Origin of the sequence: Pseudomonas sp. B21-035 (assembly GCF_024748945.1) — a bacterium.
GTDB lineage: Bacteria > Pseudomonadota > Gammaproteobacteria > Pseudomonadales > Pseudomonadaceae > Aquipseudomonas.
On the sequence record NZ_CP087179.1, the window covers coordinates 1,312,026 to 1,422,133 of the forward strand.

Annotated in this window: 117 protein-coding genes, 4 tRNA genes and 2 pseudogenes (2 of these 123 cut by a window edge); 90 read left to right on the forward strand and 33 right to left on the reverse strand. The window is 61.4% G+C overall.

Annotated features, from left to right (window positions below; translation table 11 throughout):
- The 6 genes from tilS to ispD form a co-directional block, all read left to right on the forward strand.
- Positions 1–957: the 3' portion of a tRNA lysidine(34) synthetase TilS gene (tilS, locus tag LOY22_RS05920; RefSeq protein WP_213602217.1), read on the forward strand. The gene continues 339 nt to the left of window position 1, outside the view; the window shows 957 of its 1,296 coding nt (coding positions 340–1,296); its start codon lies off the left edge, out of view; it ends in the stop codon at positions 955–957.
- Between the two features lie 271 nt (positions 958–1,228).
- Positions 1,229–2,857, forward strand: a complete 1,629-nt coding sequence (locus LOY22_RS05925; protein ID WP_038996727.1) for a CTP synthase — start codon at positions 1,229–1,231, stop codon at positions 2,855–2,857.
- A 3-nt stretch (positions 2,858–2,860) separates the two neighbouring features.
- A complete protein-coding gene (gene kdsA / locus LOY22_RS05930) occupies positions 2,861–3,706 on the forward strand; it encodes a 3-deoxy-8-phosphooctulonate synthase (RefSeq protein WP_045193613.1) in 846 nt (281 codons plus the stop codon).
- A gap of 153 nt (positions 3,707–3,859) precedes the next feature.
- A complete protein-coding gene (gene eno / locus LOY22_RS05935) occupies positions 3,860–5,149 on the forward strand; it encodes a phosphopyruvate hydratase (protein WP_045193612.1) in 1,290 nt (429 codons plus the stop codon).
- A gap of 161 nt (positions 5,150–5,310) precedes the next feature.
- Positions 5,311–5,589 (forward strand): cell division protein FtsB, encoded by a 279-nt coding sequence (ftsB, locus tag LOY22_RS05940; protein ID WP_038996723.1) that lies wholly within the window; start codon positions 5,311–5,313, stop codon positions 5,587–5,589.
- Entirely contained in the window at positions 5,586–6,293 is a 708-nt protein-coding gene (ispD, locus tag LOY22_RS05945; protein ID WP_093386661.1) for a 2-C-methyl-D-erythritol 4-phosphate cytidylyltransferase, read from the forward strand. Before ftsB ends, ispD begins: the two co-directional genes overlap by 4 nt.
- Positions 6,294–6,353: 60 nt before the next feature.
- Here ispD and LOY22_RS05950 read toward each other — a convergent pair whose 3' ends face one another.
- Positions 6,354–7,250, reverse strand: coding sequence for a LysR substrate-binding domain-containing protein (locus LOY22_RS05950; protein ID WP_045193609.1), 897 nt, complete (start codon positions 7,248–7,250; stop codon positions 6,354–6,356).
- Between the two features lie 106 nt (positions 7,251–7,356).
- Here LOY22_RS05950 and LOY22_RS05955 point away from each other — a divergent pair, with 106 nt between their 5' ends.
- From LOY22_RS05955 to rpoS, 8 genes are all read left to right on the forward strand, one after another.
- A complete protein-coding gene (locus LOY22_RS05955; protein WP_258596815.1) occupies positions 7,357–8,469 on the forward strand; it encodes an S-(hydroxymethyl)glutathione dehydrogenase/class III alcohol dehydrogenase in 1,113 nt (370 codons plus the stop codon).
- 8 nt (positions 8,470–8,477) lie between these two features.
- Positions 8,478–9,332: an S-formylglutathione hydrolase gene (gene fghA, locus LOY22_RS05960; RefSeq protein WP_093386654.1), complete on the forward strand. Its 855-nt coding sequence runs from the start codon at positions 8,478–8,480 to the stop codon at positions 9,330–9,332.
- A 71-nt stretch (positions 9,333–9,403) separates the two neighbouring features.
- Positions 9,404–9,877, forward strand: coding sequence for a 2-C-methyl-D-erythritol 2,4-cyclodiphosphate synthase (gene ispF / locus LOY22_RS05965; RefSeq protein WP_045193605.1), 474 nt, complete (start codon positions 9,404–9,406; stop codon positions 9,875–9,877).
- Positions 9,877–10,935 (forward strand): tRNA pseudouridine(13) synthase TruD, encoded by a 1,059-nt coding sequence (gene truD / locus LOY22_RS05970; protein WP_213604466.1) that lies wholly within the window; start codon positions 9,877–9,879, stop codon positions 10,933–10,935. The genes ispF and truD overlap by 1 nt, the downstream gene beginning before the upstream one ends.
- Positions 10,923–11,672, forward strand: a complete 750-nt coding sequence (gene surE / locus LOY22_RS05975; RefSeq protein WP_093386651.1) for a 5'/3'-nucleotidase SurE — start codon at positions 10,923–10,925, stop codon at positions 11,670–11,672. The genes truD and surE overlap by 13 nt, the downstream gene beginning before the upstream one ends.
- Positions 11,672–12,349, forward strand: a complete 678-nt coding sequence (locus LOY22_RS05980; RefSeq protein ID WP_045193603.1) for a protein-L-isoaspartate(D-aspartate) O-methyltransferase — start codon at positions 11,672–11,674, stop codon at positions 12,347–12,349. The genes surE and LOY22_RS05980 overlap by 1 nt, the downstream gene beginning before the upstream one ends.
- Before the next feature lie 179 nt (positions 12,350–12,528).
- Positions 12,529–13,428 carry a peptidoglycan DD-metalloendopeptidase family protein gene (locus tag LOY22_RS05985; RefSeq protein WP_093386648.1) on the forward strand — a complete coding sequence of 300 codons (900 nt, stop codon included), beginning with the start codon at positions 12,529–12,531 and terminating at the stop codon, positions 13,426–13,428.
- A gap of 106 nt (positions 13,429–13,534) precedes the next feature.
- The gene (gene rpoS, locus LOY22_RS05990; protein ID WP_045193601.1) at positions 13,535–14,542 is read left to right on the forward strand and encodes an RNA polymerase sigma factor RpoS; all 1,008 of its coding nucleotides are present in this window, start codon (positions 13,535–13,537) and stop codon (positions 14,540–14,542) included.
- 533 nt (positions 14,543–15,075) lie between these two features.
- Here the strand turns inward: rpoS and fdxA are convergent.
- Both fdxA and mutS read right to left on the reverse strand, forming a co-directional pair.
- Complete coding sequence (fdxA, locus tag LOY22_RS05995) at positions 15,076–15,399, reverse strand: ferredoxin FdxA (RefSeq protein WP_010224804.1); 324 nt, start codon at positions 15,397–15,399, stop codon at positions 15,076–15,078.
- A gap of 140 nt (positions 15,400–15,539) precedes the next feature.
- Positions 15,540–18,107 carry a DNA mismatch repair protein MutS gene (mutS, locus tag LOY22_RS06000; protein ID WP_176794341.1) on the reverse strand — a complete coding sequence of 856 codons (2,568 nt, stop codon included), beginning with the start codon at positions 18,105–18,107 and terminating at the stop codon, positions 15,540–15,542.
- A gap of 160 nt (positions 18,108–18,267) precedes the next feature.
- Between mutS and LOY22_RS06005 the strand changes: the two genes are divergently transcribed.
- The 27 genes and pseudogenes from LOY22_RS06005 to recX all read left to right on the forward strand — a co-directional run bounded on the left by LOY22_RS06005 (position 18,268) and on the right by recX (position 39,519).
- Positions 18,268–19,011, forward strand: a complete 744-nt coding sequence (locus LOY22_RS06005) for an XRE family transcriptional regulator (protein WP_093386635.1) — start codon at positions 18,268–18,270, stop codon at positions 19,009–19,011.
- A 468-nt stretch (positions 19,012–19,479) separates the two neighbouring features.
- Complete coding sequence (locus tag LOY22_RS06010; protein ID WP_093386630.1) at positions 19,480–19,833, forward strand: phage holin family protein; 354 nt, start codon at positions 19,480–19,482, stop codon at positions 19,831–19,833.
- Between the two features lie 4 nt (positions 19,834–19,837).
- Positions 19,838–20,416, forward strand: a complete 579-nt coding sequence (locus tag LOY22_RS06015; protein WP_176794294.1) for a 2OG-Fe(II) oxygenase — start codon at positions 19,838–19,840, stop codon at positions 20,414–20,416.
- Between the two features lie 12 nt (positions 20,417–20,428).
- Complete coding sequence (locus LOY22_RS06020) at positions 20,429–21,265, forward strand: hypothetical protein (protein ID WP_176794293.1); 837 nt, start codon at positions 20,429–20,431, stop codon at positions 21,263–21,265.
- A 55-nt stretch (positions 21,266–21,320) separates the two neighbouring features.
- On the forward strand, positions 21,321–21,875 hold the full coding sequence (locus LOY22_RS06025) for a hypothetical protein (RefSeq protein ID WP_258596822.1): 555 nt from the start codon (positions 21,321–21,323) through the stop codon (positions 21,873–21,875).
- Positions 21,876–22,004: 129 nt separating this feature from the next.
- On the forward strand, positions 22,005–22,523 hold the full coding sequence (locus LOY22_RS06030) for a hypothetical protein (RefSeq protein WP_258596824.1): 519 nt from the start codon (positions 22,005–22,007) through the stop codon (positions 22,521–22,523).
- Entirely contained in the window at positions 22,520–23,080 is a 561-nt protein-coding gene (locus tag LOY22_RS06035) for a phage baseplate assembly protein V (RefSeq protein ID WP_258596826.1), read from the forward strand. The genes LOY22_RS06030 and LOY22_RS06035 overlap by 4 nt, the downstream gene beginning before the upstream one ends.
- A 47-nt stretch (positions 23,081–23,127) precedes the next feature.
- Positions 23,128–23,454 carry a GPW/gp25 family protein gene (locus LOY22_RS06040; protein ID WP_093386612.1) on the forward strand — a complete coding sequence of 109 codons (327 nt, stop codon included), beginning with the start codon at positions 23,128–23,130 and terminating at the stop codon, positions 23,452–23,454.
- Positions 23,455–23,574: 120 nt separating this feature from the next.
- Complete coding sequence (locus LOY22_RS06045) at positions 23,575–24,036, forward strand: hypothetical protein (protein WP_258596828.1); 462 nt, start codon at positions 23,575–23,577, stop codon at positions 24,034–24,036.
- Positions 24,037–24,108: 72 nt separating this feature from the next.
- Positions 24,109–24,990, forward strand: coding sequence for a baseplate J/gp47 family protein (locus LOY22_RS06050; protein WP_045193587.1), 882 nt, complete (start codon positions 24,109–24,111; stop codon positions 24,988–24,990).
- A 1-nt stretch (position 24,991) separates the two neighbouring features.
- Positions 24,992–25,597 (forward strand): phage tail protein I, encoded by a 606-nt coding sequence (locus LOY22_RS06055; protein WP_258596830.1) that lies wholly within the window; start codon positions 24,992–24,994, stop codon positions 25,595–25,597.
- Complete coding sequence (locus tag LOY22_RS06060) at positions 25,594–26,979, forward strand: phage tail protein (protein ID WP_258596832.1); 1,386 nt, start codon at positions 25,594–25,596, stop codon at positions 26,977–26,979. The genes LOY22_RS06055 and LOY22_RS06060 overlap by 4 nt, the downstream gene beginning before the upstream one ends.
- Positions 26,979–27,407, forward strand: a complete 429-nt coding sequence (locus LOY22_RS06065) for a phage tail assembly chaperone (RefSeq protein WP_258596834.1) — start codon at positions 26,979–26,981, stop codon at positions 27,405–27,407. The genes LOY22_RS06060 and LOY22_RS06065 overlap by 1 nt, the downstream gene beginning before the upstream one ends.
- A gap of 89 nt (positions 27,408–27,496) precedes the next feature.
- Positions 27,497–28,663 carry a phage tail sheath family protein gene (locus LOY22_RS06070; protein ID WP_258596836.1) on the forward strand — a complete coding sequence of 389 codons (1,167 nt, stop codon included), beginning with the start codon at positions 27,497–27,499 and terminating at the stop codon, positions 28,661–28,663.
- Between the two features lie 12 nt (positions 28,664–28,675).
- Positions 28,676–29,185 (forward strand): phage major tail tube protein, encoded by a 510-nt coding sequence (locus LOY22_RS06075; protein ID WP_045193582.1) that lies wholly within the window; start codon positions 28,676–28,678, stop codon positions 29,183–29,185.
- A 9-nt stretch (positions 29,186–29,194) separates the two neighbouring features.
- Positions 29,195–29,497 carry a phage tail assembly protein gene (locus LOY22_RS06080; RefSeq protein ID WP_045193580.1) on the forward strand — a complete coding sequence of 101 codons (303 nt, stop codon included), beginning with the start codon at positions 29,195–29,197 and terminating at the stop codon, positions 29,495–29,497.
- A 140-nt stretch (positions 29,498–29,637) separates the two neighbouring features.
- Entirely contained in the window at positions 29,638–32,208 is a 2,571-nt protein-coding gene (locus LOY22_RS06085) for a phage tail tape measure protein (RefSeq protein WP_258596838.1), read from the forward strand.
- A gap of 9 nt (positions 32,209–32,217) precedes the next feature.
- Positions 32,218–33,063 carry a phage tail protein gene (locus LOY22_RS06090; protein WP_045193576.1) on the forward strand — a complete coding sequence of 282 codons (846 nt, stop codon included), beginning with the start codon at positions 32,218–32,220 and terminating at the stop codon, positions 33,061–33,063.
- A complete protein-coding gene (locus LOY22_RS06095; RefSeq protein ID WP_093386571.1) occupies positions 33,038–33,244 on the forward strand; it encodes a tail protein X in 207 nt (68 codons plus the stop codon). The genes LOY22_RS06090 and LOY22_RS06095 overlap by 26 nt, the downstream gene beginning before the upstream one ends.
- A 68-nt stretch (positions 33,245–33,312) precedes the next feature.
- Positions 33,313–34,364, forward strand: a pseudogene (locus LOY22_RS06100) (phage late control D family protein).
- Positions 34,365–34,387: 23 nt separating this feature from the next.
- Positions 34,388–34,933: a glycoside hydrolase family 19 protein gene (locus tag LOY22_RS06105; RefSeq protein WP_045193573.1), complete on the forward strand. Its 546-nt coding sequence runs from the start codon at positions 34,388–34,390 to the stop codon at positions 34,931–34,933.
- Entirely contained in the window at positions 34,930–35,430 is a 501-nt protein-coding gene (locus LOY22_RS06110) for a lysis system i-spanin subunit Rz (protein WP_093386562.1), read from the forward strand. Before LOY22_RS06105 ends, LOY22_RS06110 begins: the two co-directional genes overlap by 4 nt.
- A 43-nt stretch (positions 35,431–35,473) precedes the next feature.
- A complete protein-coding gene (locus LOY22_RS06115; protein ID WP_045193571.1) occupies positions 35,474–36,775 on the forward strand; it encodes a colicin-like pore-forming protein in 1,302 nt (433 codons plus the stop codon).
- 27 nt (positions 36,776–36,802) lie between these two features.
- Positions 36,803–37,375, forward strand: coding sequence for a hypothetical protein (locus LOY22_RS06120; RefSeq protein WP_093386557.1), 573 nt, complete (start codon positions 36,803–36,805; stop codon positions 37,373–37,375).
- Positions 37,376–37,389: 14 nt separating this feature from the next.
- Positions 37,390–37,872, forward strand: a complete 483-nt coding sequence (locus LOY22_RS06125; RefSeq protein WP_045193569.1) for a CinA family protein — start codon at positions 37,390–37,392, stop codon at positions 37,870–37,872.
- Positions 37,873–37,975: 103 nt separating this feature from the next.
- Positions 37,976–39,043 (forward strand): recombinase RecA, encoded by a 1,068-nt coding sequence (gene recA, locus LOY22_RS06130; RefSeq protein WP_093386547.1) that lies wholly within the window; start codon positions 37,976–37,978, stop codon positions 39,041–39,043.
- A gap of 8 nt (positions 39,044–39,051) precedes the next feature.
- The gene (gene recX, locus LOY22_RS06135; protein ID WP_258596843.1) at positions 39,052–39,519 is read left to right on the forward strand and encodes a recombination regulator RecX; all 468 of its coding nucleotides are present in this window, start codon (positions 39,052–39,054) and stop codon (positions 39,517–39,519) included.
- Positions 39,520–39,523: 4 nt separating this feature from the next.
- Here recX and LOY22_RS06140 read toward each other — a convergent pair whose 3' ends face one another.
- A complete protein-coding gene (locus LOY22_RS06140) occupies positions 39,524–40,642 on the reverse strand; it encodes an LOG family protein (protein WP_045193566.1) in 1,119 nt (372 codons plus the stop codon).
- Between the two features lie 394 nt (positions 40,643–41,036).
- On the opposite strand from LOY22_RS06140, the gene LOY22_RS06145 reads away from it, so the two are divergent.
- On the forward strand, positions 41,037–41,237 hold the full coding sequence (locus LOY22_RS06145; protein ID WP_093386538.1) for a hypothetical protein: 201 nt from the start codon (positions 41,037–41,039) through the stop codon (positions 41,235–41,237).
- 5 nt (positions 41,238–41,242) lie between these two features.
- Here LOY22_RS06145 and LOY22_RS06150 read toward each other — a convergent pair whose 3' ends face one another.
- On the reverse strand, positions 41,243–41,659 hold the full coding sequence (locus LOY22_RS06150) for a quorum-sensing-regulated virulence factor family protein (protein WP_045193564.1): 417 nt from the start codon (positions 41,657–41,659) through the stop codon (positions 41,243–41,245).
- Between the two features lie 235 nt (positions 41,660–41,894).
- Here LOY22_RS06150 and LOY22_RS06155 point away from each other — a divergent pair, with 235 nt between their 5' ends.
- From LOY22_RS06155 to LOY22_RS06165, 3 genes are all read left to right on the forward strand, one after another.
- Positions 41,895–42,605, forward strand: coding sequence for a tRNA-uridine aminocarboxypropyltransferase (locus tag LOY22_RS06155; protein ID WP_258596846.1), 711 nt, complete (start codon positions 41,895–41,897; stop codon positions 42,603–42,605).
- 261 nt (positions 42,606–42,866) lie between these two features.
- Entirely contained in the window at positions 42,867–43,517 is a 651-nt protein-coding gene (gene erdR, locus LOY22_RS06160) for a response regulator transcription factor ErdR (RefSeq protein WP_093386534.1), read from the forward strand.
- Positions 43,518–43,592: 75 nt separating this feature from the next.
- Positions 43,593–43,958: a diacylglycerol kinase gene (locus LOY22_RS06165; RefSeq protein ID WP_038996675.1), complete on the forward strand. Its 366-nt coding sequence runs from the start codon at positions 43,593–43,595 to the stop codon at positions 43,956–43,958.
- Here the strand turns inward: LOY22_RS06165 and LOY22_RS06170 are convergent.
- A complete protein-coding gene (locus LOY22_RS06170) occupies positions 43,955–44,881 on the reverse strand; it encodes a LysR family transcriptional regulator (protein ID WP_045193561.1) in 927 nt (308 codons plus the stop codon). The two genes, LOY22_RS06165 and LOY22_RS06170, sit on opposite strands and share 4 nt — an antisense overlap.
- Before the next feature lie 119 nt (positions 44,882–45,000).
- On the opposite strand from LOY22_RS06170, the gene fpr reads away from it, so the two are divergent.
- A complete protein-coding gene (gene fpr, locus LOY22_RS06175) occupies positions 45,001–45,780 on the forward strand; it encodes a ferredoxin-NADP reductase (RefSeq protein ID WP_003222277.1) in 780 nt (259 codons plus the stop codon).
- Between the two features lie 46 nt (positions 45,781–45,826).
- On the opposite strand, the gene tsaA is transcribed toward fpr, so the two are convergent.
- The 5 genes from tsaA to rimO all read right to left on the reverse strand — a co-directional run bounded on the left by tsaA (position 45,827) and on the right by rimO (position 49,780).
- The gene (tsaA, locus tag LOY22_RS06180) at positions 45,827–46,522 is read right to left on the reverse strand and encodes a tRNA (N6-threonylcarbamoyladenosine(37)-N6)-methyltransferase TrmO (protein WP_258596849.1); all 696 of its coding nucleotides are present in this window, start codon (positions 46,520–46,522) and stop codon (positions 45,827–45,829) included.
- A 7-nt stretch (positions 46,523–46,529) separates the two neighbouring features.
- Complete coding sequence (locus LOY22_RS06185) at positions 46,530–46,991, reverse strand: DUF1456 family protein (protein WP_045193558.1); 462 nt, start codon at positions 46,989–46,991, stop codon at positions 46,530–46,532.
- A gap of 49 nt (positions 46,992–47,040) precedes the next feature.
- Positions 47,041–47,751, reverse strand: a complete 711-nt coding sequence (locus LOY22_RS06190) for an rRNA pseudouridine synthase (protein WP_093386526.1) — start codon at positions 47,749–47,751, stop codon at positions 47,041–47,043.
- A gap of 129 nt (positions 47,752–47,880) precedes the next feature.
- Entirely contained in the window at positions 47,881–48,351 is a 471-nt protein-coding gene (locus LOY22_RS06195; RefSeq protein WP_093386521.1) for a GNAT family N-acetyltransferase, read from the reverse strand.
- A gap of 91 nt (positions 48,352–48,442) precedes the next feature.
- Complete coding sequence (rimO, locus tag LOY22_RS06200; RefSeq protein WP_045193555.1) at positions 48,443–49,780, reverse strand: 30S ribosomal protein S12 methylthiotransferase RimO; 1,338 nt, start codon at positions 49,778–49,780, stop codon at positions 48,443–48,445.
- Between the two features lie 201 nt (positions 49,781–49,981).
- On the opposite strand from rimO, the pseudogene LOY22_RS06205 reads away from it, so the two are divergent.
- Positions 49,982–51,879: pseudogene (locus LOY22_RS06205) on the forward strand (potassium transporter Kup).
- A gap of 31 nt (positions 51,880–51,910) precedes the next feature.
- On the opposite strand, the gene LOY22_RS06210 reads toward LOY22_RS06205, so the two are convergent.
- From LOY22_RS06210 to LOY22_RS06225, 4 genes are all read right to left on the reverse strand, one after another.
- A complete protein-coding gene (locus LOY22_RS06210; protein ID WP_093386516.1) occupies positions 51,911–53,206 on the reverse strand; it encodes a virulence factor family protein in 1,296 nt (431 codons plus the stop codon).
- The gene (gene mprF / locus LOY22_RS06215) at positions 53,206–55,848 is read right to left on the reverse strand and encodes a bifunctional lysylphosphatidylglycerol flippase/synthetase MprF (protein ID WP_093386512.1); all 2,643 of its coding nucleotides are present in this window, start codon (positions 55,846–55,848) and stop codon (positions 53,206–53,208) included. Before mprF ends, LOY22_RS06210 begins: the two co-directional genes overlap by 1 nt.
- 224 nt (positions 55,849–56,072) lie before the next feature.
- A tRNA-Met gene (locus LOY22_RS06220) sits at positions 56,073–56,149 on the reverse strand.
- A gap of 131 nt (positions 56,150–56,280) precedes the next feature.
- Positions 56,281–56,357, reverse strand: a tRNA-Met gene (locus LOY22_RS06225).
- Positions 56,358–56,575: 218 nt separating this feature from the next.
- On the opposite strand from LOY22_RS06225, the gene dinB reads away from it, so the two are divergent.
- Positions 56,576–57,640 carry a DNA polymerase IV gene (gene dinB / locus LOY22_RS06230; RefSeq protein WP_258596854.1) on the forward strand — a complete coding sequence of 355 codons (1,065 nt, stop codon included), beginning with the start codon at positions 56,576–56,578 and terminating at the stop codon, positions 57,638–57,640.
- 45 nt (positions 57,641–57,685) lie between these two features.
- Here dinB and LOY22_RS06235 read toward each other — a convergent pair whose 3' ends face one another.
- The 3 genes from LOY22_RS06235 to LOY22_RS06245 all read right to left on the reverse strand — a co-directional run bounded on the left by LOY22_RS06235 (position 57,686) and on the right by LOY22_RS06245 (position 61,848).
- Complete coding sequence (locus LOY22_RS06235) at positions 57,686–58,639, reverse strand: lipoprotein (RefSeq protein WP_045193550.1); 954 nt, start codon at positions 58,637–58,639, stop codon at positions 57,686–57,688.
- Positions 58,640–58,657: 18 nt separating this feature from the next.
- Positions 58,658–60,373, reverse strand: coding sequence for a proline--tRNA ligase (locus LOY22_RS06240; protein WP_045193549.1), 1,716 nt, complete (start codon positions 60,371–60,373; stop codon positions 58,658–58,660).
- A 170-nt stretch (positions 60,374–60,543) separates the two neighbouring features.
- Positions 60,544–61,848, reverse strand: a complete 1,305-nt coding sequence (locus tag LOY22_RS06245; RefSeq protein ID WP_045193547.1) for an OprD family porin — start codon at positions 61,846–61,848, stop codon at positions 60,544–60,546.
- Between the two features lie 296 nt (positions 61,849–62,144).
- On the opposite strand from LOY22_RS06245, the gene LOY22_RS06250 reads away from it, so the two are divergent.
- The 3 genes from LOY22_RS06250 to LOY22_RS06260 all read left to right on the forward strand — a co-directional run bounded on the left by LOY22_RS06250 (position 62,145) and on the right by LOY22_RS06260 (position 63,293).
- Entirely contained in the window at positions 62,145–62,402 is a 258-nt protein-coding gene (locus tag LOY22_RS06250) for a hypothetical protein (RefSeq protein WP_213602202.1), read from the forward strand.
- 255 nt (positions 62,403–62,657) lie between these two features.
- On the forward strand, positions 62,658–63,083 hold the full coding sequence (locus LOY22_RS06255) for an HIT domain-containing protein (RefSeq protein WP_045193546.1): 426 nt from the start codon (positions 62,658–62,660) through the stop codon (positions 63,081–63,083).
- 3 nt (positions 63,084–63,086) lie between these two features.
- On the forward strand, positions 63,087–63,293 hold the full coding sequence (locus LOY22_RS06260) for a SlyX family protein (RefSeq protein ID WP_093386494.1): 207 nt from the start codon (positions 63,087–63,089) through the stop codon (positions 63,291–63,293).
- A gap of 63 nt (positions 63,294–63,356) precedes the next feature.
- Here LOY22_RS06260 and LOY22_RS26900 read toward each other — a convergent pair whose 3' ends face one another.
- Positions 63,357–63,944, reverse strand: a complete 588-nt coding sequence (locus LOY22_RS26900) for a cold-shock protein (RefSeq protein WP_045193545.1) — start codon at positions 63,942–63,944, stop codon at positions 63,357–63,359.
- 297 nt (positions 63,945–64,241) lie between these two features.
- Here LOY22_RS26900 and LOY22_RS06270 point away from each other — a divergent pair, with 297 nt between their 5' ends.
- From LOY22_RS06270 to LOY22_RS06355, 18 genes are all read left to right on the forward strand, one after another.
- Complete coding sequence (locus tag LOY22_RS06270; RefSeq protein WP_045193544.1) at positions 64,242–64,715, forward strand: Dps family protein; 474 nt, start codon at positions 64,242–64,244, stop codon at positions 64,713–64,715.
- A 242-nt stretch (positions 64,716–64,957) separates the two neighbouring features.
- Positions 64,958–65,287, forward strand: coding sequence for a ribbon-helix-helix domain-containing protein (locus LOY22_RS06275; RefSeq protein WP_045193543.1), 330 nt, complete (start codon positions 64,958–64,960; stop codon positions 65,285–65,287).
- 93 nt (positions 65,288–65,380) lie between these two features.
- Positions 65,381–65,602, forward strand: a complete 222-nt coding sequence (locus LOY22_RS06280) for an FmdB family zinc ribbon protein (RefSeq protein WP_045193542.1) — start codon at positions 65,381–65,383, stop codon at positions 65,600–65,602.
- A 93-nt stretch (positions 65,603–65,695) separates the two neighbouring features.
- Entirely contained in the window at positions 65,696–67,471 is a 1,776-nt protein-coding gene (gene aspS, locus LOY22_RS06285) for an aspartate--tRNA ligase (RefSeq protein WP_045193709.1), read from the forward strand.
- A gap of 121 nt (positions 67,472–67,592) precedes the next feature.
- A complete protein-coding gene (locus LOY22_RS06290; RefSeq protein ID WP_093386489.1) occupies positions 67,593–68,339 on the forward strand; it encodes a YebC/PmpR family DNA-binding transcriptional regulator in 747 nt (248 codons plus the stop codon).
- A gap of 170 nt (positions 68,340–68,509) precedes the next feature.
- The gene (ruvC, locus tag LOY22_RS06295) at positions 68,510–69,034 is read left to right on the forward strand and encodes a crossover junction endodeoxyribonuclease RuvC (RefSeq protein ID WP_093386484.1); all 525 of its coding nucleotides are present in this window, start codon (positions 68,510–68,512) and stop codon (positions 69,032–69,034) included.
- 108 nt (positions 69,035–69,142) lie between these two features.
- Entirely contained in the window at positions 69,143–69,751 is a 609-nt protein-coding gene (gene ruvA / locus LOY22_RS06300; protein ID WP_010223195.1) for a Holliday junction branch migration protein RuvA, read from the forward strand.
- Positions 69,752–70,807, forward strand: a complete 1,056-nt coding sequence (ruvB, locus tag LOY22_RS06305) for a Holliday junction branch migration DNA helicase RuvB (RefSeq protein ID WP_045193539.1) — start codon at positions 69,752–69,754, stop codon at positions 70,805–70,807.
- Positions 70,808–70,932: 125 nt separating this feature from the next.
- A complete protein-coding gene (gene ybgC / locus LOY22_RS06310; protein ID WP_045193538.1) occupies positions 70,933–71,388 on the forward strand; it encodes a tol-pal system-associated acyl-CoA thioesterase in 456 nt (151 codons plus the stop codon).
- A gap of 2 nt (positions 71,389–71,390) precedes the next feature.
- The gene (gene tolQ, locus LOY22_RS06315) at positions 71,391–72,086 is read left to right on the forward strand and encodes a protein TolQ (protein WP_010223192.1); all 696 of its coding nucleotides are present in this window, start codon (positions 71,391–71,393) and stop codon (positions 72,084–72,086) included.
- Positions 72,087–72,100: 14 nt separating this feature from the next.
- On the forward strand, positions 72,101–72,553 hold the full coding sequence (tolR, locus tag LOY22_RS06320) for a protein TolR (RefSeq protein WP_045193537.1): 453 nt from the start codon (positions 72,101–72,103) through the stop codon (positions 72,551–72,553).
- On the forward strand, positions 72,553–73,629 hold the full coding sequence (tolA, locus tag LOY22_RS06325; protein ID WP_093386479.1) for a cell envelope integrity protein TolA: 1,077 nt from the start codon (positions 72,553–72,555) through the stop codon (positions 73,627–73,629). The genes tolR and tolA overlap by 1 nt, the downstream gene beginning before the upstream one ends.
- Positions 73,626–74,927, forward strand: a complete 1,302-nt coding sequence (gene tolB, locus LOY22_RS06330; protein WP_045193535.1) for a Tol-Pal system beta propeller repeat protein TolB — start codon at positions 73,626–73,628, stop codon at positions 74,925–74,927. The genes tolA and tolB overlap by 4 nt, the downstream gene beginning before the upstream one ends.
- 52 nt (positions 74,928–74,979) lie before the next feature.
- A complete protein-coding gene (gene pal, locus LOY22_RS06335) occupies positions 74,980–75,477 on the forward strand; it encodes a peptidoglycan-associated lipoprotein Pal (RefSeq protein ID WP_010223188.1) in 498 nt (165 codons plus the stop codon).
- Between the two features lie 6 nt (positions 75,478–75,483).
- Complete coding sequence (gene ybgF / locus LOY22_RS06340; RefSeq protein WP_045193533.1) at positions 75,484–76,311, forward strand: tol-pal system protein YbgF; 828 nt, start codon at positions 75,484–75,486, stop codon at positions 76,309–76,311.
- Between the two features lie 158 nt (positions 76,312–76,469).
- Positions 76,470–77,117: a 7-carboxy-7-deazaguanine synthase QueE gene (queE, locus tag LOY22_RS06345; protein ID WP_093386470.1), complete on the forward strand. Its 648-nt coding sequence runs from the start codon at positions 76,470–76,472 to the stop codon at positions 77,115–77,117.
- Between the two features lie 13 nt (positions 77,118–77,130).
- A complete protein-coding gene (queC, locus tag LOY22_RS06350) occupies positions 77,131–77,805 on the forward strand; it encodes a 7-cyano-7-deazaguanine synthase QueC (protein ID WP_045193531.1) in 675 nt (224 codons plus the stop codon).
- A 61-nt stretch (positions 77,806–77,866) separates the two neighbouring features.
- Positions 77,867–77,942, forward strand: a tRNA-Lys gene (locus tag LOY22_RS06355).
- Between the two features lie 60 nt (positions 77,943–78,002).
- Here the strand turns inward: LOY22_RS06355 and LOY22_RS06360 are convergent.
- Positions 78,003–80,099: a TonB-dependent receptor gene (locus LOY22_RS06360; RefSeq protein WP_408980938.1), complete on the reverse strand. Its 2,097-nt coding sequence runs from the start codon at positions 80,097–80,099 to the stop codon at positions 78,003–78,005.
- Positions 80,100–80,443: 344 nt separating this feature from the next.
- On the opposite strand from LOY22_RS06360, the gene LOY22_RS06365 reads away from it, so the two are divergent.
- Both LOY22_RS06365 and LOY22_RS06370 read left to right on the forward strand, forming a co-directional pair.
- Positions 80,444–81,328: a glycosyltransferase family 2 protein gene (locus LOY22_RS06365; RefSeq protein ID WP_093386460.1), complete on the forward strand. Its 885-nt coding sequence runs from the start codon at positions 80,444–80,446 to the stop codon at positions 81,326–81,328.
- Between the two features lie 17 nt (positions 81,329–81,345).
- A complete protein-coding gene (locus LOY22_RS06370) occupies positions 81,346–81,966 on the forward strand; it encodes a CatB-related O-acetyltransferase (protein ID WP_045193528.1) in 621 nt (206 codons plus the stop codon).
- Between the two features lie 3 nt (positions 81,967–81,969).
- Here the strand turns inward: LOY22_RS06370 and LOY22_RS06375 are convergent, their stop codons facing one another.
- Complete coding sequence (locus tag LOY22_RS06375; RefSeq protein WP_258596861.1) at positions 81,970–83,223, reverse strand: ankyrin repeat domain-containing protein; 1,254 nt, start codon at positions 83,221–83,223, stop codon at positions 81,970–81,972.
- Positions 83,224–83,371: 148 nt separating this feature from the next.
- Between LOY22_RS06375 and LOY22_RS06380 the strand changes: the two genes are divergently transcribed.
- A complete protein-coding gene (locus LOY22_RS06380) occupies positions 83,372–83,830 on the forward strand; it encodes a hypothetical protein (protein ID WP_093386449.1) in 459 nt (152 codons plus the stop codon).
- Here LOY22_RS06380 and LOY22_RS06385 read toward each other — a convergent pair.
- Positions 83,772–84,722, reverse strand: a complete 951-nt coding sequence (locus LOY22_RS06385) for a DMT family transporter (protein WP_258596863.1) — start codon at positions 84,720–84,722, stop codon at positions 83,772–83,774. The two genes, LOY22_RS06380 and LOY22_RS06385, sit on opposite strands and share 59 nt — an antisense overlap.
- 91 nt (positions 84,723–84,813) lie before the next feature.
- Between LOY22_RS06385 and LOY22_RS06390 the strand changes: the two genes are divergently transcribed.
- The gene (locus LOY22_RS06390) at positions 84,814–85,695 is read left to right on the forward strand and encodes a LysR family transcriptional regulator (RefSeq protein WP_258596865.1); all 882 of its coding nucleotides are present in this window, start codon (positions 84,814–84,816) and stop codon (positions 85,693–85,695) included.
- Positions 85,696–85,743: 48 nt separating this feature from the next.
- Positions 85,744–86,424: a peptidoglycan DD-metalloendopeptidase family protein gene (locus tag LOY22_RS06395; RefSeq protein WP_258596867.1), complete on the forward strand. Its 681-nt coding sequence runs from the start codon at positions 85,744–85,746 to the stop codon at positions 86,422–86,424.
- A 6-nt stretch (positions 86,425–86,430) separates the two neighbouring features.
- Here LOY22_RS06395 and LOY22_RS06400 read toward each other — a convergent pair whose 3' ends face one another.
- A complete protein-coding gene (locus tag LOY22_RS06400; protein WP_258596869.1) occupies positions 86,431–87,078 on the reverse strand; it encodes a TetR/AcrR family transcriptional regulator in 648 nt (215 codons plus the stop codon).
- 98 nt (positions 87,079–87,176) lie between these two features.
- Between LOY22_RS06400 and LOY22_RS06405 the strand changes: the two genes are divergently transcribed.
- Positions 87,177–87,605 (forward strand): hypothetical protein, encoded by a 429-nt coding sequence (locus LOY22_RS06405; RefSeq protein ID WP_093386426.1) that lies wholly within the window; start codon positions 87,177–87,179, stop codon positions 87,603–87,605.
- Here the strand turns inward: LOY22_RS06405 and LOY22_RS06410 are convergent, their stop codons facing one another.
- From LOY22_RS06410 to LOY22_RS06425, 4 genes are all read right to left on the reverse strand, one after another.
- Complete coding sequence (locus tag LOY22_RS06410; protein ID WP_258596871.1) at positions 87,606–88,484, reverse strand: tetratricopeptide repeat protein; 879 nt, start codon at positions 88,482–88,484, stop codon at positions 87,606–87,608.
- A 106-nt stretch (positions 88,485–88,590) separates the two neighbouring features.
- The gene (locus LOY22_RS06415) at positions 88,591–89,889 is read right to left on the reverse strand and encodes an FAD-binding oxidoreductase (protein WP_093386362.1); all 1,299 of its coding nucleotides are present in this window, start codon (positions 89,887–89,889) and stop codon (positions 88,591–88,593) included.
- Positions 89,886–90,974 (reverse strand): polyamine ABC transporter substrate-binding protein, encoded by a 1,089-nt coding sequence (locus LOY22_RS06420; protein ID WP_045193519.1) that lies wholly within the window; start codon positions 90,972–90,974, stop codon positions 89,886–89,888. The genes LOY22_RS06415 and LOY22_RS06420 overlap by 4 nt, the downstream gene beginning before the upstream one ends.
- 50 nt (positions 90,975–91,024) lie before the next feature.
- Entirely contained in the window at positions 91,025–92,383 is a 1,359-nt protein-coding gene (locus tag LOY22_RS06425) for a glutamine synthetase family protein (RefSeq protein WP_258596874.1), read from the reverse strand.
- A 174-nt stretch (positions 92,384–92,557) separates the two neighbouring features.
- Here LOY22_RS06425 and LOY22_RS06430 point away from each other — a divergent pair, with 174 nt between their 5' ends.
- From LOY22_RS06430 to nadA, 4 genes are all read left to right on the forward strand, one after another.
- Positions 92,558–93,472, forward strand: a complete 915-nt coding sequence (locus LOY22_RS06430; RefSeq protein ID WP_045193518.1) for a helix-turn-helix domain-containing protein — start codon at positions 92,558–92,560, stop codon at positions 93,470–93,472.
- Between the two features lie 53 nt (positions 93,473–93,525).
- Positions 93,526–94,395: an oxaloacetate decarboxylase gene (locus LOY22_RS06435; protein ID WP_045193517.1), complete on the forward strand. Its 870-nt coding sequence runs from the start codon at positions 93,526–93,528 to the stop codon at positions 94,393–94,395.
- A gap of 54 nt (positions 94,396–94,449) precedes the next feature.
- Positions 94,450–95,946 (forward strand): YdgA family protein, encoded by a 1,497-nt coding sequence (locus LOY22_RS06440; RefSeq protein WP_176794291.1) that lies wholly within the window; start codon positions 94,450–94,452, stop codon positions 95,944–95,946.
- Between the two features lie 226 nt (positions 95,947–96,172).
- Positions 96,173–97,231 carry a quinolinate synthase NadA gene (gene nadA, locus LOY22_RS06445; protein ID WP_258596877.1) on the forward strand — a complete coding sequence of 353 codons (1,059 nt, stop codon included), beginning with the start codon at positions 96,173–96,175 and terminating at the stop codon, positions 97,229–97,231.
- Positions 97,232–97,289: 58 nt separating this feature from the next.
- On the opposite strand, the gene LOY22_RS06450 is transcribed toward nadA, so the two are convergent.
- Positions 97,290–98,723 (reverse strand): M48 family metalloprotease, encoded by a 1,434-nt coding sequence (locus tag LOY22_RS06450; RefSeq protein WP_045193514.1) that lies wholly within the window; start codon positions 98,721–98,723, stop codon positions 97,290–97,292.
- A gap of 124 nt (positions 98,724–98,847) precedes the next feature.
- On the opposite strand from LOY22_RS06450, the gene LOY22_RS06455 reads away from it, so the two are divergent.
- Together LOY22_RS06455 and LOY22_RS06460 are read left to right on the forward strand one after the other, a co-directional pair.
- Positions 98,848–99,087: a sulfurtransferase TusA family protein gene (locus LOY22_RS06455; protein WP_258596879.1), complete on the forward strand. Its 240-nt coding sequence runs from the start codon at positions 98,848–98,850 to the stop codon at positions 99,085–99,087.
- 24 nt (positions 99,088–99,111) lie between these two features.
- The gene (locus LOY22_RS06460; RefSeq protein ID WP_045193511.1) at positions 99,112–100,182 is read left to right on the forward strand and encodes an AI-2E family transporter; all 1,071 of its coding nucleotides are present in this window, start codon (positions 99,112–99,114) and stop codon (positions 100,180–100,182) included.
- A gap of 73 nt (positions 100,183–100,255) precedes the next feature.
- Here the strand turns inward: LOY22_RS06460 and LOY22_RS06465 are convergent, their stop codons facing one another.
- On the reverse strand, positions 100,256–100,729 hold the full coding sequence (locus LOY22_RS06465) for a peroxiredoxin (protein ID WP_093386334.1): 474 nt from the start codon (positions 100,727–100,729) through the stop codon (positions 100,256–100,258).
- 11 nt (positions 100,730–100,740) lie between these two features.
- Positions 100,741–101,301: a glycine cleavage system protein R gene (locus LOY22_RS06470; RefSeq protein ID WP_038996628.1), complete on the reverse strand. Its 561-nt coding sequence runs from the start codon at positions 101,299–101,301 to the stop codon at positions 100,741–100,743.
- 260 nt (positions 101,302–101,561) lie between these two features.
- Here LOY22_RS06470 and dapA point away from each other — a divergent pair, with 260 nt between their 5' ends.
- The 7 genes from dapA to LOY22_RS06505 all read left to right on the forward strand — a co-directional run bounded on the left by dapA (position 101,562) and on the right by LOY22_RS06505 (position 106,891).
- Complete coding sequence (dapA, locus tag LOY22_RS06475; RefSeq protein WP_258596883.1) at positions 101,562–102,440, forward strand: 4-hydroxy-tetrahydrodipicolinate synthase; 879 nt, start codon at positions 101,562–101,564, stop codon at positions 102,438–102,440.
- Between the two features lie 17 nt (positions 102,441–102,457).
- A complete protein-coding gene (gene bamC / locus LOY22_RS06480; protein WP_093386324.1) occupies positions 102,458–103,570 on the forward strand; it encodes an outer membrane protein assembly factor BamC in 1,113 nt (370 codons plus the stop codon).
- Complete coding sequence (locus tag LOY22_RS06485; RefSeq protein WP_093386320.1) at positions 103,571–104,329, forward strand: MBL fold metallo-hydrolase; 759 nt, start codon at positions 103,571–103,573, stop codon at positions 104,327–104,329.
- A 27-nt stretch (positions 104,330–104,356) separates the two neighbouring features.
- Positions 104,357–105,067 carry a phosphoribosylaminoimidazolesuccinocarboxamide synthase gene (gene purC / locus LOY22_RS06490; protein ID WP_093386315.1) on the forward strand — a complete coding sequence of 237 codons (711 nt, stop codon included), beginning with the start codon at positions 104,357–104,359 and terminating at the stop codon, positions 105,065–105,067.
- A 93-nt stretch (positions 105,068–105,160) separates the two neighbouring features.
- A tRNA-Ser gene (locus LOY22_RS06495) sits at positions 105,161–105,250 on the forward strand.
- A gap of 494 nt (positions 105,251–105,744) precedes the next feature.
- Positions 105,745–105,939 carry a hypothetical protein gene (locus LOY22_RS06500; RefSeq protein ID WP_258596887.1) on the forward strand — a complete coding sequence of 65 codons (195 nt, stop codon included), beginning with the start codon at positions 105,745–105,747 and terminating at the stop codon, positions 105,937–105,939.
- Between the two features lie 43 nt (positions 105,940–105,982).
- Positions 105,983–106,891, forward strand: a complete 909-nt coding sequence (locus LOY22_RS06505; RefSeq protein WP_258596889.1) for an SDH family Clp fold serine proteinase — start codon at positions 105,983–105,985, stop codon at positions 106,889–106,891.
- Positions 106,892–106,932: 41 nt separating this feature from the next.
- Here LOY22_RS06505 and LOY22_RS06510 read toward each other — a convergent pair whose 3' ends face one another.
- The 3 genes from LOY22_RS06510 to LOY22_RS06520 are packed head-to-tail and all read right to left on the reverse strand — an operon-like array spanning position 106,933 to position 108,413.
- On the reverse strand, positions 106,933–107,790 hold the full coding sequence (locus LOY22_RS06510; RefSeq protein ID WP_258596891.1) for a tyrosine-type recombinase/integrase: 858 nt from the start codon (positions 107,788–107,790) through the stop codon (positions 106,933–106,935).
- An 18-nt stretch (positions 107,791–107,808) separates the two neighbouring features.
- On the reverse strand, positions 107,809–108,162 hold the full coding sequence (locus tag LOY22_RS06515; protein WP_258596893.1) for an Arm DNA-binding domain-containing protein: 354 nt from the start codon (positions 108,160–108,162) through the stop codon (positions 107,809–107,811).
- Positions 108,159–108,413 carry an excisionase family protein gene (locus LOY22_RS06520; protein ID WP_258596895.1) on the reverse strand — a complete coding sequence of 85 codons (255 nt, stop codon included), beginning with the start codon at positions 108,411–108,413 and terminating at the stop codon, positions 108,159–108,161. The genes LOY22_RS06515 and LOY22_RS06520 overlap by 4 nt, the downstream gene beginning before the upstream one ends.
- Before the next feature lie 372 nt (positions 108,414–108,785).
- On the opposite strand from LOY22_RS06520, the gene LOY22_RS06530 reads away from it, so the two are divergent.
- Entirely contained in the window at positions 108,786–109,217 is a 432-nt protein-coding gene (locus tag LOY22_RS06530) for a type VI secretion IcmF C-terminal domain-containing protein (RefSeq protein WP_408980939.1), read from the forward strand.
- Positions 109,218–109,402: 185 nt separating this feature from the next.
- On the forward strand, positions 109,403–110,108 hold the beginning of the coding sequence (locus LOY22_RS06535) for a hypothetical protein (RefSeq protein ID WP_258596897.1). It continues 2,624 nt past the right edge of the window; the window shows 706 of its 3,330 coding nt (coding positions 1–706); the start codon lies at positions 109,403–109,405; its stop codon lies off the right edge, out of view.

Genomic DNA, 110,108 nt, shown 5'->3' on the forward strand with positions numbered 1-110,108 from the left:
ACCGGCCAGCACCGCGAAGACCAGGCCGAAACCTTGCTGTTTCGCCTGTTGCGCGGCGCCGGCCTGCGCGGCCTGGGCGCCATGCCCGGGCAGCGGCCGCTAGGGCAGGGCATGTTGCTGCGGCCGTTGCTGGGTGTTTCGCGTAACGACCTGCAGGCGTACGCCAAGGCTCAGCAGTTGAGCTGGATCGAAGACCCGTCCAACACCGATACGCAATTCTCGCGCAACTACCTGCGCCACCAGGTGTTCCCGGCACTGCTGCAGCGCTGGCCGCAGGCCGCGCAAAACCTCGCGCGCAGCGCCGAGCACTTGAGCGAAGCCCAGGGCCTGCTCGATGAACTGGCGCAGGACGACCTGGCCCGGGCCGCGACCCCGGCAGCGTTCGACTGGCTTGGCCTGGACTCGCTCGACCTCGAGGTGCTGCGCGAGCTATCCCCGGCGCGCCAGCGCAACGCCCTGCAATATTGGCTGGCGCCGCGCACGCGCTTGCCCGACAGCCGCCACTGGGCAGGCTGGGAGGCCCTGCGCGATGCGGCATCCGACGGACGGCCACTGTGGCAACTGACCGACGGCCAATTGCACCGCGCCGCTGGCCGTATCTGGTGGCTGGCCGGTGACTGGTTGATGCCTGCAGGTGGCCGGCAGGTCTGGGCTGACCCGCACAAAGCACTGACCTTGAGCCACAACGGCAGTGTCAGCCTCAGCGGCACGTTGCCGCAGGGCCCCTTGCACATTGCCTACCGCCAGGGCGGCGAAACCCTGGCAATTGCCGGCCGCGGCCAGCGCGACTTGAAGCGCCTGCTCAACGAGGCGCAACTGCCGTCATTCGCCCGTTCGCGCCTGCCGTTGCTGTATTGCGCCGGGCAATTGCTGGCGGTCGCCAACCTGCCGGGGCTGAGCCAGGGCGACTGGCAATTGCATTGGCATGCGCCGACGAGCGAGCAAGGTTTGAGATGAAAGGCACATTCGGGTAGACTACGCTCCCTTCTTGATACAGCTTCTGTGGCTTCCCCGAAATCACAGCAGTTGCCGATTACCAAGCAGTTTTTTGCTGGGCGATTCTAAAAATGTTTAGCGAGCTCCTAACCGGGTATCCAACCCCCGGTGTGACCAGACGCGGCAGTTTTTTAAGATGCACTGTGATTGACGCAGGTGATCGGGGGCTTCGGCCTTCCTTCGCTTTCCCCGGCGGCACTGACCGCTTTAACGCAGACTTCTAGGGTTTTTCATGACGCGCTACATATTCGTCACGGGCGGTGTTGTTTCTTCATTGGGGAAAGGCATTGCCTCGGCTTCATTGGCGGCCATCCTGGAGGCGCGGGGGCTCAAGGTCACCATGCTCAAGCTGGACCCGTACATCAACGTCGACCCGGGCACCATGAGCCCGTTCCAGCACGGTGAAGTGTTCGTCACCCATGACGGCGCCGAGACCGACCTGGACCTGGGCCACTACGAGCGGTTCATCCGCACGACCATGACCCAGAACAACAACTTCACCACCGGCCGTATCTACGAGCACGTGCTGCGCAAAGAGCGCCGTGGTGATTACCTGGGCGCGACCATCCAGGTCATTCCGCACATCACCGACGAGATCAAGCGCCGCATCATCAAGGGTGCCGGCGACGCCGACGTGGCCCTGGTGGAAATCGGCGGTACCGTGGGTGACATCGAGTCGCAACCGTTCCTCGAGGCTATCCGTCAGCTGCGCGTCGAAGTGGGCTCCAAGCGCGCCATGCTGATGCACCTGACCCTGGTGCCGTACATCGCCACCGCTGGCGAGACCAAGACCAAGCCAACCCAGCACTCGGTCAAGGAGCTGCGCTCCATCGGCCTGCAGCCAGACGTGCTGATCTGCCGCTCCGACCATCCGGTGGATGTCTCCTCGCGCCGCAAGATCGCCCTGTTCACCAACGTCGAAGAGCGTGCGGTGATTTCCCTGGAAGACGTCGACACCATCTACAAGATCCCGGCCGTACTGCACGCCCAGGGCCTGGATGACTTCGTCGTCGAGCGTTTCGGCCTGCAATGCAACGGTGCCGACCTGTCCGAGTGGGAAAAGGTCGTCGACGCCAAGCTCAACCCTGAGCACGAAGTCACCATCGCCATGGTCGGCAAGTACATGGAACTGCTGGACGCCTACAAGTCGCTGATCGAAGCGATGAGCCATGCCGGCATCCAGAACCGCACCAAGGTCAACCTGCGCTACATCGACTCCGAAGACATCGAGAACCAGGGCACCAGCCTGCTCGAAGGCGCCGATGCGATCCTGGTTCCAGGCGGTTTCGGCCTGCGTGGCGTCGAAGGCAAGATCACTGCCGTGCAATATGCTCGCGAGAACAAGGTCCCGTACCTGGGTATCTGCCTGGGCATGCAGGTGGCGGTCATCGAATTCGCCCGTAACGTCATGGGCTGGAAAGACGCCAACTCCACCGAGTTCGATCGCAACAGCGGTCACCCGGTCGTCGGCCTGATCACCGAGTGGGAAGATGCCACCGGCGCAGTCGAAACCCGTACCGAAGCCTCGGACCTGGGCGGCACCATGCGTCTGGGCGCCCAGGAATGCCAGCTGGCAAGCGGCTCCAAGGTTCACGACTGCTACGCCAAGGACGTGATCGTCGAGCGTCATCGTCATCGCTACGAAGTGAACAACAACCTGCTGCCACAACTGGTCGAAGCCGGCCTGAAAGTCTCCGGTCGTTCCGGTGACGGCGCGCTGGTCGAAGTGGTCGAGTCCCAGGATCATCCATGGTTCGTCGCTTGCCAGTTCCACCCGGAGTTCACCTCGACCCCGCGTGACGGCCATCCGCTGTTCAGCGGCTTCGTCAAGGCGGCACTGGCTCAAAAGAACAAGGCCTGATTCATGACCCAGAAGATCATTCGCGTCGGTAACATCGAGATCGCCAACGACAAGCCGTTCGTCCTGTTCGGCGGCATGAACGTGCTGGAATCCCGTGACCTGGCCATGAAGGTCTGTGAAGAGTACGTGCGGGTTACCGAGAAACTCGGTATCCCTTACGTGTTCAAGGCCAGCTTCGACAAGGCCAACCGTTCGTCGATCAACTCCTACCGTGGCCCTGGCCTGGAAGAGGGGATGAAGATCTTCGAAGAGATCAAGAAGACCTTCAACGTGCCGGTCATCACCGACGTGCACGAGCCAGAACAGGCTGCTGCGGTGGCCAAGGTCTGCGACATCATCCAGTTGCCGGCCTTCCTCTCGCGCCAGACCGACCTGGTGGTGGCCATGGCCAAGACCGGCGCGGTGATCAACATCAAGAAAGCCCAGTTCCTCGCACCCCAGGAAATGAAACACATCCTGACCAAGTGCGAAGAGGCCGGTAACGATCAGTTGATCCTCTGCGAGCGTGGTTCGAGCTTCGGTTACAACAACCTGGTGGTGGACATGCTCGGCTTCGGCATCATGAAGCAGTTCGAGTACCCGGTGTTCTTTGACGTCACCCACTCCCTGCAGATGCCGGGTGGTCGCGCCGATTCCGCCGGTGGTCGCCGCGCCCAGGTCACCGACCTGGCCAAGGCAGGCCTGAGCCAGGGCCTGGCTGGCCTGTTCCTCGAGGCGCATCCGGATCCGGACAACGCCAAGTGTGACGGTCCTTGCGCCCTGCGCCTGGACAAACTGGAGCCTTTCCTGGCCCAGCTCAAGCAACTTGATGACCTGGTGAAGAGTTTTCCGACGGTAGAAACCGCGTAATCCTCGATTCTCCGGTAAAGTACCCCCCGTTCAACCTCTGACCCTCGGGTCAGGGGTCTGCTTTCGCCGGGCCTGCCTGTTTCAAATTGCCCGGCGAGCGGCAAGGTTTTTCTCAGCTGCGTTGTTTTCGTCAATTCTGGAGTGCTTACAACAATGGCAAAAATCGTCGACATCAAAGGTCGAGAAGTTCTCGATTCGCGTGGTAACCCTACCGTAGAAGCGGACGTGCTGCTCGACAACGGCATCATCGGCAGCGCCTGCGCGCCGTCCGGTGCTTCCACTGGCTCGCGCGAAGCGCTGGAGCTGCGTGATGGCGACAAGAGCCGTTACATGGGCAAGGGCGTACTCAAGGCAGTTGCCAACATCAACGGCCCGATCCGCGACCTGCTGCTGGGCAAGGATCCGGTTGACCAGAAAGCCCTCGACCGCGCCATGATCGAACTGGACGGTACCGAGAACAAGGCCAAGCTGGGCGCCAACGCCATCCTCGCCGTGTCCCTGGCTGCCGCCAAGGCCGCCGCCCAGGACCAGGACCTGCCGCTGTACGCGCACATCGCCAACCTCAACGGCACCCCAGGCCAGTACTCGATGCCGGTTCCGATGATGAACATCATCAACGGCGGCGAGCACGCCGACAACAACGTCGACATCCAGGAGTTCATGGTTCAGCCGGTTGGCGCCAAGACCTTCTCCGACGCGCTGCGCATGGGCACCGAGATTTTCCATCACCTCAAGGCTGTGCTGAAGGCCCGTGGCCTGAACACTGCTGTCGGTGACGAAGGTGGTTTCGCGCCTAACCTGGCATCCAACGAAGACGCGCTGTCGGCCATCGCCGAAGCCATCGCCAACGCCGGTTACAAGCTGGGCACCGACGTCACCCTGGCCCTGGACTGCGCGGCCAGCGAGTTCTACGAAGATGGCAAGTACAACCTGTCCGGCGAAGGCAAGTCGTTCGACGCCGAAGGTTTTGCCGACTACCTCAAAGGCTTGACCGAGCGCTTCCCGATCATCTCGATCGAAGACGGCCTGGACGAGTCCGACTGGGCTGGCTGGAAGATCCTCACCGACAAGATCGGCGCCAAGGTGCAACTGGTCGGTGACGACCTGTTCGTGACCAACACCAAGATCTTGAAAGAAGGCATCGACAAGAGCATCGCCAACTCGATCCTGATCAAGTTCAACCAGATCGGCTCGCTGACCGAAACCCTGGAAGCCATCCAGATGGCCAAGGCTGCCGGTTACACCGCGGTAATCTCGCACCGTTCGGGCGAAACCGAAGACTCGACCATTGCCGACCTGGCCGTGGGTACCGCTGCCGGCCAGATCAAGACCGGTTCGCTGTGCCGTTCCGACCGCGTCTCCAAGTACAACCAATTGCTGCGTATCGAAGAGCAACTGGGCAGCAAGGCTGTGTACCGTGGCCGTGCCGAGTTTCGCGGCTAAGCAAGAGATGGTAAAAAGACCGCAGCAAAGCGGCGCTGAACGGTCATACTGATCGTTCAGAAGCCCTTGCTGCAGGTGTCTGAACACAAAGCCTGGCTTCGGCCAGGCTTCGTGCCATCAGCGACCTGCAGATGTGGCGGTCTTTTCCACTGGATACCCTGATGCGCAGTCCTTATTGGTTGTTCCTCGTCTTGCTCCTGCTGCTCGGTGGCCTGCAGTATCGTCTGTGGGTGGGCAATGGCAGCCTGGCCCAGGTCACCGAACTCAAGCAACAGATCGCTGACCAGCACGCTGAAAACGAGCGTTTGCTGGAGCGTAACCGTGTGCTTGATGCCGAGGTACTGGAGTTGAAGAAAGGTATGGAAACCGTCGAAGAACGGGCTCGCCACGAACTGGGTATGGTCAAGGAGGGCGAAACCCTCTACCAGCTTGCCCAATGAACCCGACCTTGCCGGCCTTCTGGGCCGTGATTCCCGCCGCGGGTGTTGGTGCCCGCATGGCTGCCGACCGTCCCAAGCAGTACCTGCAGTTGGGCGGGCAGACCATTCTCGAGCATAGCCTCGACTGTTTTCTTGACCATCCCTGCGTCAAAGGGGTGGTGGTCAGCGTTGCCGCTGACGATCCCTACTGGCCCGGTTTGCGCTGCGCCAGCGATCCCCGTATCCAGCGTGCCGAAGGCGGTCAGGAACGTGCCGATTCGGTGCTCAACGCCTTGTTGCTGCTGCACGCCCAGGGTGCGGCGGACAGCGACTGGGTGCTGGTGCACGACGCCGCGCGGCCGAACCTGGCCCGCAGCGACCTCGACCGCTTGCTCGCAGAGCTTGCCGATGACCCGGTGGGTGGACTGCTGGCGGTACCGGCGCGCGATACCCTCAAGCGCGCCGATGCCCACGGCCGGGTCAGCAGCACAATCGACCGCAGTACCGTGTGGCAGGCCTACACGCCACAGATGTTCCGCCTCGGTGCCTTGCACCGGGCCCTGGCCGACAGCCTGGTGGCCGACGTGGCGATTACCGACGAGTCATCGGCCATCGAATGGGCCGGGCAGGCGCCGCGCCTGATCGAAGGGCGCAGCGACAACATCAAGGTCACCCGCCCCGAAGACCTCGAGTGGCTGCGCCAGCGCTGGGCCAAGCGCGGTTGAGCACTCTTCGCGGGGCAAGCCCGCTCCTACAGTAGGAGCGGCCTTGCCCCGCGATGCTTTTCAGGCACCTCGATACTCAGGCAACCCCGCCAACCCCTCACGCAAATAGTCCACCAGCTTGCGCACTTTCGGCGACAGATGCCGCTGCTGCGGATACAGCGCCCACACCGCGGTATTGGGCGGTTGATGCGCTTCCAGCAGTGACACCAGCGCGCCGGTTTTGAGGTGTTCAAGCACGTAGTAGTCCGGCAACTGGCACAAGCCCATCCCTTGCAGCGCCGCGTCCAGCACTGCCTGGCCGCTGTTGCAGCGCCAGTTGCCCTGAACCCGCTGGCCGATCTCCCGCCCGTCCAGTTGCAGCGCCCAGTTGTCGGAGCTGCCGATCAGGCAGTTGTGCCGCGCCAGCTCCGACAGGCTGTGCGGGCGGCCGTAGCGTTCCAGATACGCAGGTGACGCGCACAGGTACATGCGCCGCGGCGCCAGGCGCGTGGCCACCAGCCGCGAGTCCTGCAAACGGCCCAGGCGAATGGCCAGGTCCATGCCCTCATGCACCAGGTCCAGCGGGCGGTTGCTCAGTTCGATGTCCACCCGTAGTTGCGGATAGGCGGCCATGAAGCGCGTCACCAGCGGCACGATGAAGCGCTCACCGTAGGCCACGGCGCAAGTCATGCGCAGCAGCCCTTTGGGCTCGCTGGTCAGGTCGCCCATGGCGCGCAGGGCTTCTTCGCGGCCGTCCTGCAGGCGTTGGCAATGCTGCAGGAAGGTCTGCCCGGCTTCGCTCAGGGTCACCCGCCGGGTGCTGCGGTACAGCAAGCGGGTTTGCAGGCGTTCTTCCAGGCGGGCGATCTGCCGGCTGACGTGGGACGACGACACCCCGAGGCGTTCGGCGGCGGCGGTGAACTGCCCGGCTTCGGCGACGGCCACGAATTCGTCGATACCCTCCCACAGATTGCTCATTTATTATCCCTGTACAGCAATAATGTTTTGTCTTTGCCTGGATTATTCATCAAATATCGATGAATTACACTGCAAGCCTGAACTGACCCCTTGCTGGAGAAGATTGATGATCAAGTCCCGTGCCGCCGTTGCCTTCGAGGCCAAGAAACCGCTGGAGATCGTCGAAGTCGACGTGGCCATGCCCAAGGCCGGCGAGGTGCTGCTGCGCGTGGTCGCCAGCGGCGTCTGCCATACCGATGCCTACACCCTGTCGGGCGCCGACCCGGAAGGCATCTTCCCGTCGATCCTCGGCCACGAGGGCGGCGCCATCGTCGAAGCCATCGGTGAGGGCGTGACCTCGGTTGCCGTTGGCGATCATGTGATCCCGCTGTACACCCCCGAGTGCGGCCAGTGCAAATTCTGCCGCTCCGGCAAGACCAACCTGTGCCAGGCCATCCGCGCCACCCAGGGCAAGGGCCTGATGCCCGACGGCAGCACGCGCTTCTCCTACAAGGGCCAGCAGTTGTTCCACTACATGGGCACCTCGACTTTTTCCGAGTACACCGTGCTGCCGGAAATCTCCGTGGCCAAGATCCAGAAAGAAGCCCCGCTGGAGAAGGTCTGCCTGCTCGGTTGCGGCGTAACCACCGGTATCGGCGCGGTGCTCAACACCGCCAAGGTCAAGCCGGGCGATACCGTGGCCATCTTCGGCCTGGGCGGCATTGGCCTGTCGGCGATCATCGGTGCGGTGAAGGCCAAGGCTTCGCGGATCATTGCCGTGGACATCAACCCGAGCAAGTTCGAGATCGCCAAACAGCTGGGTGCCACCGACTGCGTCAACCCGAAAGACTACGACCGTCCGATCCAGGAAGTGATCGTCGATCTCACCGATGGTGGCGTCGACTTCTCGTTCGAGTGCGTGGGTAACGTGCAACTGATGCGTGCGGCGCTGGAATGCTGTCACAAGGGCTGGGGCGAGTCGGTGATCATCGGCGTTGCCGGTGCCGGCCAGGAAATTTCCACCCGTCCGTTCCAGCTGGTGACTGGCCGGGTCTGGCGCGGTTCGGCCTTCGGTGGCGTGCGTGGCCGCAGCGAGCTGCCAAGCTACGTGGAAATGTCGGAAAAAGGCGAAATCCCGTTGGATACCTTCATCACCCACACCATGGGCCTGGAAGAAATCAACAAGGCATTCGACCTGATGCACGAAGGCAAGAGCATTCGCAGCGTCATCCACTTCTGAGGTCTGCCATGAGCCTGGAAAACATCTCTTGCCAGAAGAGCTTCGGCGGCTGGCATAAACGCTACCGCCATCGCTCCCAGGTGCTCGGCTGCGACATGGTGTTTGCCGTGTACCTGCCGCCGCAGGCCGAGCAGGGCGGCAAGCTGCCGGTCCTGTACTGGTTGAGCGGCCTGACCTGCACCGACGAGAATTTCATGCAAAAGGCCGGTGCGCACAAGCTGGCTGCCGAGCTTGGCTTGATCATCGTCGCCCCCGACACCAGCCCGCGCGGGCCGCAGGTGCCGGCTGATCCTGATGGCGCCTGGGATTTTGGCCTGGGGGCCGGGTTCTACCTCAACGCCACCGAGCAGCCGTGGGCCCAGCACTACCGCATGCACGACTATGTGGTGGAGGAATTGCCGGCATTGGTCGAGGCGCATTTCCCGGCCTCAAGTCAGCGCGGTATCAGCGGTCATTCCATGGGCGGCCATGGCGCGCTGGTGTGCGCTTTGCGCAACCCGGGGCGTTACCGTTCGGTGTCGGCGTTCGCGCCGATCAGCAACCCGATGGATTGCCCGTGGGGGCAGAAGGCCTTCAGTCGCTACCTGGGTGAGGACCGGGCGCGCTGGCGCGAGTGGGATGCCAGCGTGTTGCTCGCCGAGGCTGGCGAGCGCTTGCCGCTGCTGGTCGACCAGGGCGATCGCGATGATTTTCTCGACAACCAGCTCAAGCCGCAGGTGCTCGAGCAGGCGGCCAGGGCGGCGGGTCATCCGCTGACCTTGCGCCTGCAACCGGGCTATGACCACAGCTACTACTTCATTGCCAGCTTCATCGATGACCACTTGCGGCATCATGCCGCAGCGCTGATAGGCCCGGGTAACTGATCCTACAAATCAAGCCCAAGCGCCGGCAAAGCAGGTAGAATCACGCCCTGACTCAATCAGGGCGTTTTTTTATGCGTATTGGCCACGGCTACGATGTGCACCGCTTCGCGGAAGGCGATTTCATCACCTTGGGTGGGGTGCGCATTGCGCACAAGTTCGGGCTGCTGGCCCATTCCGATGGCGACGTCGTCTTGCATGCCCTGAGCGATGCCCTGCTTGGCGCTGCGGCGCTGGGCGATATCGGCAAGCATTTCCCCGACACCGATCCGCAGTTCAAGGGCGCCGACAGTCGCGTGCTGCTGCGCCACGTGGTGCAGATCGTTCAGGCCAAGGGCTGGAAGGTCGGTAACATCGACGCCACCATCGTTGCCCAGGCACCGAAGATGGCCCCGCATATCGACACCATGCGCCAGTTGATCGCCCAGGACCTGCAGGTCGAGCTGGATCAGGTCAACGTCAAGGCCACCACCACCGAAAAGCTTGGTTTTACCGGGCGTGAGGAAGGCATCGCGGTTCACGCCGTTGCCCTGTTGCTGCCGGCATGATGAGCGAACTCGAACTGCTCGGCCCGCGTGCTGCGGGCCAAGCGCTGGGCAGCGCAATTCTCAAGGCCAGCGCCGAAGACTTCCAGGTCGATGAAGTACTCGACATTCCCCTCAGCGGCAGCGGTGAACACCTGTGGCTGTGGGTCGAAAAACGTGACCTCAACACCGAAGAGGCTGCCCGTCGCCTGGCCCGCGCCGCCGGCGTGCCGCTGCGCAGCATCAGCTACGCCGGCCTCAAGGACCGCCAGGCGCTGACCCGCCAGTGGTTCAGCCTGCACCTGCCGGGCAAGGCCGACCCGGACCTGAGCGCCGCCGAAAACCACACCTTGAGCATCCTCAAGCAGACCCGCCACTCACGCAAGCTGCAGCGCGGCGCGCATTCAGCCAACGGCTTCACCTTGCGCCTCACTGGCCTCAAGGCTGAACGTGCGGCGCTGGATGCACGGCTTGAGCAAATCCGTAGCCAGGGCGTGCCTAACTACTTTGGCACCCAGCGCTTTGGTCACGACGGCGGCAATGTCCACGATGCCCGTGAGTGGGCCAACCGCCAGGCCTTGCCTGAGCAGCGCAACGTTCGTTCGCGGCTGCTCTCCAGCGCCCGCAGCTACCTGTTCAACCAGGTACTGGCCGCACGTGTCGCCGACGGCAGTTGGCAGCAGGCACAGGTCGGTGACCTGCTGGCGTTTACCGACAGCCGCAGCTTTTTTCCGGCGGGTGAGGCTGAATGTTCCGATCCGCGCCTGGCAATTCTCGACCTGCACCCCACCGGCCCGCTATGGGGCGAGGGGCAGTCCGGCGCCAGCGGCGCGGCTGGTGAACTCGAGCAACGTATCGGTGAACAGCATGGCGCCTTGTGCCAATGGCTGGCGCGGGCGGGCATGAGTCACGAACGACGCATTCTGCGACTGCCCATTAGCGGGCTGACGTGGCATTATCCCGAGCCTGATATCCTGCAACTGGAATTCGTCCTTCCGGCCGGATGCTTCGCCACCGTGGTGGTGCGCGAGCTTGTTGATCTGGTGCCGGCAGGGCAGACGGACAGCCCATGCGTATTCTGATTTCGAACGACGACGGGGTTACCGCACCCGGTCTCGCCGCGCTGCATGCTGCGCTGGCGGATTATGCCGAATGTGTGGTGATCGCCCCGGACCAGGACAAAAGCGGCGCCAGCAGTTCGCTGACGCTCGACCGGCCGCTGTGCCCGCAAACCCTGGCCAATGGTTTTATCAGCCTCAACGGCACGCCGACCGATTGCGTCCACCTGGGCCTCAACGGCCTGCTGCCGACCCCTCCGGACATGGTGGTGTCGGGGATCAACCTGGGCGCCAACCTTGGCGATGATGTGCTGTATTCCGGCACCGTGGCTGCTGCGCTTGAGGGCCGTTTTCTCGGCGGTACCTCGTTTGCCTTCTCGTTGCTCTCGCGCCTGCCCGACAACCTGCCGACGGCTGCCTACTTCGCCCGCAAGCTGGTCGAGGCTCATGCCAGCCTCGAGCTGCCGCCTCGTACGGTGCTCAACGTCAATATCCCCAACCTGCCGCTGGAACACATCCGCGGCATCCAGTTGACCCGCCTGGGCCATCGCGCCCGCGCTGCGGCACCGACCAAGGTGGTCAATCCGCGGGGCAAGGAAGGCTACTGGATCGCCGTGGCCGGCGATGCCGAGGATGGCGGCCCGGGGACCGATTTCCACGCGGTGATGCAGGGCTATGTCTCGATCACTCCGCTGCAGCTCGACCGGACCTTCAATGATGCCTTCGAGCGCCTCGACGGCTGGCTGGAGGGCTTACTCTGATGCGCGAACAGGATGATCTGATGCGCCACGGTATCGGTTTTACCTCTGAGCGAACCCGCGAACGGCTGATCAAGCGCCTGATCGAGGAAGGGGTCTCGAACCCCAAGGTGATCGAGGTACTGCGCCGCACGCCTCGACACCTGTTCGTCGATGAAGCCCTGGCCCACCGTGCCTACGAAGACACGGCGTTGCCAATCGGCAACAACCAGACCATCTCCCAGCCGTTCATGGTCGCGCACATGAGCGAGCTGTTGCTCGAAGCCGGCCCCCTGGACAAGGTGCTGGAGATCGGCACCGGTTCCGGCTACCAGACCGCAATTCTTGCGCAACTGGTCGAACGGGTGTTTTCCGTCGAGCGTATCAAGGTCCTGCAGGATCGCGCCAAGGAACGCCTGATCGAGCTGAACCTGCGCAACGTGGTGTTCCGTTGGGGCGATGGTTGCGAAGGCTGGCCGGCACTTGCGCCTTACAACGGCATCATCGTCACCGCGGTCGCGCCCGAGGTGCCTCAGGCCCTGCTCGACCAGCTCGCCCCGGGCGGGCGCATGGTCATACCGGTGGGGCCGGCCGGTGAAACCCAGCAGTTGATGCTGATCGTGCGCGAAGAACACGGCTTCTCGCGACGGGTGCTGGGCGCCGTGCGTTTTGTGCCGTTGCTCACCGGGCCACTGGCCTGACCGGGCTTTTTTTTCGCCCGGGCGAATTTCGGCGGCATTGCCCTGTCTATCTGGCGGGCTACCATAGTCTGTTACAGATCACGTTTAGCAATGGCCAGACGTCCGCATGGCGGCGCGCTCGGGTATAATTGCAACAATATTGCATTTTTTACATCGGTCACCATTAGAGGGAGCGGCGGGTGGGTCACACAAACATTCGGCAGCGCAAGGATCCATCGAGCTTCAAGCTTCTGCTGATTGCACTGGCCGTGGGTACGCTGGTGACGGGGTGCTCGAGCACGTCTTCCAACAGCGTCCGGGTGGTCGATCGCAACAACGCCGCGCCCAAACGCCCTGTGGTCACCACCGGTCAATACCTGGTGCGCCCCGGCGACACGCTGTTCTCCATCGCCTTTCGCTATGGCTGGGACTACAAGGCCCTGGCCGCGCGCAACGGTATCGCTGCGCCGTATACCATTCGTCCGGGCCAGGCGATCCGTTTCGATGGTCGCTCCAGTGGCCCGGCGCCAGTTGTCGGCACCACCGTGGTCACCAGCTCGCCATCTTCTTCAAGCAAGACCACCATCATCAAGCGTCCCCTGGACAGCTCCGGCAAACCAATAACGCCGCCGCCCACCACCACGCCTGCAAGCACGCCAAACACCGTGCCGGTTGCCCCGGTGGCGACTACCACAGCACCCGTGCAAGTGCCCCCCGCAGGGCGCTCCACGGCCGGCTGGGCCTGGCCGGCCAACGGCGTGCTGATTGGAAAATTTGCTTCAAACGGTAGTTTGAATAAAGGCATTGATATCGCCGGTGATTTGGGACAGCCTGTTTTTGCTGCATCTGATGGTTCAGTTGTCTACGCCGGGAGTGGCTTGCGGGGCTACGGCGAGTTGGTAATCATCAAGCACAACGATACCTACGTCAGTGCCTACGGCCACAACCGCAGGCTTTTGGTTCGGGAGGGACAGCAGGTCAAGGTAGGGCAGACAATTGCCGAAATGGGGTCCACGGGCACAGACCGGGTGAAGCTTCATTTTGAAATTCGCCGCCAGGGCAAACCTGTCGATCCGCTGCAATTCCTGCCACGTCGTTGATTGCTAGGCCCGGCCTGTTCCTCGCGTAGAGGGGACAGGCTCCAGCGCTGCCAGGGATAAAGGCGCCGCTCGAGTCTGAGTTCGAACTCAGCAAAGGACTATAACAATGGCTCTCAGTAAAGAAGTGCCGGAGTTTGACATCGACGATGAGGTTCTCCTGATGGAGACCGGCATTGTTTTGGAAACGGATGTGATGTCAGACGAACCTGCTGTACCTACGGTTCGGACCAAGGCTAAACAGAGCGCTACGCTCAAACAGCACAAGTACATCGACTACACTCGGGCACTTGATGCAACCCAGCTTTACCTCAATGAAATCGGCTTCTCGCCATTGCTCTCTCCGGAAGAAGAAGTGCACTTTGCGCGCCTGTCGCAACGTGGTGATCCGGCCGGGCGCAAGCGCATGATCGAAAGCAACCTGCGCCTGGTGGTTAAAATCGCCCGGCGTTATGTCAACCGGGGGCTTTCGCTGCTCGACCTGATCGAAGAAGGCAACCTCGGCCTGATTCGGGCGGTCGAGAAATTCGACCCGGAACGCGGCTTCCGTTTTTCTACCTACGCCACCTGGTGGATTCGGCAGACCATCGAACGGGCGATCATGAACCAGACCCGTACCATCCGCTTGCCCATTCACGTGGTCAAGGAACTCAACGTCTACCTGCGCGCCGCCCGCGAACTGACCCAGAAGCTCGATCACGAACCGTCCCCGGAAGAGATCGCCACCCTGCTGGAAAAACCGGTCGGCGAGGTCAAGCGCATGCTTGGGCTCAACGAGCGGGTATCGTCGGTGGATGTGTCCCTGGGGCCGGATTCGGATAAAACCCTGCTCGATACCCTGACCGACGACCGTCCTACTGATCCGTGCGAGCTGCTTCAGGATGACGATCTGTCCCAGAGCATCGACCAGTGGCTCAGCGAGCTGACCGACAAGCAGCGCGAGGTAGTGATTCGCCGCTTCGGCCTGCGCGGTCATGAAAGCAGTACGCTGGAAGATGTCGGCCTGGAAATCGGCCTGACCCGGGAACGGGTGCGGCAGATCCAGGTAGAGGGCCTCAAGCGCCTGCGTGAGATCCTCGAAAAGAATGGCCTGTCCAGCGAGTCGCTGTTTCAGTAACGCCAGCGAAATCGTTGTGAAGAACGCCCCGACATGTCGGGGCGTTTTTGCATCTGCAGAACAGCGGTTTACCCGTGAACGGCTTCCCGATGGCGTTCTGGAAACATTCGGGTTTGGGCGCGATCCGACGGCGATGTTGGTACTGTTCTAGTTCATGTAAGCCATCGCTTACTCGTTGTGTAAGCCTTGACTGTACGCTGTAGTAAATCGTTGTCGTTTTCAGTGTGCGCTTTTGTTTAAGCTATTGATATATATAGATATTTTTGTTTGTGACAGTACGGTTACCGCAGCTTTTTGAGAGCTTTGTGCTGTTGTGGTAAATCTTGGAACCGCTAATATTTGTCCTGTGTCTACGGACTGACACAGGCTCTCAAGGATGAAAGCCAAGGACATCGCAGGATGCGATTCATCAGGATGATGAAAGGGAACAAAGGGACTACGGAAAAAATGTGGGCGGGTCAAACCGCCCCTTTTTTTTGCCCGCAACAAACATGAAAAAAGGCCCTCGAAGGGCCTTTTTTGTTGATCCGCGCTTAGCGCTCGAGATCGGCGATCTTGCCTGGCTTGCCATCCCACTCGGCGGCATCTGGCAACGAATCTTTCTTTTCGGTGATGTTCGGCCAGATTTCCGCCAGCTCGGCATTGAGCTCGATGAAGTTCTCCATGCCGGCAGGCACTTCGTCTTCCGAGAAAATGGCGACGGCGGGGCATTCAGGCTCGCACAGTGCACAGTCGATGCACTCGTCCGGGTGAATGACCAGGAAGTTCGGGCCTTCGTAGAAGCAGTCCACCGGACAGACTTCTACGCAGTCGGTGTACTTGCACTTGATGCAGTTGTCGGTGACGACGAAGGTCATTTCTAATTCTCTCCTCAGGCGACGGCAGCGGTGCCCCTCCAGACAGGGCCGCTCGGTTTGGTTGTTCGGCTGCAGGCCAGGCTAGTAACCTGCAGCGCCGCCAAACCGCGCGGGATTCTATCAGCTTGTGCGGGCGCGCGTTATAACAGAGTCTTCAGTGTATAGAGCATTTCGATAGCTTGACGCGGCGTCATATTGTCCAGGTCCAGCTTTCCGAGCTTCTCGATGGCCGGATGCGGCAGGCTGGCAAACAGGTCGCTCTGGTGCGGTACCGCCGGTGCACCTTGCTGCAAGACAGGTGTTTCGTGGGGCAGGCTGGCGGTTTCCAGTCGGCCCAGGTGTTCGCGAGCACGCTGAATCACCGGCGACGGCACGCCGGCCAGCTGCGCCACTGCCAGGCCGTAGCTCTGGCTGGCGGGGCCGGGCAGCACGTGGTGCAGGAACACGATGCGTTCGTTGTGCTCGGTAGCGTTCAGGTGCACGTTGGCCACCAGCGGTTCGCTCTCCGGCAGCACCGTCAGCTCGAAGTAGTGGGTGGCGAACAGCGTGTAGGCGCGCAGCTGCGCCAGGCGCTCGGCGGCGGCCCAGGCCAGCGACAGGCCGTCGAAGGTACTGGTGCCGCGGCCGACTTCGTCCATCAGCACCAGGCTGCGCTCGGTGGCGTTGTGCAGGATGTTGGCGGTTTCGCTCATCTCGACCATGAAGGTCGAACGGCCACCGGCCAGGTCGTCGCTGGAGCCGATACGGGTGAAGATGCGATCCACCAGTGAAAGCTCGCAGGCCGCAGCCGGGACGAAGCTACCAATGTGCGCCATCAGCACGATCAATGCGGTCTGGCGCATGTAGGTGGATTTACCGCCCATGTTCGGACCGGTGATCACCAGCATCCGGGTGTTGTCATCCAGGGCCAGGTCGTTGGCCACGAACGGCGTGGTCAGCACTTGCTCGACCACCGGGTGACGACCCTGGGTGATGCGCATGCACGGCTCGTCGACGAACTGCGGGCAGTTCAGGTCCAGGTTCAGTGCGCGCTCGGCCAGGTTGCTCAGCACATCCAGCTCGGCCAGGGCCGCAGCGGTGTCCTGCAACGGCGCCAGGTGGCCGATCAGGTTCTCCAGCAGGGCATCGTAGAGCATCTTCTCGCGCGCCAGGGCGCGGCTCTTGGCCGACAACGCCTTGTCTTCGAAGGTTTTCAGCTCCGGGGTGATGAAGCGCTCGGCGCCCTTGAGGGTCTGGCGGCGGATGTAGTCAGCCGGTGCCTGCTCAGCCTGCTTGCTTGGCAGCTCGATGAAGTAGCCATGCACACGGTTGTAGCCGACCTTGAGGTTGGCCAGGCCCGTGCGGGCTTTCTCGCGGGCTTCCAGATCAATAAGGAACTGCCCGGCGTTCTCGCTCATCGCCAGCAGCTCGTCCAGCTCGCTGTCGTAGCCGGTCTTGAGCACGCCACCGTCGCGGATCACCGCTGGCGGGTTGTCGATGATGGCTTTTGCCAGCAGGTCGGCAAGCTCCGGGTAGGTCCCGGCAATGGCAGCCAGGCGCGCCAGGTGCGGCGCCTCAAGCTCGGCCATGGCGTTCTGCAGTTCCGGCAGGGCACCGAGGGCATCGCGCAGGCGTGCGAGGTCGCGTGGACGGGCGTTGCGCAGGCCGATACGGGCGAGGATACGCTCGATGTCGCCGATTTCCTTCAACTGCGGTTGCAGCTTCTCGAAGCGGTAACCGTCGAGCAGGCAGCGAATCGAGCCCTGACGTGCCTGCAGTACTTTCAGGTCGCGCAGCGGGCGGTTCAGCCAGCGGGTCAGCAGGCGGCTGCCCATCGCGGTCTGGCAGCGGTCGATCACCGATTGCAGGGTGTTGTCGCGGCCACCGGCCAGGTTCACATCCAGCTCAAGGTTGCGCCGGCTGGCGCCGTCGAGCACCACGGTGTCGTCCAGGCGTTCATGCTTGAGGCTGCGCAGGTGCGGCAGGGCGGTGCGCTGGGTTTCCTTGGCGTAGCCGAGCAGGCAGCCGGCGGCGCCGATGGCCAGGGTCAGCTTCTCGCAGCCAAAGCCCTTGAGGTCCTGGGTCGCGAACTGCTGGCAAAGGCTTTTGCGTGCCGAATCGCGGTCAAAATCCCACGGCGCACGGCGACGTGAGCCACGGCGTTTTTCCGCCGGCAGGCCTTGGGGCCAGTCGTCGGGGATCAGCAGCTCGACCGGGTTGATGCGCTCAAGCTCGGCCAGCAGGTTTTCCCAGCCCTTGATCTCGAGCACGCTGAAGTTGCCGCTGGTGATGTCCAGCACAGCCAGGCCGAACAGGCGCTCGTCGCCCAGCACAGCGGCGATCAGGTTGTCGCGGCGCTCGTCGAGCAGCGCTTCGTCACTGACCGTGCCCGGGGTAATGATGCGCACCACCTGGCGCTCGACCGGGCCCTTGCTGGTGGCCGGATCGCCGATCTGTTCGCAGATCACCACCGACTCGCCCAGCTTGACCAGCTTGGCCAGGTAGCCCTCGGCCGCATGGAAGGGGATACCGCACATGGGGATCGACTGGCCCGCCGACTGCCCGCGGGCGGTCAGGGTGATGTCCAGGAGTTTGGCAGCCTTCTTCGCGTCTTCGTAGAAGATCTCGTAAAAGTCGCCCATGCGGTAGAACATCAGCTGGTCCGGGTGCTGGTTTTTCAGCTTCCAGTACTGCTGCATCATCGGGGTGTGTGCGGAAAGATCGCTCATTGCAAAAACTTGGCTCGCAGTGTCGTTGTAGACCAAAGGCAAGCGGGCAATGGTACAGGGATTTTGCCCGGGCTGCCGAGGGCAAACGGCCGGGCGCGACCATTTGTCCGTGCATATCCGTGCATATCAGGGTTTGCGTTCTAATGAAGGTCGCGGCATTATGCATTTTATGCAAAAACGCAACGTAGCATCCGTCCTCAGAGCACTGCTCGATCGTCACGGTCTCTCCCCCACGGAGCTGCACCGTCGTACCGGCGTGCCGCAATCCACCCTGTCGCGCATTCTCAGCGAGAAGATCGTCGATCCCTCTGACAAACACGTGTCGAAGATCGCCGAGTACTTCGGCGTGAGCACCGACCAGTTGCGCGGCCGCGTCGAGCTCGGTGAAAGCCGCGAAGCCGTGCCTGGGCGCAGCCACGCTGAGTTGAACGACATCAGCCTGTGGGATGACGACACCCCCGTCGAGGACGACGAGGTGTCCATTCCATTTCTTCGCGAGGTCGAATTGGCAGCAGGATCAGGAAGATTCGTCATCGAAGAAAGCGAGAAGGCCAGCCTGCGCTTTGGCAAGCGCAGCCTGCGCCACAACGGTGTGCAGTTTGACCAGGCCAAGTGCGTGACGGTACGCGGCAACAGCATGTTGCCGGTACTGCGTGACGGCGCCACGGTGGGCGTCAACGCCGGTAAAAGCGGCATCGGTGACATCGTCGACGGCGACCTGTATGCCATCAATCACAACGGCCAGCTGCGGGTCAAGCAGCTCTACCGCCTGCCTACCGGTATTCGCCTGCGCAGCTTCAACCGCGACGAACACCCGGATGAAGACTACAGCTTCCAGCAGATGCAGGAAGAGCAGATCAGCATCCTTGGGCATGTGTTCTGGTGGGGCATGTACGCCCGCTGAGTAGTCCGCATCCTCAGAAAACCCGCTTCGGCGGGTTTTTTTTCGCCTGCAGAAAAGTGGTCCAGCCCAGGTAGGGCAAGGCCTACATGCGCAGGTGCATTTTCTCGTGCATAAATATTTCCACAAATGCATTGACTGCGTATGCATCAATGCATAACCTTTGTCTCAAGCCGGTCGACACCGGTAGTGACAAAGGCAGCGATGAACAGGCCTGAACTGTTCAGAGGGTTGGCAACTGGCCCGGGTGTGCAGCGTAAAGCACCACAAGCAGTTATCCGGCGGGCAGGTGGCCGCGGCCGGAGGAACAATTTGAAGCGGAGTCGCCCAGGGCACCAGTCGTGGCGGGCGGTTCGACAACGCATTACTGAAAAGCCTGGGGAGGCCGGGCTTTTTGGAATGCCGAGCGATCGGTTCTACAACAAACGCCGCCGGCAAGCTGCCGAGCGGAATTACCAAGGAGATAGGACAGTGACAAGCGAGCAACAGACGTTACTGGAAATGCCGATCTGGCTGGTGATCGTCCTGGCCTTGCTGGGCGGCCTTTCCGGAGAGATGTGGCGCGCGGACAAGGCCGGCGCCCGGGGCTGGGCGCTTTTTCGGCGCCTTTTATTGCGCTCGGGGGCCTGCATGGTCTGCGGTGTGTCCACCGTAATGCTGCTGTACGCCAGCGGCATGTCGATCTGGAGCGCCAGCGCTTTTGGTTGCCTTACCGCCATGGCCGGCGCCGATGTCGCCATCGGGCTTTATGAACGCTGGGCTGCTAAGCGTCTGGGGGTTGAGGCGCAATCGCCGAACATGGATAGCCCTGGCAACAAGGAGTGAGGTGATGAAGCAGGTTTTTACTGCTGCGGACATCTGCGTCATTGACGACGCTGTAACGATTGATGAGCAGCGCCAGATCAGCAACCAGCTAAATAGCGCGATCTGGCGATACGGCTGGCCAATCAACGATGCGCCGTTCGCCCGGCCATGCTGGCATGCCTTTATTGCAGGCCGACAGCGGGTCGAGCGGCATGACTCGGAACATGAGCTGGCCAGTCATCCGCAATGGGGCTTTCTTTCGGCATTCTGGAAGAAGGTGAAACACGCACATATGCCAGAAGCCACACTGCTTGGTGTGTATGCCAATGGCCAGACCTTTGGTCAGGACTCACCGATCCATCGCGACAACAAGGCCAGTGAAAAGGGCCTGACCGTAGTGATGTTCTGCAACGAGCATTGGGCGACGTCCTGGGGGGGCGAGTTGGTGTTCTACGACCACCAGAAGGAAAACGTCATCAAGGCAGTCTTACCCAAGCCTGGAAGGATTGTCATTTTCAACGGCCATGTGCCCCACAGCGCAAGATCGCCTTCGGTCAATTGTGATCGCTTACGGATGACATTGGCGTTCAAGACAATCGTGTAAGGAGTAACAATAATGACAGGAAAAGTTGAAATCATCGTCGGCCTGGTCGACAAGGCGGATAGAGGCGTCGCAGGCGTAAACGCCACCACGTCGCTGATCGATCAATACAACACCGATAAAAGCGGCTTTGCCCTGGTCAACCAGAACGCCCAGACCGGTGTCGCTGCGGTTGCTGCGGTAACATCCATTGTGCAACTGACAAAAGGCCTGGTGCCGTTCGTCAACCTTTCAACCAATGCACTTGCCGGGACGATGGTGTTCCTCAAGATTACTGCGCAGTACAAAGACAATCAGACCTTTGACACAGGTGATGTCGTAAGCCTTGTCGGTAATGTTGCGGGCGTCGCAGCAGGCTTTACCTTGCTGGTGGCGGGGCCTGCAGCAGCGGGCGTATTCGCGGCAGTGGGCGTAGTGGCAACCGTGTACGGAATTGCGTCTTCGAATACACTGAACAACCTGTTCAACTCCACGGTTCTGCCAATCTGGAACCAGTACTTCAAAGCCACCCCAGATGCGCTTTATCCGGAGCGCTGGATTGCACCTAACCTGACGTTGGTGTCGCTCGCAGACATTATTGCCCTGCATGGTAATCGTATTGCGGTAAGCCATTGGGACCCCGCCACCAATGCCGTAACAATCTCCAGTGTTTTGCGCGATGATGCTGAGACAGCGGGTGCCGGCCACGGAGGAGGTATTATTTATGGAGGTGGCGCTGTATCGCCTCCTGTGACTATTCCGATACCAGATTATCCGATTGGCACGATCGATATCTCCATCGAGTCCATAAACGGTGTGTCGACCCAGGATAACTACGGTTGTTGTTCGGGTAGCCAGGACGGCTACTACTGACTTGTGGTGTGCTAGTGTTGCCCCCAAAACGGCCCATTGTTCGCAAAGGAATCGCATGCCTTCGGTGTTCTCTCAGATCAGATCGTTGCCACCCAAGTCACAGATCAAGATTTACTGCGTGCTGGTAGTCGTCACGTCGTTGTTTGCAGTTTTATCCATGCGCAGCATTCAGGGCTATACCAAGCCAAATCCTCTCCAAATGCATGGCATCGAAGGCCGGCTGACGGGGTGGTCCGAGGCGTGGAGCTATGATCAATCGCTGATGCGCATGGGGGTAAGGTTCAGACTGCCGGGTGAACGCGAAGACCAGCGGCGAACTGTGTATGTGCCTAAAGATGTTTTGCAATCCTCGCAACTGTCTGAAAAGGCGAATGTATCGTTGCTGGTCGAGCGCATGCCCAAGGACGTGATTGTTCGTGAAATGCACTCGCTCGATGGTCAGTTGCTGTTTGATGACGGCCTGCTCAAGCAGGTTGTCTTGGTTAGCGATGAGCGCGCGCAACGCGGGCTGGTAGTTTCTGTGCTGATGGCTGTGTTGAGTCTGCTGGCGGCTGGGGTGACCTGGTGGCGACACTTGAGAACCCCGTCGGATCACGCGACTACCCACTAGTCCCTTATCCAATGCACCTGCTTTCAACAGGTGCCTCGTGCCGCAGATCAAGGCACAACTCCCTCAAACCGACCGAGCGATGGCGCACGGATTTCGTGTGCCCGACGATATTGTTGTCGAGGAGCGCAGGTGAACGAACTAACAACGTTGCACGAGGCGATTACCGCGACTATCAAGGTCGCTATGCCTCAACTTGAAACCGTTGCAGCCTATACCGTAGCGGACCAGAACACGGCGCTTCCTGCGCTGTATCACGCGATAACCAGCTTTAAGCCCGCAGCAGATCCAGGTGACGGTCGCTGTTGCATCCAGGCAAGTTTCGAAGCACACATACTGGTTGAATCCAGTGCTGCGTCGGCACCGCTGTTGGTGACTGCCTTGGCAACGCAATTGACCATTTTGTTGCGCCAGCAGTTCTGGCAGGTGGACTTTGTCGAAGCCGCCAAAAATGTCCAGGCTTCAGTGCTCCAACCGGCAGCGGGCTCCAATTCATCAATCAGTTGGCGAGTGCAATGGGAGCAGGCCCTGTACCTGGGCGCCGAGCAATGGCCATGGCCCGTTGAACCGGGCCCGCTGGCGTTTGCCTTCAGCCCCGACACCGGGCCGGGCTTCGAGGGCGGCTACCAGTCGCCGGAGGACCTGCAATGAGCTATGCCAGCGCCATGCATGACCGCATGCTCGCCGGCCTGGTGATTCCTTGCCGGGTGGTCGCCGTTGACCTTGCCGCTGCCCGGGTTCGGGTGTCCGACGGCGCTGGCTGGACCAGCGCCTGGTTGCGCTGGCACAGCCAGGCCGCCGGCAAGGCCCGCCACTGGCGTGCGCCAAGCCTTAACGAGCAAGGAGTACTGATCAGCCCGAGCGGCGAGCCGGCGCAAGGTACGTTCGTGCCTGGCCTGTATGGCAACGCCGGGGCACCAGCGGACAACCGCGAGCATGTCGAGGTCTGGCGTTTCGACGATGGTGGCTCACTGGTCTATGACTGGCAGGCCCGCAGCTACAGCATCGAACTGCCCAGCGGTACCGTCAGCATCAAGGTCGGCGGCAGCTCGGCTGTGGTCACCGACCAGGCCATCACCGGCAATGCCGCGAGCATCACCCTGACCGGCGAGGTGCAGATCAACGGACCCCTGCGGGTAACCGGCGACATCCTCGGCGGTGGCAAGATCATCGACACCGGCGGCAACACCGCCAATCACAAACACTAAAAAACCAGCCCGCCCACTGCGGGCTTTTTTACGTCTGGAGAACATCAATGATCGGCATGGATCGCCGGAGCGGCCAACCGTTGTCCGGCATTGCACATTTACGCCAGTCCATCGAAGACATCCTCACCACGCCACTGGGCAGCCGGCGCATGCGCCCGGAGTACGGCAGCAAGCTACGCCGCTTCGTCGATTTGCCGGTCAACGAAGGCTGGAAGAGCGCAGTGCAGGCGGAGGTGGCTCGCGCACTAGGCCGTTGGGAGCCACGCCTGAAGCTTGAACGGGTCAGGGTCACGGCGGTGGTGGGCGGGCAGATCACGCTGCAGTTGACCGGGGTCTACCTGGCGCAACCGACCAGCCTGGAGGTGGTCGCATGATTTGCGTGAGTTTTCGGCATATCAGCAAAGTCTGATCGAGTTCTTCAAACATTGTACTGAAAATTGGGCTTGGGCCCTTGGCAACGCTAACTACTAACTATTTAACTCTGTGAGAATACTATGCAAAAAGAATTTTTGACCGTCAGCTATAACGGCACGAACTATGTTGGCTACAGCTACGAGAGCCTGCCGCTTGGTGCTGCTTTGATTGCGGCACAAGACCAGGTTGAGCAGACCGCAGATCTTTCACGCTCGATACTTGTCGGAAACCCGTTGCGTATGCTCGAGTTTCAACTTGCTGAACGCGAGGCAAAGGCTTTCGTGGCGGCTAACTTTGAAGGGGAAACTCCGCTGTCTGTAAAGGCATTGGCCGAGGCTGCCGAGGTATCTGCGCAAGTCGCCACAGAGGCTATCCTGACTAATGTACAAGCGTTGGAGACGGTGATTCATACCATTCGTACCGCCCGTTTGAAAAGCCGGCACGAAATTCCTAAAGCGACCAGTCATGCAATGGCAGAAGTTCTCGCCGACACTGCAATTGACGCCATTCGCGCGAGTATTGTTGGCGTCACAATAGACTGACCGCCTGCAGTTTTCCTGAGCGCCCCGAACTTCGGGGCGTTTTCGTTTCTGCAGCACGCCGGAGGTGACGGCATGAGTAGTGTGGATCTTTCGGCGCTGCCCGCGCCGCAGGTTCTGGAAGACCTCGATTTCGAGGCGCTGTTCCAGGCTGACCTGGCGACCTTCCGGTTGCACATGGGCGACAACTGGGACGCTACAGTCGAAAGCGACCCGGTGAACAAACTGCTGGAAGTCGGCGCCTATCGCAAGCTGCTCAACCGCGCACGGGTCAACGATGCCGCCAAGGCGCTGATGCTGGCCTATGCGCAGGGCGCCGACCTTGATCAACTGGCGGCCAATGTACAGCTGCAGCGCCTGGTGGTGCAGGCACCCGACGCCAGCAGCGTGCCGCCAACGCCGCAAGTGCTTGAAGAAGACGACGCCCTGCGCGAGCGGGTGCAGCTGGTCTATGAGGGGCTGACCACTGCGGGCCCGCGCAACAGTTACATCCTGCATGCCCGCAACGCTTCCGGGCTGGTGGTCGATGCCACTGCCCAAAGCCCGTTGCCGGCCCAGGTGGTGGTGACGGTGCTGGCGCTCGAAGGCGATGGCAGTGCCCCGGCTGCGCTGTTGGACACCGTGCGGCTCAAGCTCAATGACGATGACGTGCGCCCGGTGGGTGACCGCCTGACGGTTCAGGGCGCACAAATTCTGCGTTACCGCATCGATGCCGTGGTGCACATGAGCGGCAACGGCCCGGAGATCGAAGCAACGCTTGCCGAGTGCAAACGCCGCCTGCAAGCCTGGATCAACCCGCGCCGGCGTCTGGGTGTCGAAGTGGCCCGCTCGGGCGTGGACGCCCAGTTGCACATCAACGGCGTCAGCCGGGTCGACCTGAACGACTGGACCGACATCCGCCCGACCCAGGCGCAAGCGGCCTGGTGCGAAGGGATCACCGTGACGCGGGGGAGCTGACATGGACAGTCTGCTGCCGCTCAACAGCACCGATCTCGAACAGGCCATCGAGGCTGCCGGGTTTGAAACCACCGACGTCCCCCTGCGCACGCTGTACAACCCCGACACCTGCCCGGCGCACCTGCTGCATCAGCTGGCTTGGGCCTGGTCGGTGGACCGCTGGGATGAAACCTGGCCGGAGGCAATCAAGCGCTCGGTGATCCGCTCGGCGTTCTACGTGCATGCCCATAAAGGCACCATTGGTGCGCTGCGCCGGGTAGTGGAGCCGCTGGGTTACCTGATCGAAGTGCAGGAGTGGTGGCAGACGGTACCGCAAGGTGTGCCGGGCACTTTTGCGCTGCAGGTCGGGGTACTGGAGAACGGAATCTCCGAACAAATGTACCTGGAGCTGACCCGCCTGATCGATGACGCCAAGCCGGTCAGTCGCCACCTGACGGGGCTGGCGATCACGCTCGCCAGCAGTGGCTATCTGCGCCTGGGAATAAGCCTTTCTGAAGGCGATGAAATCGACATTTATCCGCCGACCTCTCACGACATTGAAGTCAGCGGCAGCTATGGCCTTGTGGGCCGTGAACAGCAAATTGAAACCCTGGACGTGTACTCATGACTGACCAGACAAGCCAGTTCTTCGCCATCCTCACGGCGGTGGGCGAGGCCAAACAGGCCAATGCTAACGCCTTGGGCGTGCCGTGGAGCTTTGCACAAATGGGGGTTGGCGATGCCAACCTGACCGACCCGATCCCGTCGAGGGATCAGAAAAAACTCATCAACGAACGCCGAAGGGCGCCGCTCAACCAGGTCAAAGTTGACCCGGACAACGCCAGTATCATCATCGCCGAGCAAGTGATACCGCCGGATGTGGGTGGCTGGTGGATTCGGGAAATCGGCCTGTATGACGCCGATGGTGACCTGGTTGCGGTGGCCAACTGTGCACCAAGCTTTAAGCCATTGCTCAGTCAAGGAACCGGCAAGACTCAGGTGGTACGGCTCAACATCATCGTGACCAGTACGGCTAATGTGCAGCTCAAGATAGATCCAGCAGTTGTATTGGCGACCCGAGAGTATGTTGATTCGGCGATATTGAATGTATTACCTTTAGATAAAGTTGCAGGTACGTATTCGAAAGTCAGAATTAACGCTCGTGGCGTCGTGCAACAGGGTTTCAATCCTACGACATTGGCTGGGTATGGGATCACTGACAGTTTTTCCAGTTCTATTTTTTGTGCTGATTACAACGATATTACAAATACGGGTCTTTACCATCTTGGACGGGGTGCTACCTCAAATAGTCCCCCGAATTTCTCGGGTTCGGCAGCCTTTCATCATAAATATGACGAATATAGCTTCACGCTAGCATATAACTTAGGTACTGACTTACTAGCATTCCGGCGCAAGGATCCTGAAGGTTTTGGAACGTGGCGAAATCTCTGGCACTCAGGAAATTTTGATCCTGCTTCCAAGGCCGATAAGGCCACAGATTTAGCCGGCTACGGGATAAATGTAGCCAACCAGGCCGAGGCCGAAGCTGGTGCCGATACTGCCAAACCCATGACTGCCCTTCGAGTATTTCAGGCCATCGCAAAGGTTGTGAGGCAGGCAACCGAAACTGTACCAGGATGGCTGAAGATTGGCACACAGGGCCAAGTCGATACGGGTACGGGTGATGATGTGGCGGTGACGCCCAAAAAGATGCGTCTTGGGTTCCATTTTTACCCGTCTGGAGTTGGTTATGTCGTTTTTCCCACTTGGCTAGGTGGACTCATTCTGCAATGGCAGTCAGGTCCAATTGGCAACGGGGTCGACACAATCCATAACTTCGTCATCCCCTATCCCAATGGGCCGCTCGCTGTGTTTGCCACCTGTGGCTACACGCCAGGTAGTGGAGTGCTCAACTACCACGCTGCGGCAATTATCAACAAGTCGCAGTTTATGATCCGGTCCAGTGCCGGGTCGTTTGCTGGTAGCTGGATCTTTTCAGTGGGGTGCTAATGAAGTACGCAACGTTTAATGAAGATGGCTCGCTGCAGTACCGCCTCATTGAGGGCGTGCACGATATCCCTGCGCATGCGGTAAAGGTGGCGGATGAACTGTGGTTCCGCCTTGTCAACGAGCAGGATTGTATCTGGCGACTTAGGGCTAACGGCTCTATTGAGAAAGAGCCGCTTCCCGAGGTGGTAACGGACTACGCAAAAGTAGAACGGGCTTGGCGTGATGTTGAGCTGCAGGCAACTGAATGGCTGACGACTCGTCACCGTGATGAGCAAGGTATAGGGCGATCCACGACGCTCACCAGTGAACAGTACGGCGAAGTGCTTGCCTACCGCCAGAAGCTGCGCGATTGGCCGCAAACCAGCAATTTCCCCGAATCATCCAAACGTCCCAGCGCCCCTATCTGGCTTACCACCCAAACCCAATAAAGCCCCGCACCGCCGGGGCTTTTTCCTACCCGCAACAAACCCTCTGAAGGCCCCGCACCGCGGGCCTTCGCATTTCTGGAGACTTACCCATGAGTGGATTCTTCCACGGCGTTACCGTAACCAACGTCGACACCGGCGCACGTTCCATCGCGCTGCCTTCTTCCTCGATCATCGGCCTGGTCGATACCTTCACCGAAGGCCCGACTGCAACCGCCAAGGCCAACGACCTGGTACTGATCACCAGCGAGCGTGAAGCCATTGCCGCCTTCGGCGCCGACTCGGCTATCACCCGCGCCTGCCAGGCGATCTACAGCCGCGCCAAGGCGGTGATCGTCGCCTGCGGTGTGGCCAAGCTCGAAGAAGAGGCTGCGCAGACTTCGGCGATCATCGGCGGCGTGCTGGCTGACGGCAAACGCACCGGCCTGCAAGCACTGCTGGACGGCAAGAGCCGGTTCAACACCCAGCCCCGCCTGCTGGTGACGCCAAAGCACAGCTCGACCCTGGCAGTGGGTACCGCGCTGGTGGCCCTGGCCGACAAGCTGCGCGGCCTGGCCATTATCGATGGCCCGAACACCACCGACGAGGCAGCCATCGCCTACGCCGAGAACTTCGGCGCCAAGCGTGCCTACCTGGTCGACCCGGGCGTGCAGTACTGGGACACCGGCAAAAGCGCCACCCTCGATGCGCCAGCGTCGGCCTGGGTTGCTGGCCTGTTTGCCTGGACCGACAGCGAGTATGGCTTCTGGGCCTCGCCATCGAACAAGGAGTTCGTCGGCATCACCGGCACCAGCCGCTCGATCGAGTACCTGGATGGCGACGCCACCTGCCGCGCCAACCTGCTCAACAACGCCAACATCACCACCGTGATCCGCGATGACGGCTTCCGTCTGTGGGGCAACCGTACCCTGAGCAGCGACCCGAAGTGGGCCTTCGTCACCCGCGTGCGGACCATGGACATCGTCATGGACGCGATCCTCTATGGCCACAAGTGGGCGGTCGATCGCTCGATCACCGCGACCTACGTCAAGGACGTGACCGAAGGCCTGCAGGCGTTCATGCGTGATCTGAAAGCCCAGGGCGCAATCATCAATTTCGAAGTGTTCGCCGATCCCGAGCTGAACACTGCCAGCCAGCTGGAGCAGGGCAAGGTCTACTGGAACATCCGTTTCACCGATGTGCCGCCCGCCGAGAACCCGAATTTCCGTGTCGAGGTCACCAACCAGTGGTTGACCGAAGTCCTCGACCAAGCCGTTTAAGGAGCAATAACCATGGCAATGATTCCCGAAACCCTGGCAAACCTGAACCTGTTCGTCGATGGCGTCAGCTTTCAAGGCGACGTCCCCAGCCTGACCCTGCCCAAGCTCACCCTGAAGATGGAGGAGCACCGTGCCGGCGGCATGGACATGGCGATCGAAATCGACCAGGGCATGGAAAAACAGGAGGCAGGCTTCGTCACCACCGGCGTGCGCCGTGAGTCGCTGAAGTTCTTCGGCCTGGCCGACGGCTCGGCCTTCAACGGCACTTTCCGTGGTGCCTTCAAGGGCCTCAAGGGCAAGGTCACTCCGGTCATCGTCACCCTGCGCGGCGCGCTCAAAGAAGTCGACATGGGCGACTGGAAGCCGGGCGACAAGGCCGAGATCAAGCACAACGTGGCCGTGACCTACTACAAGCTCGAAGTCGACGGCCGCCTGGTCTACGAAATCGATCCGCTGGGCATGAAGCGCGTCATCAACGGCGTCGACCAGCTCGCCGCCCAACGTTCGGCCCTGGGCCTGTAAGGAGGCGACATGACTCAAACCGCGAAAATGCCGAGCTGGCTGAATGTCAGTGCCGAACGCGTCGTCGTTCAACTGAGCAAAGCCAGTGAGGCCAATGGCATGCAGGTCGACAGCCTGTCACTGCGTGCACCGACCGTGCGCGACATCCGCACCGCCCAGTCGGCGGCCAGTGGCGATGACGAGCAGCGTGAGCTGAACCTCTTTGCCTCGCTGGCCGAGGTCGGGGTCAAGGACCTCGAGGGCCTGTCGCTCAAGGACTATGGCCGCCTGCAGGCGGGCTATTTTCGTCTGGTGCAAGACGACGAGCTTTGATCCCGGGCTGCAGAAAGCGGCGGCAAAACGGCTCGCCAAAGAGCTGAATTTTAGCGCCGGCGAAATCATGACCATGTCGTTCAACGACATGGTCTGGTGGCTCACGGATTGAGCAGATAGCCCATGCAAAGGGGGATCAGATGGCGAGCAAACTGGCGTTTGAGCTGGTAATAGGTGCCGCCGTCAACCCGACGGTAGGTACCGTTTTAAACGCGGTCGAAGACCGTATCAAAGACCTTGAGCAACGCGGCCGCAACGCCTCGCTGCTCAAGGGCGCTATTGGCGAGGCCATAAAGCTGCGTCAGCAATGGAAGCAGGCCCGCGACAGCGGTTCGGCGTCAGCTGCAGAGTTGCGGCGCAAGCTGGAGCGAAACCTCGACAGTTTGCGGGCCCAGGGCGTACAGGTCGGCAAACTGGGCAAGGAGTACCAGCGGCTGGGGCGCACTGCCAGGAGCGCCGAGTTGCAAGCCAGGGGGCACCAACAATTGGCCGAGGGCAAGGAAAGCCTGAAGTCAAATGTTGACCGCGCCACCACTGTCGTTCGCGCGGTGGCGATACCGACCAAGATCAGCGCGGATTTTCAATCGATCGTGCGCGATATCGCGATCAAGGCCGGGGTGGCTGGCAAACCGCAGGAAGCGCAGCTGGCCCGCACTTTCATCCAGACTTCGCAAACCACCGGCATGGCCCGCAACGACGTTGCCAACCTGGTCAAAAGCCTGGTGGACAATGGCATGCAAGCGGACAAGGCGCAGGCCTATGCACCGCTTGCGGCCAAGTTCGCTGTCGGTCAGGGCGTGAGTGGCGCGGATACTGCAGCGATTATCACTGCATTGCAAAACAACGCTCGGATCACCGACCCCAAGATTATGGAGCAGGCGCTGCAGGTCCTTGCGGTGCAAAGCAAGGCCGGCGGCTTTGAAGTCGCCGACATGGCCAAGTCCTTTGCACCTTTGCTGGGGCAAATGGGCACCTTGGGGAGTACCGGTCTGGCTGCCGTCAGCCAGGTGGGGGCGATGTTGCAGGTTCAACGCAGCGCGACCGGTAATTCGGATGACGCTGCAGGAAATCTCAATAGCTGGATGTCAGGCATCTACTCCCAGGACACGGTATCGGCCTACGCCGACGCCGGCATTGATTATCAGGGAGCGATGAACACCAGGCTGCAGAAGGGCATGTCGGCGCTGGAGTCGAGCTTTGACCTGGCCCGGCGGTACCTCGAAAGGACCAACCCGGAAAAGGCCAGAAAGATGGCTGCGGCCACTGAACAGATCAGCAAGGAGGCTGATCCGCAGGCTGCCAGGACCCTGCTCAACGCCCTGGAGCAAAGTTTGCGTACCGGCGATTCCTTTACCGATGCACAAACCAGTGCTGCGTTGATGGCCTTTACCCAGAACCAGGCATTGTACAAGCAGATACGTGATGCCAAGCCCAAGGAAGGCGAAGGGCTTGACCATGATCTGCAAATGCGTCGGCAAACCTCGACGGTGATCTGGAACGAAGCATTCGGCGCACTCGATGATTCGCTGCGCAGCATCGGCGATGCCATCCGGCCGCTCACCGATACGACGGCCAAGGTCATCACTTCCGTTGCCCAGGCCTTCACCACGCTGACAGACAAGTCGCAATCGCTGGTGCTGGGTATCGCCCTTGTCGGTGGTGCCGTGTCGGTGCTGCTCACGGCGTTGAGCGCGGTCAAGATTGGCCGGGGCGCGCTGAACATCGGTCGTGGTGTACTCAACGCAGGTGGGGCAGGAGGCCGTCCGCTCGAGGGTGGCCAAGGCAAGGCATCGGGATTGATGAAGATCGGTCTCAAGGTGCTGGGCGTAGAGACGCCGAACAATGCCCAAGGCGTTTTGGTTGTCAACGAGCCGCTGAACGTGTTCGTGGTCAATGCCGGTGACTTTCTCGGTGGTTCAGGAGGGCAGGGAGGCCGTCGCGGTCACCGTGCGCCGCGTGACCAGAAACGATCTGGGAGGAGGACCGGAAACAGGGTCAGCCTTGCAGGGTATTCGGGGCCACCCGCGCCGATACCCCTCAAGGGTTTCACTTCTCGGGGCGGTACTGCGAGCATGTTCGGGGCGGTGAGCAAGGCCGCTCCCCTGGCCAGGCGCTTGCCGGGCGGGTCTGTTATCGACGCTGGCTTGAGGATTGTTGACACGTATCGCAATGCGCGCACGACCGCACAGAAGGCCAGGGGTTATGGCAGCGCTGCCGGCGGCTTTGGCGGTGCACTGGCCGGCGCCGCTGCGGGTGCAGCCCTGGGCTCGGTGGTACCTGTACTGGGGACTGCCGTGGGTGGGGCAATTGGCGCAATGCTCGGAGGTATGGGCGGCGAAGACCTCGGTGGCTGGCTGGGCAAGCGCCTGTTCGGCGCCGGCGAAAAGCCTGTTCAGGTAGCTGGGAGCGATACCAAAGAGGCATCGGCTGTCACTGTACCGGGTGAGGTCGTGCGTTCGCTGGCGGAGCCGTCATCTGCAGCACAAACACTGCCCAGCCTCGCCAGTTCTACTGTGCAGATTCCGGCGCCGGCACCGCAGATCAATCAGCAGTTCACCTTCTCGCCGAACATGCCGATCACCGTCCAGGGCGGATTGAGCGATCCCGCCCAGCTCGCCATGAACGTCGAGGCCATTGTCCGGCGGCAGTTTGATGAACTGATCCGTCAATCCACCAGTCGTCAGCTGTACGACGTTCCTCATGTTGCTTAAGGAGGTGCCATGACCTACATGGACCAGTTGCAATCCGGGCTAGGTGCTTTGGTGGCAGCGGGCGAAGCAGGGCGGCGCAGCGCGGACGGAATGCTGGCGCCGGTCAAGGAGGCCGCCGCCGAGTTCGTCGGTGCCGCCGCCGAGCTCGAGGCGCTGCCCTTTGTCGGGCCCGCCATTGGTGCCAAGCTGCAGCGCAGCTTGCGCGCGATCAACAAGGCCCAGGCCACTGTCGACCAGGCGCTGGCAAAATACGACCGGGCCGTGGCGGTGGTGGCGCAGGTGCGTGACGGCGTCGCCACGGTGAAGACCCAGATTGGCCGGGTCAGCGCCGCGATCAACCGGGTGGCGGGCAAGATCAGCCCGTCACTTGCCAATATCCTGCCGACCAGCAGCTTCGCCCCCGAAGCGACGCCGGCGGCAGAGGCGGTCAAGCCGTTCCCGCATTTGCTGATTGTGCAACCACTCAAGCCCGAATCACCCGCTTACTACTTCAACCTCGACACCGCCGCGTTCGATGAACTGCGCAGGCAGACGAGCTTCCGTTGGGCCGGGCAGGAGCGTCTGACGCGCAGCACCGCCCAGCAGGCAGTGGGCCTGGGTGACGAGAAAATCAGCATCAAAGGGGCGATCTTCCCAGGCTTCAAGGGCGGGCTTGGCCAGTTGCAGGCGCTGCGCAGTATCGGCCGGCAATTGCAGCCGCTAACCCTCACCAGCGGTTACGGCGAGGTCCTGGGCACCTGGTGCCTGACCGGCGTCGATGAAGACCAGAGCAATCTGCTTGCTGGCGGCATTCCGCGAAAACAAGGTTTCTCACTGGAGTTTGTGAGCTATGGCGACGACCTGCAGAACCGCTGAAGGCGATGTGCTCGACACCTTGTGCCAGCACTACTATGGCCACCTGAACGGCACAGTCGAGGCCGTGCTGGGCGCCAACCAGGGCCTGGCCGAGCAGCCCCAGCCATTTCGTGCCGGGGTACAGATCCTGCTGCCGGCGTTACCCGCGGCGAGCGACGCTACGGTGCAGCTGTGGGATTGACGCTCGTCGACAACCGTTCTCACCAGACCCCGCCGCGTGCGGGGTCATTCATTTCTGGAGCCTGAACCATGCAGCCAGTGTTTCGTCTTGTTGCCGATGGCAAGGACATCACCGAACTGATCAACGACCGCTTGCTGTCCTTGCGGACCTCGGACAAGCCCGGAATGGAATCCGACGAGTTTGAGCTGCGCATCGACGACCGCGATGGTGCGGTGACGTTGCCGGCACGGGGGCGATGATCGAGGTGCACCTGGGTTATGCCGGCCAGGTACTGACGCGCCTGGGGCGCTACACCGTGGATGAAATCGAGCTGTCCGGCCCCCCAGACAGCATCGTCATCCGCGGCAAGGCCAGCGACATGCGCGGTACCGGCAAAAGCATTCGCAGCGGTAGCTGGGAGGACGTGCCGCTGCAGCAGATCGTGCGTGACATTGCCGCGCGCAATGGCTGGCAGCCGGTTTGCCCGGTGAGCACGCGGCTGCCCAGGGTTGACCAGCTCAACGAATCGGATTTCAACTTCATCACCCGCCTGGCCAGGCAATACGACTGCACGGCCAAGATCGGCGACGGCAAGTTGCTGGTGCTGTCGCGTCAGGCCGGGCACAGCGCCAGCGGGCAGGCCCTGGGCGTGGTGACCATCAACCGTCGCGATGTCAGTCGCTGGCAGATTCGCCTAGCGGACAAGGGCACGCACAAGGCTGTGCAAACCCGTCACCAGGATCCCAAAAGCGGCGAGCTGAAGACTGTCGAGCTGGCTAACGATGCCTCGCCCGCTGGGCTGCAGCCGGTGCACAGCGACCGTCATGTTTACCCCAACAAGGCTGCTGCCGAGCAGGCTGCCAAGGCACGCCTGGCAGCGTTCAACCGCAGCACTGCCAGTGTGCGCCTGGAAATGGCCGGGCGCACCGACCTGTTTGCCGAGCGCCTGATCCTCACCCAGGGTTTCAAGGACGGGCTGGATGGTGAGTACCTGATCGAGTCGGTCGAACACACCTTCAGCTCCAGTGGCTGGGCGACGTCGGTCGACTGCAACGGCGGCAATAAAGGCAAAGCCAAGGCCAGGGGCAAGCAGGCCAAAAGCCGGCCAGGGCTGCGCACGGTCCAGTTGCAGCCCCTTTGAACCCCAAGGATGAGGAACCCCATATGACCCTGGAGCAACTTGCTGCCGTGTTCCCCAACGCCCGCCTGAATGCGGGCGTTTTTCTACCTGCACTGAACCTGGCCATGGCCCGCTGGGACATCGACACCCCACGGCGCCAGGCGGCTTTTCTCGCCCAGGTCGGCCATGAGTCCGGCCAGTTGCGCTACGTCAAAGAGCTGGGCAACGACCGTTACCTGGCGCGCTACGACACCGGCACCCTGGCCCTGCGCCTGGGCAATAGTCCCGAGGCCGATGGCGACGGCCAGCTGTACTGCGGCCGCGGCCTGATCCAGGTCACCGGGCGCAACAATTACCGGGCCTGCAGCATGGCCCTGTTTGGCGATGAGCGTTTGCTCAAGCAACCGCAACTGCTCGAACAGCCACAATGGGCAGCCGAGTCGGCGGCCTGGTTCTGGCACTCGCGCGGCCTCAACCAGCTGGCTGACCGCGGCGAGTTCAACCGTATCACCCGGCATATCAATGGCGGGCTCAACGGCCTGGAAGATCGCCTGCGGCTCTGGGCGCGGGCCCGAGAGGTGCTGTGTTGAGCCGCCTGCAGCTTGGGGCGTGGCTGCTATTGACGCTGCTGGCCTGTGCGCTGAGTTGGCAAGTCCAGAGTTGGCGCATGGGCCGGCAGTTGGCGGAGCAAGCGGCGCAGCACGAGCGCGAGTGGCAAGCCCAGGCTGAATCCGCTGCCGCGCAACTGGTCGCCGAGCGCCTGCAACGCCAGGGGCTGGCGCAGCGCCTGGCGGTCAGCGAGCAACACCATTATCAGGAGCTACTCGATGCTCAACAGACTCAGGCACGCCTGCGTGATCGCCTGGCTACTGCTGATGTGCGGCTGTCGGTCCTGGTCGAGCGCGACGCCTCCGGTTGCGCCGGCCTGCCTGCCGCCCCCGGCACCGGCAGCGTGGATCATGACCCCGTACGCGCCCGACTTGAGCCGGCGCATGCGCAACGAATTATCGCCATCACCGACGACGGTGACCGCGGACTGATCGCCTTGCGCGCGTGCCAGGCGTACGTGCGCGGGCTGGTGCGCTGAGCGCACATTTATTTAATTACGTTTTAACGAAAAGGACTTTGTAATGGGTGAAAAAAATATTGTTGTCGATCGTGGGATCCCGCCCGGCAACAGCGATAGCGGTGCCGGTAGTGGTGGGATGCTCGGCGGCTTCTGGGGCAGTGGCAACATCAGCTCGGTGGTCGGCTCGGTGTCGGTATCGATCGATGGCGTCACCAGAACCGGCGGTCCGGCGTTCAGTGGCGCGATGGTGTTCAACTCCACCGTCGTCGAATCGGTGTTGTCCGGGAATGGCTGGCCCAGTATCGATGCCTACTACGATGTTGGCGTCGGGGTCTGGGGCATTCTTCCCTATCAGATCCTCGAGGTGCGCGACGAGATTCGCGGCAGCTTCGTGGTCAAGGAGAGGAACCTGCCGGCTACGCTCGACGCCGAGCAAAAAGCCGCTGAAGCCGCTGCTGGCAGTGACGCTGCCCTGAGCCAGGCGCAAAAACTCGAACGCTCCATCGGGGTGGTGAAGGCGATGATGGCCAAGCGCGATGAGCTGATCAAGTTCAACCGCCTGCGCCTGTCCACCTCGCCGGGCAGCGAGCTGCTCGAGCGCAACATCGACAGGATGGTCGCCGAGCTGAAAACCCTCGACGACGACCACATTCCGCCGGCCATCGACCAGGTAATGGACGTGCTCAGCGCAGGTCTGAGCCTGCATGTCGACCTCAGTGCCAATGCCATGCTGCAGGAAAAGCTCGACAAGCTGCAGGCGCAAGCGCGCGAGGCGGCGGAGCAGGAGGCTTACAAAAGTGCGTTGGCCTTTGCCAGTGATGTCGGCAAGGAGGTCTCCAGCCGCTTCGGCACACAGATGGGCAAGGCTGCGGAACAACTGAAGGAAGGCATTTCTGGCAAGACGGTGAAAAGTTACGACCAAGCCATGCAGGCGTTTGAAAAGCTCACGCGCAACCCGGGCTTCAAAATGAACCAGAAGGACACTGCTGCCATTGCCCAGGCCCTCAACGCCCTGGATGTGGCAACCTACGCCGACAACTTCCAGCGCCTGGGCAAAGCCTTTGGGGTTACCGGCAAGATGGTCCAGGCGACGACCCTGGCGCAGAAGGCGGCGAGCGGCTTCAGCAGCGGTGAATGGAAGCCGTTTTTGCTCGAGCTTGAAAGCATCGCCGTGGGCACACTGGTGGGCGCTGGCGCCGGTGCCCTGCTGGGGGCAGGCCTGGCACTGGTGCTGGCACCCGGTTTGGCCGCCGGTGCAGGTATCATTGCCACCGGAGTGATTCTGGCTGCGGTTTCGTCTTACATCGATGCGCAGGCCATGGAGTCGTTCAACCAGCTGGTGCTCGATACCGTAGCACCCTGACGAGCAAAACAGAGGGCGGGTGAAAGGATGAACGTGGCGAAAGGACGCGAGCAGCAGGGGGCTTACCTGCATATTCCCTACGTGCTCATTGCTGTCAGCCTGCTGCCGATCGTCCTGCTCGCCTGGCAGGTTCCTGCCCAGGCCCAGGAGGGGGGCTACTTTGAGCTCGAACGCTTTCTCGACGGTTGCCTGCTGGGCCGGGTGGGGGGCTGGTCGTCGCTGTTCCCGCTGACGGCCAAGGCCATCGGCAACTACATTGCCGTGGCTGCGCCGGTTTTCTCCGTGTGGATCACGGTCTGCATCATGAGACGATCGCGGCTGCAGCCCGAGGCCCCGCCCCGGGTTTCAATCGCAAAATATGCCTTGATCGCTTTGGGCTGTGTGCTGCTGGATGCTTTTCTGGTCTACCAGAACTATTTTACCTACACCGATTTTGCCACCCACTCGCGCAAATTTCGCTTTTTCGGGCAGAGCGTGGTGTTGTTTCCGTTTGTCGCGATGTTGTCACTGCTGGCGTTCTACGTGATGACATTTTTCAGTTACAACCTGCTGTTTCGCTTCCCCCGTGAAGTATTGGCGCGGCGCAAGCAACTGCACTGAACAAGGAGCTTGGCATGGACCCGATCACAGCACTGTCCGCCCGCCTGGGCGAGCACTTGCGCCGTTTCAACGCCCAGGTGAGCACTGCAGAGTCTTGCACCGGCGGCGGCATCGCCGAGGCCATAACGCGCATTCCCGGCAGCTCGGCCTGGTTCGAGGCCGGGTACGTGACCTACTCCAACAGCCAGAAGAGCCGCCAGCTGGCGGTGCCCGAGGGGTTGTTCGCGCAAGTCGGGGCGGTCAGCCAGGAAGTGGTCGAGGCCATGGTCCGTGGCGCCCAGGCGGCCAGCGGCGCGCGGTTTGCCGTGGCGGTCAGCGGCGTGGCCGGGCCCGACGGTGGCTCGCCGGCAAAACCGGTGGGTACCGTATGGCTGGCCTGGGCCGATGGCAGCCATGTCAGCAGCGAGCGCCGGCACTTCGATGGCGACCGCGATGCGGTGCGCCGACAAACGGTAATCGCCGCGCTAGAGGGCTTGTTACACCTTGGTGCAGAGTAAATCGCACATCGGGGGTAGGCGGGAACAAAACCCTGTGGAATAATACTGGCTACTTATACAGGTGTTCTGGCCGTCAGGCCCTATCGATTACGTGAGGACTTCAATGGACGACAACAAGAAGCGCGCCTTGGCTGCGGCCCTGGGGCAAATCGAGCGTCAATTCGGTAAAGGCGCGGTCATGCGCATGGGCGACCACGAGCGCCAGGCGATTCCGGCCATTTCCACCGGCTCCCTGGGCCTGGACATTGCCCTGGGCATTGGCGGTCTGCCAAAAGGTCGTATCGTCGAAATCTACGGCCCTGAGTCGTCGGGTAAAACCACCCTGACCCTGTCGGTGATTGCCCAGGCACAGAAAGCCGGCGCTACCTGTGCCTTCGTCGACGCCGAGCACGCCCTGGACCCGGAATACGCCGGCAAGCTGGGCGTCAATGTCGACGACCTGCTGGTCTCGCAGCCGGATACCGGTGAACAGGCCCTGGAAATCACCGACATGCTGGTGCGCTCCAACGCCGTTGACGTGATCATCGTCGACTCCGTGGCGGCGCTGGTACCCAAGGCCGAGATCGAAGGCGAAATGGGTGACATGCACGTGGGCCTGCAGGCTCGCCTGATGTCCCAGGCGCTGCGTAAAATCACCGGTAACATCAAGAACGCCAACTGCCTGGTGATCTTCATCAACCAGATCCGCATGAAGATCGGCGTGATGTTCGGCAGCCCGGAAACCACCACCGGTGGTAACGCGCTGAAGTTCTACGCTTCGGTCCGTCTCGACATCCGCCGTACCGGCGCGGTGAAGGAAGGCGACGAAGTCGTTGGTAGCGAAACCCGGGTCAAAATCGTCAAGAACAAGGTGGCGCCGCCATTCCGTCAGGCTGAATTCCAGATCCTCTACGGCAAGGGCATCTACCGCAACGGCGAGATCATTGACCTCGGCGTGCTGCACGGCTTCCTGGAAAAATCCGGTGCCTGGTACAGCTACCAGGGCAGCAAGATCGGTCAGGGCAAGGCCAACTCAGCCAAGTTCCTCCAGGAGAACCCGGAAATCGCCGCGACGCTCGAGAAGCAGATCCGCGACAAGCTGCTCAATGCCGGCGCCGTTGAAGCGGCTGGCAAGGCTGCAGCGGTTAACGCCGAGCCTGAAGACGAAACCGAAGCTGAAGCCGGCTACTGATCGTCCCCATGTCCGCCGTACTCGATACCCCCGTCGCCGTAAGGCGGACAGCCATGGACCTGCTCGCACGTCGCGAGCACGGTCGAGTCGAGCTGACGCGCAAGTTGCGTCAGCGCGGCGCCCCTGCCGAATTGATTGACCAGGAACTCGACCGTTTGACGGAAGAAGGCCTGCTCAGCGAAGCCCGTTACCTGGAAAGTTTCATTAGCTACCGTTCACGCTCGGGCTACGGCCCTGCGCGTATTCGTGAGGAGCTGGGCCAGCGCGGGCTGCACCGCGGTGACATCGACCAGGCACTGCGTGAATGCGGGGTGGACTGGTCGGCGCTGTTGCAGGATGTCTGGCAGCGCAAGTTTGCCGGTCATTTGCCTGTCGATCCGCGCAGCCGCGCCCAGCAAACCCGTTTTCTGGTTTACCGTGGTTTTTCCATGGAATCGGTCGGCCGCCTGTTGAGCGGCCGAGGGCTGGACGACTGACGGCTCAGGTGACTTTCAATGCTTCCCGTGCCCGCTGGGTAGTGTGCATGGGCTCTGGCTTGGCCCAGTTCTCCGACAGGTTGATGAAGTCGACCAACTCGCGCAGGCGCCCCTGATCGCGCCCGTTGAAGGCGAAGGCCAGGCGGGTCAAATGACTGAAGCGCGCCTCGTCATGCTGTTCGCCGCCATAGGCGTGTTGATGGAAATTGCCGCTCAGGCGCAAGTCCGCAAATCCCTCCTGCAAGTCAAACAGCGCGGCTTCACTAAGCGGATGCTGCATGCGAATCACAAACTGGTTCTTCAGCCAGCGGCTGGAGTGGTAGTTGCTATAGAACTGGTTGATTTCTTCCACTGCCTCGTCGGCGCTGTACACCAGGCGCAGCAGTTTCATGTCGCTGGGCAGGATGTAGCGGTTCTCTTCCAGTTGGCGAGTAATAAAGTTCAGCGCCTCCTGCCAGAAGCTGCCGCCGGGCGAGTCCAGTAGCACCACTGGCACCAGCGGGCTTTTGCCGGTCTGGATCAGGGTCAGTACTTCCAGTGCTTCATCCAGGGTGCCGAAGCCGCCCGGGCACAGCACCAGGGCATCGGCTTCCTTGACGAAGAACAGCTTGCGAATGAAGAAGAAGTGGAACGGCAGCAACTTGTCGGTGCCGTCCACCGTGGGGTTTGCGTGTTGCTCGAACGGCAGAGTGATGTTGAAGCCCAGGCTGTGTTCCACCCCGGCGCCTTCATGGGCGGCAGCCATGATCCCGCCACCGGCGCCGGTGATGACCATCAGGTCGGAACGGGCCAGAGTCGCCCCCAGTTCCCGGGCCAGGGCATACATCGGGTGTTCGATCGGCGTGCGGGCCGAGCCAAACACCGTAACCTTGCGTCGGCCTTTGTACTGTTCGAGGGTACGAAAGGCGTGATCGAGTTCGCGCAGGGCCTGCAGGGTAATCTTGGCGTTCCAGCGGTTGCGGTCGTCATGGGCCATGCGCAGGACGGTCAGCATCATGTCGCGGTACAGCGGCAGGTTGGGGCTGTTGGGCGCAACCAGGTTCAGTTGTTCTTCGATCTTGCTCAGGTCGATTCCATTGTTGCTGAAGTGACTCGATAGCAGTTCATTCGGTTGGTAAGGCATTCAAGCGTCTCCTTCTGCAGCAAAACCTCTGACCGGGCGGCAATGGGCTGCCCGGCCGCGACACTGCATGTGTCGCTGGCTGCCGTGGCTCGAGTGTGACCCCCGAGCATTGCAGTAGACCTGCAAGGTCTCAGTGCAGTGGTAATGGGTCCATACAACTTATTGTTCTTCATGGCTTCGGGTGCAGCGCAAGGCATCCATGGGCAACCCCCTTTGCTTGCCCAAAAATTACAGGGTGGTTGCTATCAATCTAGACCCTGGCGCGTGTTTATGCCGAATGATCCGCGCAGTATCGCGCCGCAGTGGAACCGCTCGTCAGCTGGGATCCAATCATTGTGAGGGTCTGGTTAACTGAAGCTCAGAGCGAGTCAGCGCGATGCAGGGAGGCTGCAGCATGCAACGGCTTAACCTTGAGCTCGACGAGCAGCTATTCCAGTTGCTTCAGAGCGCGGCGCAGGCCAACAACCTGAGCCTTGAACAGGAGTGCCTGCGACGGCTGGGGGGAGGGGAGCGGCACTCGCGGTACATCCAGGCCCTGGTGGCCGAACTGCGCGCCGATGAAAAACAGCGGCGCGACAGGGAGCGGGTTGCCTAAGGCCGTTACTTCTTGAGCTTCAGGCCGCAGCTGGCGGCGTTGAAGGCCTGTTCGCTGACCGGGCGGTTGGTCTTGTACTCGGTGAAGCGATAGGTCAGCACCGCGCCTTTTTCCATCAGCAGGCGATAACCGGTGTTCTTGCACACGCTGTCACCCAGTTGGCTGCGTACCCGGTTGGGGTCGGCCTGCATCTTTTGCGCATGGCTTGGCAGCACGCTCAGGTGGTTGATCAGTTGCTTGCCTTCGACGGTGTAGCCCTGGTCGAGGATGTCTTCGTTGATCGCCCGCGGCGTGCCGACGCTGCTTTGCGTGGCAACTTTTTGCAGCATCCGGCTCAGCTCGTACTCCTGCTTGGACGCGGCATTGGCCGCCAGGGGCAGGGCGAGCAACAGGCTCAGGGACGGGACGATGAAACGCAGCATGAATCTCTCCTGGTTCGGTAACTGGCAATTGGACCAACAACGGCGCACGGTGTTCCGTCACGGCGCAACGGCAAGGCCAGCGGGTAGCGACAGGTGGAAGATTATAAGGAGTCGCTGCTTTAGCTGCACGGCAAATCCAGTCTACCCGTAGGCAGGCTCTGATAAACTGCCCGGGATTTCCGTCTTGCCGAGTCCGTGCAGTGCCATCCCTTTATTGCCCACGTTGTGCCCAGTCATGAGCCATGCCGTATCGCGCCTGCGCGCCGAGCGCCTGGCGCGCAGTGTCAAACCCTTCGTTGCCCGTGGTTCGCGGGCGCCGCGCTGCCCGCAGTGCCGGGTGATCCCCAGTTATTGCCTGTGCGCCTGGCGCCCGCAAGTACCGGCTGATTCGGGCATCTGCCTGCTGATGCATGACACCGAGCCACTCAAGCCGACCAACACCGGCTGGCTGATCGCCGACCTGATCGCCGACACCTCCGCCTTTGGCTGGCAGCGTACGGTGGTCGACGAGACTTTGCTGGCCTTGCTCGAGCAGCCGCACTGGCAGCCGTACATTGTTTTCCCTGGCGAGTTCGTCGAGCCAGGGCGGGTGGTCAACGAGGTGCAGCGGGTACCGGGCAAGCGCCCGCTGTTCATCCTGCTGGACGCCACCTGGACCGAAGCGCGCAAGATGTTTCGCAAAAGCCCGTACTTGAACCGCTTCCCGGTCCTGAGCCTGCAGCCCGAGCAGATTTCGCGCTACCGCCTGCGTCGCTCCAAGCGCGACGATCACTTCTGCACCGCCGAAGTGGCCGCCATGTGCCTGGAGCTGGCCGGTGATCAACGTGCGGCCGAGGCGCTGGATGCCTACCTGGACGTGTTCACCACCCATTACCTGAGTGCCAAGCATCAACTGCCACTGGATGACCAGGACACCGTGCACCAGCGTTTGCATACCTTCCTATAGTACAAGGGGCAGGCGCGGCACTTTGCGGCATAATGGGCAGATTGGTGGCCAGGGTGGGCGAGCAGGGCGGGTATTGAGCTTGACCACCCGGTCCTGGCTCGGCATCCTTGGCGCCGATTCGAGCACGACGATGGCTTGAAACGCTGTTTTTCCTGGCCTCGATGTGCCGTTTGGGCAGACGGCGTTGCCGTCGCCTCGAGTTGCCCGCCAGGCGCCTATTCTTCCTTTCCTGCGCCTGCACAGAACAGGATCATTAGATCGATGGCCACATACGAAATCCTGATTGCCGATGACCACCCGCTATTTCGCAGCGCACTGCGCCAGGCCGTTACCCTGGGCCTGGGCCCGGATGTACGCCTGGTCGAGGTGGCAAGCATCGCCGAACTGGAAACCCGCCTGACCGAAAAAGCCGACTGGGACCTGGTGCTGCTGGACCTGAACATGCCGGGCGCCTACGGCTTCTCCGGGCTGGTGTTGCTGCGCGGGCAGTACCCGCAGATTCCGGTGGTGATGGTCTCGGCTCAGGAAGAAGCCGCGGTCGTGGTCAAGTCCCGCGAATTCGGCGCCAGTGGCTTCATTCCCAAATCAAGCCCGCTGGAAGTGATTCAGGACGCAGTGCAGAAGGTTCTCGATGGCGAGGTCTGGTGGCCGCCGCAGGCGTTCGAAAAAGTCGATGTGTCCGCTGAGGCCAAGGCCGCCAGTGAAGGGCTTGCCAGCCTGACGCCGCAACAGTTCCGGGTTTTGACCATGGTCTGCGAAGGGCTGCTGAACAAGCAGATTGCCTACGAACTGAGCGTGTCGGAAGCGACCATCAAGGCCCATGTGACGGCGATTTTCCGTAAGCTGGGCGTGCGGACCCGGACCCAGGCCGCTTTGTTGCTGCAACAACTGGAATCGGTTTCGGCCACTTAAGGCCATTGGCCTTCACGCTTTTTTGACTGTACCTACACTAGGCTGCAGCGTTTTCAGTGGATGAAGTGACCTTCTATGTCGTCGCCTTTCAAGGGCCAGACCGGCCTTAAACGTATTTTCAACGCCGCCGGCTATTCGTTCGATGGCCTGCGTGCTGCGTTCACCGGTGAGGCAGCGTTCCGTCAGCTGGTGCTGCTCAACGTTGTGTTGATTCCGGTGGCCTTCTGGCTGGATGTCAGCCGTGCCGAGCGGGCGATCCTGATCGCCGTGTGCTTGCTGGGGCTGATCGTCGAATTGCTCAATTCGGCGGTGGAGGCGGCGATCGACCGCATTTCCCTCGATCGCCACCCGTTGTCGAAGAACGCCAAGGACATGGGCAGTGCCGCCCAGTTCGTGGCCTTGAGCATGGTTGGCCTGACCTGGGCGGTGATCCTGCTTTAAGCGATGGTCGGCAGGACGATCTCGTCGCTGCGGCTGACGCCTGCGGTAAAGCTGCGGCACAGTTCGAGAAACTCGCGCATGGCGGAGGTCTGGTACTTCTGCTTGTGCCAGATGAAGAAGAACTGCCGGGCCAGGTCCAGTTCGGGGGTTTCCACCGGCACCAGGCTGCCGCGGCGAAATGCGTCGCGCAGGGCCAGGCGCGAGATGCAACCAATGCCCAGGCCCGACTCGACCGCGCGCTTGATCGCCTCGGTGTGTTCCAGCTCCAGGCGTATGTTGAGGCTGGAGCGGTGGTGACGCATGGCCTGATCGAAGGTCAGGCGGGTGCCCGAGCCCTGTTCACGCAGGATCCAGGCCTCATGGGTGAGTTCTTCCATGCTCGCCTGGCCGCGTTTGGCCAAGGGGTGCTGCGGCGCGCAGAACACCACCAGCTCGTCCTCGACCCACGGCTGCACTTCCAGGTCCGGGTGGTTGCAGTCGCCTTCAATTAGACCCAGATCAATTTCGTAATGGGCAACCTGTTGCACGATATGCGCAGTGTTCTGTACATGCAGCTTCACCTGGCTCTCCGGGTGGATCTGCATGAAGCTGCCGATCAGCAGGGTGGCCAGGTAGTTGCCGATGGTCAGGGTCGCGCCCACCGCCAGCGAGCCGAAACCGGACTTGCCGTTGAGCAGGTCCTCGATTTCCTTGGCCTGGTCGAGCAGGGCCACCGCCTGGGGCAGCAGTTGATGGCCCAGGGCGTTGAGGCTCAGGCGTTTACCGGCGCGGTCGAACAGCTGGCAGCTGGACTGGCGCTCAAGTTCGGTGATCGATGTACTGGCGGCCGATTGCGATAACGCCAGTATTCCGGCGGCCCGCGAGACGCTTTGGTACTGGGCCACGGCAACGAACACCTGGAGCTGACGAAGGGTAAATCGCATATCTATATAACCGATAAGACATATCTTGATAATTCATTTAACAGATATTGTCGCTGGCACTAAACTATTGCGCAATCGCGCTCTCGCTTAGCGCCGCGTTTTTCTTCAGGAGCCCGTACATGAGCAACATGAACCACGAACGTGTCCTCAGTGTTCACCACTGGAACGACACCCTGTTCAGCTTCAAGTGCACCCGCGATCCGGGCCTGCGCTTCGAGAACGGTCAGTTCGTGATGATCGGCCTGCAACAGCCAAACGGCCGCCCGCTCATGCGCGCCTATTCGATTGCCAGCCCGAACTGGGAAGAGCATCTGGAGTTCTTCAGCATCAAGGTGCCGGACGGCCCGCTGACCTCCCAGTTGCAGCACCTGAAGGAAGGCGATGAAATCATCATCAGCAAGAAGCCTACCGGCACCCTGGTACTCGACGACCTGAACCCGGGCAAGCACCTGTACCTGCTCAGCACCGGCACTGGCCTGGCGCCGTTCATGAGCGTCATCCAGGACCCGGAAACCTACGAGCGCTTCGAAAAAGTCATCCTGGTCCACGGCGTGCGCTACGTCAACGAAGTCGCCTACCGCGAATTCATCACCGAGCACCTGCCGCAGAACGAGTTCTTCGGTGAAGCGCTGCGTGACAAGCTGATCTACTACCCGACCGTGACCCGCGAGCCGTTCGAGAACCAGGGCCGCCTGACCGACCTGATGCGCAGCGGCAAGCTGTTCAGCGACATCGGCCTGCCGCCGATCAACCCGCAGGACGACCGCGCGATGATCTGCGGTAGCCCGAGCATGCTCGACGAGACCAGCGAAGTGCTCGACAGCTTCGGCCTGAAGATCTCGGCGCGTATGCGTGAGCCGGGTGATTACCTGATCGAGCGTGCATTCGTCGAGAAGTAAGACATTGAATACAAAAAAAGCAGGCTTCGGCCTGCTTTTTTTGTGTCTATAGATCCAGCACCACTTCCAGCAGCCGGATCTGATCCGGTTGCGGGTAGTGCCAGCGCACCTGCACATCCCAGAACCTAACCCCGTACACGCGCTCGGGCGGCGGTACCTGGTAGGCCGGGCGCGGGTCCTGGGCCAGGCATTGTTCGATCAGCTCCACCAGCGGCTCGGCCAGGCGCAAGGCGTGCTCGCGGGCCTGGGGCAGGGCAGTATCGCTCCAGCTCACGGCAATCGGCGCAGGTGGCGCGTCAGCCATCTGGTTGGTCGCGTCGGCCACGGCATCGGCGTAGGGCACGTAAGGCTTGATATCCAATACCGGGGTGCCATCAAGCAGGTCGATGCCCGACAGCCACAAGCGGCCGGCTTCGACCTTCTCCAGTCTGACCACCGACTGACCGATGCCATTGGGCCGGTGGGTGGCACGGGTGGCAAACACCCCCATGGACTTGTTGCCCCCCAGCCGAGGCGGGCGCACCTTCAGCCGCGGTTTGTCTTCCAGCGCCTGGTGGAACAGGAACAGCAGCCAGACATGGCTGACCTGCTCAAGGCCGGCAACGGCCTCGCCGTTGTCGTAGGGTGGCAGCAGCTCCAGCACGCCACGGGCGGCCGGCGCCAGTTGCGGCTGACGCGGAATGGCGAACTTTTCCTTGAAGCAGGAGCGCACGTGGCCGATGGGAGCAACGCTGTAGTTCATCGTCGGCTCAGCCACGAACCCGCAGGGTCAGGCCCTTGAGGAAGTTGCGCAGCAACTGGTCGCCGCACGGGCGGTAGTTGTTGTGCCCGACCTTGCGGAACAGGGCGCTGAGCTCTGGCTTGGACACCGGGAAGTCGGCGGCCTTGAGAATCGCGTGCAGGTCGTCCTCTTTAAGCTCGAAGGCCACGCGCAGCTTCTTCATGACGATGTTGTTGGTCACCGGCAGTTCGACCGGCAGCGGCGCACGGCTGTCGTCCTTGCCGCGCTTGAAGATCACCAGGCCATCGAGGAAATGGGCGATGACTTCATCGGGGCAGCGCACAAAGCCTTCCTCTTCTTCCTTCTTGAGGTAGGTAGCGATATCGGCGGTGGATACTTCGAAGCCGCTCAGCTTGATGATATCGGTGAGCTTGGCGTCGTTGACGTCCAGCAGGTAGCGCAGGCTGCGCAGTACATCGTTGTGAATCATGGGGACAATCCTGTTCAGGGGCGCCGCCTGGGTGGCGGCGCCGTGTTGCTTAGAATTTTTCGCTGGCTGCCAGGTAGCGCCACTGGCCCAGCGGCAGCTTGCTCATGGCGACGCCACCGAGGCGGATGCGGCGCATGCTCACCGGGGTGACGCCGACGCTGCGGCAGAGCAGGTCGATGAGCCCGGCAGGCGGGTTTTTCAGGACCATGCGCAGGCGCGTCTCGTTCTGCCAGCTGGCCTTGATCTTCGGCAGCTCGTTGCCTTTCCAGGTGAAGCCGCGGTTCAGCCGCTCCAGGCCGTGGGCGATCATTTCGCCAGTGACTTCGACGATGTATTCCTGCTCGAGCTTGGTCAGGTCGGCATCGAGCTTGCGGGTCACGCGCCAGTCCTGGGTGAACACTTGCAGGCCGCTGGCGCCTTCTTGCAGCGGCGCGGCGCAGCTCAGGCGGGCGAAGTGGCCCTTGAGCGGGCGACGGCTGTAGCTGTGCTCCGGCGAGAGGCTGTCGGCGCTGATGCTGGCGCAGGCGGCATCGACGTCGAGCCCGGCGGGCTGGTTGAGCAGCAGGGTGACCGGCTCCAGGGCTTCGGCCTTGGCGCCCTGGCGCAGTTCGACCTTGTGATCGGTGACTTTGAATTGCGGCTCGTCGATCACGGTGCCGTTCACCGTGACCCAGCCGCCCTCGATGTACAGCTCGGCCTCGCGCCGGGAGCAACCGACCAGTTCGATAAGGCGTTTGGAAAGGCGAATGGGTTCAGACATGACGACAGCCGTAGACACAGGGAAAGGTGCCTATTGTAACTGCCTGGACGGGCTTGGGGCCGGTAACATTCGTCGATCCGGCCATTAATCTGCGCTTTCGCGGCATTTCAGAGGGGATTACACAAGCCTTCAGTCGGTGCGGACAGACTGCGTACGAATTAGCCTCATGTGAAGTAGGGGGTAGGGCTGGCCCATGCCGTCCGTTTCTGAGCGGCCGACCACTTCAAAGCCCTGGCGCAGGTAGAAGCCCAGGGCCTGGGCATTCTGTTCGTTGACGTCCAGTTGCTCGGCGTGCAGCTCGTCGATGGCCACCCGCAGCAGCCTTGCGCCCAGGCCCTGGCCGCGCGCCTCGGGGTCGATGAAGAGCATCTCCACCCGTCCGCCAGCGACCCCGGCAAAGCCGCGGATGCGCTGGCTGGCGTCCTTGCAGCAAATCAGCATTACCGCGTCCAGGTACTGGCTCAGTAGCAGCTCACGCAGCAGGCAGATGTAGCTGTCGGGGAGAAAGTCGTGGGTGGCGCGCACGGACGTTTCCCACACCCGCGCCAGCTCCGGGTAGTCGCGCAGGCTGGGTGTCTGCACGGTCATGTGCCTGCGCATTACGATGGTCTCCTCGTGGCGATTGAGGAAACGATAGTTGCAAAAAAAAGCCCCGCCATCGCTGGCAGGGCATTTTTTTATTGGCGCCGGATCAGATCGGTTCGGCCCACATATCGTACTCGTCGGCGTCGGTCACCCGGCAGCGAACGGTGTCGCCCGGCTTGAAGCCGTGGTTGCCATCGATGAACACGTTGCCGTCGATTTCCGGAGCATCGAAGAAGCTGCGGCCGACCGAGCCTTCGTCTTCGACTTCATCGATCAGCACGTCGATTTCCTTGCCGATGCGCAGTTGCAGGCGGGCGGTGCTGATCGCCTGCTGGTGGGCCATGAAGCGATCCCAGCGCTCCTGCTTGATGTCGTCCGGCACTTCGTCCAGGCCCAGGTCGTTGGCCGGGGCGCCTTCGACCGGCGAATACTGGAAGCAGCCGACGCGATCGAGCTGGGCTTCGGTCAGCCAGTCGAGCAGGTACTGGAAGTCTTCTTCGGTTTCACCTGGGAAGCCGACGATGAAGGTCGAACGGATCACCAGTTGCGGGCACTGCTCGCGCCAGTTCTTGATGCGCGCCAGGGTGCGGTCTTCGAACGCCGGGCGTTTCATCGACTTGAGCACTTTCGGGCTGGCGTGCTGGAACGGGATGTCCAGGTACGGCAGGATCTTGCCGGCCGCCATCAGCGGGATCACGTCGTCGACGTTCGGGTACGGGTACACATAGTGCAGGCGCACCCAGGCGCCGAGGCTGCTCAGCGCTTCGCACAGCTCGAGCATGCGCGTCTTGACCGGGCGGCCGTTCCAGAAGTCAGTCTTGTACTTGACGTCGACGCCGTAGGCGCTGGTGTCCTGGGAGATCACCAGGATTTCCTTGACCCCGGCCTTGACCAGGCGCTCGGCCTCGCTCAGCACTTCGCCGACCGGGCGGCTGACCAGCTTGCCGCGCATCGACGGGATGATGCAGAAGCTGCAGCTGTGGTTGCAGCCTTCGGAAATCTTCAGGTAGGCGTAGTGGCGCGGGGTCAGCTTGACGCCCTGTGGCGGCACCAGGTCGATCAGCGGGTTATGGTCCTGGCGCGGCGGCACGACTTCGTGCACGGCATTGACCACCTGCTCGTACTGCTGCGGGCCGGTTACCGAGAGCACGCTGGGGTGCACGTCACGGATGCTGCCTTCCTCGACACCCATGCAGCCGGTGACGATGACCTTGCCGTTTTCCTTGATGGCTTCGCCAATCACTTCCAGGGACTCGGCCTTGGCGCTGTCGATGAAGCCGCAGGTGTTGACCACCACTACGTCGGCGTCCTCGTAGGTGGGCACGACTTCATAACCTTCCATGCGCAGCTGGGTCAGGATGCGCTCGGAATCGACCAGGGCCTTGGGGCAACCCAGGGAAACGAAGCCGACCTTGGGCGTGGTGGGCGTAGGAGTGGTGGACATGGCTAACCTCGGTATTGAAGGGCTTGCCTGGCCGGGCCGGCGGGCAAACCTGATGGGCGCTTTGGGCGCCTCTGATCAAAAAGTGCGCAATTCTAGCGAGCGCAAAGTCACTTGACCAGCAGAAATACGACGAACGCTCAGCTATGCTTCGCGGCAGTGTGCCTGTGTCTGGTGCAAGGGGCCTGGTGGCGGGAGTGATGGATGGTTCAGGCAAGTAGTCAGGCCGATTCCGGGCATTCGGTGGCAAAGCCGTTGAGCCTGCTGGTGGCAGCGGTCGGAGTGGTTTACGGCGATATTGGCACCAGCCCGTTGTATACCCTCAAGGAGGTGTTTTCGGGCGGTTACGGCGTACCGGTCAATCACGATGGGGTACTGGGCATCCTCGGCCTGATTTTCTGGTCGCTGATCTGGGTGGTGACGATCAAGTACGTGGTGTTCATCCTGCGCGCCGACAACCAGGGCGAGGGCGGCATCATGGCTTTGACGGCGTTGGCCCGGCGCGCCTCGGCGCCGTACCCAAGCTCAAGGCGCTGATGGTCGGCTGCGGCCTGATCGGCGCGGCGCTGTTCTACGGCGACAGCATGATCACCCCGGCGATTTCGGTATTGTCGGCGGTAGAGGGCCTGGAGCTGGCCTTCGACGGCATCGACCACTGGGTGATACCGGTGGCGTTGATCGTGCTGGTGGCGCTGTTCCTGATCCAGAAGCATGGCACGGCGCGCATTGGCATCCTCTTTGGTCCGGTGATGGTCACCTGGTTCGTGGTGCTCGGCGCTCTGGGCGTGCATGGCATCGCCCAGAGCCCGGAGGTGCTCAAGGCTTTCAACCCGGTGTGGGCGGTGCGCTTCTTTATTGTTCACCCGGGCATGGGCGTAGCGATTCTTGGCGCCGTGGTGCTGGCCCTGACCGGCGCCGAAGCGCTGTATGCCGACATGGGCCATTTTGGCCGCAAACCCATTGCCCGCGCCTGGTTTGCCCTGGTGCTGCCGGCGCTGGTGCTCAACTATTTCGGCCAGGGCGCGCTGTTGCTGCAAAACCCGGAGGCAGCGCGCAACCCGTTCTATCTGCTGGCGCCGAACTGGGCGTTGATACCGTTGGTCGGTTTGTCCACCCTGGCCACGGTGATTGCCTCCCAGGCGGTGATTTCCGGGGCCTTCTCCCTGACCCGCCAGGCCATTCAGCTTGGCTATGTCCCGCGCATGCAAATCCAGCACACCTCCAGTGACGAACAGGGGCAGATCTATATAGGTGCGGTGAACTGGTCGCTGATGGTCGGGGTGATCCTGCTGGTGCTGGGCTTCGAGTCTTCCGGGGCGCTGGCCTCGGCCTATGGCGTGGCAGTGACTGGCACCATGTTGATGACCACGCTGCTGGTGTCGACAGTGATGTTGTTGCTGTGGAAATGGCCGCCGCTGCTGGCGGTGCCGATTTTGCTGGGATTTCTCTTTGTCGATGGCCTGTTCTTTGCCGCCAACGTGCCGAAAATCGTTCAGGGCGGGGCTTTTCCGGTGCTGGCGGGGATTGTCCTGTTTGTCTTGATGACCACCTGGAAGCGCGGCAAGCAGATTCTGGTCGAGCGCCTGGACGAAGGCAGCCTGCCGTTGCCGCTGTTCATCAGCAGCATTCGCGTGCAGCCGCCGCATCGGGTCGAAGGCACGGCGGTGTTTCTCACCGCACGGGCGGATGCCGTGCCTCACGCGTTGTTGCATAACATGCTGCACAACCAGGTGCTGCACTCGCAGGTGGTGCTGTTGACCGTGGTCAGCGAGGACACCCCGCGGGTGCCGGCGCAGCAGCGCTTCGAGGTCGAGGCGTATGGCGAGGGTTTCTACCGGGTGCTGTTGCACTTTGGCTTCATGGATGAGCCGGATGTGCCGGCGGCATTGAAGCTCTGTCACCTGGAAGGGCTGGATTTCAGCCCGATGCGCACGACCTATTTCCTCAGCCGCGAAACGGTGATCCCGTCGCGGCTGGTGGGCATGTCGCGCTGGCGGGGGCTGCTGTTTGCCTTTTTGCTGAAGAATGCCAACGGCAACCTGAGGTTTTTCAACTTGCCGTTGAACCGGGTGATCGAACTTGGCACTCAGGTAGAGATATAGGTAGCTTGCAGCTGCGCGCCGGAGGCGCGCTTCAATCCTGCTCGGCGACGCTGGTCTTGCCCTGGCGGTTCTCGATATCGCCGATCAGGCGCTTGGCCAGCGCCGGGTAGTTCTCGTCGAAGTGATGTCCGCCAGGCAGCTTCAGGCGCTCGCCGACTGCAGTATGGTCGGTACAGCCGCTCTCGTCGGCCTCTTCCTCGCCATACACGCAGACCACTTTGGACGCTGGCAGCCTGGCCATCTCCGGCCCGGTCGGTGCCTCTTTGCCAGCATTGCCCAACCAGCCCTCGACTTCGATCTCGAAGCTGCCGCTGCGGGCAAAGGCCAGCAGTATCACCGCATCGATGCGCTTCTGGTCTTCGGCCGGCAAGCGGTTGTAGATCGCCGGCAAGACGTCGGCGCCGAACGAGTAGCCGGTCAGCACGAAACGCTTGGTGCCCCATTTCTGCCGGTAGTGCTGCATCAGCTCGGAGAGGTCGATGGCGCTTTGTTCCGGGGTCTTGTGCTGCCAGTAGTAGCGCAGGGTGTCGATGCCCACCACCGGATAGCCGAGCTTGGCCATCTCGCCGGCGACGTCGCGGTCCAGGTCGCGCCAACCGCCATCGCCCGAGAGAAACAGGGTGACGGTGTCGGTGGTTTGCCCGGCAGGTACTTCGACCACCGGGATGCTCATGGCGTTGCCGTCCTCACCCACCAGTGCCTGGGTCAGTTGCGCCTTGAGTACCTGCGGCAGGTGGATGTCGTAATCGCTGATGCTGGTTTCGGCATTGGCCTGGTCGCGCACGAAGGCGGCGCTGGCGTCATCCGGGTTGTCGTTCCAGGCCACGCTCCAGTGGCCGTGGGCGGCGGACTTGGGCAGCGGCGTGGCGCAGCCGGGTTGTTCGAGGTTGAAGTCCACCGAGATGGCCAGGGCCTTGTCATCGCTCTGGCTGGCCAGCCAGCTCCAGGCCTGGGCTGCGCCCGGGCCGATACCGGCTACCAGGGTCGGCGCGCCCTTGAGTTGCTGCATGGCTTGCTGCAGCGCCTGTTGCTGCTTGTTGCAATCGGCTGGCGGCAGGACCACCTGGACCATCTGCGCCTCGCCGCTCTGGCTCAGGTCGAGCAGTTGCTTGTCGCTCAGGGCCTGGTCCGGGGGCACGGCGATGACCACGCGGGCCTTGGCCCGGGTGCCGGGGTTGACCCGGACCAGGCTGCTGCCATCGGCCAGGCTCAGGTGCTCAAGGGAGGCTTCGGGGGCCGGCCGGGTCCACAGCCAGAAGCCAAGGGCGGCAGCCAGCAAGGCCAGCAGCAGGGGAACCAGCAGGTACAGCCAGTAGCGTCGAATCATCAGCGTTTCACCAATCCAGTCAGGCCGCCCGCGATCAGGGCGGCGGTGTCGGCCAGTGCCACCAGCGGATCGAGTCCGGCCGGCACGGCCATGTAGCGAGGTTCCCAGTCCGGTTGGAACTTGTCCTTGAAGCGGCGCAGGCCCTGGAAGTTGTAGAGCTGCTCGCCGCGCTGGAACACCATCGAGCCCAGGCGCTGGGTCAGCGGTGCGCCGCGCCGTGGTTGCAGCCCGGAGAGTGGCACCATGCCCAGGCTGAAGCGCCCATAGCCGTGCTGCTTATAGTGTTGGATCAGGCCGATCATCATGAATTCCATGGTCAGCTTGGGCGCCTGCGGGTGGGCGCGCATCAGGTCGAGGCTGGCCAGCTCCAGGCTGCGGGTTTCCAGGAGGTTGGCAAAGGCGACCGGGCGCCCTTCGAAACGGATCAGGGCAATCCGGAAGTGCTGCAGGTACTCCGGGCTGAAACGGCCGAGGGAGAAGCCTTTCTCGCGCACGTTCTTGCCAGTGAGCCAGGCGTCGGAGATGGTCTTGAGTTCTTCCAGCGGAGCCTGCCCCGGCTCGTGCACTTCCAGGCTCAGGCCGTCGCGGCCGCCGCGGTTCCAGGTGTAGCGCAGGTCTTTCATCTCCTTGCCCTTGGCTTCTAGGTCAAAGCGCTTGAGGTCGACCCGGGCTTCTTCGCCCAGTTTGATCGCGGTCAGGCCGATGTCCATATAGAAGGGCAGGTTCTCGGCCCGAACCTGGTAGAACACCGGGCGGGCATGGTGTACATCGCACAGGTCGCGGAACTGCCAGATCATTTCGGCGCGCTCGTGGGCCGGGCCGATCGGGTCGTACAGCGCCACCAGGCTGCGGCCGCGACGTGCATACATAAGGAAGGCATCGTCGTTGGGGTGGAACAGCAAGGCTTTGTCGCCAGTCAGGGCCAGGCCGCCGTCGGGTTGGTCGGAGGCTTGCAGGATGGCGTTGGCGCGTTGCAGCTCGTCGGCGCTGGGCAGGTGAATAACCGGGCGCGCGGTGCGCAGCAGCCAGGTCAGGGCGACGATCACCAGCAGTACCGCGCTGCCCAGGGCCGAGCGCAAGCCGCGTGGGGCATCGGCGTCGAGGGTGAATTGCCACCACAGCTGATGGCTGTAGGGCACATCCTGATAGGCAAACAGCAGCAGCCACACCGAAGCGCCCAGTACACAGGCGCTGGCCGCCAGGTAAACCGGCGAGAACGGCAGTTCGAGCAAGCGGCTGGGGCGATAGAAGGAACGGCGGAACACCGCCAGCAGGCAGGCGGTGAAGGTCAGGATGCTGGCTTCTTCCCAGTCGAAACCTTTGAGCAGCGAGAGCAGGGCGCCGACCAGCAGCAGGACGGTGGTCAGGATCCAGGCAGCCGACAGGCGCCGGCGCAGGCCCTGGGCCAGCAGCAGGCAGAGGACGCCAATCAGGCTGGCGCCGAAGTGCGACGCGTCGATCAGCCGGTGCGGTACGAGGAAGCCCAGATGCTCCAGGCGCTCGTCGATTTCCGGGGTGGCGCCGGAAAACAGCAGCACCACGCCGGAGAGAAACACCAGCACCGCCAGCACCGGGGCTGCGAGCCCGGAAGCGGCCCTGATCGCTTGCTGGGCAAACAGCAGGCGCTTGGCTTCGCTGGCCAGCAGCAGGACGCAGGCCAGCAGCAGTGGCAGCACCACATAGATCAGGCGATAAAGCAGCAACGCGGCGGCCAGTGGCGCGGCGCCGAGCTTGTCGGCAAAGGCCGCCAGCAGGATCGCCTCGAACACCCCGACGCCACCAGGCACATGGCTGAGCACCCCGGCCGCCAGCGCCAGCAGGTAGACCAGCAAGAAGGCACCAAACGGCGGCGCCTCGGGCAGCAGCAGGTACAGCACGGTGGCGGCAGCGGCTACGTCCAGGGCAGTAATGAGCAGTTGCAGCAGGGTCAGGCGTGCGCCCGGCAAGCGCAGAGTACGCCGGCCTACTTGTACCAGCAGGTTGTCAGCCTGGGGTTGTTCGGGCAGGCGACGACGATAAAGGCCATAGACCAGTGCGCCGCTCAAGCTAAGTACCGCCAGGGCGACCGCTGCCAGCAACGCAGGCGCCAGGTGCAAGGCTGAAGCTGCAGCCGGCAAGTTGCTCAAGGTCGCCAGGGCGGCGAGCGGCGGCAACGCGCAGCCGAGGGAAAGGCTGGCAAACAGGGTCATGCGCGCCACTTCGGCGGCGCCGATGCCATGGCGCGCATACAGGCGATAGCGTACCGAGCCACCGGACAGCAGCGACAGGCCAATGGCATTGCCGATGGCAAAGGCGCTGAAGCCGCCCATTACCAGGGTGCGAGCCGGTAGCTGGACGCCGGCATAGCGGCTGGCCGACCACTCGTACCCCAGCAGGATGACGAAGCCGGCCACCGTCGCCAGCAGTGCGCCGGCCAATGCTGGCGGCGGCACGCTGAGCAGCGAATCATGCAGGGCATAGATGTCCAGCTCGCTGAGCAGGTGACGGCAGGCGATCAGGGCGACAGCGAACAGCAGCAAGGTCACGCCCAGGCCGATGGGCTGGCGGTACTTGCTCAGGCGTTCGAGCCAGCGCAGGCGTTGCTCGGCATTGGGTAATGCGGCGGTCACAGGGGCTTGTGTTTCAGGCGTCTGGGTGCGCATCAGCCACCTCGTGGCTTGCGCAGGGGAAGCAGGGTGTATCCGGTCAAAGTACCAATCCCTTTGGAAGCGTAATGTCCGATATGATCGGGCCGCTGAGCACCTTGAGGATAGTTAAAGAAGTTTCATATTGCCTGAGCGGCGAAGGGCGTTCAGGGGGCGGGCTGATTAGCTGGAAGGCAGACGCAAAAAAGGCCACTTTTTTCAAAGTGGCCTTTTCTGTTGTTTGGTTGCGGGAGCCGGATTTGAACCGACGACCTTCGGGTTATGAGCCCGACGAGCTACCAGACTGCTCCATCCCGCGTCTGTGGGGCGGATTCTACAGCGTTGAGCTTGGCTGTCAACGCTTAATTGTTGATTTACAATAAAAAATTACCCGGAGCTTTATTTCGGGCAAAGAAAAAGGCCACTCGTGAGAGTGGCCTTTCCTGAATCTGGTTGCGGGAGCCGGATTTGAACCGACGACCTTCGGGTTATGAGCCCGACGAGCTACCAGGCTGCTCCATCCCGCGCCTGTGAGATGAGATTCTACAGTTTTGCCCGGGGCTGTCAATAGCCTGTTTGCAGAAATCCTTTCTCCTTCAATCGCTTAGCGCCGCTGAAAAGGGCTGCAAGGCAGCAAGGGCGGGCCTTGCAGAGGTTCCGGGGGGGAATGAATTAGTTGTGATGCATGGGCCGCTAGCGGGTGAGATACTGCTTACATCACTTTAAACCTGTTCTTACGCTCCCTATGTCTCAACGCAAGATCATCCATATCGACTGCGATTGCTTCTACGCCGCCATCGAAATGCGCGACGACCCGCGTCTGGTCGGGCGGCCGCTGGCGGTGGGCGGTTCGGCGGAGCGGCGCGGGGTGATCGCTACCTGCAACTATGAGGCGCGGGCGTTCGGCGTGCGTTCGGCGATGTCCTCGCACCATGCCCTCAAGCTGTGCCCGGACCTGCTGATCGTCAAGCCGCGCATGGATGCCTATAAAGAAGCCTCGCGGGAAATTCACGGCATCTTTCGCGAATACACTGACCTGATCGAGCCCTTGTCGCTGGACGAGGCTTACCTGGATGTGTCGGAAAGTTCCTGGTTTGCGGGCAGCGCTACACGGATTGCCGCCGATATTCGCCGCCGGGTTGCCCAACAGTTGCATATCACTGTGTCGGCTGGCGTGGCGCCGAACAAATTCCTGGCCAAGATCGCCAGCGACTGGCGCAAGCCCAATGGCCTGTTTGTGGTCACTCCGAATGAAGTCGAAGACTTCGTGGCTGCCTTGCCGGTGAGCAAGCTGCATGGCGTAGGCAAGGTCACCGCCGACAAGATGGGCCGCCTGGGCATCATCACCTGCCTGGAGTTGCGCGACTGGAGTCGCCTGGCCCTGGCCCGTGAATTCGGCAGTTTTGGTGAGCGGTTGTGGGGGCTGGCGCGGGGTATCGATGACCGTCCGGTGCAAAATGACAGCCGGCGTCAGTCGGTCAGTGTCGAAAACACCTACGACACCGATCTGCCTGACCTCGCCAGTTGCCTGGAAAAACTCCCGGAGCTGATGGAAACCCTGGCCGGGCGCATGGCCCGCATCGACGACAGTTATCGCCCGGGCAAGCCGTTCGTCAAAGTGAAGTTCCATGATTTCAGCCAGACCACCCTTGAGCAGTCAGGGGCGGGGCGTGACCTGGGCAGCTATCAACACTTGCTCAGCCAGGCCTTTGCCCGTGGCGGCAAGCCGGTGAGGCTGTTGGGGATTGGTGTGCGCTTGCAGGATTTGCGCGGTGCGCATGAACAGCTGGAGCTGTTCTCTCGGGAGTGAGGAGGGCAGCGCCAGCAGGCTGGCGCTCTCCGGGTACAGCGAAGGTCAGTGCGCGCCAGGGTCGGCAACCAGGCGGCCGGCGTCCTTGGTCAGTGACTTGAGGAATTCCTGTTGCAGCTCCGGATCGTTGCGGGTCAGCTCGATCAGGCTTTGCTCCAGTTCACTGGCTTCTTCTTCCAGGCCCAGCTCCGACAGGCGCTTGACCCGATGCACCCACTGGCTGACTTCGTCGTCTTCCAGATCATCGAAAATCAGTTCGTGGGCTTCCACCAGTTTGCCGCGCAGGCCGGCGCTGATCAGCAGGCTGGCATCGCCACGCACGTTGTTGTCTTCATCGACCACCTGCAGGTGCAGGGTGCCGATGTGGGTCAGGTTCTGCTCGCTGAACGGGCTGTCGAGCAGGTTCAGGTGCAACACGCCATTGCGGTCGGTGGTCAGCTCATGGTCGATCTTGCCGGCCTTGACCGACACCGGCCGCTCGCTCCAGGGGACGCTGGTGTATTCCTGGCGCTTGTCCTTTTGCACTTCGGTGATGCCCGCCAGGTTCTGCTGGGCACGACCGTTGGACTGGGCGTTCATGAACGGGTTGAGGCCGTCGAAGCCATAGCTCAACCAGTCATGGGTCACGCTGTCGGGCAGGTTGCCCAGGGCAAAGACATTGACCACGTTGGCGCCGACACCGGCCACCACCGCCACCGCGCCCAGCGGAATCTCATAGACTTCGCGCCAGGGTTGGTAAGGCGTGTAGCGATCGTAGCGACGGGTAACCTCGAACTCGGTGACTTCGAAGTTCTTCTGTTCGTGGATGCGCACACGCCGTTGCGGCAGCTCGAGTACCTTGGGGTCTCCGACATCGATCTGCAGGCTGTGTTCGAGCAGCTTGCGCTCGATGCGCTCCTCGTGCTCGCTGCGCTGGGACATCTGGTTGGCGCAACCGCTGAGGAGCAGGGCGCCGCACAGTGCGGCGCCCCCCAGGTTGATGGTACTTCGCTTGAACATGATTACTCTTGCGTTGGCTTAGCGACGAATGCGGGCTTGCAGGAACGACAGCACCTCGGCCACTGGCAGCGGCTGTGCGTCACGCTCGGTGCGGTGCTTGTATTCCAGGTTGCCGTCGGCCAGGCCGCGGTCGCTGATGACGATGCGGTGCGGGATGCCGATCAGTTCCATGTCGGCGAACTTGATCCCCGGGCTGGTCTTCTTGTCGCGGTCGTCCAGCAGCACTTCGAAACCGGCAGCGGTCAGCTCGGCATACAGCTTGTCGGTGGCTTCGCGAACCTGTTCGGTCTCGTAGCGCAGCGGCACCAGGGCGATCTGGAAGGGTGCCAGGGTATCGCTCCAGATGATGCCGTTTTCGTCGTAGTTCTGCTCGATGGCCGCAGCCACCACACGCGATACGCCGATACCGTAGCAACCCATGCTCAGGGTTACCGGCTTGCCGTTCTCGCCCAGTACCTGGCACTTGAGTGCCTCGCTGTACTTGGTGCCGAGCTGGAAGATGTGCCCGACTTCGATGCCGCGCTTGATCACCAGGGTGCCCTTGCCATCCGGGCTTGGGTCGCCCTCGACGACGTTGCGCAGGTCGGCCACTTGCGGAACTGGCAGGTCGCGCTCCCAGTTGACGCCGAAGTAGTGTTTGTCGTCGATGTTGGCACCGATGCCGAAGTCGCTCATCAGCGCGACCGAACGGTCGATGATGCATGGCAGCGGCAGGTTCAGCGGGCCGAGGGAACCGGCGCCGGCGCCAATGGCGTCGCGCAGCTCTTCGTCGCTGGCCATGACCAGCGGGCTGGCAACTTCTGCCAGGTTGGCAGCTTTGATTTCATTGAGCTCGTGGTCGCCACGGACGATCAGGGCAATCAGCTTGCCTTCTTCGGCGGCGTGGACGATCAGGGTCTTGACGGTCTTTTCGATCGCCAGGCCATAGTTGTCGACCAGCTGGGTGATGGTCTTGGCGTCCGGGGTGTCGACCAGGCGCAGCTCTTCGGTCGGCGCCGGGCGCACGGTTTCCCGTGGGATGGCTTCGGCCTTCTCGATGTTGGCGGCGTAGTCGGAGCTGTCGCTGAAGATCACATCGTCTTCACCGGACTCGGCCAGCACGTGGAATTCGTGGGAGTAGCTGCCACCGATCGAGCCGGTGTCAGCCTGCACTGGGCGGAAATCCAGGCCCAGGCGGGTAAAGATGTTGCTGTACGCCAGGTGCATGCGATCGTAGGTTTGCTGCAGGGAAGCCGGATCGGCATGGAAGGAGTAGGCGTCCTTCATGATGAACTCGCGACCACGCATCAGGCCGAAGCGCGGACGGATCTCGTCACGGAACTTGGTCTGGATCTGGTACATGTTCAGCGGCAGCTGTTTATAGCTGTTGAGCTCGTTGCGGGCGAGGTCGGTGATGACCTCTTCGTGGGTCGGGCCCACGCAGAACTCGCGACCGTGACGGTCTTTGAGGCGCAGCAGCTCCGGGCCGTACTGTTCCCAGCGGCCGGATTCCTGCCACAGCTCGGCAGGCTGGATGGCCGGCATCAGCACTTCAAGGGCGCCAGCGGCGTTCATTTCCTCGCGGACCACGGCTTCGACCTTGCGCATTACCCGCAGGCCCATCGGCAGCCAGGTATAAAGGCCGGATGCGAGCTTGCGGATCATGCCGGCACGCAGCATCAGCTGGTGGCTGATGACGACCGCGTCGGAAGGGGTTTCTTTTTGAGTTGCGAGCAAATATTGACTGGTGCGCATGGTAGGCCGTTGTCGGTTGCTTAAGACTTTAAATGACCCCGCATTGTACGGGGGCGATTCGGTGGCGTACAGGATGCCGGAGCACGAAGGCGTTGTCAGCCCGAATTCAGACAAGAAAAAGCCCGGCAGTGCCGGGCTCTTTCGTACTGGGGATACTGAAAGCCCGAGGCTTACAGGATGCTCAGCGGGTACTCGACGATCAGGCGCAGTTCGTCGATCGATGGCGAACCGTAGTAAACGCCGTCACCCGAACGGTAGGTGGCTTGACGTACACGCAGGCTCAGGTCTTTGGCCGGACCTTCCTGCAGAACGTACTTGGCCTCGATGTCGCGTTCCCATTCCTTGCCGTTGTCGGTGCCAGTGACGTTGGCACCGGTACCCTTGACATAACGGGTCATGAAGCTCAGGCCTGGAACGCCGTATTCGGCGAAGTTCAGGTCGTAACGTGCCTGGTAGGATTTCTCGTCTTCGGCGTTGAAGTCGGAACGAGCGATGGAGTTGGCCAGGAAAATGGTGCCGCCGCCGTCGATGCCGTAGGCATAGTCGCCGTCACCGGTAACCTTCTGGTAGGCCAGGGTGAAGGTGTGCGCGCCAATGTTGTAGGCGCCCGACAGGCTGAACGCACGGTTATCAAGTTTGTCACCATCGAAGGCGGTAACGTTGGCCTTGCCGTCGCTCTTGGTGTCATAGATGTTGAAGTCGAACACCAGGCCTTGGTTGTCGTTGATCGGCAGTGCCCAGTTGACGTTGGCGTAGTATTTACGCCAGTAGTCTTCGACCTTGGAGTAGTAGAGGCTGGTGCTCAGGGTGTCGGTGAAGGCATAGGTGCCGCCGAACACGTCAGCCTGGGTCAGACCAGGGTTCTTGATCCCGGTAGTGCGGTTCTTGCCACCGATGCTGTCGTGGTAGGACTGCGATTGAGCATTCAGGGCGGTGAAGTGGCCGGCATTCAGCTCAAGGCCTTTGATTTCCTTGCTGGTCACCAGGAAACCTTCGACGGTTTCGGGCAGCAGGCGGCTGTCGTCGGTTGCCAGAACCGGCAGGGCGGTGAACTGGGTGCCGTACTTCAGCACGGTGTCGGAGATGCGGAACTTGACCGCCGCGCCACCTTCGGAGAACGAGTCCTGCGAACGGCCATCTGCGCCCAGCGGGAACTGGCCGGTGCCGGCGCGACCTTTGCCGCTGTCCAGTTTCAGGCCGAGCATGCCGATGGCGTCGACACCGAAACCTACGGTGCCTTGGGTAAAGCCCGACTGGTAGGTGCCGAGGAAGCCCAGGCCGGTTTCTTCAACGCGGCTTTGGTCGCCGTTAGGCACGTTACGGAAGTCACGGCTAAAGTACAGCATGCGGGTTTTGACATTGAGTTTGCTGTCTTCAACAAAACCCTTGGACTCATCCTGAGAAGAGGCCACTGCCAATTGCGAGGTGCCGGCTGCAACAGCCAGGGCGATTATGCTCCACTTCATCACGCGCATCGTGATTTGCTCCTTTGGTTTTTAGGAAGAGTACTGCCGTCGCTGTTTGGTTTTTTTATACAGCGCGGCTCTTTCTTTTTGTGTCGGCGGAAATGTATATCACGCTGACCGGCGTTGGCGATATGCCTGTCGAGAACCTTTCGGTAACTTTACGGTCATGTCGCTAACAGTTATGTCCTTGTCGCAAACCACGCCCCGGGTTTCGCGGGCCGTACAACTCCAGCGCTGTTTCAAGCGGATTAAGGATAGGTAAAAACAATCTAGCCCCTGCCCCCCCGAAACTCCCTGGTTAACCCATGCAGCTGTTGTTATTTGTCGCCGCTCGCTGCATCAGTGCAGAGGGCGTGCCGACCGTGGCGGATGACAATGCAACAAGCGTGCACAAAATCGAACGGCTTCACGAAATTTTCACGCTTTCGCCCTCCGAAGGCCCTCAGGTGCCGGTAAACCGGGGGTCAAAGAACCTTTGGTTCGCGGCTGTCGATCGCAATGGAATAAGGGAAAAAGTTGCCCGTAAAGTCAAAGCGTTACCGTTGAAGGCTAAAGCTGAGTAGTTTGTGGATGTTCACTGGGCGAAACGCCGACGGACGGCTTCATTTTGGTGCGAAAAGTAGCGTTTCCTTGCCCGGGCAGCGTAACACCGACGTACGCCTAGGCCTTTTGGGTGAGGGGAAGGGGCTAAATCGGTGCATTGCTTCATTAATAAGGCAGCAGGCAATGCCCCGACGAGCGATCAGGAGTATCCTGCTGGCAGTGGCTCACGGAGGGTTGTGTGAGCAAGGTATTAAGCTGTTGTAGGAGATTTCGTAGTGTTTGTTCTGGATCAACGTCTTCAACAAGACACCTTTTGCCTGGGGGACTTTCCTCTTTGTCGTCTGTTGCTGAGTAGGGATGGCAACTATCCCTGGTTTATCCTGGTGCCGCGTCGGGCCGAAATCAGCGAATTGTTTCAACTTGATGACAGCGATCAGCAGCAACTCTGGAAAGAAACTAACGCCCTGGCCCAGATCCTCAAGGACGTCTTTGCCGCCGACAAAATGAATGTGGCAACCCTCGGCAATGTAGTTAGCCAGCTACATATGCATGTGATTGTTCGTCATCGTTCTGATCCGGCCTGGCCGGCACCTGTGTGGGGCAATAAACCTGCAATTGAATATGCGCCACAACAGGTGGCTGAGATCCGTTTGCGTCTGGCCGAGGTATTGGTTGACGATTTTCAGTTCGCGGAGGCTTGAATCATGACCCTTGACGCGCGCGTGACCGAGTTGGAAAGCCGGCTGGCCTTTCAGGACGATACCCTGCTGGCCTTGAATGATGTGCTGGTCGAACAGCAGCGCGTCGTTGAGCGCCTGCAGTTGCAGATGGCAGCACTGCTCAAGCGCTATGAAGAGATGGTCGGCCAGTACGAGGCCAGTGAAGAAGAGGCACCGCCGCCGCATTACTGATTCGGGGGCGAAAAAAAACCGCGATGGGCAGTGATGCCGTCGCGGTTTTTTTGTTGCTGCTGATCAGCGCCGTGGGGCGGCGATCACGTCTTCGGCTTGCAGGCCCTTGTCGCGGTTCATCACCGAGAACTCCACGCGCTGGCCTTCGACCAGCACCCGGTGGCCTTCGCCGCGAATGGCGCGGAAGTGGACGAAGATGTCATCGCCCGAATCGCGGGAGATAAAGCCGAAACCCTTGGACGTGTTGAACCACTTCACCGTGCCGGTATCGCGATTGGACATGTCGTACTGGGTGTTCTGGCTACGGGCCACAGCGCTTTTGGCAAAACCGGCAATCAAGTGCAGGATGGTGGCCAGCAGGGCGCAAGCCAGGGCCGGCAGGTTGCCAAGCTCCGGACGGGCCAGCAAGGTCACGGTCTGCAGGATCACGGTAAGCACCAGCAAAGCACTGGCAGCGCGCTGCAGTTGCTGGCGCACGCCCCGGTAGTGCTGCGCGAGCACGGGAGCGATGAGCAGGTTAAGCAGGCCGAAAAGCGCCAGGTAAACCGCCTCCGGTTGCTGCAGGAAGGGTATGGCTTCGGTTCTGAGGCTGGGTATGAAGGACAGCAGCAAAGCTGCAACGCCCGTCAACAGGTGGACGATCTTGAACATGTTGGTTGGCTCACATTGATAAGGCGGATCACAGGAAGAGCTGGCTTCACGGCGCGCACGGGTAAAAAAGCGCAAAAACGTGAGAAGGCCAGCCTATGCGCCCGGGCAATGACAATCGGCGCGGGCGGCACGCTGCCTATTTAACAGCAAAGCCCCAGGCTTCTCAAATCAGCGGCCAACCGTGTGTCGCGCGGCCTGCAGCCTTGTGTCGCAGGCATGAGGCTGCAGGGGTGGAAAACTCTTGGTACAGTGGTTTGTACCCGCTTGATCAGCAAGCACTAAGGAAAGGGGAACTACATGGCAATCGATATCGGTATCAGCGAAGAAGATCGCAAGTCCATCGTCGATGGTTTGTCGCGCCTGTTGTCGGATACCTACGTACTTTATCTGAAGACCCACAACTTTCACTGGAACGTCACCGGTCCGGCCTTTCGTACCTTGCACCTGATGTTCGAAGAGCAGTACAACGAACTGGCCCTGGCGGTCGACTCGATCGCCGAGCGTATTCGCGCGCTGGGCTTCCCGGCACCCGGGGCGTACTCAATCTACGCGCGGCTTTCTTCTATTAAGGAAGAAGAGGGCGTGCCGCCTGCTGACGAAATGATCAAACAACTGGTCGAAGGCCAGGAGGCGGTAACCCGCACGGCGCGCAGCATTTTCCCGCTGCTCGACAAGGTCAGCGACGAGCCGACGGCCGACCTGCTGACCCAGCGCATGCAGGTGCATGAAAAAACCGCCTGGATGCTGCGCTCGCTACTTGAAGGTAAGTAACCGGCAGATTTAACCCTGTTATTCGAATGCCCGAACTTTTGTGCGAAGTTCGGGCATTTCAGTTAGTACGGAAGCACTTTCCGGTGTTTTAAAGTACCGGCTCCAGTGCCGAGTATTCCTACATTCAGAGTTAGGGTGTCTGCTGGCACCGCCACGTTACACAGCGCTTTATTAAGGGCATGTTCCCGCGTGCATAACGCACGCGGGTTTGTTTCCCGGTTAAACAGTGGCGTGGTACGACTATGTCGGCATGGATGAATCGCACGGGGCGCGTAGCCTGCGTGCCGCACAAGGATGGCGTCGACCCTTTCGAGGCCAATTTCAACATGGGCCTGGCCCAGCCGCTGTCGCGGTCGGTGCGCCTCAACGGCTTTGCCACCTGTCTGCGCCTGGAAGAGATCTACTGGACTATTCTTGAACGCATCGCCAAGGCCAATCAGTGCTCGGTCAATGCCGTGTTGTCGTATATCGACCGTGAGGTACACCTGCGTCACGGCGGGGTAAAAAATTTCAGCGGGCTGATCCGCGTGGTCTGCGTGGTCTATTTGCTCGGCTTGCCAGTGGCACGCTAGTCGGTTGCCGGGCTGCACAGCACTCCTTAACCATATATAATCCCGCGCTTTACTGCCCGAACCAGCCTGCGCTGTGGTTAACGAGACACGCCTATGCCCATGTACGACTATCAATGTGCTTCCTGCAACCACCAGTTGGAAGTCCTCCAGAAGCTCAGCGCCGCGCCGCTGACCGATTGCCCGGCGTGTGAGCAGCCAGCGCTGAAGAAGCTGATTTCGGCCCCGGGCTTCCGCCTGGGTGGTACCGGCTGGTACGAAACTGACTTCAAGACCGGTGCGAAAAAGAACCTGGCAGGCGGCGACAAGGCCGACTGAGTTGATTGCACCGGCAGGGTCTTGCACTATTAGCCCTTTGGGGCTGCAAGGCCTCCACTGAACATACGAATGACGAGAAGCGAAACCACCATCATGATGCGCAGCCATTATTGCGGCCAACTGAACGAGAGCCTGGAAGGTCAGGAAATTACCCTTTGCGGATGGGTCCATCGTCGCCGCGACCACGGCGGGGTGATTTTCCTCGATATCCGTGATCGCGAAGGCATGGCCCAGGTCGTTTTCGACCCGGATCGCGCAGAAAGCTTCGCCGCCGCCGACCGCGTGCGCAGCGAATACGTGGTGCAGATTACCGGCAAGGTGCGTCCGCGTCCGGCTGGCGCAGTCAACGCCAACATGGCCTCGGGTGCCATCGAAGTGTTGGGTTATGAGCTGACCGTGCTGAACGAAGCGGAAACCCCGCCGTTCCCGCTCAACGAATACTCCGACGTTGGCGAAGAAACCCGCCTGCGCTATCGCTTCATCGACCTGCGTCGTCCAGAGATGGCCGAGAAGCTGCGTCTGCGTTCGCGCATCACCACCAGCATCCGTCGCTTCCTCGACGAAAACGGCTTCCTCGACGTCGAAACGCCGATCCTTACCCGTGCCACCCCTGAGGGCGCGCGTGACTACCTGGTGCCGAGCCGTACCCACGCCGGCAGCTTCTTCGCCCTGCCGCAATCGCCCCAGCTGTTCAAGCAGCTGCTGATGGTTGCCGGTTTCGACCGCTACTACCAGATCGCCAAGTGCTTCCGTGACGAAGACCTGCGCGCCGACCGTCAGCCGGAATTCACCCAGATCGACATCGAGACCAGCTTCCTCGATGAGTCCGAGATCATGGGCCTGACCGAAAGCATGATCCGCAAGCTGTTCAAGGAAGTCCTGGACCTGGAATTCGGTGAATTCCCGCACATGACTTTCGAAGAAGCCATGCGCCGCTACGGTTCCGACAAGCCTGACCTGCGTAACCCGCTGGAACTGGTCGACGTTGCCGACCAGCTCAAGGACGTCGAATTCAAGGTGTTCAGCGGCCCGGCCAACGATCCGAAGAGCCGTGTTGCCGCCCTGCGCGTGCCAGGTGGCGCGAGCATGCCGCGCAGCCGCATCGACGAGTACACCAAGTTCGTCGGCATCTACGGTGCCAAGGGCCTGGCCTACATCAAGGTCAACGAGCGCGCCAAGGGCGTTGAAGGCCTGCAGTCGCCGATCGTCAAGAACATCCCTGAGGCCAACCTCAACGTGATCCTCGATCGCGTTGGTGCGGTCGATGGCGACATCGTGTTCTTCGGCGCCGACAAGGCCAAGATCGTCAGCGAGGCGCTGGGCGCCCTGCGTATCAAGGTCGGTAACGATTTCAACCTGCTCACCTGCGAGTGGGCCCCGATGTGGGTGGTTGACTTCCCGATGTTCGAAGAGAACGACGACGGCAGTTTCACCGCGCTGCACCACCCGTTCACCGCGCCAAAATGCAGCCCCGAAGAGCTCGAGGCCAACCCGGCCACCGCCCTGTCGCGTGCTTACGACATGGTCCTCAACGGTACCGAGCTGGGTGGCGGTTCGATCCGTATCCACCGCAAAGAGATGCAACAGGCGGTCTTCCGTCTGCTGGGTATCGAAGCGGCTGAACAGGAAGAGAAGTTCGGCTTCCTGCTCGACGCCCTGAAGTTCGGCGCACCGCCGCACGGCGGCCTGGCCTTCGGCCTTGACCGTCTGGTGATGCTGATGACCGGCGCCCAGTCGATTCGCGAAGTCATTGCCTTCCCGAAAACCCAGAGCGCCGCGTGCGTCATGACCCAGGCCCCTGGCCTGGTCGATGCCAAGGCCCTGCGTGAGTTGCATATCCGTCTGCGCGAACAGCCCAAGGCTGAGTAAGCGGGCCCCGGGCGCATCCAGATGGATGCGCCTTTGCGTTAAGGCGCATGAATTTAAAGGTCTCGGCCGGGCGTGAGCGCGGCCGCGGCGTGGCATTGTTACAAAGGATTCGGAGTGCGTTATGGCAGGTCATTCCAAGTGGGCAAACATCAAGCACCGCAAAGAGCGCCAGGATGCCAAGCGAGGCAAGATCTTCACCAAGTGGATTCGTGAGCTGACCGTTGCCGCCAAGCAGGGCGGAGGCGATCCTGCCTCCAACCCGCGCTTGCGCCTGGCCCTGGACAAGGCGTTGGGGGCGAACATGAGCCGCGACATCATCGACCGGGCGGTTGCCCGCGGTGCTGGCACGGCCGAAGCCGACAACGTCGAAGAGCTCAGCTACGAAGGTTACGGCCCGGGCGGCGTGGCGATCATGGTCGAGGCCATGACCGACAACCGCAACCGTACCGCCGCCGCTGTGCGTCATGCCTTCAGCAAATGCGGCGGCAACCTGGGGACTGACGGCTCGGTGGCTTACCTGTTCGAGCGCAAGGGCCAGATCAGCTTCGCCGCCGGCGTCGACGAAGACGCGCTGATGGAAGCGGCGATGGAGGCCGATGCCGACGACGTGGTCAGCAACGAAGATGGCTCGTTCGAGGTCTTCACCTCGTTCAACAGCTTCTATGCCGTGCGCAACGCCCTGGAAGAGGCCGGTTTCAAGGCCGCTGACGCGGAAATCGTCATGCAGCCGACCACCAGCGCCGAACTCGACCTGGACGGCGCACAGAAGGTGCTCAAGCTGATCGACATGCTTGAAGACCTGGACGACGTACAGAACGTCTACTCCAATGCCGAAATTCCTGACGAAGTCATGGAACAGCTCGGCTAGTCTCAAGTTGTTCATTTAGGTGGGAGCGAGCTTGCCTCGCGATGCGATTGGGTGGTAGTGCGCAATCGCGGGGCAAGCCCGCTCCTACCGGCCCGAGGCCGGATCTGCCTGCAGTTGCATTGCACCTGCGAGCCGGTCCGGCTTCTGTTTTTACTATGGCGCAAAGACGTATGACTCTGATTCTTGGCATCGACCCCGGCTCGCGCATTACCGGCTATGGCGTGGTGCACCACAGCGGGCGGGGTTGCGAGTACGTGGCTTCGGGCTGCATTCGTACCGGCGCCGGCGAGCTGCCCGAGCGCCTGCAGATCGTCTTTCGCGGCGTGCGCGAAATCATCCGCCAGCACGGCCCGGTGACCATGGGCATCGAGCGGGTGTTCATGGCGCGCAACGCCGACTCGGCGCTCAAGCTCGGCCAGGCCCGCGGCGCGGCGATCGTCGCGGCTATCGAAGAAGGCCTGGAAATCGCCGAGTACAGCGCCACCCAGGTCAAGCAGGCGGTAGCCGGCACCGGTGGGGCCAACAAGGAGCAAGTGCAGATGATGGTCATGCACCTGCTGAAACTGACGCAAAAGCCGCAGATCGATGCCTCCGACGCCCTGGCCATCGCCTTGTGCCATGCCCATACCCGCTCAAGCCTGGTGCCCCACGGCCTGGGTACGGCGCGCAGTCGCAGCGGGCGCTTGCGGCTCTGATAGCATCATCTGCTGAAACAAATTTTGCCTGGGCAATGCCATCGGCCATTGCATTTGCTGTTAGGGTTGACCGGTCGCTTGCCGGTACCCATGAGGAAGGATCGGAACGTGATTGGACGTTTGCGCGGCACCCTGGCTGAAAAACAGCCGCCGCACCTGATTGTCGACGTCAACGGCCTGGGCTATGAGCTCGAAGTGCCGATGACCACCCTGTACCGCCTGCCCAAGGTTGGCGAAGTGGTGACCTTGCACACCCACCTGGTGGTGCGCGAAGACGCCCACCTGCTGTATGGCTTCCATGAAAAGCGCGAGCGCGAGCTGTTTCGCGAGCTGATCCGCCTCAATGGCGTGGGGCCCAAGCTGGCCCTGGCATTGATGTCGGGCCTGGAGGTCGACGAACTGGTACGCTGTGTCCAGGCCCAGGATGCTTCGGCCCTGGTCAAGGTGCCGGGGGTTGGTAAAAAGACCGCCGAACGCCTGCTGGTCGAACTCAAGGACCGCTTCAAGGCCTGGGAAACCTCCCCGGCCATGTTTGCCCTTGTGCCCAATGGTCCACTGCCGATTGCCAGCGTTTCCAGCGCCGAGGCCGATGCCGTCAGCGCGCTGATTTCCCTGGGCTACAAGCCCCAGGAAGCGAGCAAGGCGGTCGCCGCCGTGGATGCCAAGGGCCTGAGCAGCGAAGAGCTGATCCGTCGCAGCCTGAAGGGAATGATCTAAGTGATTGAAGCCGATCGACTGATAGCCGCCACCGGGCGCGACCGTGAAGAGGTCCAGGACCGGGCGATCCGCCCATTGCGCCTGGCCGAATACATCGGCCAGCCGGTGGTGCGTGAACAGATGGCGCTGTTCATCCAGGCCGCCCGCGGGCGCAACGAATCCCTCGACCACACCCTGATCTTCGGCCCGCCGGGCCTGGGCAAGACCACCCTGGCCAATATCATTGCCCAGGAAATGGGCGTGTCGATCAAAAGCACTTCCGGGCCGATCCTCGAGCGCCCGGGTGACCTGGCCGCGTTGCTGACCAACCTTGAGCCGCACGATGTGCTGTTCATCGACGAAATCCATCGCCTGTCGCCCATCGTCGAAGAAGTGCTGTACCCGGCCATGGAAGACTTCCAGCTCGACATCATGATCGGCGAGGGGCCGGCGGCGCGTTCGATCAAGCTCGACTTGCCGCCGTTCACTCTGGTCGGCGCCACCACCCGTGCCGGCATGCTGACCAACCCGCTGCGTGACCGCTTCGGCATCGTCCAGCGCCTTGAGTTCTACAACACCGAGGACCTGGCGACCATCGTCAGCCGTTCCGGTGGCATTCTCGGCCTGCCCATTGAAGACGAAGGTGCCTTCGAGATCGCCCGCCGCGCCCGTGGCACGCCACGGATTGCCAACCGCCTGCTGCGGCGGGTGCGCGACTACGCCGAGGTGCGTGGCAAGGGCCACATCACCAAGCCGGTGGCCGACATGGCGCTGAACCTGCTGGACGTCGACGAGCGCGGTTTCGATCATCAGGACCGGCGCTTGCTGCTGACCATGATCGAGAAGTTCGACGGCGGCCCGGTGGGGGTCGACAGCCTGGCCGCGGCCATCAGCGAAGAGCGTCACACCATCGAAGACGTGCTCGAGCCCTACCTGATCCAGCAGGGCTACATCATGCGCACGCCACGGGGCAGGGTGGTGACCCGGCATGCCTACCTGCATTTCGGCCTGAACATTCCCAACCGCCTGGGCGAATCGATCAGCGGCGAGGGTTTTTCCGCCCAGACCGATGAATGACAGATTTATCCAGCGTTTCTGTGGTCCTATCCGCGGGCATGCCTCAGTCGCGCTGGCAATACGACATAATCGATGAAAAACAGTTGCCGGGGCGGATTGGCAAGCTGAGGAGTTAGCACTAGAGTATGCGCGCGCAAAACGAGCTAGAGCCGTTCGCACATCGTTGTCGTGTCTATTACGAAGATACCGATGCCGGCGGCGTGGTGTATTACGTCAATTACCTGAAATTCATGGAACGTGCCCGCACCGAGCGGTTGCGTGACCTGGGCTTTGCCCAGTCGGCACTGGCGCAGGACAACCTGCTGTTCGTGGTCCATTCCAGCGAGGCGCGCTATCACGCGCCAGCGCGGCTGGACGACGAGTTGCGGGTTACCGCGCAAGTGCTTGAATTGAACCGCGCCAGCCTGCGCTTCGTGCAGCAGGTGTGGCGCGAAAAAGATGCAACGCTGCTCTGTGAGGGGCAGTTCCTGGTGGCCTGTGTGCGCGCCGATACTTTCAAACCCCGGGCCATCCCCCAAGCGCTGCGCGCGGCCTTTGCCGAGGCGGGCGATCCGGGTACTCATTCAAATGCAGGAGATTAAGCGTGGAAGCTAACGTCGTCGACCATACCTCCATGTGGAGCCTGGTCAGCAATGCCAGCATCGTGGTGCAGCTGGTCATGCTGATTCTGGTGGCCGCATCGGTAACGTCATGGATCATGATTTTCCAGCGCAGCACCATGCTGCGCGCCGGTCGTCGTGCGCTGGACAGCTTTGAAGAGCGCTTCTGGTCGGGTATCGACCTGTCCAAGCTGTATCGTCAGGCTGGCAGCAACCCGGACCCGGATTCGGGTGTAGAGCAGGTGTTCCGCGCCGGCTTCAAAGAGTTCTCGCGTCTGCGCCAACAGCCAGGCGTCGACCCGGACGCGGTCATGGAAGGCGTTGGCCGGGCCATGCGCGTAGCCATCTCCCGTGAGGAAGAGAAGCTCGAGCAGAGCCTGCCGTTCCTCGCCACCGTCGGTTCCACCAGCCCGTACATCGGCCTGTTCGGTACCGTCTGGGGCATCATGAACTCCTTCCGTGGCCTGGCCTCGGCGCAGCAAGCGACCCTGGCCACCGTGGCCCCGGGTATCGCCGAAGCCCTGATCGCCACCGCGATCGGCCTGTTCGCCGCGATCCCTGCGGTTATTGCCTACAACCGTTTCGCTGCCCGCAGTGAAGTCTTGATCGGCCGTTACTACACGTTCGCCGACGAGTTCCAGGCCATCCTGCACCGTAAAGTGCACACCAGCGAAGAGTGATCAGGTAAAAGCCCATGGCCCGAGTTCGCCACAAACGCAAGCCGGTCGCCGAAATGAACGTGGTGCCATACATCGACGTGATGCTGGTACTGCTGGTGATTTTCATGGTGACCGCACCGATGCTCAACCAGGGCGTGAAGGTCGACCTGCCCAAGGTTTCCAGTGAAGCCTTGCCGCAGGACAACAACACCCAGGTCCTGACCATTTCGATCAAGGCTGACAAGACCTACTACTGGAACCTTGGCAGTGAAGTCGACACCGACAAGCAGATGGACAAGGCCATGACCTTGCCGCAAATGACCGACGCCGTGACCAAGATCATCAGCGCCGGCCGTGACCAGGGCAAGCAGACCCAGGTCTTCATCCGTGGCGACAAGTCCGTCGACTACGGCGCGGTCATGGGTGCCATGGGCGGGTTGCAGAAGGCAGGTGTCGGTAACGTTGGCCTGATTACCGAGGCGCCCTGATGCAACAGCGAGAGCCATCCGCCTCGGAAAGCTATTTCTGGCCCAGTGTCTGGGCCATTGCGCTGCACGTTCTGGTGTTCGGCATGCTGTTCGTCAGCTTTGCCATGACCCCGGAGCTGCCGCCGGCCAAGCCTATTGTCCAGGCAACCCTGTACCAGCTCAAATCCAAGAGCCAGGCCACCACCCAGACCAATCAGAAGATTGCCGGTGAGGCCAAGAAGACTGCTTCGCGTCAAACCGAAGAAGAACAGATGGAACAGAAGAAGGTCGAGCAGCAGGCAGTGAAGGCTGCGGAACAAAAGAAAGAAGAAGCGGCTCAAAAGGCCGAAGAGGCGCGAGCCGAAGCTGAAGCGAAGAAAGCCGAACAGGCCGAGAAGGCCGAGGAAGCGAAGAAAACCGCCGAAGCCAAGAAAGCCGAAGAGGCGAAGAAGGCTGCCGAGAAGCAACAGGCTGACATCGCCAAGAAGAAGGCCGAAGAGGAAGCCAAGAAAAAGGCTGACGAAGAGGCCAAGAAGCAGGCGGCTGAAGAAGCCAAGAAAAAAGCAGCCGAGGACGCCAAGAAGAAGGCGGCCGAGGACGCCAAGAAAAAAGCAACGGCTGAAGAGGCGAAGAAGAAAGCCGCCGAAGACGCCAAGAAGAAAGCCGCAGCTGATGCGGCCAAGAAGAAGGCACAGGATGCAGCCCGCAAGGCGGCGGAAGACAAGAAAGCCCAGGCCCTGGCCGAGCTTCTGTCCGATACCACCGAACGGCAGCAGGCCCTGGCTGACGAGCAGGGTGACCAGGTAGCCGGCGATTTCGACGACCTGATCCGTGCACGTGCGGCCGAGGGCTGGGCACGTCCGCCTTCTGCGCGCAAGAACATGACGGTGGTCCTGCAGATCGGCATGTTGCCGGACGGCACCATTACCTCGGTGAGCGTAGCCCGCTCCAGTGGTGACGGTCCGTTTGACAGCTCGGCTGTGGCAGCGGTCAAGAACATTGGTCGTTTAACCGAAATGCAGGGCTTGAAACCGAGCGAATTCAATCCCTATCGTTCATTCAAGATGACATTCACACCTGAGGATCTAGCCTTGTGATTAACCTTCTTCGAGGACTGCTGGTCGTTCTCTGCTGTGCAGCAGGGTTGGCCGTAGCAGATGAAAAGAACATTCTGGTCACCAGCGGCAGCGATCGCGCCACGCCGATCGCGGTCGTGCCGTTCGGGCTGCAGGGCGGCAGCGTGCTGCCTGAAGACATGGCTGACATCATCGGCAATGACCTGCGCAACTCCGGTTATTACTCGCCGATCCCGCGCCAGAACATGATCAGCCAGCCGAGCCAGGCCAGCGAAGTGATCTTCCGTGACTGGAAAGCCCTGGGCGCCCAGTACGTGATGGTCGGCAGCATCGTTCCGTCCGGCGGCCGCCTGCAGGTGCAGTACGCGCTGTTCAACGTCGCCACCGAGCAGCAAGTGCTGACCGGCAGCGTCTCGGGCAGCGTCGATCAACTGCGCGACATGTCGCACTACATCGCCGACCAGTCGTTCGAAAAGCTCACCGGCATCAAGGGTGCATTCTCTACCCGCATGCTTTACGTGACCGCCGAGCGCTTCTCGACCAACAACACCCGTTACACCCTGCAGCGTTCGGACTACGACGGTGCGCGGGCGGTAACCCTGCTGCAGTCGCGTGAGCCGATCCTGTCGCCGCGCTTTGCACCAGACGGCAAGCGCATTGCCTACGTGTCGTTCGAGCAGAAGCGTCCGCGCATCTTCGTCCAGCATATCGATACCGGTCGCCGTGAGCAGATCACCAACTTCGAAGGCCTCAACGGTGCGCCAGCCTGGTCGCCGGATGGTTCGCGCCTGGCGTTCGTGCTGTCCAAGGACGGCAACCCGGACATCTACGTGATGAACATGGGTTCGCGCCAGCTGTCGCGCGTGACCGCAGGCCCGGGTATCAACACCGAACCGTTCTGGGGTAAAGATGGCTCGACCATCTACTTCACCTCCGACCGCGGTGGTAAACCACAGATCTACAAAACCAATGTTTCCGGTGGTGGTGCAGAGCGGGTAACTTTCGTGGGTAACTACAACGCCAACCCTAAACTGTCGGCGGATGAAAAGACCCTGGTGATGATTCATCGCCAACAAGGTTTCACCAACTTCAAAGTGGCTGCACAAGATTTGCAACGCGGCAGTGTAAAGATTCTCTCGGAAACAAGTCTTGATGAGTCACCCACTGTTGCGCCCAACGGCACCATGCTAATCTACGCCACCCGCCAGCAGGGCCGGGGAGTCTTGATGCTCGTCTCTCTCAACGGACGCGTGAGGCTCCCGCTTCCTACCGCTCAAGGCGAAGTCAGAGAACCGTCCTGGTCCCCTTACCTGAACTGACGCGGCGCTTTACGTTTTACTTAACACACTGGGGTTCATTAGGAGTTTCACGATGGAAATGCTGAAGTTTGGTAAGTTTGCTGCGCTGGCTCTGGCCATGGCCGTAGCTGTAGGTTGCTCCTCGAAAGGCGGCGACGATGCTGGTCAAGGCCAGGTTGATCCTAACGCTGGCTACGGTGCCAACACTGGCGCTGTTGACGGCAGCCTGAGCGAAGAAGCTGCTCTGCGCGCAATCACCACCTTCTACTTCGAATACGACAGCTCGGACCTGAAGCCAGAAGCCATGCGCGCTCTGGACGTTCATGCCAAGGACCTGAAAGGCAACGGCGCTCGCGTCGTTCTGGAAGGTAACACCGACGAGCGTGGTACTCGCGAATACAACATGGCTCTGGGCGAGCGTCGTGCGAAAGCCGTTCAACGCTACCTGGTACTGCAAGGCGTTTCTCCTGCCCAGCTGGAACTGGTTTCCTACGGCGAAGAGCGTCCAGTTGCTACCGGTAACGACGAGCAGTCCTGGGCTCAGAACCGTCGCGTCGAACTGCGTAAGTAATTCGATATGCGAACGTGCCGTCGTGCTGTAACCGTCCTGGCTCTCACCCTGCCTCTCATGGCCTGGGCTGAGGTTCCTGTTGTTGATGACAACGCAGGCTATAGCGGCGCAAGCAGCTATCCGCCTGCGGGTTATGGTACGAACGGCGCCTATGCCGGGGGAGGGGTTACGGCCCCTGCCTCGGCACAGGGCCAGCTGTTCATGCAACTGCAGCAAATGCAGGAGCAGATAGCGCGTCAACAAGGCGTCATTGAAGAGCTGCAAAATGACGTGTCACGCATGAAACAGGAGAGCCTGGAGCGTTACCAGGACCTGGATCGGCGTATCGGAAGCGGTGTTGCACCTGCCGCCACTCCGCCCAATTCCCCAGCCGGTGGCGAAGCCGCCGGTGCTGCTGCAGGCGCTGCCACCGGTGCTGCCACCGGCCAGCAGCCTGCCGCCAGCAGCGAACCTGGCGATCCGGCGAAAGAGAAGCTCTATTACGACGCTGCTTTCGACCTGATCAAAGCCAAGGATTTCGACAAGGCCAGCCAGGCGTTCAACGCCTTCCTGCGCAAGTACCCGAACAGCCAGTATGCCGGCAACGCCCAGTACTGGCTCGGTGAAGTAAACCTGGCCAAAGGTGACCTGCAAGCGGCAGGGCAAGCCTTTGCCAAAGTGAGCCAGCTGTATCCCAAGCACAACAAGGTGCCGGATTCGCTGTACAAGCTCGCCGACGTGGAACGCCGCCTGGGTCACACCGACCGGGTCAAGGGCATTCTCCAGCAGGTGGTTACCCAGTACCCGGGTACCTCGGCTGCACAACTGGCCCAGCGCGATTTGCAAAAGCTCTGAACCAGCCGTTTTAAAAGAAACCCGCGCTAGTCGCGGGTTTTTTCGTTAGAATCACTGCCCTTTTATGAAACACGCTGCTGCGAACTACGCGATGACGGGTTCTCAGCAGTGCCTGACGGAGGCGGACAGCCTGTTTAGCTGTTACGCCCGTGGCGACTATGCAAGACACATTACGCATTACCGAAGTTTTTTACTCTTTGCAGGGTGAAACGCGTACCGCTGGGCTGCCCACGGTATTCGTCCGCCTCACCGGCTGCCCGCTGCGTTGCCAGTATTGCGACAGCGAGTACGCATTCAGTGGCGGCAGCATCCGCACCCTCGACTCGATCCTCGACCAGGTCGCCGGCTTCAAGCCGCGCTATGTCTGCGTCACCGGCGGCGAGCCGCTGGCCCAGCCCAATGCCATCCCTTTGCTCAAGCAGCTGTGCGACGCCGGTTACGAGGTTTCGCTGGAGACCAGTGGCGCCCTGGATATTTCCAGGGTCGACACCCGGGTCAGTCGCGTGGTCGACCTGAAAACCCCAGGCTCCGAGGAAGTTCACCGCAACCGTTACGAGAATATCGAGCTGCTGACCCCGAATGACCAGGTCAAGTTCGTTATCTGTTCCCGTGAAGACTACGATTGGGCGGTGTCCAAGCTCATTCAATATGGCCTGGAAAAACGCGCTGGCGATGTCCTCTTCTCGCCCAGCCACCACCAGGTGAGTGCCACCGACCTGGCCGACTGGATCGTGGCCGATAATTTGCCGGTTCGTTTCCAGATGCAGCTGCACAAACTGCTGTGGAACGACGAACCGGGACGCTGACAGGAGTGATGCAATGACTGAGAAACGTGCGGTAATTCTGCTTTCCGGCGGCCTCGACTCGGCCACTGTTGTTGCCATGGCCAAGGCCGAGGGCTACAGCTGCTACACCATGAGCTTCGACTACGGCCAGCGCCACCGCGCCGAGCTCAACGCCGCAGCGCGGGTTGCCCGCGACCTGGGCGTGGTCGAACACAAGGTCATCGGCCTGAGCCTGGACGGTATTGGCGGCTCGGCCCTGACCGACAGCAGCATCGATGTACCTGAAGCGCCGAGCGAAGGCATCCCGGTCACTTACGTGCCGGCACGCAATACGGTGTTCCTGTCCCTGGCCCTGGGCTGGGCAGAGGTACTGGAAGCCCGCGATATCTTCATCGGCGTCAATGCTGTGGACTATTCCGGTTATCCGGATTGCCGCCCGGAGTTCGTCGAGGCGTTCGAGCGCATGGCCAATCTGGCTACCAAAGCCGGTGTCGAAGGCAACGGCTTTCGCATCCAGGCACCGCTGCAGAACCTCAGCAAGGCGCAGATCGTCCAGGCCGGCATGGCCCGCGGGGTGGATTACAGCCTGACCGTTTCCTGCTATCAGGCCGACGATCAAGGCCGTGCGTGCGGCAAATGTGACAGCTGCCGCCTGCGCGCCGACGGCTTTAAAGCCGCCGGTGTAGAGGACCCGACCAGATATTTTTAAATTATTTTGCGATGGGGTGTTGATTTCCTGTTAGAAATCAGTATTATACGCGCCATCCAACGGGTCGTTAGCTCAGTTGGTAGAGCAGTTGGCTTTTAACCAATTGGTCGTAGGTTCGAATCCTACACGACCCACCATACGCTGTAAGAGAAAGCCCGCGTCCTGCAAAGGTCTCGGGCTTTTTCGTTTCCTACCTATCAGAACGCGTAGGTCGCCGACAGAATCGCCGAACGCGCATCGCCGTACTCTATGGCCGAAGAACGCGCATCGGTGCCGTTCTGCTGGCGCACACGCTCAACGTAATCCTTGTCGAACAGGTTGTTGACGTTCAGCTGCAGGTCGAGGTCTTCGTTGACCCGGTACGCCACCATGGCGTTGTGCAGCCAGTAGGCGTCAAGCTTGGCGCTGGTGCTGGAGGTGACGTTGCGTTCGCTGACATAACGCGCGCCATAGCCCAGGGTCCAGCCGGCCGGCAGCTGGTAAGTGGTCCACAGGTTCAGCGAGCGCGGCGGGGTGTTGCCCAGGGCCTGGCCTTCACGGGCGATACCGGCTGCAGTGTTGGCGGCCTTGAGGGTTTCACTGTCGAGGAAGGTGTAGTTGGCGAACACATCCCACTGCTCGGTGATATGCCCGGTGACCCCGACTTCGACGCCCTGTACACGCTGCTTGCCGGCCAGTTGGGTGGAGCCGTCGGCCATGGTTTCGCGGGCGTTGGTCTTTTCTACCCGAAACAGCGCCGCGTCCAGTTCCAGGCGCTTGTCGAGCAGCTCCCATTTGGTCCCCAGTTCCCAGGTTTCGTTCTTTTCCGGGGCGAGGTTTTCGGTGGCCGCGCTCAGGCCGCCGCCGGTGGAGGCCAGGCTCTCTGCCGAAGGGTTGAAGGAGTTGCCCCAGGCCAGGTAGATACGCCCGTTCTCAGTCGGTTTGTAGACCAGCCCGGCACGGCCACTGAGTTTCTCGTCGGTGGAGTCGAAGTCGGAGGTGCGTACATGCCCGGCGTCGTAGCCTTGGGCCTGACCTTTGAACTTGTCGTAGCGCAGGCCCAGGTTCAGGTCCCATTGCTCATGCAGGGCAATGGTGTCGAAGATGTACAGCGCCTGGTTGGTCAGCTCGGTGTCGGTGTAGCTGCTGGTGGCCTTGTTGGCCGGCCCCGACCAGTGCCCCGGCGGGTTGCTCAGATCATAACCATTAGCGGGATACAGGGCGTTGCTCAAGCCGTAGCCGTAGGTCTTCAGGTCCATGGTTTCGCGTGACACTTCCATGCCGGTGACCAGGTCATGGCGCATGCCCAGCAGCTTGAAGTTGCTGATCAGATTGGTCTGGTTGATCCACATTTCGGTGGTCGCATCGCGCCCGTAGCCCTGGGGGCCGGCGGGGCGATAGCGGCCAGGCGGCAGGCCGGTGGTGTTGACGTGCGAAGCCGAAACCGTGGTATCGCGGGCAATGTGGCTGTAGCGCGTAAGGTTTTGCAGGCGCAGGTTGTCGTTGAAGTCGTGTTCGAAGTTGGCGGTGAACGAGCTTTGCTCGATCTCTTCCTTGTCGAGGTTCTTCCAGCCGAAGTAGTCTTCGCGGCTGACGCCGGCCAGGCGTTTGCCGTCCAGGGCCGGTACGCCGTAGTCGGGCAGGTTGTCATCGACCTGGTGGAAGGCGCTCAGGGTCAGGCGCGTGGATTCGCTCAGGCCCAGGCGCAGCGATGGGGCGAGCCCCCAGCGTTCACGGTCGATCTGTTCGCGGCCGGCCACATCGTTCTGGTGGCCCATGAGGTTGATGCGAAACGCGCTGTCATGCCCTACGCCCTCCAGCGGCTGGTTGCTGTCCAGGGTCATGCGGTAGTAGCTGTCGGTGCCGACACCGCCGCCCAGGCGGGTGAAGGCCTGGTCCTGGGGCTGCTTGCTGATGATGTTGATGCTGCCGCCGGTGGTGCCGGCACCGCCGAACACCGAGTTGGGGCCTTTGATGACTTCGACCTGCTCGACATTGAAGGTGTCGGTGCGGTTGGTCTGGGCGCTGTCGCGCAAGCCGTCGATCTGGATATTGCTGTTGGCCGAGAAGCCGCGGATGTTGATGCTGTCGCCCGAGCCGCCACCGCCTTCGCCGGCGTTGAAGGTGATGCCGGAGACGTTGGACAGTACCTGGCGCAGGCTCAGGGCCTGCTGCTCCTTGATTACCTGGGAGGGCACCACGGTGATGGTCTGCGGGGTGTCGAGCAGGGTGGTGGTGTACTTGCCCGACGCCGAGCGTTCAGTCTTGTAGTCGCTGCTGGCCTTGGCATCGATGTTGATATTGCCCAGCTCCATAGGCGGGCTGGACGCCTTCTCGGCGAGCGAATAGCTTGATGTTGAAGCGACGGCAAGGCCCAGCGCTGAAGCCATGAAGGAATGCGATGAACGACCACGAGCAAGTTGGCAAGACATGTAAAGTTTCACCCCAGTGAAAATTAAATGTAAGTGTTTATGAGAATTATTAGCAGTTACGCTGCCGATGATAATCTCGCCGCTTACCTTTCTTGCAGCTGTAGGTGTTTCGACATGTTTCTGGAGCGAACCATGACAACCAGGCAGAGTTCCAGCATCATGGTGCCACTTCGAACTCAAAGATGACCCGCCTCCGTCGTGAGGCCGGCATAAGGCTTTTACCCGTAATGACCCAAGAACACGCCCAGCAGCCTTCCCAGTCGCCGCCACTGATCTCGGTCGTCGCTCCTTGCTACAACGCCGAGAAGTACCTTGAGGCCGCGCTGCAGAGCATCTTTGCCCAGGATTACCCCAACTTCGAGGTGATCATTGTCGACGATGGCTCGACGGACAACAGCCTTGCCATGCTCCGGGCGCTGCAGGACACCTACGCTTTCACCCTGCTGACCCAGCACAATCAGGGCGTCAGTGCCACGCTGAACAATGGCCTCAAGCATGCCCGGGGCGTGTATGTGTCCACTCCGGACCTGGACGACATCATGCTCCCGCATTCGCTCAGCGTCAGGGCCAGGTACCTGGACGAGCACCCCGAGGTCGGCTGCGTCGGCGCCCTGATCGCCTACATGGACAGCGATGGCGCCGAAACCAAGACCCAGCAGCGCACCGAGGTAAAGACCTTCAGCTTCGACCAGATCGTCCGCGAGGCAGTGGTCATCGGTGCGCCGGGCGCGTTGTACCGCATGCAGGCGATGCGCGCGGCGCAGTTCTACGACCCGGCGATCAAGGTCCAGGATTTCCAGATCACCCTCAGGATCGCCAGCAAGGGCTACCAGATTCACGAGTTGCCGGTGTGCGTGACGCGCTATCGCCGCCACCCCAACAACCTGTCGCGAAAGTTCAAGGTCCTGCTGGATGCCGATATGCTGGCGATGGCGCCCTTCAAAACGCATCCCGGCTATCAGCAGGGCAGGACGGTGCTGATCAACAAGGCATTGAAGTATGCGGTGGTCGCCGACAAGAAATTTGCCTGGCAACTGTTGCGCTCGATCCCGCTACGCCATTACAACCGCACCACATTCAAACGCCTGAAGCGCCTCGTACTGCACCGTTGATCAGCAAGGACCCCTTTGTGAAGTTATTCGACCTCTTGAAACAGCGGCGTGAGCGCAAACGACTGCGCTCGATGGACAAGCTTGAGCGTGCAGCAGAAAAGATCAGGCTGCGTTACCCACGTTATAGCGTCGGGGTGGGCACCTACGGGATTCCGGAAGTTGTCGAGTTCGGTGACGATACAGTGCTGAAGATCGGTTCCTACACCTCGATCGCAGCGGGCGTACAGATACTGCTCGGCGGTGAGCACCGTACCGACTGGCTGACCACTTACCCGTTCCCGGCCATGGTCGATGCCGTCAAGGACATCAAGGACTATGCGCCGAGCAAGGGCGATGTGGTGATCGGCAGCGACTGCTGGATCTGCACCAACGCGGTGATCCTCTCGGGCGTGACCATCGGCCATGGCGCGATTGTCGCCGCCGGTGCGCTGGTGACCCGCGATGTGCCGCCGTTTGCGGTGGTCGGCGGCAACCCGTGCAAGCAGATCAGGTGGCGGTTTGACGAAGAAGTGCGCAACACCTTGCTCGAAGCGGCCTGGTGGGACTGGCCCATGGATGAAGTCAAAGCTGTCTCGCGGATGCTCAGCAGCTCGGACCTTGATAGCTTTCTTGCCTACATCAAGGCCCGTAACGGCTGACAGTCAGTTGAACAGGCGCTGGCGCAGCGCGTCGATGCGTTCGGCCTCGGCCAGATAGTCGGCGGCACCGAGGTTGCTGTACAACGTGCCGGCCTTGATCCGCTTGGCATCGCGCCGCTGCTGCTCGGCGCGTTCGAGCAACGCCTTTTGCAAGGCACTGGCACTGTCCGGCGAGGCTTCAAGCAGTGGCCGGGCCATGATCTCGGCGCTGTCCAGGTGGTCCTGGGCGATGGCGCTGAGCACCGCACTGGGTTCACTTATCGCCCCCAGGCCCAGCAAGCGCTTGGCCAGCGCCGGCGTTACCTGCGCAGCGCCTACCAGCAGCGTGTCGGCTTGCACCGGCATGCCCTGGTCGAGCAACCAGCTGGCAGCTTCCAGGTGGCCGTGCTGCAGGCAGCATTCCAGGCTGGCGCCGTGTCCGCGCAGCACTTCTCTCAGGTCGCAGCCGGCCTTGCGCAGGGCTGCCAGGCGCTCGATATCGCCATGGCTGGCCGCATCGAGCAGCGCCAGTTGGCGCAGGCGTGGTTGTCCGGCGAGGCTGCCGTCAGCCAGTGCCGGGCGCCAGTCCAGTACTCGTTCGCGTAGCAAGGTCTCAAGCCGCGCCTTGAGCGTCACGCCCGACTCACCGGCTGCTTCCAGTTCATCCAGCGCTTCGAGCAGTTCGCTGGCGCTGCTGTACTCGGCCTGCGGGTCGAACGGGTCTTGTTCATAGGCCAGCAGGTGGAACAGCCCGGCGATGTCGTCGGCGATGCGTGCCAGGCTGTCCTGGTGCAGGCTGCCGGCCCAGGCTGGCGGCAGCCCGCGGCTCCAGGCGATCACCGCGCCATGGTTGGGGCCCGGGGTGACGCACACGTACAAGCGCTCCAGATATTCGAATCCGCCGAACGGCAGGTAGTCGAGCTTGCCGTTCCAGGGGCGGCCGTGTTCCCGGGCGGCTTCTTCGGCTTGCTCCTGTTCGTGCTCGATCCAGCCCCAGAGGTCGCGGTAGCCGTCACTATCCGGGTAGAACAGCTCGCTGAAGGAGAACGGGTGGCGGTGGCCGTCGTAAACCACTTCCAGGTCATAGCCGACGCGACCGCCCAGGCAGGTCTGCCACAGCTGCAACAGCCCTGCAGGTAGCGGGCCGCTCAGTTGGGCTTCGATCCGCGCCAGGGTGGCGGCGTCGATTGCAGGTTGAGTATCGAAAATCACGCAGCCTTCGAACAGGGCCAGGTGGTGGTCCTGCAACAGCTGATGTTCGGCGGGGGAGAGTTCCATTCGTGGTCCACCTTCGGATTGGGCCGCAGACTCTAGCACGCGGCGAAACCCTCATTGTATTGCCCGCAAGCCTCACGCCGAATTGATCTAAACGCCAGGAGTGAGAGGGGTAAAATGGTATCGACGCTGTAGCGCAGGAGTCATGGCAATGAAATCCTTCAGCACACTTGCGTTCACCACGGCACTGGCTGCGTTGCTGGTGGCCTGGCCGGCCCAGCACGCTCAAGCTGCGCAGTACCAGGAGCCGATCGACATGTCCGGGGTCAAGTTGCAACCCCAGGAGCAGAATGGCGTGAGCTATGTCAGCGGCGGAATCGGCATCGATGAGTCGCGGGCCATTCAGCAAGTCCAGGGCTATAACTTGCATCTGACCTTCTCGACCGGCCCCGAGAACAAGTATGTGCCGGATGTCGACCTGGCGATCCAGGGCGGGCAGGGGCAAACCTTGCTGCAACTGAGCCAGGTCGGGCCGATGGTCTACGTCAAGCTGCCGCCGGGTCATTACAACCTGGTCGCCTCGCGCAATGGCGTGCAGCAACTGGGCGCCGTCAACCTGGTTCCCGGCCAGACCGGCACGGTGAACCTGCACTGGCCGCAGGACAACTGAGCCGTGCCGGCACGCGGTTGACCAGCAGTATGCCGCTGATCAGCAGCGTGCCACCGGCCAGCATGGCGCCGCTCAGTTGCTCGCCCAGCAAAAGGGCGCCCGCGACCACGGCGGTCAGCGGGTTGAGGGCAATGAAACTGCCGGCCCGGGTGGCGCCGATCCTGGCGATGGCGTCGTAATACAGCACGTACGCCAGCGCCGAACCCAGTGCCCCCAGGTACCCCAGGCTGAGTAACTCGGGCGCCGACAGTGCGTGCAATGCGCTGATGCTCAGGCTGCCATTGAGCAGGGCGTGCACGCTGAGCATCGCTGCCCCGGCGAACACCGCATAGGTCACCGTGTGCAGCGCGCCGAGCTGTTTCACCAGGCCGCTGCAGCAGACACTGAAGATCACCCAGCTCAGCACGCAGCCGAAGATCAAGCCATCGCCGAGCCAGCTGCCCTGGCCAATCGCTGCGGGCGCCCGGGCCAGCACCACCCAGCCCGCGCCCAGCAGGCACAGGGCGATGTCGAGCAACTGTGTGCGGCCCAGGCGCTGCCTGAAACACAGGTAGGCCATGATCGCCATGACCGCAGGGTTGCTCGCCACGATCAGCGAAGCCCGGGAGGCATCGGTGTACTGCAGGCCATGGAAGAAGAACAGCGTATAGGCATAGATGCCGGCAAACCCCAGGCCGGCGACTTGCACGGCCTGGGTCTTGCTCAGCCGGACAAAACCCTTTTTCGACACCCGCAGGATGATCGCCAGCACCAGGCTGGCCAGGGCAAAGCGCAGGCTGCCGAGCATCAACGGATCGACAGCGCTGGCCACGGCGCGACCGGCAACGAAGGTACCGCCCCAGATCATCGCGACCAGCGCAAGTTTCAGGTAGGTGCAAAACTGAGACGGCATGGCGGGCCCCGGCTGACGGCGTACAGGTGATGCGCCATACTTGTTCGAATGCCGACTCATAGGGAAATGAGCAATTGCTCATGGGCTTTCGATGACTTTGACCCAGCTGGAAATCTTCGCCGTGGTCGCTGCGCGCAAGGGCTTCACCCTTGCCGCGGCGCAACTGAAAATCTCCCAATCAGGGGTGTCTCACGCCATCCGCGCCCTGGAGCAAGAGCTTGGCGTGGCCCTGTTCGAGCGCCAGCAGGGGCAGATCGAGCTGAGCGATATTGGCAGCCGCCTGCTGCCGCGGGCCCAGGCCATGCTCGGCCTGGCCGAAACCCTGCGCCAGGAAGCCCACGATGCCCGTGGCATGAAGCAGGGTACGCTGCGCATCGGCTCGTTCGGGCCGACAGCGTCGGTGCGCTTGCTGCCGGCGATTCTCGCTGCCTACCGCCAGGCGTACCCCGGTATCGAGGTGCATGTCGACGAAGGTCCGGACCGCCAGGTGCTGCACTGGCTGCAGGAGCGGCGCATCGATGTCGGTTTCGTGGTGCTGCCTGAAGAGCAGTTCGACAGCTACCCGCTGCTGGAGGACCAGATGGTTGCGCTGCTGCCCGCCGACCATGCGCTGGCGCAGCTCGCTTCAGTGACGCTCAAGCAACTGTGCCTGGACCCGTTCGTGCTCACCGAGGCCGGTTCAGCCGAGATCGTCTCGCGGCTGTTTCTTGCCGCCAGGCTGCAACCCCGCATTCGCTACCGCACCTCGCAACTGCTCAGCACCCTGGAGATGGTTGCCCGTGGTGACGGTGTGAGCATCGTCGCACAATCGTCCTTGCCGTTGCCCACGAGCCTGGCTTATGTGCAGCGCCCGCTCGATCCGCCGGTCAAGCGGAGGGTGGGGCTGGCGGTGGTCGATGAGCGCATCATCTCGCCCGCGACCCGGGCTTTTATCGAACTTGCACGGACATTGCCGCGTAACGCTGCGGACTGATTTATAGTAGCGCCCTCGTCAACGGCGTCTCCGGGAAAAGGAAGTGGTGTGTTTTTCAGGTTTGTTCTGATCGCCGTAATGCTGGCGATGTCTGCATGCAGTTCGCATTCCCCAAGCCCCGGTAGCTCCGCCAACAAAGTCGTGGCCGGCACCTACAAGGTCAAGCGCGGCGATACCCTGTACTCGATTGCCTCGCGCCATGGCTGGAACTTCAAGGAACTGGCGCGCTACAACGGCATCAGTGCGCCCTATGCGGTGAATGTCGGCCAGACCATCCGCTTCGGCGGCTCGAAAACCACCACGCGCACCACCAGCAGTGCCAGCAAGGCCCGGCCCGTGGCGCCGGCCACCAAGGTCACCCTGCGCGGCTGGGCGTGGCCGCTGCAGGGCACGCTGATCCGCCGCTATTCCTCTGCCGACAAGCTCAACAAGGGCATTCGCATCGCCGCTACCCCGGGCCAGCCGGTGTACGCCAGCCTGGGTGGCAAGGTCGCGTTCGCGACCAACATCCGCGGCTATGGCAACCTGATCATCCTCCAGCATGGCACTGCCCATGCCAGCGTCTACGGCCACAACAGCAAGTTGCTGGTCAAGGAAGGCCAGACCGTCAGCAAGGGCCAGAAGATTGCCGAAGCCGGCGACCTGGATACCGACCGCGTGCAGCTGTACTTCGAAATCCGCCAGAACGGCAAGCCGATCGATCCGCTGAGCGTGTTGCCGGCCAGCTGAGGATGCTCAAGGCGTCGCTTGCAGGTAGTGGGCGATGATCTTCACGCTCAGTTGCAGACGTTGCTCGATGTCCTCGCTGGCCGGGGTATAGGCCGGCATGCTGACCGCCTTGAGAAACAGGTCGGCCTTGAGCATCTCCAGAAACTGGCAAGCAACCAGGCTGAGGGTTTGCCGGTCGGCCTGGATACCGTGCAGTTGCCCCAGGCGCTCGGCCAGCAACTGGTAGCTGCGCTCGGGGCCCAGGGTGTAGAAGTGCTCGCCGATCTGCGGAAAACGCGGCGCTTCGGACACGATCAAGCGATACAGGCCGATGCTTCTGGGCGCCAGCAGGCCGTGCAGAAAGCGGCGCCCGTAGTGTTCGAGCACGCGTTCAAGCGAGTCGTGTGCGGCGCTGCCGGGGTCTGGGGCAACGAAGATCTCTTCGATCATTCGTTCAATCACTGCGGCAAACAAACCTTCCTTGCCGCCGAAGCTGCTGTACAGCGTCCCGCGTGAGCCGCCGGCCAGGTCGATGATCATGTCCAGGGTGGCGCCTTCAAAACCGTGCTCGATAAACGTCCGGGTGGCCGCCTCGATCAATGCGTGGCGGCGCTGAAGCCCGCGAGCGGTGAGGCGCGGGCTGGCCTTCCTGGGGTTTTCGCAGTCAGTACTCATGGTTGCTTGTCCGTCACTTAACGAGAACAAATCTCGTTTGGGTTGATCTTTGCTGAAAGAAGTGTATCGTACAGTACAGTATTAAATCGAGGTGTACGATGATGCTCAACCAATGGGTTCTGTTCGATGCCGGTGAGTTTCCGCTGGTTCACGTCAAGTCCATGCCTGCCAATCTTGACGAGGTAGAGCGCTGGATTGTCGAGGTCGAAGCGCTGCTGACGCGCAACCGTGAGTTTGTCCTGGTCTATCCGCCCATGCCGCCAGCGGCCGAGGACGACTTGCAGGCGCGCAAGCGTCTGGTGCTGTGGCTCAAGGGCCAGCGCCAGTGGCTGGCGTCGTGGTGCCGGGGCATGGTCCTGACGGCAACCGGGCAGCCGGGCAACCTTGCCGAACTGACCGGCCTGGCACCGGTATTGGCAGCAGTTTATGGCGTGCCGGTGCACGCCGTCCCCGGGGCGGCGCTGGCCCATAACCTGGCCTTGAGCCTGTTGACCACAGGGCGGGCATCGCAGCAGCCGGTGGCCTGATCAGCCATTGGGCCTGGCCTGCAGCAGCGGGTCGTGGGGGTTGATCTGGCGCAGGGCATCGAGCAGTTGCGCGGCTTCTGCGGGTTTGTGTTCTTGTTGCAGGTAGTGCATCAGCGCCAGGCGCAGGTCTCGGTTGTAGGGGTGCTGTTGCAGGCTGCGCCACAGTTGCTCGCGGGCCTTGGCTGGCTGCCCCTGGTCATGCAGGGCCACCGCCAGCACATAGCCGAAGCCAGCATTCTCGGGCTCCAGCTGGACGGCTTGGCGAAAGGCCTTGAGCGCCGCCTCGCGTTGGCCCTGACGAATCAGCGCCAGGCCGCTGGCCTGGTGCAGCAGGGCGGCTTGCGGATGCCGGGCCAGGGCCTGGTCAAGCTCGGCCCGTGCCTCTGTGCTGCGGCCCTGGCTGTCGAGCCATTGCGCCAGCGCTACCTGTGCCGGGAGGAAATCGGCATCGCGCCGGATCGCGCTGCGCAGGTAACCTTCGACCTCGGCGCCACGACCACTGGCCTGATAGAGCTGGGCCAGGTTGAGATTGGCTTCGGCGCGCTCCAGCAGGCTCAACTGCACCTGCTCGTACTCGCCGATGGCCTTGTCGAAGGCCGCTTCATGCACGCCAAGGCCCGCAGCCCGGGCCGCCAGCAAGGCATGGGCGGCGGCGATGCGCACCGCCCGTGTCGGGTCTCGCAGCAGCGGTGCCAGTAGGTCGGCGCGCTGCTCGGCAGGCATAAGCGCCGCCACTGCTTCAAGGGCGCTCAGGCGCACTTGCGCCGCGGGGTTCTTCAGCTCGCGGGCGGCAGCCTTGAAGCTCTGCTCGCTGGGGTAGTTGGCCAGTTCGGCGAGCAAGGTGGCGCGGCGGATGGCCGGCAGTTGCCGGTCCTGCATTCCCTCCGAAGCCTGTCATGCGCTGAAACAAAGACTTAACTGAAAGTAGCTGCAATTGGGTCAGTCGCAAGGAAAAGAAGGATGTTTGTCGGACGGCTAACCGTCCTTAGCCCAGCACCTCGCGCAGCCGGTACCAGAACATCCCCAACGCCAGCAACGGCGAGCGCAGGGCCTTGCCGCCGGGGAAGGTCAGGTGCGGCACCGCGCTGAACACATCCAGGCCCTGGCTGTGCCCGGCGTGAATGGCTTCGGCCAGCAGCCGCGCGGTCCAGTGGGTGACGTTCAGGCCATGGCCGCTGTAGCCCTGGGCATAGAACACGTTCGGGTGCTGTTGCAGGCGGCCGACCTGGGGGAAGCGATTGGCGGTGATGCCAATCTTGCCGCCCCACTGGAAGTCGATGCGGGTATTGGCCAGTTGCGGGAACACCTTGAGCATCTTCGGTTTCATGTAGGCAGCGATATCCGCAGGGTCGCGCCCGGAGTAGTGGCAGGCGCCACCGAACAGCAGGCGGCGGTCGGCGGACAGCCGGTAATAGTCGAGGCCGACCTTCTGGTCGCACAGCGACAGGTTCTGTGGAATCAGCTGCTCGGCCTGTGCCTGGGACAGCGGCTCGGTGGCGATGATGTAGCTGCCGGCGGGCAATACCTTGCCGCTCAGGCGCGGCTCCAGTTCATCCAGGTGCGCGTTGCAGGCCAGCACCAGGCTGCCGGCGCGCACCGTACCGTGGCGGGTGCGTACCTGCGCAGTGGCGCCATGGCTGATTTCCAGCACCGGGCTCTGTTCGAAGATGCGCACGCCGAGGGATTCGGCCACGCGTGCCTCGCCCAGCACCAGGTTGAGCGGATGCAGGTGGCCCGAGCCGCGGTCGATCAGGCCGCCGGCATACAGGTCGGAGGCGACCACCTGATGCATCTGCTCAGGCCCGATCAATTGCGTTTCATGCCGATAATTCTGCTCGGCCAGGCTTTGCTGCTCGGCACGCAAGGCGGCGAACTGCGCCGGGGTGTTGGCCAGTTCGCAAAAGCCCCAGCGCAGGTCGCAATCGATGCCGTGGGTGCGGACGCGCTCGGCCACCACCTCGACCGATTCGATGCCGGCGCGTTGCAGGTACTTCACCCCCTCCTGGCCGACGTAGCGGGCGAAGCCCTCGACCTCATGGCCGATACCGCGGATCAGCTGGCCGCCGTTGCGCCCGCTGGCGCCCCAGCCGATGCGCCGGGCTTCGAGGAGGATCACCGAGAGCCCGCGCTGGGCCAGTTCGATGGCGCAGTTGACCCCGGTAAAACCGCCGCCGATCACGCAGACATCGGCCTGCAGATCGGCGCCCAGGGCAGGGTAGGGCGCCAGGTCATGGGCCGTGGCGCTGTAGTAGGAGCGGGCGTGTTCAGGGCTGTACTGGTTCATTTGTTCGACTTCACTTTGCTCCAGGAGCGGGTCATCAGGCGCATGATCGCCGGCGTCGGGGTGCTGGACACGTACAGCTTGTCGAGCACTGCTTGCGGTGGGTAGACCTCGGGGTTGTTGACCAGCTCCGCGTCCATGTACTGCTTGGCCGGCGGGTTGGCGTTGGCATAGCCGACCACGCCGCTGACCTTGGCGATCACTTTCGGGTCGAGCAGGTAGTTGATGAAGGCGTAGGCCTCTTTCGGGTTGCTGGCGTCGGAAGGAATCGCCAGCAGGTCGAACCACAGGTTGCTGCCTTCCTTGGGAATGGCGTAGGCGATGTTCACGCCGTTGTTGGCTTCCTTGGCGCGGTTGGCGGCCTGGAACACGTCGCCCGAATAGCCGAAGGCCACGCAGATATCGCCGTTGGCCAGGTCCGAGACATATTTGGACGAGTGGAAATAGGTGATGTAGGGGCGCAGGGTCAGTAGTTTGGCCTCGGCCGCCTTGTAGTCTTCAGGCTTTTCGCTGCGCGGATCCTTGCCCATGTAGTTGAGGATGGCGGGGAACAGTTCGTCGGCCGAGTCCATGAACGACACGCCACACTGGCTGAGCTTTTTCAGGTTCTCGGGCTCGAACATTACTGCCCAGGAATCGATGTGGTCGACGCCCAGCACCTGCTTGACCTTGTCGACGTTGTAGCCGATGCCGTTGGTGCCCCACAGGTAGGGCACCGAGTGCAGGTTGTCGGCGTCGTTCTCCTGGAGGAACTTGAGCAGCACCGGGTCGAGGTTCTTCCAGTTCGGCAACTGCTCGCGGTCCAGTTTCAGAAAGGCCCCGGCTTTGACCTGACGGGCCAGGAAGTGGTTGGAAGGTACGACCACGTCGTAGCCGGTGCGACCGGCGAGCAACTTGCCTTCCAGGGTTTCGTTGGAGTCGAACACGTCGTAGATGACCTTGATACCGGTGCTGCCCTGAAAATCCGCCAGGGTGGTTTCACCGATGTAGTCGGTCCAGTTGTACACGCTGACACTGGGCTGGGCCTGGGCCACGGCGCTGACCAGCAGCGCCAGGGTTGCAGTTACGACTGTTTTCATGGGACGCATATCGACACCTTTTTGAATTGTTGTTTTCGATACTTGTTACAAGCTCGGGCTCAGACGCTGAGCAGCAGGAATTCGCGCTCCCAGGAACTGATCACCCGTTTGAAGTTCTCGTGCTCGGCACGCTTGACCGCCACGTAGCCGCGGACGAACTTGCTGCCCAGGTACTGCTCGATGGTCGGGCAGTCTTCCATGTGCGCCAGGGCGTCTTCGATGGTGATCGGCAGGCGCAGGTTGCGCCGCTCGTAGGCGCGGCCCTGGACCGGAGCGCTGGGGTTGATCTTCTCGACCATGCCCAGGTAGCCGCACAGCAGGCTGGCGGCAATCGCCAGGTAAGGGTTGGCATCGGCGCCGGGAAGGCGGTTTTCCACGCGCATCGCCTCGGGGCTCGAGGTCGGTACGCGCAGGCCCACGGTGCGGTTCTCTTCGCCCCATTCGACGTTCACCGGCGCCGAGGTGTCGGGCAGGAAACGGCGGAACGAGTTGACGTTGGGGGCGAACATCGGCAGCACTTTGGGGATGTACTTTTGCAAGCCGCCGATGTGATGCAGAAACAGCTCGCTCATTTGCCCGTTGACGTCGACGAAGATCGGCTTGCCGGTGGCGATGTCGACCACACTCTGGTGCAGGTGCATGGCGCTGCCCGGCTCGTCGCCCACTGGCTTGGCCATGAAGGTGGCGGTGACGTTGTGCTTGAGCGCCGCCTCGCGCATGGTGCGCTTGAACACGGTGATCTGGTCGGCAAGGTCGAGGGCGTCGCCGTGACGGAAGTTGATTTCCATCTGCGCCGGGCCGTCTTCGTGGATCAGCGTGTCGAGGTCCAGGCCCTGGGCTTCGCACCAGTCATAGACGTCTTCGAACAGCGGGTCGAATTCGTTGGCGGCATCGATCGAGAACGACTGGCGGCCGCTTTCGGCCCGGCCCGAACGGCCCAGCGGTGCTTGCAACGGCAAGTCCGGGTCTTCGCAGCGCTGGGTCAGGTAGAACTCCATCTCCGGGGCGACGATGGGCTGCCAGCCCTTGTCGGTGTAGAGCTTGAGGACTTTCTTGAGCACGTTGCGCGGCGACAGCTCGATCGGGTTACCTTGCTTGTCGAAGGTGTCGTGGATCACCACGGCGGTCGGCTCGATGGCCCATGGCACCACGTACACCGCCGCCGAATCCGGGCGGCAGACCATGTCGATGTCGGCCGGATCGAGCAGGTCGTAGTAGATGTCGTCGTCGACAAAGTCCCCGGTTACCGTTTGCAGAAGCACACTTTCCGGCAGGCGCATGCCTCGTTCATGCAGGAACTTGTTGGTCGGTGCGATCTTGCCGCGGGCGATACCGGTCAGATCACTGACCACGCACTCGACTTCGGTAATCTTGTGTTCTTTCAGCCACGCAGACAGCTGATCGAAAGGGGCATTCATAAAGACCTCGTTGTTGGTTTTATCCACGCCAGGACCGGCAGTTGCGACCGGCTTGCCACCCAAGCGGCTTCCCCTGTAGCGCGTTGAGGTCTATCTTGGGTGACGCTTGCGCATTCGATCTATCCACTTTCAGCAAGACTAAAATGCACCAAAAGAGTGCATAAAGAGCAGCTCATGACAGCGTCAACGCCTTTGCGGGTTCAAGCTTTCAATACCGCCGATGTCACCGAACAGGTCCGTGCCACCCCGGGCTGGACCCAGCATTACCAACAGATGTCTCCCGGGCATTTCGCCGGCCAGCTGCGCTGCCTCGACCTGCAGGGCGTGGAGATCTACGAGGAGTGCATGAACACCCGGGTCGAACAGAATTTCAGTGCGCCGGCCGGCTCCCTGGCGTTCTGTTTCGACCGCAACGATCACAGCCTTTACGTGCTCAATGGCGAAAGCCGCAACATCTGGATCACCCCGGAGAACTACCAGGAAGTGGCCGTGGTGTTCGGCCCGGAATTCGTCCAGCGCCACAGCCTGGACATCGCCCGCCTCGACGGGCTGTTCATGGCGCCGTTGAACTCGATGCAGAACGAGCTGTTCAGCCGCTGGCTGAGCGGCACCCTCACGCGCATCTCGCAGACCATCGACCCGCCAAGCCAGGACGCATTGGCCGCGCAGTTGCTGGAAGACTGCCTGTTCATCCTCGATAACGCGTGCATCTGCCTCGATCGCGGGGCGTTGTGGCGGCGTACCGAAGAGCGCGCAATCATGCGCAAGGTTGGCGAATGGGCGGCAGATTGCCCGGAAGAAACCCTCAATCTGCTTGAGCTTTCGCAGGTTGCCGGGGTGTCCCTGCGCCAGCTGCAGCACGCCTTCAAGACGTTCACCGGCATGGCCCCGGCGCAGTGGCTGCGCTTGCGCCGGCTCAACAGTGCACGGCGTGAATTGCTCAGTTGCACGCCCAGCGATACCACCGTCGCCGAAGTGGCCATGCATTGGTCGTTCTGGCACCTGGGACGGTTTTCCGACAGCTACCGCAAGCTGTTCAAGGAGCTGCCCAGCGAGACCCTGAAGCGCGTGGCGCTGTCAGTCAGATAGCCAGCAGTGGTAATGTTCGACCTACTAAATGAAGTCGATAGCCTGGAAAGACCATGCCAAGAGCCTCCCACCAAGACCTGCGTCGCGCGTTCCGCCAACTGCTTGCCTCACCTGCCTGCTACCACACCGCCTCTGTTTTCGACCCGATGTCGGCGCGCATTGCCGCTGACCTGGGCTTCGAGGTGGGGATCCTCGGCGGTTCGGTGGCCTCCCTGCAGGTGCTGGCCGCCCCTGACTTTGCCCTGATCAGCCTGAGCGAATTCGCCGAGCAGGCGACGCGGATCGGCCGGGTGGCGCAACTGCCGGTAATTGCTGACGCCGACCACGGCTATGGCAACGCGCTCAACGTGATGCGGACGGTGACCGAGCTTGAGCGTGCCGGGATTGCCGCGCTGACCATCGAGGACACCCTGCTGCCGGCCCAGTTCGGGCGCAAGTCCACCGACCTGATCAGCATCGCCGAAGGGGTCGGCAAGATCCGTGCGGCGCTGGAGGCGCGAGTTGACCCGGAGCTGTCGATCATTGCCCGCACCAACGCGGCGCTGATTGCCACCGAAGAAGTCATCGCCCGCACCGTGGCCTACCAGAACGCCGGCGCAGACGCCTTGTGCATTGTCGGTATCCGCGACTTCGAACACCTGGAACAGATTGCCGCACACCTGAGCGTGCCGCTGATGCTGGTCACCTACGGCAACCCGCAACTGCATGATGATGCGCGCCTGGCCGAGCTGGGCGTGCGCATTGCCGTCGATGGTCATGGCGCCTACTTTGCCGCGATCAAGGCCACCTACGACTGCCTGCGCGAGCAGCGCGGCATCACCAGCAGCACCTCGGACCTGAGCGCCACCGAACTCACCCATACCTACACGCAACCGGACGACTACATCGTCTGGGCCCGCGAGTACATGGACGTCAACGAATAGGCCGCAAGGCTTAGTCAACGCAACAACTCTCTACAAATGGAAGCGAAACAATTCATGAAGAAATCTACAGGCGTACTCGGCCTCGCAGTGGCAGTGGCAGCGGTGTGCACCGCGGGTGCCTGGTACACCGGCAAGCAACTGCCAGGCGTGCTGGCAACCACCATCGCCGAATCCAACGCCCAGACCAAGCAGGCGCTGGTGGGTATGGACACCCTCGTGGAGCTTGAGCTGGTATCGCTGGACAGCCATCTGTTCAGCAGTACCGCCAAATACCGCCTCAAGGTAAAAAACCTGCAGGTTGGCGAAGACAGCAAAAGCTTCGAGCTGAATTTTGTCGACCAGATCGAACACGGGCCGTTGCCGCTGTCGCGGGTCAAGGCGCTGAAGCTGATGCCGGTCATGGCAGCCAGTCATTACAGCCTGGAAAAAGACGCGGCCACCGCCGACTGGTTCGCCCTGACCAAAGACGTTTCGCCGCTGCAAGGCCAGGTTGCCTACGGCTACGATCGCTCGATGGACAGCGCTTTCCAGGTGGCGCCGATCGAGTGGAGCAAGGACGGCTCGTCGCTGAAGTTCTCCGGGTTTGAAGTCACCGGCCACGGCAACGAAGGCGCCGAACACGTGCAGCTCACCGGCCAGTCGGGCGGCCTGAGCCTGAACCTGGTCGACCCTGACAGCAAAGTGCTGAAAGTCGAGATCAAGGGCCTGAGCCTGACCGGCGACATGACCAAGACGCCGTTCGGCTTCTATGTCGGCAAGATGGACATGGCCGTGGCTGATACGGTCGCCACCTTCGGCGATGAGCAAAAGGTCCTGAAGCTCAAGGGCCTGGCGCAGAACAACGAGTACAAGAACGACGGCGACAAGCTCTCGGCACGCATGGAATACAAGGTTGGCGACATCAACTTTGACGGCAAGGCCATCGGTGCCGGCGAGATGGTCTGGAGTCTCAAGCGTCTCGACATCCCGGCCATGCAGGCACTGATCGGCTGGTACCAGAGCCGCCTGCCTGAGTTCCAGCAGGCCGCTGCCGAAGGTGCAGGCATGCCGGACCTGGCGATGACCGAGGCTGAAACGGCCCAGGTGCGCAGCGATGTGCAGCGCCTGCTGGCAGCCAAGCCGCAGATCGCCCTGGAGAACCTGTCGTTCAAGACTGCCAATGGCGAAAGCCGTTTCAGCTTCAGCGTCGACCTGGCCAACCCGACCTCCCTGGAGCTGCCACCCGAGGAGCTGTCCAAGCAGCTGATCACCCAGCTGCAGAGCAAGCTGTCGCTGTCCAAGCCGATGATCGGTGACCTGGCGACCCTGCAGGCGCAGTTCGAAGGCCAGACCGATGCTGCCATTGTTTCCCAGCAAGCGGCCCAGGCCGGGGAAATGGTCAGCATGATGGCGGTGCAGAGCCAGATGGCCAAGGTCGAGGGCAATGACATTGTTACCTCGCTGCACTATGCCGATGGCATGGTCGACTTCAACGGCCAGAAGATGACCGTTGAGCAGTTCGCCAGCGTGATCATGGCCAACGCCAGCGCAATGCAGGCGACCGGCGGTTGATGTTCAGGCCCGGGGCGCCCGCCCCGGGCTTGTTTCACTAAAAAAACCTTTTGAATTCATTCGATTATCTGTAGCCTTCGGCATCCTATAAAAACCCGAGGCCGCAGCTGGTCCGTGGTTCTGTGCGCAAGGCTGTTTTGCCCTGCCTGTGGAGCCTGTAGCCGATTTGCCAGGGCTCGGTGATACACTCGACTTACGCGCTCAAGCGCCTGCAGGTCCAGCGATCATGACCCAGATTTCCGAACGCCTTCTCGTCCAGGCTCACCTCGATGCCAAGCAGCCCACGCCGCTGACGCCCGAGCAAGAGGCCGACTACCGCGCCGCCATTGCCGCCGAACTCAAGGCGCAAAATGCGGTGCTGGTTGCCCACTACTATTGCGACCCGGTGATCCAGGCCCTGGCCGAGGAAACCGGTGGCTGCGTGTCCGACTCGCTGGAAATGGCCCGCTTCGGCAAGAATCACGCGGCCTCGACCGTGGTGGTCGCCGGGGTGCGCTTCATGGGCGAGACGGCCAAGATCCTCACCCCGGAAAAGCGCGTGCTGATGCCGACCCTCGAGGCGACCTGCTCGCTCGATCTCGGCTGCCCGGTGGAGGAGTTCTCGGCGTTCTGCGACAAGCACCCCGAGCGCACCGTGGTGGTGTATGCCAACACCTCGGCGGCGGTCAAGGCCCGCGCCGACTGGGTAGTGACCTCAAGCTGCGCGCTGGAAATCGTCGAAAGCCTGATGGACAACGGCGAGACCATCATCTGGGGCCCGGACCAGCACCTGGGCCGCTACATCCAGAAACAGACCGGCGCCGACATGCTGCTGTGGGACGGTGCCTGCATCGTTCACGAAGAGTTCAAGTCGCGCCAACTGGCCGACATGAAGGCGCTGTACCCGGATGCGGCAATCCTGGTGCATCCGGAGTCGCCCGAGGCGGTGATCGAGCTGGCCGACGCAGTGGGCTCCACCAGCCAGCTGATTGCTGCGGCGCAGACCCTGCCGAACAAGACCTTCATCGTCGCCACCGACCGCGGCATCTTCTACAAGATGCAGCAGCTGTGCCCCGACAAGATCTTCATCGAAGCGCCTACCGCCGGTAACGGCGCGGCCTGCCGCAGCTGCGCGCATTGCCCGTGGATGGCGATGAATACCCTGGAGCGCACCTTGCAGTGCCTGCGGGAAGGCACTAACGAGATTTTCGTTGAGCCGGCGTTGATCCCCCAGGCGATAAAGCCGCTCAAGCGCATGCTCGACTTCACCCAGGCAGCGCGGATGAAGTTGTCCGGTAACGCCTGACGACGCCTTCGCGGGGCAAGCCCGCTCCTACGGTAGGAGCGGACTTGCCCCGCGATGCTTAGCGCATCATGTCCTTGACCATCCGCTGCTGCTCCATCAGCTCGCGCTGACGCGCATCGATCTTCGACGCCAGGACGAAGTTGTTGCCGGCGCGCTGCTTGGCGTAGTCGAGCTGCTGCAGGGCCTGGTCGAAGTCGCCCACCAGGGCAAAGTATTCGGCGCGGGCCTGGTGCAGGCCGATGGTGTTGCCCGACAAGCCCCGCACTTCCGCCACGTCATACCAGACGTCCGGGTCTTCAGGACGGTTCTTGAGTAGCGCATCCAGCGCCTTCTCTGCCTCGGCAGGGCGGTTCTGCTTGAGCAGCAGGTCGATGCGCGCCTGTTGCAGCGGGTAGTTGGCCGGGTACAGGCTGCGCATCCGCTCAACCCGTTGCTGGGCATCGGGCAGGCGGTTGTTGGTGATGTCCAGGTCGATCTGCGCCAGGTTGTAGGTGATGTCGTTGGGCGCCTTGGCCAGCAGCGGCTTGAGGTTCTCGCGCGCCTCGTTCAGGCGCCCGCCCTTGATCTGCGCCAGCGCCAGGCCGTAGCGGGCGGCGTCCATCTGCGGGTTTTCGTCGAGCTGGGCCTGGAAGCGCTTGGCGGCAAGGCCGGGGGTGCCTTCGTAGATCAGCGCCACCCGGGCACGAATCAGCTGGTAGCGCATGCTGTCTTCGGTGCCACCCTTGGGCGCCTGTTCGGCGCGGTTGCGGGTGTCGGCGATGCGCGATTCGGTAACCGGGTGAGTCAGGAGGAATTCCGGCGGCTTGGCGTCGTAGCGGTACTGGCGCATCAGGCGCTCGAACATGGTCGGCATGTTGCGCGGATCATAGCCGGCCTTCTCAAGGTTGAGGATACCGATGCGGTCGGCTTCCTGTTCGTTCTGCCGCGAGAAGCGTCGCTGCTCCTGGATGGCGGCCGCCTGGGTGCCGGCAATTGCGGCAATACCGGCATCACCGGCACCTGCCGCGGCGGCGACGATGCCGATCAGCAGCGCGCCCATCATCGGCAACTGCATGCGCTGCTGGGCCTCGACGCCGCGGGCGAAGTGGCGTTGCGACAAGTGCGCCAGTTCGTGGGCCAGTACCGAGGCGTATTCGCCTTCGGTCTGGGCATTGAGGAACAGCCCGCCGTTGACCCCGACGATCCCGCCGGGGGCGGCAAAGGCGTTGAGTTCGCGGCTGTCGATGAGGATGAACTCCAGGCGCCGGTCTTGCAGCTGGCTGGTTTCGGCCAGGCGGTAGACGCTGGTTTCGACGTAATCCTTGAGCTGGGGATCGTTCAGTTGGTTGACATTGCCCCGCAGCAGGCTGAGCCAGGCGCGGCCCAGCTGGTGTTCCTGTTGCGGGGAGACAATGGCAGAACTGGCGTCGCCGAGTGACGGCAGGTCGTCGGCATGGCTGGGGAGCGCCATCAAACAGGCCAGCGTCAGCAGGGTAGGGCGCAGAAAATTCATGCACGAAGCTCTGGTCGACAAAGAACCTTACTGTAGCCCGCTCGCACGTTGGCGACCAGTGGCGGTATCCTACCAGGCTTGTTCAAAATGCTACCTGTGCCCGTATTCCTGCCTGGAGAACCCCATGAGCGCTATCCCGACCCATGACGCCGAACTCGACGCCAGCGGGCTGAACTGCCCGCTGCCGCTGCTCAAGGCGAAGATGGAGCTCAATCGCCTGGCCACTGGCGCAGTGCTCAAGGTGATTGCCACCGACGCCGGTTCCCAGCGCGACTTTCGCACTTTTGCTCGATTGGCCGGTCATACGCTGCTGCTCGAAGAGGCCGAGGCCGGTGTTTACACCTACTGGCTGAAGAAGGCCTGAGTTTTTTCTGTTAAAGGATCGTCAATGTTCAAGGTGCTTCGCGACTGGATGCAGCGCTACTTCTCCGATGAAGAAGCGGTGGTGCTGGCGGTCTTGCTGTTTCTGGCGTTCACCGCCGTCCTGACCCTCGGTGGCATGCTCGCGCCGGTGCTGGCGGGGATGGTTCTGGCGTTCCTGATGCAAGGCCTGGTCAACGCCCTGGAGCGCCTGCGGGTGCCCACGCGCTATGCGGTCGGGCTGGTGTTCATGCTGTTCATGGGCGCCCTGGCGGTGTTCCTGCTGGTGCTGGTGCCGCTGCTCTGGCACCAGTTGATCACTCTCTTCAATGAACTGCCGGGCATGCTCGGCAAGTGGCAGTCGCTGTTGTTGCTGTTGCCCGAGCGCTACCCGCACCTGGTCTCCGACGAGCAGGTGCTGCAGGCCATCGAGGTGATGCGCGGCGAGATCGGCAAGTTCGGCCAGTGGGCGCTGACCTTCTCGCTGTCGAGCCTGCCGCTGCTGGTCAACATCATGATCTACCTGGTGCTGGTGCCGATCCTGGTGTTCTTCTTTCTCAAGGACCGCGAGCAGATCGCCGATTGGGTCAGTGGCTACCTGCCCAAGGAGCGGGCGCTGATGACCCGGGTGGCCGAAGAAATGAACCGGCAGATCGCCAACTACATTCGCGGCAAGGGCATCGAGATTCTGATCTGTGGCGTGGCCACCTACATCGCCTTCATCAGCCTGGGGCTCAACTATGCGGCGTTGCTGGCCCTGCTGGTCGGCCTATCGGTGGTGGTGCCCTATGTCGGCGCGGTGGTGGTGACCGTACCGGTAACCCTGATTGCGCTGTTCCAGTGGGGCTGGGGTGATCAGTTCATTTACCTGATGGCGGTGTACGCGATCATCCAGGCCCTGGACGGCAACGTGCTGGTGCCGCTGCTGTTCTCCGAGGCGGTGAGCCTGCACCCGGTGGCGATCATCTGCGCGGTGCTGCTGTTTGGCGGGCTGTGGGGGTTCTGGGGGATCTTCTTTGCCATCCCGCTGGCGACCCTGTTCAAGGCCGTGCTGGATGCCTGGCCGCGGCGAGAGCCGGTGGTGGCGCCGCTGCTTTGAAAGCATCGCGGGGCAAGCCCGCTCCCACAGTGAGTGAAAGAACCTGTGGGAGCGGGCTTGCCCCGCGATTGGCTTATCTTGCGTTCAGCGCCTGCGCTTCAGCCAGCACGGCATCCACGTGCCCGGGCACCTTCACCCCACGCCAGGCCTTGCGCAGCACGCCGTCCTTGTCGATCAGGAAGGTGCTGCGGTCCACGCCCAGGTATTCCTTGCCGTAGAGTTTCTTCAGCTTGATCACGTCGAACAGCTGGCACAGGGCTTCGTCCTTGTCGCTGATCAGCTCGAAGGGGAAGGCCTGCTTGGCCTTGAAGTTCTCGTGGGACTTGATGCCATCACGCGATACGCCGAACACCTGGGTGTTGGCCGCTGCAAAGGCTGCATGCTGGTCACGGAAACCCTGGCCTTCGGTGGTGCACCCCGGGGTGCTGTCCTTGGGGTAGAAGTACAGCACCACCTGCTGGCCTTTAAGCCCAGCCAGGCTGACGGTCTGGCCGTTGGTGGCCTGGGCCTCAAAATCGGCGACGGGTTGGTCGAGTTCAACGGCCATGAAAAGCTTCCTTACATCGGGTTCTGTGGGCGCCACGGTTCGATCAGCGCATCCAGGTTCAGCGCATCGGAGAAGTCCAGGAACTGGTCACGCAGCCAGCTGATCTGGGTACCTGCCGGCAGGGTCACGGTAAAGGTGGCGTTGAGCATGGTGCCGCCGGTCTGCGGGGCCTGGTAGGTGTCGCAGGTGAGGTTCTCCAGCTCCACATGGTGGTCGATGAAGAACTGGCACAGCTCGTTGATGATGTCCGGGCGGTAGGCGGCACTGACATAGGCCACGTACGGCAGCGACAGCGGGCGAACTTCGAGCTCGGCGCTGCGCACCACGTTGACGGTGAAGGTGTGCTTCTTGGCCAGGCCCGGCAGGGCGCCTTCGAAGCGCGCCAGGGCGTCCCAGCTGCCGGCGACCTGCAGGACCAGTGCACTGCACTCGCCGTGGCGGGTCAGGCGCGAGGTGACGACCGAGCAACGATTGTCGTTGCTGGCCCGGCACAGGATGTTGGTCAGTTCCATGGGATTGGCACCCAGGGCGCTGATGACAAGGAATTGTTCGCGAACGGTGGGGGTGGACATGCAGCATTCCTAAAGCGATGAGCGGTCGGTACCTGACGTGGCAAAAAGGCCGGTAGGCAGGCGCCCGGGGCTCAGGATCGAGCCTTGCGGCGCTGGCTACGCGCATTGTCGGCAGCCCGGCGGGCCACTATGTACCGATCAAAGACAGAAGGGTAGCGAAAATGGCCGCCGAGGGGAATGCTCCGCCCGCCTGCTTCGCTTGTGCAAGGCCGATGGCGCCAGTACCATTACCGCTCTCTTTTTCCGGCAGGAGCAGTTTCATGATTGCGGGCAGTATGGTGGCATTGGTCACACCCATGGATGCACAAGGGCGTCTTGATTGGGACAGCCTCAGCAAACTCGTGGACTTCCACCTGGAAAACGGCACCCACGCCATCGTTGCCGTCGGTACTACCGGCGAGTCGGCGACCCTGGATGTCAATGAGCACATTGAAGTCATCAAAGCGGTGGTCAAGCAGGTCAATGGCCGTATCCCGGTGATCGCCGGCACCGGCGCCAACTCCACCAGCGAAGCCGTGCACCTGACCCGCAACGCCAAGGAAGCCGGCGCCGATGCCTGCCTGCTGGTGGTGCCGTACTACAACAAGCCGACCCAGGAAGGCCTGTTCCAGCACTTCAAGCACATTGCCGAAGCCGTCGACATCCCGCAGATTCTCTACAACGTCCCTGGCCGCACCTCCTGCGACATGCAGGCCGAGACCGTGATCCGTTTGTCGACCGTGCCGAACATCATCGGCATCAAAGAGGCCACCGGCGACCTCAAGCGCGCCAAGGCCATCCTTGACGGCGTCAGCAAGGACTTCATCGTCCTGTCCGGCGATGACCCGACCGCTGTCGAGCTGATCCTGCTGGGCGGCAAGGGCAACATCTCTGTTACCGCCAACGTCGCCCCGCGAGAAATGGCCGATCTGTGCGAAGCCGCCCTTGAGGGCAATGCCCAGAAGGCTCGCGCAATCAACGAACAACTGATGCCGCTGCACAAGGACCTGTTCATCGAAGCCAACCCGATTCCGGTGAAGTGGGCTCTGGTTGAAATGGGCCTGATGCACAAGGGCATCCGCCTGCCACTGACCTGGCTGAGCGAATCCTGTCACGATACGGTACGCCAGGCGATGCGCCAGTGCGGCCTGAAGTTTTAATTGAGGACGTACACCGCATGAAGCGATTGGCTGGTCTTTCCGCCCTTGCCTTGATCATCTCCAGTACCAGCGGTTGCGGCTGGCTCTGGGGCGAAGAGGGTTACTTCCGTGACCGTGGCAGCGATTATCTGGAGGCCACCCAGAAGCCGCCAATGCAGCTGCCACCGGACGTCAGCAGCGCCAAGCGGCTCGACCCGCTGCTGCCGATCCCGCGCAACGTCGCCGACGACAACGTCAAGGGCGAATTCGAAGTGCCGCGTCCGCTGCCGTTGAACGCCGCGGCCGACATCAGCGATTTCAGCCTGCAGAAGAGCGGCAGCTCGCGTTGGGTCCTGGCCCAGCGCTCGCCGGCCGAAGTCTGGCCGGTGGCCCGTCAGTTCTTTGAAGACAACGGCTTCCGGATTGCCGAAGAGCGTCCGCAAACCGGCGAGTTCAACACCACCTGGCAGCGTTTCGACGAGCTCTCGGCATCCATGGCCAAGCGCCTGGGCAGTGCCTCGAGCAGCAGCGACAACGAAGTCCGTGCGCGCATCCGCATCGAGCCGGGCGTGCAGCGCAACACCAGTGAAGTCTACGTCGTGACCGTCGAACGCCCGGCCGGCAGCACTGCCGAGCAGGAATTCCCGGCACGTTCGGCCAACACCGGTGTTGACGCCATCCTGGTCGACGAAATGCTCGCCAGCATGACCCGCAGCGCCGAGAAGGGCGGTTCGGTGTCGTTGCTTGCCGCCCGCGACTTCGATACCCCGAGCCGCGTCAGCCTCAGCGAAGACGGCAGCGGCAACCCGGTACTGAACCTGGGCGCCGACCTCGATCGCGCCTGGTCCAGCGTTGGCCGTGCCCTGGAGCAGGGCGAATGGCGTGTTGAAGACATCAACCGCAGCCTGGGCCTGTACTACATCAACCTTGCCGAGAAAGCCGAGACCAAAGAGCAGCCAGGCTTCTTCAGCCGCCTGTTCGGCAGTGCGCCGAGCAAGGAAGAGCGTGAAGCCCGTGCCGAGCGCTACCAGGTTCGCCTGAGCAAGGTGGGCGAAAGCGTCCAGGTCACCGTCGAGAAGAACATCAACACCGTGGCCCCGGCAGACGTTGCCCGCCGCGTGCTGAGCGTGATTCAGGACAACCTGGGTTAAGTGCGCTTCGCCGTACTTGGAAGTGGAAGCCAGGGAAATGGCACGCTGATCGCCAGTGGCAATACCTTGCTGCTGGTCGATTGCGGCTTTTCCCTGCGTGAAACCGAGCGGCGCCTGGCGCTGCTCGGCGTTTCTGCGGCGCAATTGAGCGCGGTGCTGGTCACCCACGAACATGCCGACCACGTGCATGGGGTCGGGTTGCTGTCGCGGCGCTACAATGTACCGGTCTACCTCAGCCGCGGCACCTTGCGCGGCATGCGCAAGCCGGTCGAGGCCGCAGGCTTCCTGGCCGCCAACGACACCTTGCAGCTGGGCGACCTGAGCGTTACCGCCGTCGGCGTCACTCACGACGCGCTGGAGCCGCTGCAGTACGTGTTTGGCGATGGCAGCCGGCGCTTTGGCGTGCTGACCGACCTGGGCTCGTATGATGCGGCCCTGCTCAGCAGCTACCAGGGCCTGGACGCCCTGCTGATCGAGGCCAACCACTGTCGCGACCTGCTCGGACGCGGGCCTTACCCGATGTTTCTCAAGCAGCGGGTGGGTGGCGACTACGGACATTTGAACAACCATCAGGCCGCGCGCCTGGTGTCGGAGCTGGACTGGCAGAACCTGCAACACCTGGTGCTGGCCCATCTCAGCAGCAAGAACAACCAGCCACAGCTGGCCCGGCAATGCTTCGTCGATACCCTCGGCTGCGACCCGGACTGGCTGCAAGTGGCCAATCAGGATTCCGGGCTCGACTGGCGTGAAATCGCCTAGCCCATCATTTAGCAAGCGGAGCCCATCATGGAAAAACGTGAAGAACTCTACCGCGGCAAAGCCAAGTCGGTTTACAAGACCGACGACGCTGACCGCTTGATCCTGCTGTTTCGCAACGACACCTCGGCGTTCGACGGCAAGCGCATCGAACAGCTCGACCGCAAGGGCATGGTGAACAACAAGTTCAACGCCTTCATCATGCAAAAGCTTGAAGAAGCCGGCATTGCGACCCAGTTCGACAAGCTGCTGGGCGACAACGAATGCCTGGTCAAGAAGCTCGACATGATCCCGGTCGAATGCGTCGTGCGTAACTACGCCGCCGGCAGCCTGGTCAAGCGCCTGGGCGTCGAAGAAGGCATGAAGCTCACCCCGCACACCTTCGAGCTGTTCCTCAAGGACGATGCCAAGGGCGACCCGTTCATCAACGAATCCCACGTCGTGGCCTTCGGGTGGGGCACCGCCGAGCAACTGGCGAAGATGAAAGAGCTGTCGCTCAAGGTCAACGACGTGCTGAACAAACTGTTCGACGACGCTGGCCTGCTGCTGGTCGACTTCAAGCTTGAGTTCGGCGTATTCCACGGCGAGATCGTCCTGGGTGACGAATTCAGCCCGGACGGCTGCCGCCTGTGGGACAAAGAAACCCGCAAGAAAATGGACAAGGACCGCTTCCGCCAGGGTCTGGGCGACGTTATCGAAGCCTACGAAGAAGTTGCCAAACGCCTGGGCGTGCCGCTGTAACCGGCAAGTTCACGCAAGCGCCTGATACCACGCGAATTTTTTTCGCAAACAGGCTTTGCCTTTCGGCAAACTGCTGGTATCATGCGCGCCACTGGAGAGATGCCGGAGTGGCCGAACGGGACGGATTCGAAATCCGTTGTACTGGCAACAGTACCTAGGGTTCAAATCCCTATCTCTCCGCCATTACATGTAGTAGATGAAGCCCCCGTAAACAGTGATGTTTACGGGGGCTTTTTCGTTGCTGAAAAAATTTTAGGGAATTTTTAGGGCAAAAATTTTCTCTTGTAGGCCGCTGTAGGTCGCTGTAGCCCCCGTAGACGCACTTTGCGCTAGAGGTGTGGGTTGACACTCCAATGCTCGGAATACCTCTCCAGAAAGCGTCGCAAGGCCTTCGTTTGATATCTATATGCCATCTCTGTGATCTCAATTTTTACGTGGTCAAGGAAGGGGATGAGTGGTGAAAAATCCTATGGCGCCGAGATTTTCTATCGGCTACATTCAGTTCATCGAAGGTTTCACGGCGTGGAACACTTCGCTGGATGCGGCGGTCGTAGCGTTACGGTCGTCGGTTATTTCGACGGAATTGATACGCGTGCTTCCAAAGCGAATATCGTTTTGCTAGCATCGCGACCCAAATTTAGGGGCTGGCTTTCCTGCCGGCCTCATTGGAGCAAAGCATGCAAACTCATCGCACTGATTTCGAGGCTGGTTTCGCGCTGTTAGGTCTGAATCCTAACCCAGGCCCTCAGTACCCTGGCGCTGCGACCTACACCCGACAATTCAAAAAGTGTTCGATCCTGACTGAAGTAAATGTCAGCTATGCGACGAGCACTTCTGCGACTGAACTGATCAAAAAAGCTTCCGATAAATAACACCTGTCGCGAAGTTTGGGCCCGGGAGTTCCCGGGCTTTTTTATGGATGAAGATATGCCAAATTGGACACAGGTTTTAGAAGAGATAATAATCGTACAGCAAGGTGGCGGTAGCGGCATCGATGTTGTTAGGCGAAAATATCTTGCGCTTCTGCATAAAAAAACTAATCGAAATGTCATCGCTTTCTATTCTGGTTTCTTGCAAAAACCTGGTTATACCATGGGGCATGTCAACGATGATGATAAAAATGGGTTGATGAATGCCATCCATGGATTAGACAGGAGCCTTGGCCTCGATCTGATTTTGCATACTCCAGGTGGTGACATATCAGCTGCCGAATCCATTGTTCACTATCTTCGGCAAATGTTTGGGAATAATATTCGAGCTGTTATTCCCCAGATAGCTATGTCGGCAGGCACGATGATGTCCTGTGCCTGTTCAACTCTGGTAATGGGTAAGCAATCTAATATTGGGCCTTTCGATCCTCAGTTCGGTGGCATTCCGGCTCACGGGGTATTGGAGGAGTTTGAGAAAGCAATTGCAGCGGTCAAGGAAGATCCTCGAACGACCCCAATCTGGCAAGCTTTAATCAGTAAGTATCATCCCTCATTCCTTGGCGAATGCGAGAAAGCCATTGAGCTTGCTGATCAGATTGTTCGTGCCTGGTTGGTTTCCGGTATGTTTGATGGGGATGAAGAAGCAGTAGATAAGGCTAATAGAATTGTAACCGCTCTCAATGATCACGCGGGCACCAAGACCCACGCTAGACATTTTCACATTGAGGACGCAGTAGGGTTTGGTCTGAAAGTCGAGCGGCTTGAGGATGATCCGGAGTTGCAAGATCTTGTGTTGACAGTTCATCACACTTACATGCATTTCTTTGCCAACACCAAGGCTGGCAAGATTATCGAAAACCACCAGGGCGCTGCGATTGTTCATCAGGCCCACTAAATAGACAAATAGGCTCCGATGGCAGAACCGGAGCCTTCACTTCAAAAACCCATCATCTCCGACACAATCGTACTCATGCTTTTGGTGTCCCTCGAAATCCATCGTCCGTAGTGCTTTCGGACCATCGTTGTATCACTATGCCCAAGTTGCCGGGCAACCCACTCAATCGGGACGTAGCTCGATAGCGCTTGGCTTGCGAAGGTGTGGCGTGCTTGGTTGGCGCCTCGGTGGCGGATGCCTGTTTTTTCCAGATGGGCGGTGAACCAGTTGCTAACGGTCTTGCCGTTCCACATCAGGCCGCTGGTGGAGCTGCGGAACAGGAAGCGAACCCGTTCGTGCTTCTTGGTAATGTTATCCCTCTGGACGACGGTGATGTGTTTCGGCTCGCTCAGCGCGGCGTCGGCCATGATCGCGGTCATCAGTTCCAGAGCGGGCTTGATCAGCTCTACCGTACGGATCCGTGCGCGCTCCTTCGGCACCTTGAACTCTCCCGCGACCAGGGCGCGGCGGACAGTGAGGGTGCCAGCCACCAGGTCGACGTCTTCGACTGCAGTTGCAATCAGCTCAGACAGCGACAGCCCGGCCCAGCAGTTGAATACGATCATCCGGCTGTCCGCCAGCCTCTCTGGGTCGGCTATGGCGATCTGGTCGATCTCACTACGAGTGAATGGGTCGGCGAATTCGATATCGTTGTCCGACTGAATGTTTTCGATGCGCTCTAGGGGATTGAACTTTATAATCTCATCGTTAAGTGCATCACCCCATACACCGCGCACAATGGTGAAGACATCATTTACCGTTTTCGGCTTTAGGCCCCCAGTAAGTAGTTCAGCCTGGAATAGTTCAAGCTCACTCTTGGGGATGCTCGCGATAGTTCTGTCGCCAAATTTTCGTTTCACGTGCTCGGACTTGCTTTTTTAGTTGATGAAGGTGCTGTGAGCTTTCTTGACTTCAACAACTTCCAGCCAGCGATTAATGCCATCCTGAACAGTGCGCTTGCTCGGTTCGTTTGGAATTTCTAGTCTGGATTTTAGCCAAGTCGAGTCGGGGAAGTGTGCCGCGTAGTCAAAGCGGTTCTCCTTGATCTCGGCAAGAATCGTCCGGCGCTTGTTATCCGCATATGCGATAGCGGCCTTGTTGATTTTGGTTACGTTGCGTAGCGGCTCTCGGCGGCGTTCGCCTTCAAACTTGAAGGCGATCCGCAGAAGGTTGCCATTGATGTCGATGCCTTTCGGTAGGGTATCGACACCTGGTGGAAGCTTCTCTTTCATGGATGGCCAGCCATCCACTTCTCGATTTCTACGCGGTTATAAACAATGACGTTCGCGGGGTCCGTTCGCCACTGCTTCTCTTCTAGCCAGATACCACGGTCCCGGTATTTTCGTACTGCCTCGGTACTCAGTCCGAACACTGGGAACAGTAGCTCTTTGCGTATCCAGGTAGATGGAGTGATTAAGAATTGCAGCTTGCCTGGTTGTTCTTCATTAACAGTGTCGATAGATTTTACTTGGTGCTTAGCCATAATATGTTCTCCGCCTTATCGAGTGGCGTACAGTCGCTGTGACTGTTGAAGTTTCTTTGCGGCCACGTTGGCCATGTAGGATTCCCACTTGGTATTCTCGCGCCGTTGGCGGATCTGGCTGCACTTTTTGTGCTGCCGTGTGGACCGCCCTTTGCCGCAGATATCGCAGGTCGCGGTTAGGTCGAGGCTGTGGGATGCCATGGGTGGGCGAGTAAGCATGCATGCGCTCCAGGCGCTCCAGCTCGGCCAAGATCAACGCTCCAGCCTTGATGAGCATGTTGCGCTGATTCGTAGGCTTCCAATGCTCGGGTGCCCAAGGCCAGCAAGGCGGCGGTGCTTGGGTAGCTTGCGGATTGGGGGTGCTGGCCGAAAATGCATAGACGGAGCCTGCGTCAGCAAGTTCGCCCCTCGCATACTTGTCGTCTTGTTCAGGTGAGTAGCCTTCTAACTCAATCTGTCGTTGGCGTTCGGCATGGGCGGAGCAATCCTATCGGGCTGATCTGGCCTAATACCTTGGGCGAGGGTGTGGGCAGCCGGCTGACGTTGGTTCATGTGGTGGGTAGCAGTAGCCTGGGCTTTCAGGGGCCGTGGTCACTGTTCTGTCTGCTCAGCCGGGGCCAGCTCAATGGCCGGACCGATACCAGTGTGGACCTGAGTTTTCGCATAACAGACGGGATGATGCGGTATCGGATCACGGCGGAGAAGACGCTCAATCCGTTCACGCGGCGGCCGTTTCAGGGGTTTACGTTGCCGCGGACTTTGCTTGCGGTAGGTGACGTAAAAAAGCGGGAGCAAACACTTTGAATCGTCTTCGGTTTCAGGCGCTGGGGCCGTCTCGTAAGATGGCGAGCCCCGGGCAACTCAATGCATGTACTGCCATCGAGGCGGATCTGAGTTCTTAACGTTGGGGTCGCGCCTTGCCAAAGCAGTGAATAATGGCAATATGGCAGTATTTTAATCTGCTTGAGCACCAGGGAGAGGGAGTACCTTTGAACGGTCTAGTCAATCAGGAACGGAATGATTACCGTGCGTTTCGAGAGCGCATTGTTGTGGGATGCGATTTAGGGGCGCCTTGCGTCTTGAGTTGTTACTACAGTGAGGGTGAGGGATCTCGTTCCTATTCGCGTCGCCGTGAGCAGATCGCGGAATTTCGTGAAGCGGTTCGTCACTTGGTGGCAGAGCTACTGTCCGAAGATCCTCAAGATGAATGCCATGTGAGGCGTGCACTTGGCATTCCCAACAACATATCTCTCAACCCGCGAGACTGTTCGACATGGCGATCAATCGGGCAGTTTTTCGTACCGACGATCTTTGGGGCGCGGAAGGCTCGGGCTCTACTGGTCCAAGTGAAGACCTATGAGGGACGCCGGTACATATTCGACAATCTGATCGCCCCTGAATTTGCCTGGCATTCAACTTTTCCCGGCCCTGTAGGCTTCTCTCCATCGCTGGATATTCTACTTCGACGATTGGCTTTGCCCAGCTCGTGGCCTGAGTTAGATGGCGCTCGGTCCCTGGACAATAACTGGCTCAAAATCGCGCGACGATTTGATCTGGAAAAAATGCCTGAACTTGTGGCGATGGCTCGATACGGAAACTTCCAACTGGACGGTGAACTCGCATGGATGTTGGTTCAGGAGGGAGTCGTCCGTACAAGGCAGGAGCTCAGTCGGCTTGGGCGTAAGAAAGAGTCGT

What these genes read in the sequence shown, in the direction of transcription:
- LOY22_RS06385 (WP_258596863.1), bottom strand. Translation starts at nt 84,722, where the DNA reads ATGCCGTCTCAGTTTTGCACCTACCTGAAACTTGCGCTGGTCGCGATG.
- LOY22_RS06020 (WP_176794293.1), top strand. Translation starts at nt 20,429, where the DNA reads ATGACAGGAAAAGTTGAAATCATCGTCGGCCTGGTCGACAAGGCGGAT.
- LOY22_RS06115 (WP_045193571.1), top strand. Translation starts at nt 35,474, where the DNA reads ATGGGTGAAAAAAATATTGTTGTCGATCGTGGGATCCCGCCCGGCAAC.
- fdxA (WP_010224804.1), bottom strand. Translation starts at nt 15,399, where the DNA reads ATGACCTTCGTCGTCACCGACAACTGCATCAAGTGCAAGTACACCGAC.
- LOY22_RS06060 (WP_258596832.1), top strand. Translation starts at nt 25,594, where the DNA reads ATGACTGACCAGACAAGCCAGTTCTTCGCCATCCTCACGGCGGTGGGC.
- LOY22_RS06150 (WP_045193564.1), bottom strand. Translation starts at nt 41,659, where the DNA reads ATGCTGCGTTTCATCGTCCCGTCCCTGAGCCTGTTGCTCGCCCTGCCC.
- LOY22_RS06405 (WP_093386426.1), top strand. Translation starts at nt 87,177, where the DNA reads ATGATGCTCAACCAATGGGTTCTGTTCGATGCCGGTGAGTTTCCGCTG.
- LOY22_RS06170 (WP_045193561.1), bottom strand. Translation starts at nt 44,881, where the DNA reads ATGCGATTTACCCTTCGTCAGCTCCAGGTGTTCGTTGCCGTGGCCCAG.
- kdsA (WP_045193613.1), top strand. Translation starts at nt 2,861, where the DNA reads ATGACCCAGAAGATCATTCGCGTCGGTAACATCGAGATCGCCAACGAC.
- LOY22_RS06210 (WP_093386516.1), bottom strand. Translation starts at nt 53,206, where the DNA reads ATGATTCGACGCTACTGGCTGTACCTGCTGGTTCCCCTGCTGCTGGCC.
- LOY22_RS06270 (WP_045193544.1), top strand. Translation starts at nt 64,242, where the DNA reads ATGGCAATCGATATCGGTATCAGCGAAGAAGATCGCAAGTCCATCGTC.
- surE (WP_093386651.1), top strand. Translation starts at nt 10,923, where the DNA reads ATGCGTATTCTGATTTCGAACGACGACGGGGTTACCGCACCCGGTCTC.
- LOY22_RS06065 (WP_258596834.1), top strand. Translation starts at nt 26,979, where the DNA reads ATGAAGTACGCAACGTTTAATGAAGATGGCTCGCTGCAGTACCGCCTC.
- fghA (WP_093386654.1), top strand. Translation starts at nt 8,478, where the DNA reads ATGAGCCTGGAAAACATCTCTTGCCAGAAGAGCTTCGGCGGCTGGCAT.
- LOY22_RS06120 (WP_093386557.1), top strand. Translation starts at nt 36,803, where the DNA reads ATGAACGTGGCGAAAGGACGCGAGCAGCAGGGGGCTTACCTGCATATT.
- LOY22_RS06155 (WP_258596846.1), top strand. Translation starts at nt 41,895, where the DNA reads ATGAGCCATGCCGTATCGCGCCTGCGCGCCGAGCGCCTGGCGCGCAGT.
- LOY22_RS06420 (WP_045193519.1), bottom strand. Translation starts at nt 90,974, where the DNA reads ATGCGTCCCATGAAAACAGTCGTAACTGCAACCCTGGCGCTGCTGGTC.
- queE (WP_093386470.1), top strand. Translation starts at nt 76,470, where the DNA reads ATGCAAGACACATTACGCATTACCGAAGTTTTTTACTCTTTGCAGGGT.
- truD (WP_213604466.1), top strand. Translation starts at nt 9,877, where the DNA reads ATGAGCGAACTCGAACTGCTCGGCCCGCGTGCTGCGGGCCAAGCGCTG.
- bamC (WP_093386324.1), top strand. Translation starts at nt 102,458, where the DNA reads ATGAAGCGATTGGCTGGTCTTTCCGCCCTTGCCTTGATCATCTCCAGT.
- LOY22_RS06185 (WP_045193558.1), bottom strand. Translation starts at nt 46,991, where the DNA reads ATGATTCACAACGATGTACTGCGCAGCCTGCGCTACCTGCTGGACGTC.
- LOY22_RS06400 (WP_258596869.1), bottom strand. Translation starts at nt 87,078, where the DNA reads ATGAGTACTGACTGCGAAAACCCCAGGAAGGCCAGCCCGCGCCTCACC.
- tolA (WP_093386479.1), top strand. Translation starts at nt 72,553, where the DNA reads ATGCAACAGCGAGAGCCATCCGCCTCGGAAAGCTATTTCTGGCCCAGT.
- LOY22_RS05955 (WP_258596815.1), top strand. Translation starts at nt 7,357, where the DNA reads ATGATCAAGTCCCGTGCCGCCGTTGCCTTCGAGGCCAAGAAACCGCTG.
- tsaA (WP_258596849.1), bottom strand. Translation starts at nt 46,522, where the DNA reads ATGAACTACAGCGTTGCTCCCATCGGCCACGTGCGCTCCTGCTTCAAG.
- LOY22_RS06450 (WP_045193514.1), bottom strand. Translation starts at nt 98,723, where the DNA reads ATGAATTTTCTGCGCCCTACCCTGCTGACGCTGGCCTGTTTGATGGCG.
- ispD (WP_093386661.1), top strand. Translation starts at nt 5,586, where the DNA reads ATGAACCCGACCTTGCCGGCCTTCTGGGCCGTGATTCCCGCCGCGGGT.
- recX (WP_258596843.1), top strand. Translation starts at nt 39,052, where the DNA reads ATGTCCGCCGTACTCGATACCCCCGTCGCCGTAAGGCGGACAGCCATG.
- LOY22_RS06455 (WP_258596879.1), top strand. Translation starts at nt 98,848, where the DNA reads ATGAGCGCTATCCCGACCCATGACGCCGAACTCGACGCCAGCGGGCTG.
- LOY22_RS05925 (WP_038996727.1), top strand. Translation starts at nt 1,229, where the DNA reads ATGACGCGCTACATATTCGTCACGGGCGGTGTTGTTTCTTCATTGGGG.
- LOY22_RS06505 (WP_258596889.1), top strand. Translation starts at nt 105,983, where the DNA reads ATGGATGAAGATATGCCAAATTGGACACAGGTTTTAGAAGAGATAATA.
- LOY22_RS06085 (WP_258596838.1), top strand. Translation starts at nt 29,638, where the DNA reads ATGGCGAGCAAACTGGCGTTTGAGCTGGTAATAGGTGCCGCCGTCAAC.
- LOY22_RS06105 (WP_045193573.1), top strand. Translation starts at nt 34,388, where the DNA reads ATGACCCTGGAGCAACTTGCTGCCGTGTTCCCCAACGCCCGCCTGAAT.
- LOY22_RS06195 (WP_093386521.1), bottom strand. Translation starts at nt 48,351, where the DNA reads ATGCGCAGGCACATGACCGTGCAGACACCCAGCCTGCGCGACTACCCG.
- LOY22_RS06070 (WP_258596836.1), top strand. Translation starts at nt 27,497, where the DNA reads ATGAGTGGATTCTTCCACGGCGTTACCGTAACCAACGTCGACACCGGC.
- LOY22_RS06515 (WP_258596893.1), bottom strand. Translation starts at nt 108,162, where the DNA reads ATGAAAGAGAAGCTTCCACCAGGTGTCGATACCCTACCGAAAGGCATC.
- LOY22_RS06055 (WP_258596830.1), top strand. Translation starts at nt 24,992, where the DNA reads ATGGACAGTCTGCTGCCGCTCAACAGCACCGATCTCGAACAGGCCATC.
- LOY22_RS06095 (WP_093386571.1), top strand. Translation starts at nt 33,038, where the DNA reads ATGGCGACGACCTGCAGAACCGCTGAAGGCGATGTGCTCGACACCTTG.
- LOY22_RS06415 (WP_093386362.1), bottom strand. Translation starts at nt 89,889, where the DNA reads ATGAACCAGTACAGCCCTGAACACGCCCGCTCCTACTACAGCGCCACG.
- queC (WP_045193531.1), top strand. Translation starts at nt 77,131, where the DNA reads ATGACTGAGAAACGTGCGGTAATTCTGCTTTCCGGCGGCCTCGACTCG.
- LOY22_RS06440 (WP_176794291.1), top strand. Translation starts at nt 94,450, where the DNA reads ATGAAGAAATCTACAGGCGTACTCGGCCTCGCAGTGGCAGTGGCAGCG.
- ftsB (WP_038996723.1), top strand. Translation starts at nt 5,311, where the DNA reads ATGCGCAGTCCTTATTGGTTGTTCCTCGTCTTGCTCCTGCTGCTCGGT.
- LOY22_RS06250 (WP_213602202.1), top strand. Translation starts at nt 62,145, where the DNA reads ATGCAGCTGTTGTTATTTGTCGCCGCTCGCTGCATCAGTGCAGAGGGC.
- LOY22_RS06235 (WP_045193550.1), bottom strand. Translation starts at nt 58,639, where the DNA reads ATGTTCAAGCGAAGTACCATCAACCTGGGGGGCGCCGCACTGTGCGGC.
- LOY22_RS06190 (WP_093386526.1), bottom strand. Translation starts at nt 47,751, where the DNA reads ATGTCTGAACCCATTCGCCTTTCCAAACGCCTTATCGAACTGGTCGGT.
- erdR (WP_093386534.1), top strand. Translation starts at nt 42,867, where the DNA reads ATGGCCACATACGAAATCCTGATTGCCGATGACCACCCGCTATTTCGC.
- mprF (WP_093386512.1), bottom strand. Translation starts at nt 55,848, where the DNA reads ATGCGCACCCAGACGCCTGAAACACAAGCCCCTGTGACCGCCGCATTA.
- nadA (WP_258596877.1), top strand. Translation starts at nt 96,173, where the DNA reads ATGACCCAGATTTCCGAACGCCTTCTCGTCCAGGCTCACCTCGATGCC.
- LOY22_RS06425 (WP_258596874.1), bottom strand. Translation starts at nt 92,383, where the DNA reads ATGAATGCCCCTTTCGATCAGCTGTCTGCGTGGCTGAAAGAACACAAG.
- LOY22_RS06280 (WP_045193542.1), top strand. Translation starts at nt 65,381, where the DNA reads ATGCCCATGTACGACTATCAATGTGCTTCCTGCAACCACCAGTTGGAA.
- LOY22_RS06290 (WP_093386489.1), top strand. Translation starts at nt 67,593, where the DNA reads ATGGCAGGTCATTCCAAGTGGGCAAACATCAAGCACCGCAAAGAGCGC.
- LOY22_RS26900 (WP_045193545.1), bottom strand. Translation starts at nt 63,944, where the DNA reads ATGTTCAAGATCGTCCACCTGTTGACGGGCGTTGCAGCTTTGCTGCTG.
- tolR (WP_045193537.1), top strand. Translation starts at nt 72,101, where the DNA reads ATGGCCCGAGTTCGCCACAAACGCAAGCCGGTCGCCGAAATGAACGTG.
- LOY22_RS06125 (WP_045193569.1), top strand. Translation starts at nt 37,390, where the DNA reads ATGGACCCGATCACAGCACTGTCCGCCCGCCTGGGCGAGCACTTGCGC.
- LOY22_RS06430 (WP_045193518.1), top strand. Translation starts at nt 92,558, where the DNA reads ATGACAGCGTCAACGCCTTTGCGGGTTCAAGCTTTCAATACCGCCGAT.
- rimO (WP_045193555.1), bottom strand. Translation starts at nt 49,780, where the DNA reads ATGTCCACCACTCCTACGCCCACCACGCCCAAGGTCGGCTTCGTTTCC.
- LOY22_RS06520 (WP_258596895.1), bottom strand. Translation starts at nt 108,413, where the DNA reads ATGGCTAAGCACCAAGTAAAATCTATCGACACTGTTAATGAAGAACAA.
- LOY22_RS06530 (WP_408980939.1), top strand. Translation starts at nt 108,786, where the DNA reads ATGCATAGACGGAGCCTGCGTCAGCAAGTTCGCCCCTCGCATACTTGT.
- LOY22_RS06040 (WP_093386612.1), top strand. Translation starts at nt 23,128, where the DNA reads ATGATCGGCATGGATCGCCGGAGCGGCCAACCGTTGTCCGGCATTGCA.
- LOY22_RS06025 (WP_258596822.1), top strand. Translation starts at nt 21,321, where the DNA reads ATGCCTTCGGTGTTCTCTCAGATCAGATCGTTGCCACCCAAGTCACAG.
- recA (WP_093386547.1), top strand. Translation starts at nt 37,976, where the DNA reads ATGGACGACAACAAGAAGCGCGCCTTGGCTGCGGCCCTGGGGCAAATC.
- LOY22_RS06470 (WP_038996628.1), bottom strand. Translation starts at nt 101,301, where the DNA reads ATGTCCACCCCCACCGTTCGCGAACAATTCCTTGTCATCAGCGCCCTG.
- LOY22_RS06410 (WP_258596871.1), bottom strand. Translation starts at nt 88,484, where the DNA reads ATGCAGGACCGGCAACTGCCGGCCATCCGCCGCGCCACCTTGCTCGCC.
- LOY22_RS06260 (WP_093386494.1), top strand. Translation starts at nt 63,087, where the DNA reads ATGACCCTTGACGCGCGCGTGACCGAGTTGGAAAGCCGGCTGGCCTTT.
- LOY22_RS06090 (WP_045193576.1), top strand. Translation starts at nt 32,218, where the DNA reads ATGACCTACATGGACCAGTTGCAATCCGGGCTAGGTGCTTTGGTGGCA.
- LOY22_RS06240 (WP_045193549.1), bottom strand. Translation starts at nt 60,373, where the DNA reads ATGCGCACCAGTCAATATTTGCTCGCAACTCAAAAAGAAACCCCTTCC.
- LOY22_RS06380 (WP_093386449.1), top strand. Translation starts at nt 83,372, where the DNA reads ATGAAATCCTTCAGCACACTTGCGTTCACCACGGCACTGGCTGCGTTG.
- LOY22_RS06035 (WP_258596826.1), top strand. Translation starts at nt 22,520, where the DNA reads ATGAGCTATGCCAGCGCCATGCATGACCGCATGCTCGCCGGCCTGGTG.
- LOY22_RS06390 (WP_258596865.1), top strand. Translation starts at nt 84,814, where the DNA reads ATGACTTTGACCCAGCTGGAAATCTTCGCCGTGGTCGCTGCGCGCAAG.
- LOY22_RS06015 (WP_176794294.1), top strand. Translation starts at nt 19,838, where the DNA reads ATGAAGCAGGTTTTTACTGCTGCGGACATCTGCGTCATTGACGACGCT.
- dinB (WP_258596854.1), top strand. Translation starts at nt 56,576, where the DNA reads ATGTCTCAACGCAAGATCATCCATATCGACTGCGATTGCTTCTACGCC.
- ispF (WP_045193605.1), top strand. Translation starts at nt 9,404, where the DNA reads ATGCGTATTGGCCACGGCTACGATGTGCACCGCTTCGCGGAAGGCGAT.
- mutS (WP_176794341.1), bottom strand. Translation starts at nt 18,107, where the DNA reads ATGAGCGATCTTTCCGCACACACCCCGATGATGCAGCAGTACTGGAAG.
- LOY22_RS06360 (WP_408980938.1), bottom strand. Translation starts at nt 80,099, where the DNA reads ATGGAGCTGGGCAATATCAACATCGATGCCAAGGCCAGCAGCGACTAC.
- LOY22_RS05950 (WP_045193609.1), bottom strand. Translation starts at nt 7,250, where the DNA reads ATGAGCAATCTGTGGGAGGGTATCGACGAATTCGTGGCCGTCGCCGAA.
- rpoS (WP_045193601.1), top strand. Translation starts at nt 13,535, where the DNA reads ATGGCTCTCAGTAAAGAAGTGCCGGAGTTTGACATCGACGATGAGGTT.
- purC (WP_093386315.1), top strand. Translation starts at nt 104,357, where the DNA reads ATGGAAAAACGTGAAGAACTCTACCGCGGCAAAGCCAAGTCGGTTTAC.
- eno (WP_045193612.1), top strand. Translation starts at nt 3,860, where the DNA reads ATGGCAAAAATCGTCGACATCAAAGGTCGAGAAGTTCTCGATTCGCGT.
- LOY22_RS06275 (WP_045193543.1), top strand. Translation starts at nt 64,958, where the DNA reads ATGTCGGCATGGATGAATCGCACGGGGCGCGTAGCCTGCGTGCCGCAC.
- LOY22_RS06435 (WP_045193517.1), top strand. Translation starts at nt 93,526, where the DNA reads ATGCCAAGAGCCTCCCACCAAGACCTGCGTCGCGCGTTCCGCCAACTG.
- pal (WP_010223188.1), top strand. Translation starts at nt 74,980, where the DNA reads ATGGAAATGCTGAAGTTTGGTAAGTTTGCTGCGCTGGCTCTGGCCATG.
- LOY22_RS06140 (WP_045193566.1), bottom strand. Translation starts at nt 40,642, where the DNA reads ATGCCTTACCAACCGAATGAACTGCTATCGAGTCACTTCAGCAACAAT.
- ybgC (WP_045193538.1), top strand. Translation starts at nt 70,933, where the DNA reads ATGCGCGCGCAAAACGAGCTAGAGCCGTTCGCACATCGTTGTCGTGTC.
- fpr (WP_003222277.1), top strand. Translation starts at nt 45,001, where the DNA reads ATGAGCAACATGAACCACGAACGTGTCCTCAGTGTTCACCACTGGAAC.
- LOY22_RS06165 (WP_038996675.1), top strand. Translation starts at nt 43,593, where the DNA reads ATGTCGTCGCCTTTCAAGGGCCAGACCGGCCTTAAACGTATTTTCAAC.
- LOY22_RS06045 (WP_258596828.1), top strand. Translation starts at nt 23,575, where the DNA reads ATGCAAAAAGAATTTTTGACCGTCAGCTATAACGGCACGAACTATGTT.
- LOY22_RS06080 (WP_045193580.1), top strand. Translation starts at nt 29,195, where the DNA reads ATGACTCAAACCGCGAAAATGCCGAGCTGGCTGAATGTCAGTGCCGAA.
- LOY22_RS06500 (WP_258596887.1), top strand. Translation starts at nt 105,745, where the DNA reads ATGCAAACTCATCGCACTGATTTCGAGGCTGGTTTCGCGCTGTTAGGT.
- LOY22_RS06145 (WP_093386538.1), top strand. Translation starts at nt 41,037, where the DNA reads ATGCAACGGCTTAACCTTGAGCTCGACGAGCAGCTATTCCAGTTGCTT.
- ruvC (WP_093386484.1), top strand. Translation starts at nt 68,510, where the DNA reads ATGACTCTGATTCTTGGCATCGACCCCGGCTCGCGCATTACCGGCTAT.
- LOY22_RS06465 (WP_093386334.1), bottom strand. Translation starts at nt 100,729, where the DNA reads ATGGCCGTTGAACTCGACCAACCCGTCGCCGATTTTGAGGCCCAGGCC.
- LOY22_RS06050 (WP_045193587.1), top strand. Translation starts at nt 24,109, where the DNA reads ATGAGTAGTGTGGATCTTTCGGCGCTGCCCGCGCCGCAGGTTCTGGAA.
- LOY22_RS06365 (WP_093386460.1), top strand. Translation starts at nt 80,444, where the DNA reads ATGACCCAAGAACACGCCCAGCAGCCTTCCCAGTCGCCGCCACTGATC.
- LOY22_RS06375 (WP_258596861.1), bottom strand. Translation starts at nt 83,223, where the DNA reads ATGGAACTCTCCCCCGCCGAACATCAGCTGTTGCAGGACCACCACCTG.
- aspS (WP_045193709.1), top strand. Translation starts at nt 65,696, where the DNA reads ATGATGCGCAGCCATTATTGCGGCCAACTGAACGAGAGCCTGGAAGGT.
- LOY22_RS06075 (WP_045193582.1), top strand. Translation starts at nt 28,676, where the DNA reads ATGGCAATGATTCCCGAAACCCTGGCAAACCTGAACCTGTTCGTCGAT.
- dapA (WP_258596883.1), top strand. Translation starts at nt 101,562, where the DNA reads ATGATTGCGGGCAGTATGGTGGCATTGGTCACACCCATGGATGCACAA.
- ybgF (WP_045193533.1), top strand. Translation starts at nt 75,484, where the DNA reads ATGCGAACGTGCCGTCGTGCTGTAACCGTCCTGGCTCTCACCCTGCCT.
- LOY22_RS06005 (WP_093386635.1), top strand. Translation starts at nt 18,268, where the DNA reads ATGCATTTTATGCAAAAACGCAACGTAGCATCCGTCCTCAGAGCACTG.
- LOY22_RS06245 (WP_045193547.1), bottom strand. Translation starts at nt 61,848, where the DNA reads ATGCGCGTGATGAAGTGGAGCATAATCGCCCTGGCTGTTGCAGCCGGC.
- LOY22_RS05980 (WP_045193603.1), top strand. Translation starts at nt 11,672, where the DNA reads ATGCGCGAACAGGATGATCTGATGCGCCACGGTATCGGTTTTACCTCT.
- LOY22_RS06460 (WP_045193511.1), top strand. Translation starts at nt 99,112, where the DNA reads ATGTTCAAGGTGCTTCGCGACTGGATGCAGCGCTACTTCTCCGATGAA.